Annotated in this window: 88 protein-coding genes and 1 tRNA gene; 60 read left to right on the top strand and 29 right to left on the bottom strand. The window is 68.7% G+C overall.

What is annotated here, in order from left to right:
• Positions 1–654 (bottom strand): ABC transporter ATP-binding protein (locus ABB55_RS02010; protein WP_244471951.1); only part of this gene is annotated, 654 nt, incomplete at its 3' end.
• Between the two features lie 276 nt (positions 655–930).
• Here ABB55_RS02010 and ABB55_RS02005 point away from each other — a divergent pair.
• The 4 genes from ABB55_RS02005 to ABB55_RS01990 all read left to right on the top strand — a co-directional run bounded on the left by ABB55_RS02005 (position 931) and on the right by ABB55_RS01990 (position 4,244).
• On the top strand, positions 931–1,695 hold the full coding sequence (locus ABB55_RS02005; protein WP_244471950.1) for a GntR family transcriptional regulator: 765 nt from the start codon (positions 931–933) through the stop codon (positions 1,693–1,695).
• 131 nt (positions 1,696–1,826) lie between these two features.
• Complete coding sequence (locus tag ABB55_RS02000) at positions 1,827–2,900, top strand: alkene reductase (protein WP_054357303.1); 1,074 nt, start codon at positions 1,827–1,829, stop codon at positions 2,898–2,900.
• A 160-nt stretch (positions 2,901–3,060) separates the two neighbouring features.
• Complete coding sequence (msrB, locus tag ABB55_RS01995) at positions 3,061–3,465, top strand: peptide-methionine (R)-S-oxide reductase MsrB (protein WP_054357302.1); 405 nt, start codon at positions 3,061–3,063, stop codon at positions 3,463–3,465.
• A gap of 344 nt (positions 3,466–3,809) precedes the next feature.
• On the top strand, positions 3,810–4,244 hold the full coding sequence (locus ABB55_RS01990; protein ID WP_054357301.1) for a PaaI family thioesterase: 435 nt from the start codon (positions 3,810–3,812) through the stop codon (positions 4,242–4,244).
• Positions 4,245–4,262: 18 nt separating this feature from the next.
• On the opposite strand, the gene ABB55_RS01985 is transcribed toward ABB55_RS01990, so the two are convergent.
• Positions 4,263–4,859, bottom strand: coding sequence for a MarR family winged helix-turn-helix transcriptional regulator (locus ABB55_RS01985; protein WP_083463278.1), 597 nt, complete (start codon positions 4,857–4,859; stop codon positions 4,263–4,265).
• Positions 4,860–5,170: 311 nt separating this feature from the next.
• On the opposite strand from ABB55_RS01985, the gene ABB55_RS01980 reads away from it, so the two are divergent.
• From ABB55_RS01980 to ABB55_RS01965, 4 genes are all read left to right on the top strand, one after another.
• Complete coding sequence (locus ABB55_RS01980) at positions 5,171–7,480, top strand: bifunctional salicylyl-CoA 5-hydroxylase/oxidoreductase (RefSeq protein WP_054357300.1); 2,310 nt, start codon at positions 5,171–5,173, stop codon at positions 7,478–7,480.
• 898 nt (positions 7,481–8,378) lie between these two features.
• On the top strand, positions 8,379–9,158 hold the full coding sequence (locus ABB55_RS01975) for an SDR family NAD(P)-dependent oxidoreductase (RefSeq protein ID WP_054357299.1): 780 nt from the start codon (positions 8,379–8,381) through the stop codon (positions 9,156–9,158).
• Complete coding sequence (locus ABB55_RS01970) at positions 9,155–10,003, top strand: enoyl-CoA hydratase family protein (RefSeq protein ID WP_054357298.1); 849 nt, start codon at positions 9,155–9,157, stop codon at positions 10,001–10,003. Before ABB55_RS01975 ends, ABB55_RS01970 begins: the two co-directional genes overlap by 4 nt.
• A 2-nt stretch (positions 10,004–10,005) precedes the next feature.
• Positions 10,006–10,437 (top strand): RidA family protein, encoded by a 432-nt coding sequence (locus tag ABB55_RS01965; protein WP_054357297.1) that lies wholly within the window; start codon positions 10,006–10,008, stop codon positions 10,435–10,437.
• A 204-nt stretch (positions 10,438–10,641) separates the two neighbouring features.
• On the opposite strand, the gene ABB55_RS01960 is transcribed toward ABB55_RS01965, so the two are convergent.
• Positions 10,642–10,926 carry a GIY-YIG nuclease family protein gene (locus ABB55_RS01960; protein WP_054357296.1) on the bottom strand — a complete coding sequence of 95 codons (285 nt, stop codon included), beginning with the start codon at positions 10,924–10,926 and terminating at the stop codon, positions 10,642–10,644.
• Between the two features lie 224 nt (positions 10,927–11,150).
• On the opposite strand from ABB55_RS01960, the gene ABB55_RS01955 reads away from it, so the two are divergent.
• Both ABB55_RS01955 and ABB55_RS01950 read left to right on the top strand, forming a co-directional pair.
• Positions 11,151–12,074 carry a dihydropteroate synthase gene (locus tag ABB55_RS01955; protein WP_054357295.1) on the top strand — a complete coding sequence of 308 codons (924 nt, stop codon included), beginning with the start codon at positions 11,151–11,153 and terminating at the stop codon, positions 12,072–12,074.
• Positions 12,075–12,215: 141 nt separating this feature from the next.
• Positions 12,216–14,267 carry an ASKHA domain-containing protein gene (locus ABB55_RS01950; protein ID WP_054357294.1) on the top strand — a complete coding sequence of 684 codons (2,052 nt, stop codon included), beginning with the start codon at positions 12,216–12,218 and terminating at the stop codon, positions 14,265–14,267.
• Positions 14,268–14,379: 112 nt separating this feature from the next.
• Here ABB55_RS01950 and ABB55_RS01945 read toward each other — a convergent pair whose 3' ends face one another.
• A complete protein-coding gene (locus ABB55_RS01945; protein ID WP_083463277.1) occupies positions 14,380–14,796 on the bottom strand; it encodes a group I truncated hemoglobin in 417 nt (138 codons plus the stop codon).
• A gap of 341 nt (positions 14,797–15,137) precedes the next feature.
• Here ABB55_RS01945 and ABB55_RS01940 point away from each other — a divergent pair, with 341 nt between their 5' ends.
• The gene (locus ABB55_RS01940; protein WP_054357293.1) at positions 15,138–16,166 is read left to right on the top strand and encodes a hypothetical protein; all 1,029 of its coding nucleotides are present in this window, start codon (positions 15,138–15,140) and stop codon (positions 16,164–16,166) included.
• A gap of 35 nt (positions 16,167–16,201) precedes the next feature.
• Here ABB55_RS01940 and ABB55_RS01935 read toward each other — a convergent pair whose 3' ends face one another.
• Complete coding sequence (locus ABB55_RS01935) at positions 16,202–17,062, bottom strand: protein-methionine-sulfoxide reductase heme-binding subunit MsrQ (RefSeq protein ID WP_054357292.1); 861 nt, start codon at positions 17,060–17,062, stop codon at positions 16,202–16,204.
• A 159-nt stretch (positions 17,063–17,221) separates the two neighbouring features.
• Here ABB55_RS01935 and ABB55_RS01930 point away from each other — a divergent pair, with 159 nt between their 5' ends.
• Together ABB55_RS01930 and ABB55_RS01925 are read left to right on the top strand one after the other, a co-directional pair.
• On the top strand, positions 17,222–17,926 hold the full coding sequence (locus ABB55_RS01930; RefSeq protein WP_054357291.1) for a regulatory protein RecX: 705 nt from the start codon (positions 17,222–17,224) through the stop codon (positions 17,924–17,926).
• A 471-nt stretch (positions 17,927–18,397) separates the two neighbouring features.
• Positions 18,398–18,883: a YaiI/YqxD family protein gene (locus tag ABB55_RS01925; protein WP_054357290.1), complete on the top strand. Its 486-nt coding sequence runs from the start codon at positions 18,398–18,400 to the stop codon at positions 18,881–18,883.
• A gap of 99 nt (positions 18,884–18,982) precedes the next feature.
• Here the strand turns inward: ABB55_RS01925 and ABB55_RS01920 are convergent, their stop codons facing one another.
• Both ABB55_RS01920 and ABB55_RS01915 read right to left on the bottom strand, forming a co-directional pair.
• Entirely contained in the window at positions 18,983–19,660 is a 678-nt protein-coding gene (locus ABB55_RS01920; protein ID WP_054357289.1) for an RraA family protein, read from the bottom strand.
• Between the two features lie 81 nt (positions 19,661–19,741).
• A complete protein-coding gene (locus tag ABB55_RS01915; protein WP_054357288.1) occupies positions 19,742–21,010 on the bottom strand; it encodes an aminotransferase-like domain-containing protein in 1,269 nt (422 codons plus the stop codon).
• Between the two features lie 131 nt (positions 21,011–21,141).
• On the opposite strand from ABB55_RS01915, the gene ABB55_RS01910 reads away from it, so the two are divergent.
• Complete coding sequence (locus ABB55_RS01910) at positions 21,142–21,630, top strand: Lrp/AsnC family transcriptional regulator (RefSeq protein ID WP_054357287.1); 489 nt, start codon at positions 21,142–21,144, stop codon at positions 21,628–21,630.
• Positions 21,631–21,752: 122 nt separating this feature from the next.
• Here ABB55_RS01910 and ABB55_RS01905 read toward each other — a convergent pair.
• Positions 21,753–21,837, bottom strand: a tRNA-Leu gene (locus ABB55_RS01905).
• A gap of 105 nt (positions 21,838–21,942) precedes the next feature.
• Positions 21,943–22,209 carry a FliM/FliN family flagellar motor switch protein gene (locus ABB55_RS01900; protein WP_054357286.1) on the bottom strand — a complete coding sequence of 89 codons (267 nt, stop codon included), beginning with the start codon at positions 22,207–22,209 and terminating at the stop codon, positions 21,943–21,945.
• 78 nt (positions 22,210–22,287) lie between these two features.
• On the opposite strand from ABB55_RS01900, the gene lipB reads away from it, so the two are divergent.
• A complete protein-coding gene (gene lipB, locus ABB55_RS01895; RefSeq protein WP_083463276.1) occupies positions 22,288–23,136 on the top strand; it encodes a lipoyl(octanoyl) transferase LipB in 849 nt (282 codons plus the stop codon).
• Positions 23,137–23,223: 87 nt separating this feature from the next.
• Here lipB and ABB55_RS01890 read toward each other — a convergent pair whose 3' ends face one another.
• Positions 23,224–24,060, bottom strand: coding sequence for a polysaccharide deacetylase family protein (locus tag ABB55_RS01890; protein WP_244472143.1), 837 nt, complete (start codon positions 24,058–24,060; stop codon positions 23,224–23,226).
• A 16-nt stretch (positions 24,061–24,076) separates the two neighbouring features.
• On the bottom strand, positions 24,077–25,525 hold the full coding sequence (locus ABB55_RS01885) for a polysaccharide deacetylase family protein (RefSeq protein ID WP_054357284.1): 1,449 nt from the start codon (positions 25,523–25,525) through the stop codon (positions 24,077–24,079).
• Positions 25,526–25,886: 361 nt separating this feature from the next.
• On the opposite strand from ABB55_RS01885, the gene ABB55_RS30160 reads away from it, so the two are divergent.
• The 4 genes from ABB55_RS30160 (at position 25,887) to ABB55_RS01865 (ending at position 28,095) form a co-directional block, all read left to right on the top strand.
• Positions 25,887–26,135 carry a type II toxin-antitoxin system CcdA family antitoxin gene (locus ABB55_RS30160; protein WP_054357283.1) on the top strand — a complete coding sequence of 83 codons (249 nt, stop codon included), beginning with the start codon at positions 25,887–25,889 and terminating at the stop codon, positions 26,133–26,135.
• Positions 26,132–26,443, top strand: coding sequence for a CcdB family protein (locus ABB55_RS01875; RefSeq protein ID WP_054357282.1), 312 nt, complete (start codon positions 26,132–26,134; stop codon positions 26,441–26,443). Before ABB55_RS30160 ends, ABB55_RS01875 begins: the two co-directional genes overlap by 4 nt.
• A gap of 160 nt (positions 26,444–26,603) precedes the next feature.
• Entirely contained in the window at positions 26,604–27,311 is a 708-nt protein-coding gene (locus tag ABB55_RS01870) for a ribonuclease activity regulator RraA (RefSeq protein WP_054361788.1), read from the top strand.
• A 163-nt stretch (positions 27,312–27,474) separates the two neighbouring features.
• Complete coding sequence (locus ABB55_RS01865) at positions 27,475–28,095, top strand: ATP-dependent Clp protease proteolytic subunit (RefSeq protein WP_083463273.1); 621 nt, start codon at positions 27,475–27,477, stop codon at positions 28,093–28,095.
• A 131-nt stretch (positions 28,096–28,226) separates the two neighbouring features.
• On the opposite strand, the gene ABB55_RS30585 is transcribed toward ABB55_RS01865, so the two are convergent.
• Positions 28,227–30,224, bottom strand: a complete 1,998-nt coding sequence (locus ABB55_RS30585) for a methyl-accepting chemotaxis protein (RefSeq protein ID WP_054357281.1) — start codon at positions 30,222–30,224, stop codon at positions 28,227–28,229.
• A 231-nt stretch (positions 30,225–30,455) separates the two neighbouring features.
• Here ABB55_RS30585 and ABB55_RS01855 point away from each other — a divergent pair, with 231 nt between their 5' ends.
• Positions 30,456–31,256 (top strand): YdcF family protein, encoded by an 801-nt coding sequence (locus ABB55_RS01855; protein WP_054357280.1) that lies wholly within the window; start codon positions 30,456–30,458, stop codon positions 31,254–31,256.
• On the opposite strand, the gene ABB55_RS01850 is transcribed toward ABB55_RS01855, so the two are convergent.
• Entirely contained in the window at positions 31,211–31,939 is a 729-nt protein-coding gene (locus ABB55_RS01850) for a DUF599 domain-containing protein (RefSeq protein ID WP_054357279.1), read from the bottom strand. The genes ABB55_RS01855 and ABB55_RS01850 overlap by 46 nt on opposite strands.
• A gap of 96 nt (positions 31,940–32,035) precedes the next feature.
• On the opposite strand from ABB55_RS01850, the gene ABB55_RS01845 reads away from it, so the two are divergent.
• The 7 genes from ABB55_RS01845 to ABB55_RS01815 all read left to right on the top strand — a co-directional run bounded on the left by ABB55_RS01845 (position 32,036) and on the right by ABB55_RS01815 (position 37,800).
• Positions 32,036–32,374 (top strand): hypothetical protein, encoded by a 339-nt coding sequence (locus ABB55_RS01845; RefSeq protein WP_152981891.1) that lies wholly within the window; start codon positions 32,036–32,038, stop codon positions 32,372–32,374.
• Positions 32,371–33,162: a nucleotidyltransferase domain-containing protein gene (locus ABB55_RS01840; protein ID WP_054357277.1), complete on the top strand. Its 792-nt coding sequence runs from the start codon at positions 32,371–32,373 to the stop codon at positions 33,160–33,162. The genes ABB55_RS01845 and ABB55_RS01840 overlap by 4 nt, the downstream gene beginning before the upstream one ends.
• Before the next feature lie 151 nt (positions 33,163–33,313).
• Positions 33,314–34,762, top strand: coding sequence for an amidohydrolase family protein (locus ABB55_RS01835; RefSeq protein WP_200911992.1), 1,449 nt, complete (start codon positions 33,314–33,316; stop codon positions 34,760–34,762).
• Between the two features lie 13 nt (positions 34,763–34,775).
• Positions 34,776–35,867, top strand: coding sequence for a cyanuric acid amidohydrolase (gene atzD, locus ABB55_RS01830; RefSeq protein ID WP_054357276.1), 1,092 nt, complete (start codon positions 34,776–34,778; stop codon positions 35,865–35,867).
• Between the two features lie 90 nt (positions 35,868–35,957).
• The gene (locus tag ABB55_RS01825) at positions 35,958–36,653 is read left to right on the top strand and encodes a winged helix-turn-helix transcriptional regulator (protein ID WP_054357275.1); all 696 of its coding nucleotides are present in this window, start codon (positions 35,958–35,960) and stop codon (positions 36,651–36,653) included.
• Positions 36,650–37,036: a DUF488 domain-containing protein gene (locus ABB55_RS01820; RefSeq protein ID WP_054357274.1), complete on the top strand. Its 387-nt coding sequence runs from the start codon at positions 36,650–36,652 to the stop codon at positions 37,034–37,036. Before ABB55_RS01825 ends, ABB55_RS01820 begins: the two co-directional genes overlap by 4 nt.
• Before the next feature lie 167 nt (positions 37,037–37,203).
• Entirely contained in the window at positions 37,204–37,800 is a 597-nt protein-coding gene (locus ABB55_RS01815) for a LysE family translocator (protein WP_054357273.1), read from the top strand.
• Between the two features lie 6 nt (positions 37,801–37,806).
• Here the strand turns inward: ABB55_RS01815 and ABB55_RS01810 are convergent, their stop codons facing one another.
• The 3 genes from ABB55_RS01810 to ABB55_RS01800 form a co-directional block, all read right to left on the bottom strand.
• A complete protein-coding gene (locus ABB55_RS01810; RefSeq protein WP_054357272.1) occupies positions 37,807–38,607 on the bottom strand; it encodes a glucose 1-dehydrogenase in 801 nt (266 codons plus the stop codon).
• A 37-nt stretch (positions 38,608–38,644) separates the two neighbouring features.
• Entirely contained in the window at positions 38,645–38,953 is a 309-nt protein-coding gene (locus ABB55_RS01805; protein WP_054357271.1) for a hypothetical protein, read from the bottom strand.
• A gap of 177 nt (positions 38,954–39,130) precedes the next feature.
• Entirely contained in the window at positions 39,131–39,421 is a 291-nt protein-coding gene (locus ABB55_RS01800; RefSeq protein WP_054357270.1) for a hypothetical protein, read from the bottom strand.
• Between the two features lie 1,547 nt (positions 39,422–40,968).
• Between ABB55_RS01800 and ABB55_RS01795 the strand changes: the two genes are divergently transcribed.
• Both ABB55_RS01795 and ABB55_RS01790 read left to right on the top strand, forming a co-directional pair.
• Positions 40,969–42,405, top strand: a complete 1,437-nt coding sequence (locus ABB55_RS01795; protein ID WP_054357269.1) for a cytochrome P450 — start codon at positions 40,969–40,971, stop codon at positions 42,403–42,405.
• Between the two features lie 101 nt (positions 42,406–42,506).
• Entirely contained in the window at positions 42,507–43,853 is a 1,347-nt protein-coding gene (locus ABB55_RS01790; RefSeq protein WP_054357268.1) for an aspartate aminotransferase family protein, read from the top strand.
• A 122-nt stretch (positions 43,854–43,975) separates the two neighbouring features.
• On the opposite strand, the gene ABB55_RS01785 is transcribed toward ABB55_RS01790, so the two are convergent.
• Positions 43,976–44,806 carry a thermonuclease family protein gene (locus ABB55_RS01785; RefSeq protein ID WP_054357267.1) on the bottom strand — a complete coding sequence of 277 codons (831 nt, stop codon included), beginning with the start codon at positions 44,804–44,806 and terminating at the stop codon, positions 43,976–43,978.
• 313 nt (positions 44,807–45,119) lie between these two features.
• On the opposite strand from ABB55_RS01785, the gene cpaB reads away from it, so the two are divergent.
• The 8 genes from cpaB to ABB55_RS01745 all read left to right on the top strand — a co-directional run bounded on the left by cpaB (position 45,120) and on the right by ABB55_RS01745 (position 53,634).
• Positions 45,120–45,905: a Flp pilus assembly protein CpaB gene (cpaB, locus tag ABB55_RS01780; RefSeq protein WP_160321139.1), complete on the top strand. Its 786-nt coding sequence runs from the start codon at positions 45,120–45,122 to the stop codon at positions 45,903–45,905.
• A 116-nt stretch (positions 45,906–46,021) separates the two neighbouring features.
• The gene (locus tag ABB55_RS01775; RefSeq protein WP_054357266.1) at positions 46,022–47,473 is read left to right on the top strand and encodes a type II and III secretion system protein family protein; all 1,452 of its coding nucleotides are present in this window, start codon (positions 46,022–46,024) and stop codon (positions 47,471–47,473) included.
• Positions 47,457–47,792 (top strand): hypothetical protein, encoded by a 336-nt coding sequence (locus tag ABB55_RS01770; protein WP_140939943.1) that lies wholly within the window; start codon positions 47,457–47,459, stop codon positions 47,790–47,792. Before ABB55_RS01775 ends, ABB55_RS01770 begins: the two co-directional genes overlap by 17 nt.
• Before the next feature lie 343 nt (positions 47,793–48,135).
• Positions 48,136–49,311, top strand: a complete 1,176-nt coding sequence (locus tag ABB55_RS01765) for a CpaE/TadZ family protein (RefSeq protein WP_054357264.1) — start codon at positions 48,136–48,138, stop codon at positions 49,309–49,311.
• Positions 49,312–49,530: 219 nt separating this feature from the next.
• Positions 49,531–50,916 (top strand): TadA family conjugal transfer-associated ATPase, encoded by a 1,386-nt coding sequence (locus ABB55_RS01760; protein WP_200912080.1) that lies wholly within the window; start codon positions 49,531–49,533, stop codon positions 50,914–50,916.
• Between the two features lie 11 nt (positions 50,917–50,927).
• Complete coding sequence (locus ABB55_RS01755; protein WP_054357262.1) at positions 50,928–51,902, top strand: type II secretion system F family protein; 975 nt, start codon at positions 50,928–50,930, stop codon at positions 51,900–51,902.
• Between the two features lie 11 nt (positions 51,903–51,913).
• Entirely contained in the window at positions 51,914–52,879 is a 966-nt protein-coding gene (locus ABB55_RS01750; RefSeq protein ID WP_054357261.1) for a type II secretion system F family protein, read from the top strand.
• Between the two features lie 128 nt (positions 52,880–53,007).
• A complete protein-coding gene (locus ABB55_RS01745; protein WP_244471949.1) occupies positions 53,008–53,634 on the top strand; it encodes a tetratricopeptide repeat protein in 627 nt (208 codons plus the stop codon).
• A 359-nt stretch (positions 53,635–53,993) separates the two neighbouring features.
• On the opposite strand, the gene ABB55_RS01740 is transcribed toward ABB55_RS01745, so the two are convergent.
• Together ABB55_RS01740 and ABB55_RS01735 are read right to left on the bottom strand one after the other, a co-directional pair.
• Positions 53,994–54,347, bottom strand: coding sequence for an ArsR/SmtB family transcription factor (locus ABB55_RS01740; RefSeq protein ID WP_054361783.1), 354 nt, complete (start codon positions 54,345–54,347; stop codon positions 53,994–53,996).
• A gap of 536 nt (positions 54,348–54,883) precedes the next feature.
• Complete coding sequence (locus ABB55_RS01735; RefSeq protein ID WP_054357260.1) at positions 54,884–55,819, bottom strand: hypothetical protein; 936 nt, start codon at positions 55,817–55,819, stop codon at positions 54,884–54,886.
• 724 nt (positions 55,820–56,543) lie between these two features.
• Here ABB55_RS01735 and ABB55_RS01730 point away from each other — a divergent pair.
• The 7 genes from ABB55_RS01730 (at position 56,544) to cuyB (ending at position 64,378) form a co-directional block, all read left to right on the top strand.
• Entirely contained in the window at positions 56,544–57,563 is a 1,020-nt protein-coding gene (locus tag ABB55_RS01730; protein WP_054361782.1) for an amino acid ABC transporter substrate-binding protein, read from the top strand.
• Positions 57,564–57,752: 189 nt separating this feature from the next.
• Entirely contained in the window at positions 57,753–58,946 is a 1,194-nt protein-coding gene (locus ABB55_RS01725) for an amino acid ABC transporter permease (protein ID WP_054357259.1), read from the top strand.
• Between the two features lie 3 nt (positions 58,947–58,949).
• A complete protein-coding gene (locus ABB55_RS01720; RefSeq protein ID WP_054357258.1) occupies positions 58,950–60,101 on the top strand; it encodes an amino acid ABC transporter permease in 1,152 nt (383 codons plus the stop codon).
• Positions 60,102–60,115: 14 nt separating this feature from the next.
• Positions 60,116–60,913 carry an amino acid ABC transporter ATP-binding protein gene (locus ABB55_RS01715; protein WP_054357257.1) on the top strand — a complete coding sequence of 266 codons (798 nt, stop codon included), beginning with the start codon at positions 60,116–60,118 and terminating at the stop codon, positions 60,911–60,913.
• Positions 60,914–61,465: 552 nt separating this feature from the next.
• Complete coding sequence (locus tag ABB55_RS28640) at positions 61,466–62,314, top strand: substrate-binding periplasmic protein (RefSeq protein WP_083463271.1); 849 nt, start codon at positions 61,466–61,468, stop codon at positions 62,312–62,314.
• 28 nt (positions 62,315–62,342) lie between these two features.
• On the top strand, positions 62,343–63,668 hold the full coding sequence (locus ABB55_RS01705; RefSeq protein ID WP_054357255.1) for a dicarboxylate/amino acid:cation symporter: 1,326 nt from the start codon (positions 62,343–62,345) through the stop codon (positions 63,666–63,668).
• 5 nt (positions 63,669–63,673) lie between these two features.
• Entirely contained in the window at positions 63,674–64,378 is a 705-nt protein-coding gene (gene cuyB, locus ABB55_RS01700; RefSeq protein ID WP_160321138.1) for a cysteate racemase, read from the top strand.
• Between the two features lie 25 nt (positions 64,379–64,403).
• Here cuyB and sseA read toward each other — a convergent pair whose 3' ends face one another.
• Positions 64,404–65,261, bottom strand: coding sequence for a 3-mercaptopyruvate sulfurtransferase (sseA, locus tag ABB55_RS01695; RefSeq protein ID WP_054357253.1), 858 nt, complete (start codon positions 65,259–65,261; stop codon positions 64,404–64,406).
• A 112-nt stretch (positions 65,262–65,373) separates the two neighbouring features.
• Between sseA and ABB55_RS01690 the strand changes: the two genes are divergently transcribed.
• Positions 65,374–65,763 carry a rhodanese-like domain-containing protein gene (locus tag ABB55_RS01690; protein WP_054357252.1) on the top strand — a complete coding sequence of 130 codons (390 nt, stop codon included), beginning with the start codon at positions 65,374–65,376 and terminating at the stop codon, positions 65,761–65,763.
• 138 nt (positions 65,764–65,901) lie between these two features.
• Positions 65,902–66,555, top strand: a complete 654-nt coding sequence (locus ABB55_RS01685; RefSeq protein ID WP_054357251.1) for a glutathione S-transferase family protein — start codon at positions 65,902–65,904, stop codon at positions 66,553–66,555.
• Between the two features lie 106 nt (positions 66,556–66,661).
• On the opposite strand, the gene ABB55_RS29485 is transcribed toward ABB55_RS01685, so the two are convergent.
• Complete coding sequence (locus ABB55_RS29485) at positions 66,662–67,294, bottom strand: hypothetical protein (RefSeq protein WP_152981890.1); 633 nt, start codon at positions 67,292–67,294, stop codon at positions 66,662–66,664.
• Positions 67,295–67,731: 437 nt separating this feature from the next.
• Here ABB55_RS29485 and ABB55_RS01675 point away from each other — a divergent pair, with 437 nt between their 5' ends.
• The 3 genes from ABB55_RS01675 to ABB55_RS01665 all read left to right on the top strand — a co-directional run bounded on the left by ABB55_RS01675 (position 67,732) and on the right by ABB55_RS01665 (position 69,780).
• Entirely contained in the window at positions 67,732–68,766 is a 1,035-nt protein-coding gene (locus ABB55_RS01675) for a hypothetical protein (protein ID WP_152981889.1), read from the top strand.
• Positions 68,767–68,853: 87 nt separating this feature from the next.
• Positions 68,854–69,285 carry a DUF1489 family protein gene (locus ABB55_RS01670; RefSeq protein ID WP_054357249.1) on the top strand — a complete coding sequence of 144 codons (432 nt, stop codon included), beginning with the start codon at positions 68,854–68,856 and terminating at the stop codon, positions 69,283–69,285.
• A 120-nt stretch (positions 69,286–69,405) separates the two neighbouring features.
• Positions 69,406–69,780, top strand: coding sequence for a hypothetical protein (locus tag ABB55_RS01665; RefSeq protein ID WP_054357248.1), 375 nt, complete (start codon positions 69,406–69,408; stop codon positions 69,778–69,780).
• Positions 69,781–69,826: 46 nt separating this feature from the next.
• On the opposite strand, the gene panC is transcribed toward ABB55_RS01665, so the two are convergent.
• Positions 69,827–70,711, bottom strand: coding sequence for a pantoate--beta-alanine ligase (gene panC / locus ABB55_RS01660; RefSeq protein WP_054357247.1), 885 nt, complete (start codon positions 70,709–70,711; stop codon positions 69,827–69,829).
• A gap of 485 nt (positions 70,712–71,196) precedes the next feature.
• Between panC and ABB55_RS01655 the strand changes: the two genes are divergently transcribed.
• Complete coding sequence (locus ABB55_RS01655; protein ID WP_083463270.1) at positions 71,197–71,943, top strand: hypothetical protein; 747 nt, start codon at positions 71,197–71,199, stop codon at positions 71,941–71,943.
• Entirely contained in the window at positions 71,940–72,674 is a 735-nt protein-coding gene (locus tag ABB55_RS01650; RefSeq protein WP_054357246.1) for a DnaJ domain-containing protein, read from the top strand. The genes ABB55_RS01655 and ABB55_RS01650 overlap by 4 nt, the downstream gene beginning before the upstream one ends.
• Before the next feature lie 53 nt (positions 72,675–72,727).
• Here the strand turns inward: ABB55_RS01650 and ABB55_RS01645 are convergent, their stop codons facing one another.
• Positions 72,728–74,272 carry an SPOR domain-containing protein gene (locus tag ABB55_RS01645; RefSeq protein ID WP_054357245.1) on the bottom strand — a complete coding sequence of 515 codons (1,545 nt, stop codon included), beginning with the start codon at positions 74,270–74,272 and terminating at the stop codon, positions 72,728–72,730.
• 537 nt (positions 74,273–74,809) lie between these two features.
• Here ABB55_RS01645 and ABB55_RS01640 point away from each other — a divergent pair.
• From ABB55_RS01640 to ABB55_RS01600, 9 genes are all read left to right on the top strand, one after another.
• Entirely contained in the window at positions 74,810–75,142 is a 333-nt protein-coding gene (locus ABB55_RS01640) for a phasin family protein (protein WP_054357244.1), read from the top strand.
• 561 nt (positions 75,143–75,703) lie between these two features.
• Complete coding sequence (gene clpS / locus ABB55_RS01635) at positions 75,704–76,033, top strand: ATP-dependent Clp protease adapter ClpS (protein WP_054357243.1); 330 nt, start codon at positions 75,704–75,706, stop codon at positions 76,031–76,033.
• A gap of 10 nt (positions 76,034–76,043) precedes the next feature.
• Positions 76,044–78,458: an ATP-dependent Clp protease ATP-binding subunit ClpA gene (gene clpA / locus ABB55_RS01630; RefSeq protein WP_054357242.1), complete on the top strand. Its 2,415-nt coding sequence runs from the start codon at positions 76,044–76,046 to the stop codon at positions 78,456–78,458.
• A gap of 295 nt (positions 78,459–78,753) precedes the next feature.
• Positions 78,754–79,830: a D-alanine--D-alanine ligase family protein gene (locus ABB55_RS01625; protein WP_054357241.1), complete on the top strand. Its 1,077-nt coding sequence runs from the start codon at positions 78,754–78,756 to the stop codon at positions 79,828–79,830.
• Positions 79,831–79,950: 120 nt separating this feature from the next.
• The gene (locus tag ABB55_RS01620; RefSeq protein WP_054357240.1) at positions 79,951–80,337 is read left to right on the top strand and encodes a VOC family protein; all 387 of its coding nucleotides are present in this window, start codon (positions 79,951–79,953) and stop codon (positions 80,335–80,337) included.
• A gap of 135 nt (positions 80,338–80,472) precedes the next feature.
• On the top strand, positions 80,473–81,258 hold the full coding sequence (locus ABB55_RS01615) for an AzlC family ABC transporter permease (protein WP_083464034.1): 786 nt from the start codon (positions 80,473–80,475) through the stop codon (positions 81,256–81,258).
• The gene (locus tag ABB55_RS01610; RefSeq protein WP_244471948.1) at positions 81,255–81,629 is read left to right on the top strand and encodes an AzlD domain-containing protein; all 375 of its coding nucleotides are present in this window, start codon (positions 81,255–81,257) and stop codon (positions 81,627–81,629) included. The genes ABB55_RS01615 and ABB55_RS01610 overlap by 4 nt, the downstream gene beginning before the upstream one ends.
• Before the next feature lie 305 nt (positions 81,630–81,934).
• A complete protein-coding gene (locus ABB55_RS01605; RefSeq protein ID WP_054357239.1) occupies positions 81,935–82,735 on the top strand; it encodes an AzlC family ABC transporter permease in 801 nt (266 codons plus the stop codon).
• Positions 82,732–83,088, top strand: a complete 357-nt coding sequence (locus ABB55_RS01600; RefSeq protein ID WP_054357238.1) for a hypothetical protein — start codon at positions 82,732–82,734, stop codon at positions 83,086–83,088. Before ABB55_RS01605 ends, ABB55_RS01600 begins: the two co-directional genes overlap by 4 nt.
• Positions 83,089–83,161: 73 nt before the next feature.
• Here the strand turns inward: ABB55_RS01600 and ABB55_RS01595 are convergent, their stop codons facing one another.
• The 6 genes from ABB55_RS01595 to ABB55_RS01570 all read right to left on the bottom strand — a co-directional run bounded on the left by ABB55_RS01595 (position 83,162) and on the right by ABB55_RS01570 (position 88,820).
• The gene (locus ABB55_RS01595) at positions 83,162–83,584 is read right to left on the bottom strand and encodes an HIT family protein (protein ID WP_054357237.1); all 423 of its coding nucleotides are present in this window, start codon (positions 83,582–83,584) and stop codon (positions 83,162–83,164) included.
• Positions 83,585–83,725: 141 nt separating this feature from the next.
• Complete coding sequence (locus tag ABB55_RS01590; RefSeq protein ID WP_054357236.1) at positions 83,726–84,844, bottom strand: AAA family ATPase; 1,119 nt, start codon at positions 84,842–84,844, stop codon at positions 83,726–83,728.
• Complete coding sequence (locus ABB55_RS01585; protein ID WP_054357235.1) at positions 84,841–85,638, bottom strand: RNA ligase family protein; 798 nt, start codon at positions 85,636–85,638, stop codon at positions 84,841–84,843. Before ABB55_RS01585 ends, ABB55_RS01590 begins: the two co-directional genes overlap by 4 nt.
• A 237-nt stretch (positions 85,639–85,875) precedes the next feature.
• The gene (locus ABB55_RS01580) at positions 85,876–87,126 is read right to left on the bottom strand and encodes a GNAT family N-acetyltransferase (RefSeq protein ID WP_054357234.1); all 1,251 of its coding nucleotides are present in this window, start codon (positions 87,124–87,126) and stop codon (positions 85,876–85,878) included.
• 458 nt (positions 87,127–87,584) lie between these two features.
• Complete coding sequence (locus tag ABB55_RS01575; protein WP_054357233.1) at positions 87,585–87,887, bottom strand: hypothetical protein; 303 nt, start codon at positions 87,885–87,887, stop codon at positions 87,585–87,587.
• A 168-nt stretch (positions 87,888–88,055) separates the two neighbouring features.
• Positions 88,056–88,820: a glycerophosphodiester phosphodiesterase family protein gene (locus ABB55_RS01570; protein ID WP_054357232.1), complete on the bottom strand. Its 765-nt coding sequence runs from the start codon at positions 88,818–88,820 to the stop codon at positions 88,056–88,058.
• Between the last annotated feature and the right edge of the window lie 12 nt (positions 88,821–88,832).

Below are 88,832 nucleotides of genomic sequence, written 5' to 3'. Positions count from 1 at the left end.
GGTCGGCAGCACGACATGGCGGAAGGTCTGCCAGGGCGTCGCGCCGAGATCGCGCGCGGCCTCCTCCAGGCGGCTGTCGAAGCAGCCCCGAGGTGAACAGGCCCATGCCGGTGGTCCAGTCCTCGGCGAGCTTCGGAAATCCCCAGTCGGCGGCATGCAGCTTGACGGCGTCGTCAGCCACGCGATCTTCGGTTCGGTGATCAGGGCCCGGGCGAGCGCGACGCGCTGCTGCTGGCCGCCCGACAGCTGGGCCGGCAGCCGGCCCGCATAGGCGCCCATGGCGACCAGATCGAGCAGCACCTTGGCCTTGGCGTGCCGTTCCGCCTTGTCGACGCCGCGCATCTTGAGGGCGAAGGCGACATTGTCGATCACGGTGAGATGCGGAAACAGCGCGTAGGACTGGAACATCATCGCCGTGCCGCGCCGCGCCGGCGGCAGGTCGGTGACGTTGTGGGCACCGAGGATGATGTCGCCCTCCGAGGCCGCCTCATGGCCGGCGACCATGCGCAAGGTCGAGGTCTTGCCGCAGCCGGACGGACCGAGCAGGCAGCAATAGGTTCCGGCGGGGATCTTGAGGTCGACCGCCTCGACGGCGACGGTGGCGCCGTAGCGCTTCGTGACCTGGACCAGTTCCAGTGCCGCCGGTTGGGCCATGCCGCCGTTGCTCCCGCTCTTCGCCTGACCGGTCGGACCGGCCGTCAAAAGCTCGCAAGGCCTGTGCCAGATGCGTCCGGGCCGCCCGGCCTGCGGGGGCGCCCTGGAATGCGGCTCCTTGCATCTCGACCGCGGGTTCGGCCGGCAACGGAATTGCCTAGGAACCGGGCAGTGTGGACACAGTTTACGCTGCGATCGTATACGATCCAGGCGTTCTTTCGAAGCCCGCTGACGCTAGACTGAGCGGCGAGAGGTCGAACCGGAGCGACCGCGCCCATGACGGCCGGGGACGAGGATATGGCGCCGCCGCAGGCGCCGGGATCGGGAACGGCGTCGGCGCCGCGGGCGGGTCGGCCGTCCGGGTCCCGCACGGCCGAGGACCGGGCCGGCCGCATCCGCGCCGGGATCGTCACCGCGATCCTGGAGCAGAGGCTTCATCCCGGCACGAAGCTCGGCGAGGACGAGATCGGCGCGGTTTACGGCGCCAGCCGCACCATCGTGCGCGCCGCCCTGCAGGCGCTCGCCCACGAAGGCATCGTGGTGATCGAGAAGAACCGGGGTGCCTTCGTGGCGCGGCCGAGCCCCGAGGAGGCGCGCGAGGTGTTCGAAGCCCGCCGCCTGATCGAGACCGCGATCGCCGGGCGGGCCGCCCTCCGCTACACGCCGGATTGGGGGGCGGCGCTTGATCGGCACCTCGCCGAGGAGCGCGCCGCGCTCGCGCGCGGCGACGACCGTGCGGCGATCCGCCTCAGCGGCGAATTCCACGGCCTCGTCGCGGCCTTGGCCGGCCACGGCATCTTCCAGTCCCTGCTGGCCGAGCTGATCGCCCGGTCCTCCCTCATCATCCTGCTCTATCGCAGTCGCCGTGCCCAGTTCTGCGGCAGCGACCATCATGCCGCCATCGCCGAGGCGATCCGCCGGGGCGACGGCGCCCTGGCCGGCCGGTTGATGGGCGAGCATCTGGTCGAGATCGAAACCGGTCTCGATCTCAAGGGCGACGCGGATACCGATCGCAGTCTCGCCGACATCCTGCGCGGCTGAGCCTGCGGCCCCGTCCAACAGACCCCGCCACGCTCTCGCCGATTTGCTCGGTCTGCCGCCTTGCTTTCCGCAAGCGCGACCATAACTGTCGTCGGCGGCCGTTGCGCCGCTCCCGATCAAGGATCCGTTTCATGACCGCAGACGCGCTTTTCTCGCCCGTAAAGTTCGGAAGTATCGAACTTAAGAACCGCATCGTGCTTGCGCCCCTGACGCGCAACCGGGCGGCTCCGGGCAACCTGCCCTCGACGCTCGCCGCCACCTATTATTCGCAGCGTGCCTCCGGCGGGCTGGTGATCACCGAGGCGACCCAGGCGACCGAGGACGGGCAGGGCTATCCCGACACCCCCGGCCTTTATTCCGATGCCCAGGTCGCGGCCTGGAAGGTGGTCACCGATGCGGTCCATGCCGCCGGTGGCAAGATCGTCGTCCAGCTCTGGCATACCGGCCGCATCTCGCATTCGGTGTTCCGCCCCGACGGGCTGCCCCCGCTCGCGCCGTCCGCCATCGCCCCCGCCGGCGCCGTCTACCTGCCGGGCTGGCAGAAGGCGGACTTCGAGACCCCGCGCGAGATGTCCCAGGCCGATATCGACCGCGTCGTCGACGGCTGGCGCGCGGCCGCTGCCAATGCCCGCCGGGCCGGCTTCGACGGCGTCGAGGTTCATGCCGCCAACGGCTATCTGATCGACCAGTTCCTGCGCGACGGGTCCAACAAGCGCACCGACGGCTATGGCGGTCCGATCGAGAACCGGGTCCGCTTCCTGAAGGAGGCGGTTGCCGCCGCGGTCGCCGGCTGGGGTTCGGGGGATGGCGTCGGCGTCCGCCTGTCGCCGCACAACCCCTATAACGACATGAAGGATTCCGATCCGGCCACGACCTTCACGGCCGCCGCCGCGGCGTTGAAGCCGTTCGGTCTCGCCTATCTGCATGTGCTCGAGCCGGTCGGCACCAGCCCGGCCCTGGCGCCGGCCATGAAGGCCGCCTCCGGCCTGCCGCTGATCGTCAATGGCGGCTATGGGGCGGAAACCGGCGCGGCCGCGGTTGCCGCCGGCACGATCGACGCGATCGCCTACGGCACGCTGTTCCTGGCCAATCCGGATCTGCCGGCCCGCTTCGCCGCCGGCGCGCCCCTCAACACGCCGAACCCGAAGACCTTCTACGGCGGCACCGAGGTCGGCTACACCGACTATCCGGCGCTGGCCTCCTGATCGTCTGAAGCGCCGCGGCGGCCCGTCTTTCCGGCGGCCGCGGCCTTGCGGGCTGCGATCAGCAATTGGTGATCCCGGCCGGCGCCAGCGGCGCCCGCCGGAGATTGCGTCCGGCCCTCCGGGTCCCTAGATCTTGGGACCGAAACAGAGGAGGGGCCTCATGGATACCCGCGTCTATCCGGTCACGCGCACCGACGATGAATGGCGCAAGGTGCTGACTTCGGAGCAGTACCAGGTCATGCGCCGGCACGGCACCGAGCGGCCGGGGAGCTGCGCGCTCCTGCACGAGAAGCGCGCCGGCACCTTCGCCTGCGCCGGCTGCGACCAGCCGCTGTTCCGCGCGGATGTGAAGTTCGAGAGCGGCACCGGCTGGCCGAGCTTCAACGATCCCGTGCCGGGCTCCGTCGAGACGACGACCGACCGCAGCTACGGCATGGTGCGGACCGAAGTCCATTGCAGCCGCTGCGGCTCCCATCTCGGCCATGTCTTCGACGATGGCCCGCCGCCGACCTACCAGCGCTACTGCATCAACGGTGTGGCGCTGAACTTCACGCCGGCGTCCTGAGCGCTGCCCGTCTGACCGCGGAAGCGGATCGGCTGGCTTGAGGCCACGGCTGCCATGCGGGATCACCGCTCGACGGTGACGACGCAAATGCCCTGCATTGCCGGGCTGCATCGCCGGGGCTGTCCGTATTGGCCCGGACAGGCTAGACCGGAGGTCGTCGGAATCGAGGGGATTCCGGCTCGGCGGTCGGTCCTGCGACGGATGCTTGCCATTCGTTGCGAGGGTGTCGCACCGCCGGTCTCGACCAGGTGGCGGGCTCGTTCGGGCCGGCCGTCCAGCCCCGGTGGCAAATCCCGGACGGTTGGGATTTGCGGCCGGGGATGTCCTTGCCCGGAGCACCAGACTTGTCCCAGCCGACGCGCGAATCCGATTTCGATCCGAGCGACCACGGCTGGGAGGCGTTGCAGCAGGACGGCTACGAGGCGCTCGTCGGGCCGTTCTGGACCCGCCACGAAATGGGCGCTCTTCAGGTCGCCCTGAAGACCCGGCATGAGCACCGCAATCGCAACGGCGCCGTCCATGGCGGCGTGATCCTGTCGCTGGCCGACCAGGGGCTCGGTCTTGCGGTGCTGGAGGCGACCGGCGGTCTGAAGCAGGCGACCATCCAGCTCGATCTGCATTTCGTCGCCGCGACCCGACCGGGCCAGTTCGTGGTCTGCATCCCGAAGGTCGACCGGGTGACCTCCGGCGTCGCCTTCGTGCGCGGCGAACTCAAGGTCGGCGACCGTCTGGTCGCGACCGCCGAGGGCATCTGGAAATATGTCGAGGCCAAACGGTAGGCGGGACGATCGGCGCGGTCACGCACCGAGCGCGTCGAGATGGCGACGCAGGGCCGAGAGGCCGCGTGACAGTTCGTTGCGGGCCTGAGGTTCGAGACCTCCGATCAGGCCGACCACCCATTCCTCGTGACTGGCCGCCATGGCCAGAAACCGCGCGCGGCCTTCCGCGGTCAGGCGGATGACGGTGGTGCGCCGATCCTCGGCGCGGGTTTCGCGCGTGACGAAGCCTTCCTCCACGAGCCTGTCGACGAGGCTGGTGATGGCGCCGTTGGTGACCATCATGCGCCGCGACGCATCCGTCATGGTCAGGCCGTCGGGCGCACGCTCGAGCTGGGCCAGCAGGTCGAACCGGGCCAGCGAGATGCCGAATTCCTTGGTGATGCGGCTCGACAGGATCGACTCGATCCGGTTCGAGGCGCCGAGCAGGCGCAGCCAGACCCGCAGTTCGTCATGCGGCGTGCCGACCGGGCGGCCGTCCGACACGGCCGTCGGTGCCGGTCCCGAACCGTCGGCCGGGACGCCGACCACCGATGCGGCAGGGGCGGCTTCGGGCCACGCCTCGGCGGCGGAAGCGGAGCCTGTCTCCGATTTGGCGCGTCGCGGCCTCGCAGCCATGGTCGGGTCCCATCGTGCTTCGCAGGCGCGGCGTGGACGCCATTCCGTCCGGACCGGGCCGCCTGGACTTGCCCGGTGCGAAAAAGAGTCTGCGGTGCGCGTCGCAGGGACTGGACGGGACTCGCAAGCTGACCATTTCATACATCAAATATTGAACCCTGCAATGCAGCCGGCGCGCATGGGAGCCGCATGCGGAGGAGCACGGACCGGATTGACCGCATCCCTTCAGACCTCTATATTTTAATCCTAAACTAATTCGCCGGAATTCGGGGGCGAGGGCGTTTCCGGTCCGGCGGCCGTGGGAGAGGCTCATGCGCATCGTCTGCATCGGCGGAGGCCCGGCCGGGCTTTATTTCGGTCTTCTGATGAAGAAGCTCCAACCGGCCCATTCGGTCACGGTGGTCGAGCGCAACCGGCCCTATGACACGTTCGGCTGGGGCGTCGTCTTCTCCGACGCCACCATGGAGGCGATGCGGGTCTGGGATCCGGAAACCGCCACCGAGATCGAAGACGCCTTCAACCATTGGGACGACATCGAGCTCCTGTTCAAGGGCACGCGCCAGCGCACCTCGGGCCACGGCTTCGTCGGCATCGGCCGCAAGAAGCTGCTCAACATCCTGCAGAAGCGCTGCGAGGATCTGGGCGTCGAACTGGTCTTCGAGCGCGACGTGGACTCCGATCTCGAATTCCCCGATGCCGACCTGATCATCGCCTCGGACGGCATCAACTCGAAGATCCGCAACGCCTACCAGGACGTCTTCCAGCCCGACCTCGTCGTGCGGCCGAACCGCTACATCTGGCTCGGCACCGACAAGTCCTACGATGCCTTCACGTTCGACTTCCGCAAGACCGAGCACGGCTGGTTCCAGGCGCATATCTACAAGTTCGACGACAAGACCTCGACCTTCATCGTCGAGACGACCGAAGACACCTTCAAGGCGCATGGCATCGAAGCCTTCGACCAGGATCAGTCGATCGCCTTCTGCGAGGACCTCTTCGCCGAGGTGCTCGACGGCTCCAAGCTGATGACCAATGCGCGCCATCTGCGCGGCTCGGCTTGGCTCAACTTCAACCGCCTGATCTGCGGCCGCTGGAGCCATTTCAACGGCCAGAGCCACGTCGTGCTGATGGGCGACGCCGCGCATACCGCGCATTTCGCGATCGGCTCGGGCACCAAGCTGGCCATCGACGATGCGATTGAACTGACCCGCCAGTTCGAGGCCTTCGGACATGACCCGGACAAGATCCCGGCCGTGCTCGACGCCTATGAGGAGGTGCGCCGGGTCGATGTCGCCCGCATCCAGAATGCGGCGCGCAATGCGATGGAGTGGTTCGAGGTGGTCGGCAGCCGCTATGCCGACACCCTGCCGCCCGAGCAGTTCATGTATTCGATGCTGACCCGCTCGCAGCGCATCAGCCACGAGAATCTGCGCCTGCGCGACAAGACCTGGCTGGAAGGCTACGAGCGCTGGTTCGCGCAGTCCTGCGGGCTCACGGTCGGCAACGGGCGGACGACGCCGCCCATGCTGACGCCGTTCCGCATCCGCGACCTGACCTTGCCGAACCGCATCGTGGTTTCGCCGATGGCCATGTATTCGGCGACCGACGGGCTGATCAACGACTTCCATATGGTCCATCTCGGCGCCCGCGCGCTCGGCGGCGCCGGGCTGATCTTCGGCGAGATGACCTGCGTCTCGCCGGATGCCCGCATCACCCCCGGCTGCCTCGGCCTCTGGAACGAAGAGCAGGCGGCGGGCTGGCGCCGGCTGGTCGACTTCGTGCACGGCCAGAGCGCCGCCAAGGTCGGCATCCAGATCGGCCATGCCGGCCGCAAGGGTGCGACGCGGCTCGCCTGGGAGGGCATCGACCAGCCGCTCGCCGAGGGCGGGTGGCCGCTCTATGCGGCATCCGCCATGCCGTATCTCCCCGTCAGCCAGACGCCGCAGGCCATGACCCGCGCCGACATGGACCGCGTGCTGGCCGACTTCGTCCGCGCGACCGAGCTCGCCGCCACGACCGGGGCCGACCTCCTCGAACTGCATTGCGCCCACGGCTATCTTCTGTCCGGCTTCCTGTCCCCGGTCACCAACCGGCGCACGGACGCCTATGGCGGCAGCCATGAGAATTGCGCCCGCTTTCCGCTCGAAGTGTTCCGGGCGGTGCGCGCGGCCTGGCCGGCGGAGAAGCCGATCTCCGTGCGCCTGTCCTGTCACGACTGGGTCGACGGCGGCAACACGCCCGAGGATGCGGCGATCTATGCCCGCATGTTCAAGGAGGCCGGCGCCGACCTGATCGACTGCTCGTCCGGTCAGGTCACCAAGGAGGAGAAGCCGGTCTATGGCCGGCTCTGGCAGACGCCCTTCTCCGACAAGATCCGCAACGAGATCGGCATCCCGACCATCGCGGTCGGCGCCATCTCCGAGGCCGACCACGCCAACTCGATCATCGCGGCCGGCCGCGCCGATCTCTGTGCCGTGGCCCGCCCGCATCTTGCCGATCCGGCCTGGACCCTGCACGAGGCCGCCCGCATCGGCATCACCGATGTGCCATGGCCGAAGCAGTACCGCTCCGCCAAGGGCCAGTACGAGAGCAACCTCGCCCGCGCCGCAGGCGTGAAGTGATGACGCTGCCCGCTCTCGGGTCGCTTTCCGCCGGATCCCGATCGTTCGTCGGGATCCGCGCGCTTCCGTTCTGCTGCATGCACGTCGTGAATCGCGTCAGGGGTGCTCAATCCCTCAACGCATTCTCTGCCGGAGCTCAGCGCAGGACCCGGTTTTTGCGGTTGTCAGCGCACGTCGTGAATCGCGCTCGGGATGCTCAATCCCTCAACGCATTCCCGGCCGAAGCGCAGCGTAGAGCCGGGACCCACTCTGCGGCAGGATCGCCGCAGGGTCGGTGCGAGACCCGGGCACTGCGACCCGTCATGCACAGAGTGGGCCCCGGATCGGCGGGCCTTCGGCCCTTGTCCGGGGATGCGTTGTTGGATGGTGCCAGGGGGGCATGTAGCAAGCGCGTTGGGCACTCTGCGGCCGGGGGGGTGCAGGTTCGGTGCGAGACCCGGGCACTGCGACCCGTCGTGCACAGAGTGGGCCCCGGATCGGCGGGCCTTCGGCCCTTGTCCGGGGATGCCCCATCCCTCAACGCATTCCCGGCCGAAGCGCAGCGCAGAGCCGGGTTTCTGCGTTTGTCCGCGCACGTCGTGAATCGCGCTCGGGATGTTCAATCCCTCAACGCATTCCCGGCCGAAGCGCAGCGTAGAGCCGGGACCCACTCTGCAGCCGGCTCGCTGCACGGTTGGAGCGAGACCCGAGTGTTGCGACCCGTCGTGCGCAGAGTAGGCCCCGGATCGGCGGGCCTTCGGCCCTTGTCCGGGGATGCGCTGTGGGATGGTGCCACGAGGGGCCTTTGGGGGGATCCGGTTGGCGCCCGTTTGATGATGCGTGAGGGCTGCGCGGTGCGGGCTCCCGGTCGGCAGGCAGCGAATGCCGCCCTTCTCGTCATGATCGGAAAGGCCGCCCAATGACAAAGTCCTTGGCGAACCGGCATGCCTTCATCACCGGGGCCGGCTCGGGCATCGGGGCTGCGGCGGCGGTGGCGCTGGCGGCGGCCGGGGCGACGGTGAGCCTCGCCGGCCGGCGCCTGGAGCCGCTGCAGGCGACGGCCGCCACCCTGGGCGACCGCGCCGGTGCGATCGTCACCCTCGACGTGACCGACGAGGCGGCGATCGCGGCGGCCGCCGAGCAGGCCGAGGCGGCGCATGGGCCGGTCGACATCTTGGTCGCCAATGCCGGGGCGGCGGCCTCCGGGCCGTTCGACAAGACCGAACGGGCGACCTGGGACGCCATGCTGGCGGTCAACCTGACCGGCGTCTGGCTGACCACGCGCGCCTTCCTGCCCGGCATGGTGAAGCGCCGGTCGGGCCGCGTCATCGCGATCGCCTCGACGGCCGGGCTGGTCGGCTACCCTTACGTCGCCGCCTATGTGGCGGCCAAGCACGGCGTGGTCGGCTTGGTGCGCGCGCTGGCGCTGGAGGTCGCCCGCAAGGGCGTCACCGTCAATGCGGTCTGCCCGGGCTTCACCGAGACGGACCTGGTCGCCCAGTCGGTCGCCACCATCGTGGCCAAGACCGGCCGCAGCGCCGACGAAGCGCGGGCGGAACTGGCGAAATCGAACCCGATGGGCCGTCTGGTCACGCCCGAGGAGGTCGCCGACGCGATCCTCTGGCTCGCCGGACAGGGTGCCGCATCGATCAATGGACAGGCGATCGCGGTCGCCGGTGGGGAGGTGATGACCGGATGAGCGAAAAATCGGCGCTGGGGGCCATGCTGCGCCCGTTCAAGGACTATCAGGCGCGCCACTTCGTGTTCGACGCGCCGGGTGACGGCCGGGTCGCGACCATCCGGCTCAATCGGCCGGACAAGAAGAATCCGCTGACCTTCGAGTCCTATGCCGAGCTGCGCGACCTGTTCCGCGACCTCGTCTATGCCTCCGACGTGCGCACGGTCGTGCTGACCGGCGAGGGCGGCAATTTCTGTTCCGGCGGCGACGTGTTCGAGATCATCGAGCCGCTGACCCGCATGGCCATGCCGGACCTCCTCGCCTTCACGCGCATGACCGGCGACGTGGTCAAGGCGATGCGCCGCTGCCCGCAGCCGATCATCGCTGCGGTCGACGGCATCTGCGCCGGCGCCGGCGCGATCCTGGCGATGGCGTCGGACCTGCGCTACGCGACGCCGGAGGCCAAGACCGCGTTCCTGTTCACCCGCGTCGGCCTGGCCGGCGCCGACATGGGCGCCTGCGGCTATCTTCCGCGCATTATCGGTCAGGGCCGGGCGGCCGAACTCCTGTTCACCGGCCGCGCCATGACGGCCGCGGAGGGGCATGCCTGGGGCTTCTACAACCGCCTCGTCCCGGCGGCGGAGCTTGAGGCCGCAGCCGGGGACCTGGCCCGCTCGCTCGCCGACGGTCCCTGGTTCGCCCATGGCATCACCAAGACCATGATGAACCAGGAATGGGCCATGGGCATCGAGGAGATGATCGAATCGGAGGCCCAGGCCCAGGCCGTCTGCATGGCGACCGGCGATTTCCGCCGCGCCTTCGAGGCCTTCGCGGCCAAGCGCAAACCCGCCTTCGAGGGGAACTGACCATGGCCGAAGCCGCCCGCGCCGCGCGCGAAACCTCGCTCCTCGAAGTGCTGCAGCCGGAAGGCTGGGCGAAGCCGGTCGGCTATGCCAACGGCATCGCCGCCAGCGGCCGCGTCGTCTTCGTCGGCGGCCAGATCGGCTGGAACGGCCAGTGCCAGTTCGAGACCGACGAGCTCGTCGGCCAGGTCCGCCAGACGCTGGAGAATGTCGTCGCGGTGGTCGCCGAGGCCGGCGGCGGCCCCGAGCACATCACTTCGATGACCTGGTATTTCGTTGACAAGCGCGACTATCTCGCCAACCTGAAGGGCATCGGCGAGGCCTACCGCGCCGTGATCGGCCGCCACTACCCGGCCATGGCCGCCGTCCAGGTCGTCGCTCTGATGGAGGACCGCGCCAAGGTCGAGATCCAGGCCTATGCGGTGATCCCGGAATAATGCCGACGGTCATGGAATGATCGTCTGTATTCGATACGCGAATTTCTCATGCCTCTGACGAATATGAGAAATTCGCGTCACTTCAACGGCCCGATGCGTCAGCATCCTGGGCCATTGGTATAACCGGCCGGATCGTCGGCGTCAGCATCCGCGGCCGACCGGGCAGGGCTGTCCGGTCGGCCGCTTTGCGACATGTGAACGCCTTCAGGTGACTTCCGGATAGAGATCGTCCCAGTCCGGGTTCATCGCCTCGATGATGCGCACCTTGGCGTGGCGGTGCCGGCGGCGCAGGTCGCGCGCGAAGGCCATCGCGGCTTCCACGCGATCGAAGGCGGCGTACCAGACCAGCCGCTGCATGGCGTGGCCGAGCGAGAAGCCGGCCGGCACGCGGGCCCGATGGTGATAGACGCGGCCGACGAGATCCTCGGCCGTGCCGACGAAGAGGGCGCCGTCCGGGCGGCTGGCGAGAATATAGACCCAGGCGTTCATGGCGCCATTCCACCCGCGCCGCCCCGTCTCGCTCAAGCGCACCGAACCGCGCAGCGACAACCCGCCGCGGTGGCTCCGTCGTGCGCCGTCGCGGCCAGCCGGCCCGACCGGCAGCGGGCCCGAGGGCGCGGGCGTTTCGGGCCAAGTCGCATGGAGGACAGCCTTTGTCCGGCCGCGCCCCTAGCGTTCGGGCAACGCCAACGATTTCCGGACCCTTGAGAGCCATGACCGAGACCGTCATCACCTCCGAAAAGCGCAAGGTTGTGATCGGCTTCGAACGCCGCTTCGTGATGATCGGCGAACGGATCAACCCGACCGGGCGCAAGCTGCTCGCGGCCGAGATGGCGGCCGGCGACTATTCCCGCGTCGTCGCCGACGCGCTGGCGCAGGTCGAGGCCGGCGCGCAGATGCTCGACGTGAATGCCGGCATCCCGCTCGCCGACGAGCCGAAGATCCTGGCCGACTGCATCAAGCTGGTGCAGGACACCGTCGACGTGCCGTTGTCGATTGACAGCTCGATCGTCGAGGCGCTGGAGGCCGGGCTCGCGGTCTACAAGGGCAAGGCGCTGGTCAATTCGGTCACCGGCGAGGAGGAGCGGTTGGAGCGCGTCCTGCCGCTGATCAAGAAGTACAACGCCGCGGTGGTCGCCATCTCCAACGACGAGACCGGCATCTCGGAAGACCCCGACGTGCGCTATGCGGTCGCCAAGAAGATCGTCGAGCGCGCGGCCGACTACGGCATCCCGCGCGAGGACGTGGTGGTCGACCCGCTGGTCATGCCGGTCGGCGCCATCAACGACGCCGGCGCCCGGCTGATGTATCTCCTGCGCCGCCTGCAGGGCGAGTTGAAGGTCAACACCACTTGCGGCGCCTCGAACTTCTCCTTCGGCCTGCCCAACCGGCGCGGCCTCAACGCCGCCTTCCTGCCGATGATGATCGGCGCCGGCATGACCTCGGCGATCATGAACCCGCTGCACAACGAGGACATCCAGGCGATCCTCGGCGCCGACGTGGTCATGGGCCATGACCCGAACTGCATGAGCTGGATCCGCAAGTTCCGCGAGCCGGCGCCCGAAGGCGCGACGCCGAACCCGGAAGGCGGCGGCGGGCGCCGCGAGCGCGAAGGCCGCCGCCGCGCGCGCGGCTGACGGGCGCGTCGGGCGGCTCCTGTCGGGCGGGCTCCCCGCGGGGCGTCCCCAGACAGGCGGCTTCGGGCCTGACGACGGCATCGAGCCTGGTCTTTCCGTGCGGAGGGCGGACGGATAGACCGGGTCGGACGGGCCGGCACCATGCCGGCGATCGGGGTAGCAGCCTTGGCCAAAGACCACCTGGTATTCTTCTCGCCCTCGGGCAAGCGCGAGCGCTTTCCGGAGGGTACGACCGTGCTCGAGGCCGCGAGACGGCTGGGCGTCGATCTCGATTCGGTGTGCGGCGGGCGCGGCATCTGCGGGCGCTGCCAGATCGTGCCGACCGAGGGCGCCAACCCGAAGCTCGGCATCAAGTCGGCCGCCGATCACGTCTCACCCTGGAACGCGGTCGAGGCGCGCTATGCCGACAAGCGCGGCGCCCTGGAGGCCGGCCGCCGGCTCGGCTGCCAGGCCAAGGTCTGCGGCGATCTGGTCATCGACGTGCCGGCCGACAGCCAGGTCCACCGCCAGGTCGTGCGCAAGCGCGCCGAGGCCTATCCGGTCAAGGTCGATCCGCTCGTCCACCTGCACTATGTCGAGGTGCGCGAGCCCGACATGCACGATCCCTCGTCGGATTTCCGCCGCCTGCAGGAGGCGCTCGCCGCGCAGTGGGGGCTAGCCGACATCCATGCCGATACGGCGGTCCTGAAGGGCCTGCAGAAGGCCTTGCGGGCCGGCGACTGGAAGGTGACGGCCGCGATCCGCAAGGGTCGCGACCTGGTCGCCCTGTTCCCGGGCTTCCGCGACACCCTGCGCGGGCTCGCCGTCGATATCGGCTCGACCACGATCGCGGCCCATCTGTGCGATCTGGTCACCGGCGACGTGCTCGCCTCGTCCGGTCTCATGAACCCGCAGATCCGGTTCGGCGAGGATCTGATGAGCCGGGTCTCCTATGTGATGATGAATCCGGGCGGCGATGCCGAGATGACGGCCGCCGTGCGCGGCGCGCTGCAGGAGCTCGCGGCGGCCGTGGCGGCGGAGGCCGGCATCGGCACCGACGAGATCCTGGAGGTGACCGTGGTCGGCAACCCGATCATGCACCACCTGTTCCTCGGCCTCGATCCGACCGAACTCGGCGGGGCGCCCTTTGCGCTGACCGTCGACGGCGGCCTCGAGGTGCCGGCCCGCGAGGTCGGGCTGAGCCTCGCGCCCGGCGCCTTCGTCTACACGCTGCCCTGCATCGCCGGCCATGTCGGCGCCGATACCGCCGGCGTGGTGCTGTCCGAGGGGCCGCATCTGAAGGACGAGGTGACACTGCTGGTCGATGTCGGCACCAATGCCGAGATCGTGCTCGGCAACCGGCACCGCCTGCTCGCCTGCTCGTCGCCGACCGGCCCGGCCTTCGAGGGCGCGCAGATCGCCTCGGGCCAGCGCGCCGCGCCGGGGGCGATCGAACGGCTGCGCATCGATCCCGAGACCCTGGAGCCGCGCTTCCGGGTGATCGGCTCTGAACTCTGGTCGGACGATGCCGGCTTCCCCGAGGCGACGGCGAAGACCGGCGTCACCGGCATCTGCGGCTCGGGCATCATCGAGGCGGTCGCCGAGATGCTGCTCGCCGGCCTGGTCACGCCCGACGGCATCGTCGACGGCACCCTGGCGGCGCGCACCCCGCGCATCGTCGCGGAGGGGCGGACCTTCGCCTATGTCATCCGCGAGGCCGATGCGTCCGGGCCGCGCATCGCCGTGACCCAGGGCGACATCCGCGCCATCCAGCTCGCCAAGGCGGCGCTCTATGCCGGCATCCGCCTGCTGATGGACCACTATGGCGCGCCGAGCCTCGACCGGATCACGCTCGCCGGTGCCTTCGGCAGCCATATCGACGTGAAATACGCGATGATCCTCGGCTTGATCCCGGATTGCGACCTCGCCGCGGTCGGCTCGGCCGGCAATGCGGCGGGAACGGGCGCGCGCATCGCGCTCCTCAACAAGGCGTCGCGGGCGGAGATCGAGGAGGTCGTCCGGCGCATCGAGAAGATCGAGACCGCGCTGGAGCCGGCCTTCCAGGCGCATTTCGTCGGCGCCATGGCGATCCCGCACAAGTCCGACCCGTTCCCGCATCTGGAAGCCGCGCTCGGCCGCGTCTTCGCGCGCGGCACGGCGCCGGGCGAACCCGGCGAGGGCGGCCGCGGCGAACGGCGCCGGCGGCGCGGCTAGATGGACTGTTGGCGAGGCGGATGGAGGCCATCCGTCTCGCAGGGTTCATCTTTTTACGCCCAACCGGGCGGGTCGGTGCCGCGTCCGTCCGCCGTTTCGGCGGAGGGCTGCGTCAATGCGCGACGATGTCCTTCTGCATCGGGCCGAGAATGGCGAGCAACTCCTTCTGCTCGCGCATCGGCACCTTGAACTTGCGCAGGGTCTTCTGCAGGTCCTGCACCAGCGCGGTGAAATGGACCTTGCGGATGCCCATGCCGGCATGGGCCGTCTTCATGTCCTGGCCCTGGTAGAGACAGGGGCCGCCCGTACCGGCGCAGATCTGCTGGACGAGGCGGCGCTTCAGGCGCGGAATGTCGGCGCGGGCGAAGAAGCCGTTGATCCGCTTGTCGGCCGCGACATTGGCGACGAAATCGTCGACGACCGCGACCAGGGCGTCCTGCCCGCCGAGGCGGGTGTAGAGGCTGGCGGCTTCGGCCGGTGCGGCGGCGAAGAGGCCGAGCGCCAGGGCGGCGAGAATCGGAAAGCGCATGGTGTCCTCCTGAGTTGACCAGGACCGCGCGACGATGGTCGGGGCGCCACCGGACGCCGCCACGCGGTCTCTGTCGGTTACCCGCGATCCGGCCTTTCGGATGCATGCGGCATCGGTGAGAATCGCGGCGCCTCACGGGACGGGCGTCGCCATGGGATGCCCGCGGCCGGGCGCGTGCTGCCGAGGCGCCGCAGAGACCGCGGCCGGCCGCCGCCGATCGGCCGGTCCGATCGCCGTCGGTGACGCTTCGGTCAGGAAGCGGTTGCGGGGGCGGGCAGAAGCAATAGGGTCGAAACGGATTTGGGTCTAAAGACAGGGCAGGGCACTGCGGCGAGGGCCGGATGAGCGAAATCAGCGACCTGATCATCAAAGGCCGGGAGCTTCTGGATTTCGAGAAACTCCCGGATCTCGCGGTCCTGGTGATCGGCGTCGTCGTCGGCCTGATCGGCAAGAATCTCTATACGCTGGTCAAGAATATCCTGGGCGTCGCCGGCAGCTTCATCGGCCGGATGGCCGCGGGATATTGGCAGGATATTCGCCGCGAGACGCCCAATGTGCTCGACTGCAAGCTTGCCGTGCTGGCCGATGTCGAGGGCACGCGCACCGTTCTGATGGACAGCCTGATCGGCTCCCGCTCGCTCGCGTCGATCTATCTCAATCCGCGCACCGCCTTCGGCGTTCGCATCCAGGCCTTTTTCGTCAAGCGCGAGAGGCCCTATGTCTATTTCGCCCCGATCAAGCACAACGATCGCAGTCTGACCGCCCGCTTTCGGGCCTGGAGGAATGCCCGGCGCGCGCAGTTCGGCTTGCCGCCGCTGCCGCCGGTCGATACGCGGCAGATCAAATATCGCCGCGTCTATGCGCCGATCGAAGCCATGATCGGCCAGTATCTGACCAACGAATGGGCCGTGCAGATGTCGATCGGCGAGCCCTGCTACGTGTTCCGCTTCGTGGTTGCGCTGGTCTACGAGAAACATGCCGACGACTATGTCGACAGGCAGTTTCACGCCGTGCTGGTCTGGGAGGAGGCTCTGCGACACATGGCCTTCGACGGCATAGTCGCCTACCAGCCCGAATACGGCCATCGCGCCGAAACGCTGCGCCGCGTCGCAGAGGCCTGGCGCAGCGATCCCCGGCAGTTCGGCACCGTGTTCATGATGGTGCCGAAATCAAACCTGTGCGGCGACTACGTGGTCGAGCGGGTCGAAAACCAGGCCGGCATACGGATTCCGATCCACCGGCCGGTGCGCGGCGAGGGCGCGGCGGGGCCGGATGCCGTTCTGCTCGCCCGGTTGACCGGCCGCCATCCAGCGGTGCCATCGGACCTCGCGGTCGCGTCGGACGCCGGTGCGCCGGCCGAGACGCTCTGACCCCACGCCAAGGCCCCGGATCGGATCCGGATCGATCAGCCTTTTGCGGCAGCCGGCCCGCCGACCGGTCGCGGCCGTTTCACGGCCGGGCGCCGATCTCCGGCGGCGAGCAGCGCGACGGAAAGCCCGACACCCAGCACCCACCAGGCCGGCCGGATGGCGAGATCGAAGTAGAGATTGGCTTCCAGCGCCGCCGAGGCCGGGATCTTGGTCGCGACGCCATACCAGCCCGCCTCCAGCAGCGCGGTTGCGAGCCCGCCGACCACGCCCGTCGCCGCCAATGTCAGAGGGGTGAGCGGGATCCGGCGGCGAACGAGCAGACGGTAGAGTTCCAGCAGCACCAGGAAGCCGAGCATCAGCGCGGCCTCGCTGACATCGATCTTCGACTGCATAAAGAAATGCAGGATCGCCAGGATGGCGATCGGATGGACGAGGCCATGCAGCCGGCGCCATTTCTCCGCGCCGAGCCGCCGGATCATCCCGTCGGTCGAGGTGGCACCGAGCGCCAGCATCGCCAAAAGGGCGACGAAGCCGATCGTCAGATAGGTCCGCAGCGCGATCTCGGTCGCGATCCGCGTCACGTCCAGCGACTGGTCGACGGCATAGAGCCCGAAATGCAGCATCAGATAGGCGAGGGCGGTCAGGCCGAGCATCCGGCGGACGATCAGGATCCGCGTCCAGCCGGCGATGTGGCGCAGCGGCGTGACGGCCAGCGTGGCGATCAGGAAGCGCACCGACCAGAGCCCGGTCTGGTGGATCGCCTCGTTGAGCTGGCGCGGCCCGAGCCAGCCGAGCCGCCATTCGAGCAGGATCCAGACGGCCGGCATGAGCGTCGCCGCGAAGGTGGCAGCCTTCAGGGCGGAGAATCGTCCGGTCCGATCGTTCCAGGGATACACGCTGCGGCTCCGATGACGGATTGGGATTGCTCCCCCTCAATACCGTAGCAAGGCGGCGAAGGTTTCAAGCGGCCCTTCACGTTTGCGCCAGGGGCTGCGTGATCGCGGCCATTGCCGGTCGCTCGCCGCTGGGCCAGAACGAAAGCCGGAGGCGGCAGGATGGATGAAGACTCGCGCGGGCCGAGAACGGCCGAAACGGAACGGCTGGCGGCCTATCTGCGTCGCGCCGCACTCGCCCATTGCGCCCGCTATGCGGCGACCGAAGCCGATCTGGCGCGCATCCTGGAGCGCAAGGCGCTGCGCCGCCTGGCCCTGGTCGCGAGCGACGATCCGCCCGACCGGTCCGCGGTGGACGATCTGGTCGCCCGGACGGTCGCGTCCTGCCGCCAACTGGGGCTGGTCGACGATCGCGGCTATGCCGAGTTGAAGGTCGGCTCGGGTCGCCGGCGCGGCCTGTCCTCGGCCCGCCTGACCGAGACGCTCGCCGCCCGCGGCGTCGACCGCGGCACCATCGCCGAGACGCTCGCGGAGGACGGCACAGACGACCGTCGCGCGGCCCTGATTTTCGCCCGCCGCAAGCGCATCGGCCCCTGGCGGCGCGCGATCCATCCGGACGATCCGGACGGTGGCGACGGGGCGGCGGGCGTCCACGACGTGTCCGGCACTGACGACACGTCCGGCGATGGCTTGGACCGTCGGGACCGGCGCAGGACCGCCGATCCGCGCCAACGCGACCTCGCCATCCTGTGCCGAAACGGCCATTCCCCCACCATCGCCCGCTGGGTCGTCAGCCTCGACCTCGACAGCGCGGAGGCGGCGCTTGATTCGGACGACGAGTCCCAGAATGGCATCCCGCAAAAATAACCCCGCCTCGGTCCGCCGGTTGGGGGCTTGAGCGGACCTGCGCGGGGTGCAGTTCGGAGATCCTACGGGATGTTCATGGCAGGACGCTGACGATAGGTCATTTGGGATCTGCCTATCCGTTGGGCACGGGGCCCAGGCGGCTGCGAAGAAGTGGGGCTGGCCGAATCGTCGAAAGTGTTCCTATGATAAGGCGTCTTCAACATTCGAAAGGAGGTGATCCAGTGTTCACTCGCGAATCTCCGCGGTCGTCGGATTGCGTGGCCTGGATTCTCGCCTTTGTCGAGAGTCGCGCCGCCTGATCGGCAGCGAAGTGTCCGCCATCTGGCCGCGGGCAAGGAAATCCGGAAAGGGCTCTCCGCGAGGGGGGCCCTTTCTGCATTGGACGGCAAGCGCGGGACATGGCGCGGAAGGCCATGAGTGCCCGTCCGCGCCGCAACGCCGCCGAGCCGACGGGCCGTGACCGGAGTCCGCATGACCAGCCCCGAACCGCTCCTGATCTTCGTCGATGCCGACGCCTGTCCGGTCAAGGACGAGGTGTTTCGCGTCGCCGGCCGGCACGGCATCCGGGTCCATGTGGTCTCGAACGGCTGGATGCAGCTGCCGCGCGATCCCCTGATCGAGCGCGTCGTCGTGCCGGCCGGCCCGGATGTGGCCGACGACTGGATCGCCGAACGGGCCCGCGCCGGCACGGTGGTGATCACGGCCGACATCCCGCTCGCCGATCGTTGCGTCAAGGCCGGGGCCGCCGTGATCGATCCGAAAGGGCGCGCCTTCACGCCGGCCTCGATCGGCATGGCGCTCGCCACCCGCAACCTGATGACCGACCTGCGCTCCGCCGGCGCCGTCACGAGCGGCCCGCGGCCCTTCGCCGGCAAGGACCGTTCGGCTTTCCTTCAAGCGCTCGACGCGGCCGTCAACCGGCTGAAGCGGGCCGGGCATCCGACCGGATCGGCGTGACGGCACCCGCGCCGGCGGGTCGCTCCGACCGGCCGGCAGGGACACGGGACCACGGCCGATTCGGCGGGGCATTCGCGCCGCTGCCGATACCGGCGCCCGTCAGGCCTTGAGCACGACCGGCGCGGCGAGCCCGAAGGTCTCCATCACGCTGCGGCCGGCGCCGAGCTTCTTCTCCCACTCGGCCTCGCGGGCGAGCTTGGCCTCGGCGTCGCCGATGCGGCTGGTCAGGAAGGCCGGCGTCAGGGCGATCAGACCGTCGTCGTCGCCGATGATCAGGTCGCCGGGCGTCACCAGCCGGCCGCCGATCACCACCGGCACATTGACGGCGCCGCGATCGGCAGAGGCCGGTCCGCGCGGCGTGATCGCCCGGGTGAACACCGCGAAATCGCTCCACGAGGCCAGCATGGCGACATCGCGCACCGCCCCGTCGCAGACGAAGCCGCGGCCGCCGCGCCGGCGCAGCTCGCCGCCGACGATCTCGCCGATCATCGCCGTTTCGGCATGGCCGCCGGCCGCGATGACCAGCACGTCGCCGGGACGGATCAGCTCCAGCGCATGCAGCACGGCGCCGAAATCCGGCGGCTCGCAGCGCGCGGTCACGGCCCGGCCGAACAGGCGCGGCTGACGGCCGGGCGGGTTCAGCGGCCGGATCGCCGGATCGATCTGGCCGGCATCGCGCGCCAGATCGACGGCGACGGCGACCGGGACGGCCTGCCAGCGGGCGAGATCGGCCTCGGAGAGCGTCGGGACGGCGGGTTCGTGGATGGTGACGGGCATGGTCGCTCCTCCTTGCGGGCTTGACGTCGGTTGGCGGCGGCGCGCGGGCGGCGCCCGTACGCCCGGTCCCGGGCTTGGTCTTTACGAGGCGTCGGTCAGCCGGCGGACCGCGCCGGCCAGCCGGCGCACGCCTTCTTCGAGGCGCTCCGGCGGGTTGAGGGTGAAGTTGATGCGGAAGGCGCTGCGGTCGTCGCCCGAGGCGTCGAACACGCTGCTCGGCGCGATGCACACCCCGGCGTCCAGGGCGGCGTTCAGCAGCCGGTCGGTGTCGATGCGCGGGTCGCGCGCCACCACCCAGACGAACATGCCGCCGACCGGGACCTCGAAGGTGAACCAGGCGCCGAGATGCTCGGCGAGCGCCGCGCACAGCGCGTCCCGCCGTGCGCGATAGAGCGCGGTCAGGTCGGGCTGCAGGCGTTCGACGAGCCCGTCCTCGATCGCCGCCAGCGCGATCCGCTGGGTCACCCCGCTGGTGCAGAGATCCGACCCCTGCTTGGCCATGGTCAGCGCCGCGATCATCTCGGGGGCGGCGACCATCCAGCCGATCCGGAGACCCGGCGCGATCTCCTTGGAGAGCGTGCCCATATAGATCACCGGCCCGTCATAGGCCGAACTGGGGGCCGCACTGGGGGCCGCGCCCGGGGCCACAACGGCGGCCTCGCGGGCGGCGATGTCGATCAGGCGGGGCAGGGCCGCGCCGTCGAACTGCAGGCCGCCATAGGGATTGTCCTCGACCAGCCAGGTGCCGGTCGCCAGCGCCGCCTCGACCAGCCTGCGGCGGACCGGCATCGGCACCAGCCGGCCGGTCGGATTGGAGAAGTTCGGCACCGCATAGCCGAATCGGGCGCCGGTCAGGCCGGCCACGGCGTCGAAGTCCGGCTGGTCGACCCGCAGGGCGCGGTAGCGCGGGCGGCGCGGACGCCAGGCGTCGAGCGCGCCCAGATAGGTCGGCGCCTGCGCGGCGATCAGCGCGCCCTCGTCGACCAGCACCTTGCCGAGGAGATCGAGCCCCTGCATGCCGCTGGTGGTCACCAGGATGTTGTCGCGGCCGAGGCGGAAGTCGGGGCCGCCGAGCCGCGCGGCGAGCGCGTCGCGCAGTTCCGGCAAGCCTTCGATCGGACCGTAGCCGAGTGAATCCTGCGGATGCTCGGCGATGACGCGCCGGGCGATCGCCGCCAGGGCCTCGGCCGGGTAGGTCTCCGGCGCCGGCAGGCCGCCGGCCATGTTGATCAGCCCTGGGATCCGCCCAGCGGCCAGGAAGGTCTTCGTCACGTCGTTGGTGGTGCCGAGCCAGCCGGCGAAGGGCGGCCGCACGGGAGCGTTCGAGGGGCGGTCGGCGGCAGCGGTCATGGTTCGGGCTCCGGTCTCGACGTCACTCGTAGCATCGCCGCCGGCAGCGAATCCCGCCAAATTGCGATGCATCGCGGCGGTGTTATGTTGTAATCCACCCTGAGATTGCCAAATCGAAGGGAGTTTCGCTCATGCCGCGCCTCGACGCGATCGACCTGCGCATTCTGGCGGCGCTGCAGGCGGACGGGCGGATGTCGACGCTCGATGTCGCCGAGCGGGTCGGCCTCTCGCCCACGCCCTGCAGCCGCCGGATCCGGCGCCTGGAGGACGAGGGCGTGATCGAGGGCTATGCGGCGCGGGTCAGCCCGCGCGCGCTCGGCTTCAGCATCTGCGTGATGGTCTCGGTGCGCCTCGCCCGGCAGGGACCGGACGGCCACGACCAGTTCCTGAGCGCGGTCGAGCGGCTGCCGGAAGTGTCCGAATGCCTGCTGGTGACCGGCAGCATCGACTATCTCCTGCGCATCTGGGTCAGGGACATCGAGGCGCTCAGGGCCTTCATCACCGAGCAGCTGCAGTCGATTCCCTCGGTCGCCGAAACCTCGACCATGGTCATCCTCGGCGACGGCAAGGGCCAGGCCTCGGGCCTGCGCGGCGGCGAGGTCCGGATCGGGCGGCCATAGGGGATTCGGCGACGGCGGCCGCAGGCGGCCCAGCCGGGCAGGGTCCCGGCTCCGGAAAGGGTCCGAAAAAACGAAAACCCCGAACCAGAGGTCCGGGGTTTCGCACTTCGTTGCCGAAGATTTGGTGCGGTCGAGAGGACTCGAACCTCCACGCCTTTCGGAACTAGCACCTCAAGCTAGCGCGTCTACCAATTCCGCCACGACCGCTAAACCGTGTCTCCGTCGGCGGGCAACCGTCCGTCTCGGGAGTGGCGCGTCTCTAACAAATCGGATTCCCGGGTGCAAGCCCGAATGCACATCGGCCGGAAATGTTCACAGGCGCTTGACGGCTTCCTTGGCGCGCGCCGTCGGCGCGCGGAACAGGACCTCGGTGATCGAGATGCCGATGCGGTCGCCGCGCAGGATGACCTGGCCGCTCGCCACCGGCACGTTGTTGGCGAGGATGGTCACCTCGTCGCTCTCGCGCGTGTCGAGTTCGATCACCGCGCCGCGCCCCATGCGCAGGAGCTGGTGGATCGGGATCATGGTCGTGCCGAGCTGCACCGAGATGTCGATCGGGATGTTGTCGAACGGGGTCATCTCGTGTTCCTTCAAGGCCCGGCCGGGCCGTGCCCGCCACAATGGTTGACGAAACCTTACCCGCGAGAAGGTTAGCAGATGGTAAATGCCGAGGACCGGGGCGGATTGGGCGCGGCGGGCGAACCGGGCGGGCTCGGCGACCCCGGTGCGCCACGTGCGCAGGAGCGGGATGCGCCATCGGCGGGGCCGGCTCGGGTCGTGGCGCGCGGCGAGGGGGCCGCGGCACCGGGGCTCCTGCCGGCGGCCGGGGCGCCGCCGATCGAATGGCGCGTCAGCGACCGGACGGTCGCCTATGAGGCGGCGATGGCGGCCATGGAGGCGCGTGTCGAGGCGATCGCGGCCGGGGAGGCGGGCGAACTGGTCTGGCTCCTGGAGCATCCGCCGCTCTACACCGCCGGCACCAGCGCACGCGACGCCGACCTGCTCGCGCCCGACCGTTTTCCCGTCCATCGCACGGGGCGCGGCGGCGAGTTCACCTATCACGGGCCTGGCCAGCGAATCGCCTATGTGATGCTCGACCTGCGCCGCCGCACCCCCGACGTGCGCCGCTACGTCGCGACGCTGGAGGAGTGGGTCATCCGCGTGCTCTGGCGCTGGCACCTGCGCGGCCTGCGCCGCGACGACCGGGTCGGCGTCTGGATCGCCCGGCCCGACAAGCCCGCGCTCGCGCCCGATATGCCGGCGGAGGACAAGATCGCCGCGATCGGCATCCGCATTCGCAAATGGGTCACCTATCACGGCATCGCGCTCAACGTGGAACCGGAGCTCGACCATTTCTCCGGCATCGTCCCCTGCGGCATCGCCGGCTACGGCGTCACCAGCCTCGCCGATCTCGGCCTGCCCCTGTCGATGCCCGAAGTCGACATGGTCCTGAGGGAGGAATTCGAGCCGCTGTTCGGGAGGACGGTGGGGGTGGCCGGAAATTAGCAATCGGACGGCCCGTGGGCTTGCCCGCCTCCGGTGCCGTCGGCGTGCAGTTCTGGCACCGCTTCCGTTGCTTTCTTTCAAGCCCGCTCAGCTGACCGGCCCGGCCGGGACGATATGCACCACGCGGTAGCCGCGGGCCTTTAGCTCCGCCAAGAGGGCCGGGACCATGGCGGCGGTGTGGGCGTGGATGTCGTGCAGGAGGAGGATGCCGCCGCCGCGCTTGTCGAGGCGGTCGAGGACCTGACGCAGCAGCGCGTCGGGCGTGGTCTTCTGCCAGTCGGTGCCCCAGAGGTCGGCGCCGAAGGTGCCGATGCTCTTGGCCTTAAGCCAGGCGGCCAGCTCCGGCGTCGGGGCGAAGCCGGGGAAGCGGAAGAAGGGCGTGACCGGACGGTCGCCGTCGCGGCCGGTCAGGATGCGGTCGACGGTGCGCCAGCCGCGCTCGATATCCGCCTTGCCAGCCTCGAAGCCGAGCCCGGTCATGATCGGATGCGTCATGGAATGATGGCCGATCGTGTGTCCGGCCGCCGCGATGCGCTTCAGGAGGGCGGGATGGGCCGCGGCCTGCTCGCCGACCACGAAGAAGGTCGCCTTGACGCATTCCGCAGCCAGTGCCGCGAGCACCTGCTCGGTCGGCTTGCCGATCGGTCCGTCGTCGAAGGTCAGCACGACCTCCTTGGGACCGAGCGGCAGGGTCTGCGGGTAGCTCTTGGTGCCGACTTCTAGCCCCTTCGTGGTGTCGACGCTCAGCACCCGCGCGGTGCCGAGCGCGCCCGGGTTCGGGCAGGCGGTCTCGCCGGCGGCGCGTGCCGGCATGCCGGAGCCCGGGACCAGGCCGAGCCCGAAGGCTGCGGCGGCGAGGCCGAGCGCACAAACGAAGAGGGCCCTCCGTGGAGAGCCCTCGAAATGTCGCGACTGCGTCGTCATGCTCACCACAGAAGTCTCACCACAGGCCGATCGCCGAGCCGAGACCGCGGAAGGACGACGCCGTGGAGGCGAACCAGCCGTCCTCGCCGGCGACCGGCTCGCCGCGCGAGGCCGGCAGGGCGGTGGCGCGGTTGATGGCGGCACTGTCATAGCTCGGCAGCGGGCCGTCGGCGGTGCGGCCGTCGCGGCCTTGGGTGCTCTGCACCAGCTGACGTCCGGCATCGAAGCCGGCCACGCTGCGCTCGGCGAGCGGCGCGGGCGCCGCCGAAGGGAACTGGGCGTTGACCGGACCGTGGGCGAGCGGCGGCGTCGGCTGCTTCGGCACCAGATGGACGATCTTGTAGCCCCGCGCCTTCAGTTCGCGCAGCAGCTGCGGCACCATGGTGGCGGTGGAATCCTTGGTGTCGTGCAGGAGCAGGATGCCGCTCTGGCCGGCGCGGTCGAGATCCTTCAGCGAGAATTCCATCACCTTCTGGGCGTCGTAGCCGCGCACCCAGTCGTTGCCGACCGCGTCGGCCGCAAACACGCCCATGTTCATGCCGTTCAGCCATTCGTTGATGGCGCGCGAATTGAACAGGCCCGGATAGCGGAAGAACGGCACCGCCGGCTTCTCCTCGGCCTTGCCGTAGAGGATCTGGTCGACCGTCTGCCAGCCCTGGGACATGTTGCCCTTGGCCCAGTCGAGCGGCCGCTTCACCATGTCGAGCGGATGCGTCATGGTGTGGTAGCCGATGGTGTGGCCTGCCGCCGCGGTCTTGCGCAGCGTCTCCGGATAGGCCTTGGCCATCTGGCCGACGATGAAATAGGTCGCCTTGACGCATTCGTGATCGAGGGCGGCCAGGACCCGTTCCGTGTTGCGCGGGATCGGCCCGTCGTCGAAGGTCAGCACGACCTCCTTCGGCCCGAGCGGCAGCTTGCCGTGATAGAGCTGGCCGAGATAGAGCCCGTCCTTGGTGTCGACCTCGAGCACGCGCGACACGCCGAGCGCGTCGGGATTGCTGCAGGCGGCCGTATAGGGCTTGGAGACGTGGTCATGCACCGGCGGCACGGGCTGCGCGGTCTTGGCGGCGATCGCGGCAGCGAGACGGGCGGCCGGCGGCACCTTCTGGGCGGCCGACACGGTCTTCTGCGGCTTGGCGCCGGCAGGCTTCGCGCCGGCCGGGGCGGCGGCCGTTCCGGCCGCGGCCGTCGCGGCGGCGGGCTTCTTGACGGCGGGCTTGGTGGTTCCGGCCGGCGCTGCGGCGGTGCCGCCCGGCGGCACGACAGGTTTCACGACGACGGGCTTGGCGGCGACCGGCTTCGCCGGGGCGGGCGGCGGCGGCGGGGCGGCCGTGATCGGCTTCGGCGGCACGGGCGTGGCACCGCCGCCGGCCTGCTGGGCATGGACGGCACCGGCAGCCATCAAGGCTGCGAAAGCCACGCCGGAAGCGAGCGCCAGCGCCCGGTTGCGATCGAACTGACCCATATCCAAACTCCGTGGCCGGCGCACGATGCCGGCTCTCTCGCGAATCGCGTCCTCAATCATGGCGGACGGTTCGACCTTTGCCTCTCCGTCGTCCGCGAATCCGGCGATTTCAAGGGACCGGGAGCCGGGAGAGCACTTCGTTAACTACGCTAGCATTGGAATTCTGACTGTGGGGTTAACAGTGTCCTGCGGCCCGGGACAAGGTCCGGCGGGCAACAGCGCGCCGCAATCGCCTCCGTCATGTCATCGCCGGCAGGCTTCGGTGCTTTCGCAAGGGAACATGCCTGCGCAGATTGTGCGGCGCCCGTGTTTGTCGGCGGGTGCCCCCGGCTGTATCCTGCGGCCTCGCGGAGGATCGCCGATGAACGTCCAGCCGAAGCGCACCGTCATGATCGAGGTCGACGAGGAGGTTGCCCGCCGGATCGAGGCCGAGGGCCTGTCCGTCGCCGCCGAGGCCGAGCGCCTGCTGCGCCGCCGCGTGCTCCCCCCGGCCGCCTCCGGCGAGGCTGAGCGCTGGGCGGAGGAGAATCGCGAGGCGATCGCCTGGCACCAGCGGATGCTCGACGAGCACGGTACCTTCGCCGAGCGCATGGCCAAGTTCCGGCGATGAGGCAGTTCGACGTTTTCGACAATCCGGATCGGGAACTCGCGGACCTGATGCCCTATGTGGTGGTGCTCAACCACGACGCCTTTTCGGACGTTCCGACTGTCCTTGTCGCGCCGCTTTTCCCGGCGGAGCGTCGAATTCCCTATCGGGAACTGTGCCCGGCGGTCGATGTCCTTGGGGCGAGAATGCTGGTCGGCCTGACCGATCTTGCCTCGATCGCGCAGCGCCATCTCGGACCGCCCGTCGCCTCCGTGCGCGCGGAGCATGATCGGATCCTGCGCGCCTTCGACCTGCTGCTCTGCGGTTTCTAGGCGTCGGTGGGATTCTCGCCCTTTGCCGTCTCCCATCCCCCCCTGAAGAGGGCACCGGCCTGCCGTTCGCTCCGGCAGAGCGATCCCATCGCCGGGATGCTTGCGTGCCTGCCTGGAAAGCGGCACAGGACATCCCACCCCACGACAGATGGACCGCGCGATGACCCTGACGCCCGAACTGAAATCCGCCCTGATGCAGATCTCGACCGCCACGGTCACCACCGTGCTCCTGAAGAAGGGGCTCCGGCGCAGTTGGATGCGCGGGCCGATGCCCTATTCGGGCGGCGAGGAGAAGGTCGTCGGCGAGGCCTTCACGCTGCGCTTCGTGCCGATGCGCGAGGATCTGGCGACGCCGGAAAGCTGGGCCTCGCCGATCTCGACCCGGGCGGCGATCGAGGCCATGCCGGAGGGCTGCATCGCGATCGCCGATGCCATGGGGGGGCGCGACGCCGGCATCTTCGGCGACATCCTGGCCGAGCGAATGAAGGTGCGCGGCGTCGCCGGTCTGGTCACCGACGGCGTGATGCGCGACGGGGCCGGCGTGCGCTCGACCAACCTGCCGATCTGGTGCGCCGGCGTAGCCGCCCCCGCCTCGGTCGCCGGTCTCACCTTCGTCGGCTGGAACGAGCCGATCGCCTGCGGCGGCACGGCGGTGTTTCCCGGCGACGTGATCATGGCCGACGGCGACGGCGCGGTGGTCATCCCCAAGGCGATGGTGACGGCCGTGGCCGAAGCCGGGTTGGAGCAGGAGCTGTTCGAGGGCTGGGCCCATATGGAGGTGCGCAACGGCGCCGCCCTGCCGGGTCTCTATCCGCCCAACGAAGAGACCAAGGCGCGCTACGCGATCTGGCGGGCCAAGCGCGGCTGATCGGCCGCTTGCCGGCCTGTGGGGCCGTCCGGCCGCGGATTTGCCCTGCCGTCGGGCTTCCCTTAAGACTAGCCGACGAACGGGGTCGACATCGGGCGACCCGACACCTACATCTCGGGTCGACCCGCCCGAACTTTCAGCCTCCTCCATCCGGATGTCGAGAATGATCCTCACGCCCAAGACCTACTGGTACACGCGCATGGATGACGAGGAAGAGGAGGAGAAGACCAAGACTCCGTCCTCGCTGCCCGTCGACAAGCATCTGTTCGAAGCCCGCAACGTGCTGATCACCGGCACGATCACGCAGGAACTCGCCCGCGACGTGACCGCGCGCCTGCTGGCGCTGAGCCACGTTTCCAAGGAGCCGATCAACGTGATCGTCTGCTCGCCCGGCGGCCACGTCGAATCGGGCGACATGATCCACGACATGATCCGCTTCGTGTCGGCGCCGGTGCGCATGATCGGCGTCGGCTGGGTCGCCTCGGCCGGCGCGCTGATCTACATCTCGGTGCCGAAAGAGCGGCGCTTCTGCCTGCCCAACACCCGCTTCCTGCTGCACCAGCCGTCCGGCGGCGCCGGCGGTCCGGCGACCGACATCGAGATCCAGGCGCGCGAGATCATCAAGATGCGCGATCGCCTGAACGGGATGTTCTCGGTTGCGACCGGCCAGACCCTGCAGAAGGTCGAGAAGGATACCGACCGCGACTACTGGATGGGTCCGGAGGAGGCGATCGCCTACGGCCTCGTCAATAAGGTCATCAACAACGTGGCCGATCTCGCCTGAGACCGGTCGTCACGGGTCCCGGCCGGATGGCTGCCGGACCCCGCAATGAGAAAAGCGCCCGACGCGAGCCGGGCGCTTTTTCTTTTTCCGGGGCTCGTTCCCTTGAGGGGCGCTTGCCGTCGGCGGCGCCGTCAGGCCGCGCGCACCGCTTCGAGAAACTGGCGGACCTCGCTCGATAGCCGGTCGGCTTCGCGGCCGAGTTCGTCGGCAAGGCCGGCGACGCCTTCCGCCGTGCGGACGGCCTCTGCGGCGGCACCGCCGACATCGGTCATGGCCGCCGCGCCGCGTCCGGCCTCGCCGGTCGCCCGCGTCATGCCGTCGACGATGGCGTCGATGGCGCCGGCCTCGCCCGCCACCGCGTTCGACAGGGCGCCCGATGCCGCCGCCAATGCGGAGATCGTCCGATCGATGGCACCGATCGCGGCGACGGCGTCGCCGGAGGTCTGCTGGATCACCTTGACCTGGGCGGCGATCTCTTCCGTCGCCTGCGCGGTCTGGGCGGCCAGCGACTTGACCTCGCCGGCCACCACGGCGAAGCCGCGGCCGGCCTCTCCGGCCCGGGCGGCCTCGATGGTCGCATTGAGGGCGAGCAGGTTGGTCTTGCCGGCGATGTCGCGAATGAGACCGACGACCTCGCCGATCCGCTGGCCGAGTTCGGCGAACGCTGCGACCGTGGCGGCCGTCCGGCGCGACTGGTCGACCGCCTGTCCGGCAGCATCGGCGGACTGGCGGGCCTGATCGAGGATCGCCGCCAGGGCCCGGCCGAGCGCGCGCGTCTGGTCGGCAGCCGCGTCGATGCGGTCGGTCGCATCGCCGACGGCGCTGGAGCCGGCGGTCGCGCCCGCCGCGACGCTGCCGGCGCTGCGGTCGACATGCGCGGCGCTGCCGGCGAGACGACCGGCAGCATCCTGCAGGCGCAGGACGGAGCGTGCGGCGGTTTCATCGAAGGCGGCGACCAGCCGGGCGACCGATTCGGAACGGCGCGAGCGGCTCTCCGCATCGCGCACCTGCGCGTCGGTCAGGTGCTCGCGCTCCAGGCCACGATCGCGGAAGACCAGCAGGGCGCGCGCCATTTCGCCGAGTTCGTCGGGCCGGTCCGTCTCGGGCACCTGGGTGTCGAAGCGGCCCGCCGCGATCGCCGCCATGGACGCGCGCAGCCGTGCCAGGGGGCGGGTCAGGGAGCGGCCCGCGGCGACGCTCGCCGCCACGCTGGCGATCAGGACCAGCAGGGTCCCGAGCAGCAGGAGGCGCACCGTATTGGTCCGCGCGGCCTCGAGATCGGCGTCAGCCGCGGCCATGCCTTCGGCGGCGGCGGCGCTGATCGCCTGGATCGCCGGCTCGGCCAGGTCGAGGGCGTCGATGATCTGCCGATAGGTCTGGCCGGCGGCTTCGTCGGCCTTGCTCCAGGCCTCGAACGCCGCCGTGTAGCCGGCCAGCGCCGGCCCGACCGTCGCCTTGGTCTCGCCGTCGACGCCCGGCCGCCCGAGGCTGCGTTCCAGGCGCGCGACCGAACTGTCGAAATTTCCGGCCGCCTCCTTGTCGCGGGTGGTGCGATATCGCAATTCCGCGAGCCGGGCGGCGACGAGGGCGTGGGCGAGACGGTAGGCGTCCTCGCCGCCGCCACCCATGGTGGCGGATCGGATCGGCGTTTCGATCGCATCGGCGGCATCGATCAGTTCGCGCGTCAGGCCGTCATTGTCGCTGAAGCCGAGCCGCCCGATCGCGACCGCGAGAGGGTCGACCGCGGCGGTCGCCGTCTGCACCAGCTTGGCGAGGTCCGCGATCTCCTTGGCGCGCTGCGTGGCGATCGGCGAGCCGGCCAATTCGTCCATCGTTCGCCGGGCGACCGCGAAGGCGGCACGCATCGGTGCGACGCGGTCTTCGGCCCTCGATGCGGAGAAGGCGATCAGATCCGCCCTGGCCTGCCGCAGGGCGGAGTCCAGTTGGGCGGATTGGATCGCCACACGGCTCAGGGCCTGCTGACTGCGTCCGGTCGCATCCAGCGTCATGGTGCCGTGCCAGCCGACCGCGCCGACCGCCGTCACGCCTGCGCCCGCCAGGGCGGCGATCAAGCCGATCTTCGCCCGCAATCCGAACTGCGGCACCGCAGACTGCTTGCCGTTCTTCATGTAACCCCCATCCCGCGCCACAATGCGATCCGGTCGATTCGCGTCATGTCAGCAAGCCATTGAATTGACGTGCGGTTTGGCTCCTTGGTGCATTCTTCCCATTCGGCGGTGCACGCAGTCGCCACATTGTTGAGCATGATTGCCCGTTAATCGTTTCGGATTGATTGAATTGCTCGGATCTTTCTACCAAACGCTGCCATCCGGCGGCGGGCACATCGGAGGCTCGGCATCGTGTTCTTCATCCTGGCGAAGGTGACTTTCGCGATCATCCGTCCGGTCACCTTCGCGTTGCTCATGCTGGCGTTGGGCGTGCTCCTCATGCGCACGCAGTTTTCGCGCGCTGGGCGCCGGCTGGTGACCGTCACGGTGCTGGCCTTGCTTCTGGTCGGCTTCACGCCGCTGGCCCCCTTGTCGATCGCCCCGCTGGAGGACCGCTTCCCGTTGCCGGAGCGGGTCGAGCCGGCACCGGACGGCATCGTGATTCTGGGTGGAGCGCTCGACGAGAAGGTCAACGACCGCCGGCCGGGCAGCTACGCGCTGAGCGATGCGGCCGAGCGCATGACCATCGTGGCGCGTCTCGCGCGCGAATATCCGGACGCCCGGATCGTCTTCACCGGCGGCACCGGCGATCTTCTCGACCAGAGCTTCAGCGAGGCGGCGATCGCGCGGCGCCTGTTCCTCGATTTCGGCCTGCCGGAGTCGCGCATGACCTTCGAGGACAAGTCGCGCGACACCTGGGAGAATGCGGTCTTCACCCGCGACCTGATCAAGCCGGCCCCCGGCTCGCGCTGGCTCTTGGTTACGTCGGCGTTTCACATGCCGCGCGCCGTCGGCATCTTCCGCAAGGTCGGCTGGCCCGGCCTGGTGCCCTATTCGGTCGACTACCGCAGCCGCGGCTTCGCGCGGATCCGGCCGATCCCCGATTCGCCCGTCCAGAACCTGCTGATCTTCGATACCGCGGTCCGCGAGTATCTCGGCCTCGTCGCCTACCGGCTCGCCGGTCGGTCGGACGACTGGTTCCCGGCCCCCTGAGGCTCGTCCGGTCCGGCGACGATCCGGGCGCTCGACGAGAATTGCCGGCGCAGCAGCACGGCGAGGATGAAGGTGGTCGACGCCATGAAGATCCAGGCGTTCACGAACCAGCCGAGGAAGCCGATCGAGAAGAAGAAGGCGCGCAGGCCGAGATTGAAGTGGCTCGCGGCGATGATCTGCATGTCGGCAGCCCGGCGCGCCGCCAGTTCAGCTCCGGGATCGTTCTGGCCGGCCGGCGGGACCGCACCGATCAGGATGGCGGCATAGTTGAACACCCGATACGCCCAGCCGAACTTGAAGAAGGCGTAACCGTAGATGAGGCAGAGGAACAGCACCTTCAGCTCGATGTCCGAGCGGTTGGTCGCGGAGTTGAGCGGCAGGTCGCGAAACACCGCGATCAGCCGGTCGGCCTGCCCGAGCAGCGTGAAGGCGGCACCGATCGCGATCAGCGAGGTCGACGCGAAGAAGGCCGTGCCGTTCTGCAGCGAAGCCATGATCTGGGTGTCGATGATGCGCACGTCCCGCCGCAGCATCTCGGCCATCCAACGTCGGCGATGCTCGTTCATCTGCCGATTCAGCGTGGCGTGACCGAAGCGGCTGCGATCGGTCAGCCAGCTGTAGCCGACCCAGCAGACGACGAACCAAAGGACCGCGGAGAGATCGAGCAGGGTGAACGTGACCATGGCGGCAGGCTGCCAGTCCGCGGGCCGTGGGGGAAGGGGTGTTCGGCGACGGTCGAACGGTTAGGCTGTCGCCGCTGCCTTCGCATGACGGGACCGATGACGCCAGGACGCCGCCCGACGCCTTCCGCGATCGCCCTTGCCGCCGCCCTGCTTGGGGCCGCGGACGGCGTTTCGGCGGCCTCGGAGTGCGAGTGGTATGCGGTGCTGCATTGCAGTGCGGACCGGGCCGGCATCGAATTCTGGGTGGCGCAGACCGGGATCGGCCGCATCGCCGAGCCGGGCTCGCCGCTCGGTGCCGCCTGGCCGCCCGGCCATGTCTGCGCCGTGATGGGGCCTTACGCCCGGCTGTCGGCGCTCGATGCGGTCGAGCAGTTCCGCATGCTGGCGCCGAAGGCCCATGCCGAGACCATCTGTGCCGGGGAGAGGCAACCATGAGCTATCCGCCGCTCGGCGCCGAGGAGATCGCCACCCGTCTCGCCGAGGTCGCCGCGGAGGCGGGCGTCCGGGTCCTCTTCGCCGTGGAATCGGGCAGCCGGGCCTGGGGCTTCGCCTCGCCCGATTCGGACTGGGACATCCGCTTCGTCTATGCTGCGCCGCTCGCCGACTATCTGACCGTGCGCCCGCGCCGCGACGTGATCGAACAGCCGGTCGACGCGCGCGGCATCGATCTCGCCGGCTGGGACGTGCGCAAGGCGCTGCAACTGCTGCTCGCCTCCAATCCGGCGCTGATCGAATGGCTGCAGAGCCCGATCACCTATGCGGATGACGGCGCCTTCCGGCCGGCGGTTGCGGAATTGGCCGCGACTCACGCCTCGCGCCGGGCGCTCGCGCACCACTACCGCTCGATCGCCCGGACCCACTGGGAACGCGATCTGGCTCGCACCGACACCGTCAAGCTGAAGCGCTATTTCTATGTCCTGCGCGCGGTCGCGGCGCTGGCCTGGGTGGCGCGCACCGATGCGCTGCCGCCGATCCGGCTTGCCGATCTCATCGCCGGCGTCGACCTGCCGGCCGATGTGCGCGCAGATCTCGACGACCTCCTGGCGCTGAAAGCGGGCCTGTCCGAACTCGGCACCGGAGCCCGCCGGCCCGCTCTCGATCGCTTCATCTCGGCGACGCTCGACGCCATCGACCCCGCCGATCTCGACGATCGAGCGGCCCACCGCGCCGCCTTCGAGGCGGAGGCGGATGTCCTGTTGCGGCGTGTGCTCGGTGCTGCCTGACCCGGCAGCGGTCGCCAGCCGCCGGCCGTCAGGCTTGCCCGCCTAACACTCTGACGACGGCGGCGAATCCATCTGGCATTCGAGGAATGCAAATGCCAGATTTTCGGCATGAGCCCCGAAGGGGCCCGATCCCCTGCCGGGCGGAGCTGCCGTGACCACGCGAACGATTGCCGTCGAGAATGCCCTGATCGGCCCCGACTACCGGCCGTCCGGTCCGGTGGCGCTCACGCTGGAGGCCGGGCGGATCGCGGCGGTCGCACCGCTCGCCGCGCCGCCGCCGGGGCGGCGACTGCTGGCCATGCCGGCGCTGGCCGATGCGCACAATCACGGCCGGCCGATTTCCACGACCCCCTTCGCGGCCTCCGGCAAGCCGCTCGAAGCCTGGCTGCCGCGGCTGGCCGCGATGCCGCCGATCGAGGCTCGCCTGGGCGGTCTCGGCTTCTTCGGCCATGCCGCGCTGGGTGGGGTCGGGTCGGTCATGATCCACCAGACGCGGACCTCCGGGCTGGTGCCGCTTGCCGACGAGGTTCGCGAACTGGAGCAGGCGGCCGGCACGATCGGCATCCAGGCCGCCTATGCGGTTTCGGTGCGCGACCGCAATCCGCTCGTCTATGGCGACGGCGAACCGGTCCTGGCGGACATGCCCGGGCCGTCACGCGCGACCATCGAGGCTCTGTTCCGGGCGCCGGCGGTCGATCCGGCCGCCCATGTGGCGATGGTCGAGGCGATCGCGGCGGCGGTCGAGCGGCCGGGTTTCTCGGTGCAGTTCGGGCCGAACGGCGTGCAATGGTGTTCCGACGCGCTGCTCGCCGCGATAGCGGAGGCTTCGGCGCGGACCGGGCGACGCGTGCACATGCACCTCCTGGAGACGAAGTATCAGCGCGCCTGGGCCGACCGGACCTTTCCGGATGGCATCGTCCGGCATCTCGGCCGGCTGGGGCTCCTGTCGCCGCGGTTGACGCTTGCCCATGGCGTCTGGGCCCGGCCGGAGGAACTGGCCGAACTGGCGGCGGCCGGCGTCACCGTTTCGGTCAACACGTCTTCGAACCTGCTGCTGAAATCCGGCATCGCCCCCGTCGCCGCCATGCGCGCGGCCGGCGTCGCGGTGGCGCTCGGGCTCGACAATTCGGCCTTCGACGAGGATGACGACGCGCTGCGCGACCTGCGTCTGTTCAAGCATCTGCAGGCCGGATGGGGCTACGACGAGACCGTCACTCCGCAAGACGCGCTGGGCTTCGCCGCCGGCAACGGCCGCCGCTCGCTCGGTCTCGACGGCGCCGGCACGCTGGCGCCGGGCGAGCCGGCCGATCTCCTGCTGCTCGATCTCGACCGGCTCGATCCGGACCGGATCCTGCCGATCGATCCGGTGCAACTGGTCTTCACCCGGGCGACTAAGGCGGCGATCGCGGCGCTGATCGTCGCCGGCCGCACCATCGTCGAGGACGGCCGGCTCGCCGGCGCCGACATGGCGGCGATCGATGCCGAGGTCCGCAGCCGCTACCGGGCCGGCATGGCCGATCGGGCGGCCTTCCTGGCCGCCTGGCCGGATCTGGAACCGCGGCTGGCACGCTTCTATCGCGACACGCTCGGCTGCTGCTGACCGGGAGCCGACCATGCCGCACACCCTCGTCCACCGCCTGTCCATGGCCGGCCCCGACGACACCGCCGGCCTCGCCGCGGCGATCCGCAACGGCCGCATCCGGCCCGACGCGATCGTCGCCATCCTCGGCAAGACCGAGGGCAACGGCTGCGTCAACGACTTCACCCGCGGCTTCGCGGTCCAGTCGCTGCGCCTGGAACTCGCCCGCCACCTGCCGACGGACGCGATCGATCGGATCGCCCTGGTGATGAGCGGCGGCACCGAGGGCGCGCTCGCCCCGCATGCCCTGGTCATCGAGGCCCGGCCCGAGGATCATGCGGCGGCCGGCCCCGCGCTCGCCGTCGGCCAGACGGTCACCCGCGACATCAAGCCGGAGGAACTCGGCCGCCGGGCGCAGGCCGCGGTGGTTGCCGAAGCGGTCGCCAAGGTGATGGCCGATCTTGGCATCTCCGATCCGGCCGACATCCATTTCGTCCAGATCAAATGCCCGCTCCTGACCATGGAGCGCGTCGCCGAGGCCCGTGCGCGCGGCGCGACGACGGCGACCAGCGACACGCTGAAATCGATGGGCCTGTCGCGCGGCGCCTCCGCGCTCGGCGTCGCGCTGGCGCTCGGCGAGGTGGCGGATGCGGCCGTCACCGACGCGGCGATCGGCACGGATCGCTCGCTCTATTCCACCCGCGCCTCGACCTCGGCCGGCGTCGAACTCTCCGGCCACGAGATCGTCGTGATGGGCATGAGCCCGCGCTGGTCCGGCCCGCTCCGGATCGATCACGCGGTGATGGCCGACGGCATCGACATCGAGCCGGTCCGCGCCGCGCTCGCCCGGCTCGGCCTCGGCGCCCCGGGCCAGCTTCCGGCCGCCGACCGGGACCGTCTGCTCGCGCTGCTGGCCAAGGCCGAGGCGCCGTCGACCGGCCGGATGCGCGGCTTCCGCCACACCATGCTCGACGACAGCGACATCTCCTCGACCCGCCACGCCCGCGGCTTCGCGGCCGGTGCGCTCGCGAGCCTGGTCGGCCATGCCGAGATCTTCGTCTCCGGCGGCGCCGAGCATCAGGGTCCGGACGGCGGCGGCCCGGTCGCGCTGATCGCGCATCGTTGAGGCCGGCGGTGCTGCCGGGCGGGCAGGCGGTCTCTGCAGCGGTCCGGAATCCGGACCACCACCCGCCGGACAGAATGGTAGACTGGCCGCATGACCGGATATGGCCAATTCTGCGCCGTCGCACGGGCGCATGAGGTGCTGGGCGGGCGCTGGACGCTGCTCGTCCTGCGCGAAATCCTGTGCGGCGCCAGCCGCTTCGCCGAGATCAGGCGGGGCATTCCGCGCATCTCCAAGACCATGTTGGCGGAACGTCTGGCCGAGCTGGTCGCGATCGGGGCGATCGAGCGCCGCGACCACGGCGACGGTCCGGACTATCGCGCAACGCAAGCCGGCCGGGAGGCGATGCCGATCGTCGCCGCCCTGGCCGTCTGGGGCCAGCGCCACCTGCCGCGCCACGCCGCCGCGGAGGATCTCGATCTCGATCCGGTTCTGGTCGACATGGCGCGCCGGGTCCGCGCGGCGCATCTGCCGGCGGTGCCGATCGTGGTCCGGGTCGAACTTGCCGGGCTGCCGCGGCGCTTTCTCCTGCTGAAAGGTGGCGAATCGACCGCCTGCCTGATCAATCCCGGCTTTCCCGAGCCGGTCGTGATCCGGGGGCGCCTCGACGCCCTGGTCGCCTGGTGGCGCGGCGATGCCGGCTTCGCCGAAGCCCGGCGCCAGGGTTTCGTTCTGGAGGGCGACCGCGCGCTGGTGCGCGCCTTTCCGGGCTGGTTCGATCGCTATGCATTCGCGGCCGTCCATCCGTCCGCCACCGCCGCCGCTCGTTCCGGGGATCCCGTGCCATGACCCTTCGCATCGTCCGCCTCGGCACGCCGCGTCTCACCGACGAGGGGCTGCGCATCGGCACGGTGCGCCGGCCGCCGCGCGGGGTGCGCAAGGAGCGCTTCGCCGCCGACGACTGGTACGACGTCTGGTATCCGGAGCTGTCGCCGAGCGCGCCGCTGCTCGCGTCGGCGCAACAGGCCGCGACGCCGGAGGCCTGGGCGGCCTTCGAGAAGGCCTTCCGGCGCGAGATGGCCGAGGCCGCGCCGAGCCATGCGCTCGATCTGCTGGCCGCGCTTTCGCACCGGACCGACCTCTCGATCGGCTGCTATTGCGCCGAGGAAAGCCGGTGCCACCGGTCGATCTTGCGCGGGCTTCTCGCCAATCGAGGGGCAAAGCTCGCGTGAAGGGCTCGGCCGGTCCGGATTCCGGACCCGCGTCGACGGATCGGACGGGCCATAACGGCCTCCAGGCCCGCACGAATGGTCAAGGGACCAGCGGTTCGGCGTTGCGCGACGGATGAATGCGTCGGTCTCGATCGAACCTCCCGGCGGGACCGATTCAGGAGCCGGTCATGACGCTGGATACCGCCTGGGCGCTCGCCCTCTATGCCTTCGTAACCTCGATCAGTCCGGGTCCGAGCAACCTGATGCTGCTCGCATCCGGGGTGAATTTCGGCTTCGCCCGGACGCTGCCGCAGGTTTTCGGGATCATGGCCGGCTTCACGGTACTGCTGCTGGCGATCGGGCTCGGTCTCGGCGCCGCGCTGTCGGCGGCGCCGGCCCTCGTTCCGGTCCTGAAGGGGCTCGGCGCGGTCTGGCTCCTGCATCTCGCCTGGCGCATCGCCGGCGCGCGCGCCCTCGGCGAGGCCGGTGCGGCCGACGCGCGGCCGCTGCGGTTCATCGAGGCCGCGGCGTTCCAGTGGGTCAATCCCAAGGCCTGGATCGTCGCCCTGGCGACCGTGTCGCTCTATGCCGATGCCGGCCGCCCGATCGCTGCGGCGCTCGCCGTTGCCGGGCTGTTCGCCCTCGTCAACCTGCCGAGCGTCTCGGCCTGGGCGCTGTTCGGGACGGCGCTGAAGCGCCTGCTGACCGACCCGGTGCGGCTGCGCGCCTTCAACATCGCCGCCGCCGTCGCGCTGGTCGCCACGCTCTGGCCGCTGCTGCGCTGAGGACCGTCAGCTCGACCAGTTCTGCCGGAACTCGCCGTAGAGGGTCAGGCCGCCGCAGGCATAGAGGGTCTGGCCGGTGATGTAGCGGGCCTCGTCGGACGCCAGAAAGGCGAAGACCGGGGCGATGTCGTCGGGGGCGGCGGCGAAACCCATCGGGATATGGGCCTCAACCGCGGCGCGGGCCGCCGGGTCGTCCTTCCAGGCGTCGTTCATGTCGGTCAGCACGGCGCCCGGCCCGACGGCGTTGATGCGGATGCCCCGGTCGGCGAATTCGAGCGCGAGCGTCCGGGTCAGATGGCCGAGACCGGCCTTGGCGGCCGCATAGGCGGCATATCCCGGCTTCGGGATGATCTGGTGCACGCTGGTCGTGTTGATGATCGTGCCGCCGCCGGGGCGCGACAGGAAATGCCGGATCGCCGCGCGCGACAGCCAGGCGGCGCCCAGGAGATCGACATCGATCACCGCCCGAAAGCGGTCGGCATCGAAATCGGCGCCGGGCGTCTCGGTCTGGAAGCCGGCATTGTTGACGAGGATGTCGAGCCGGCCGAAGCGCACGACCATCGCGGCGATCATCGCCTCCGCGACCGTCTCGGACGTGATGTCGCCGTCGACCGCGATCGGGCTGTTCGCACGGATCGTCTTGAGGGCGGCGAGCGTCGCGTCGGCCCGGTCGGCATCCTGGCGGTGGCCGATGCCGACTTCGGCGCCCTCGTGCACGAACCGTTCGGCGATGGCGCGGCCGATGCCGCGCGAGCCGCCGGTGATCAGGGCGATGCGGCCGGCGAGGCGTTGGGCATGATCGGGCACGGGCGGCGATCCTCCGGTGCCGGGGCGCGACCGGCCTTCAGTGGCAGACCTGACTGCGATAGCGGTTGCCGGCGGCGTCGTCGACCCACACCGTCCGGCAGGTGCGCAGCGCGCCCGGCGCCGACGGCGTCGTGGGCGGCACCAGCCCGCGCGGCGGCGGCACCTCGCTGCCGTGATAGCGCGGCGCGTTCAAGGCGTCGTAGCGGAACTGGCCGGTCTTCAAGGCGGACGGCCCGCTCGCCGGCGGGCCGTAATTGGGCACGCCGCTCTGCGCCCGGACCGGGTCGGCCGCAAGGCCGGACAGCAGCGGCAGCAAGATCAGGGCGAGGCGAGTGGCGGACGGCATGGTGAACTCGCGGGTTTCAGTCCGATTCAAATAGGGCGGTGGCGGCCTCTTGAGAAGCACCAGGCACGGAAAAGAAAAGGCCCGGCGCGGGGCCGGGCCTGAAGGTGGACTTGGGGAGGAAGGGCAGGGCAGGACGTTCAGGGGAAGCGGCGTCGTCAGTGCGTGACCGCAGGTCGCTCAGTTGCAGACCTTGGTCTTGTAGGGGTTGCCCCAGGAGTCGTAGGCCCAGACCTTGTAGCAGTTCGGGGCATAGACCGGGGCCGCATAGACCGGAGCCGGAGCGTAGTAGCCGGGAGCGTAGTAGCCCGGCGCATAGGCCTGCGAGGCGAGCGCACCGCCGATGATGGCGCCGCCGACGAGGCCGGCCACGAAGGCGCCTCCCTTGGCTTCGGCCTGCGAGGCGGTGGAAACGGAGGCGCCGGCAACGAGGGCGACGGCGAGGGCGGCGGCAGCGATCTTGGCGAACATGGCGGGCTCCGTGAATTAAAAGTTCGGTCTGGGCTCTCAGGGGGTGGGGCGGGTCAGGCCCCGTCGTTCGATGGTTTGAGACTAGGCCCCCGCCCATGCACCCGACCCGAACGCCCGGTTCAGAAACCGTTCAGGTGTCGGGCCGTCGATCACGAGACCGTGAGCGGATCGCCCGAGCGATCCGAAGGACGCCATCTTTTCGCGTATCTCACCCCCCGCCACCCCCCAAAACCGCAATCCCGGACAAGGCCCGAAGGGCCGCCGATCCGGGACCCAATCGCCTCGCAGCGGCGTCAAGATCGGGGGCAAATTCAGAGCGTTGCGGCAATTTGGGATGCGAGTAGGCCCCGGCTCTCCGCTGGCGCTGCGGCCGGGGATGCGATGAGAGATCTGTTTCCATCCCGCGGCATCTGGGGGGATACGTCGAAAGATGCGCGATTCTCCCGCAATATTCCGAGGATATCCCGGAAGCGATACGACCCTCCCGCAGCCTCCCGCTCCTCGCAACTCCCCCCAAACCGCAATCCCGGACCAGGCCCGAAGGGCCGCCGATCCGGGACCTTCTCGCCCCACGGCGACGTCAAGATCACGATCAGATGCAGTGTCGTGCGGCAAGTTGAGATGGGAGTAGGCCCCGGCTCTCCGGCCGGGGATACGATGAGAGATCTGTTTCCAACCTGCGACATCTGGGTGGATGCGCGGAGAGATGCGCGATCCTCCCGCAGTATCCCGAGGATATCCCGGAAGCGATACGACCCTCCCGCGGCCTCCCGTCCCTCGCAACACCCCCGCGACCGCAATCCCGGACAAGGCCCGAAGGGCCGCCGATCCGGGACCCACTCGCCGCGCGACGGCGTCAAGATCGCGAGCGAAATCAAAGCATTGCGGCAAGTGGAATGAGAGTAGGCCCCGGCTCTCCGCTGGCGCTCCGGCCGGGGATGCGTTGGGAGATGTGCTTTCATCCCGCCGCATCTGGGTGGATACGTCGAAAGATGCGCGATCCTCCCGCAATATTCCGAGGATATCCCGGAAGTGATACGACCCTCCCGCGGCCTCCCGCTCCCCGAAACACCTTCCAACCCGCAATCCCGGACAAGGCCCGAAGGGCCGCCGATCCGGGACCCACTCGCCCCGCAGCGGCGTCAAGATCACGAGGAAAATCAGAGCATTGCGGCAAGTGGAAATGAGAGTAGGCCCCGGCTCTCCGCTGGCGCTGCGGTCGGGGATACGATGGGAGATCTGTTTCCATCCCGCGGCATCTGGGGGGATGCACCGCGAGAGTTTCGGACATCGTCCAGAATCCCGCGGTTGCGCTGGGAGATCCGCGACCGTCCCGCGGCATCCTGGGACGGCTGATCGGCGAGATCGGACACCACGGGCTTCGGCGGACGGGCGAGACGGGGCGATCGGTCGAGGACCGATGGGGCCGTTGCGATACCGTTTGATACGGAGCCCCCGGCCGATGCGCCGGCCGTGCCTTCGCTTCGCCATGATGGCGCCGTGTCGGGCGGCTAGTTGTGGTATCCCCATCCGAACCGGAGCGTCCCATGACCGCGGCCAGCCTGCCCTTCGTCGCCGCCTATCGGCCTCCGGCGCCGGTGCCCCATGCCGCGCCGCTCAAGCCGCGCCAATATATCCGCGCGCTGACCGACAATCCGCTGACCATCTGGACCCAGGCGCAGTTCGAGGAGCCCTATGTCGAGATCGACGGGTGGCTGCTCGGGCCGCGCCTGATCATCAACGATCCCGACGGCATCCGCCATGTCCTGGTCGACAACGAGGCCAACTATCTCCGCGACGATCTGCAGAAGCGCATCCTGACGCGGACGATCGGGCTCGGCCTGTTCGCAGCGGAAGGACAGGCCTGGCGGGCGCAGCGGCGCATTCTGGCGCCGCTCTTCGCACCGAGGGCGGTCAACGGATTCCTGCCGGCCATGGCGGAGGCCGCTGCCGCCGGAGCCCGCCGGCTCGCGGATCTCCCCGAGGGCTCGGTCATCGATGCCGCGCCGCTGATGAGCGCGATCGCGCTCGACGTGCTCGAACGCACGCTGTTCCGCGAGGGCTTCGGCGTGCCGCTGGCCGAGCTTTCGCGACATTCCAACGCCTTCATCGAGGGCGCCGGCGGGGTCTCGCTGCTTGACCTGTTCCGCCTGCCGTCCTGGATCCCGACCCTGCGCGCGCTCAGGGCGCACCGCTCGCGCCGATTCATCGGCGACATGGTCGACCGGATGGTCGCCGAGCGCCGGGCGCGGCTCGCCGCCGGGGCCGCCGGATCGGGGGAGGGCGAGATTCGCGACCTGCTCGCGCTGCTGCTCGATGCGGCCGATCGGGAGACCGGCATCGGTCTGTCCGACCGCGAGGTACGCGACAACGTCCTGACCTTCATCGGCGCCGGCCACGAGACCACCGCCGGTGCGCTCGCCTGGACCCTGCTCCTGCTCTCCGGCGCGCCGGACGTGCGGGCGGCGGTCGAGGCCGAGATCGACAGCGTGCTCGGCACGGGGCCGGCGACGGCCGAGACGGTCGCCGATCTGGTCCTGACCCGGGCGACCATCGAGGAGGCGATGCGGCTCTATCCGTCGGCCCCCTTCCTCGGCCGCGCGGCGGTCAAGGACGACGTGATCGGCGGCCGGCCGGTCAAGGCCGGCACGATCGTGATGATCGTGCCTTGGATCATCCACCGCCATCAGCGCCTGTGGTCCGATCCCGGCCTGTTCGATCCGGGTCGCTTCATGCCGGGCCGGCGCGATTCGATCCCGCGTTATGCCTATCTGCCCTTCGGCGCCGGTCCGCGCGTGTGCATCGGTTCCGTCTTCGCGCTGCAGGAGGCGGTCATCGTGCTGGCCAACGCCCTGCGCGACCACCGCTTCGATCTCGTCGAGGGCGCCCGCATCGAGCCGACCCAGCGCATCACCCTGCGCGCGCGTTACGGCATCCCGATGCGGGTCTCGCGGCGGCGATCGTCGGATCGGCAGGTCGGCTGAGGCCGCGGATCTCGGCTGCGGTCGGACGGCCTTGACGAAGGATCGACGCCCGGCGCAGCGTCATCGGCCTCAGACGACCGCCCTCGCCAGGAGCCGCGCCCATGACCGTCCAGCCCAAGGCCACGATCTCGATCGCGGCTTCCGCCCTGCCGAAGGTCGCCTGGGGCGAGGGGCTGTCGGTCTACGACACCAACGGCAAGCGCTACATCGACGGCTCCGGCGGGCCGGCGGTCTATTGCCTCGGCCATGGCAACCGTGAGGTCAATGCAGCCATCGCGGCACAGCTCGACCGGATCGCCCACGGCTATCGCTACACTTTCACCAGCGACCCGCTCGAGGAACTGACCGCCCTGGTGGCGGGGGCTTGCGGCGGCGGGCTGACGCGCATGGTGTTCGTCTCCGGAGGCTCGGAAGCGGTCGAGTCGGCCCTGAAGATCGCGCTGCAGTATCATGCGGCCCGCGGGGACATGACGCGGCGGCGCTTCATCTCGCGCGAGCGCTCCTGGCACGGCAACACGCTCGGCGCCCTGTCGATCTCGGGCTTTCGCGAGCGTCGCGCGCCCTATGAAGGCGCCCTGATCGAAGGCGGTGCGCTGATCTCGCCGGCCAACGCCTATCGGCCGCCCGAAGGCGTCGCGCCGGACGCCCTGCCGGCCTGGTACGCCGCCGAATTCGAGGAGACCATTCTGCGGATCGGCCCGGATGCCGTCGCCGCCTTCGTGTTCGAGCCCGTCGTTGGTGCGGCCGGCGGCGTCGTGCCGGCGCCACCGGGCTATGCGGCCGCGATGCGGGCGGTTTGCGACCGCTACGGCGTGCTGATGATCGCCGACGAGGTGATGTGCGGCGCCGGGCGTTGCGGCACCTGGCGGGCGCTCGCCCATGACGGCGTCGAGCCGGACATCATGACCGTCGCCAAGGGCCTCGGCGGCGGCTTCCTGCCGCTCGGCGCGACCGTCTACCACCAGCGCGTCGCCGAGCCGATCGACCGGGTCTATGGCGGCGTGCTGACCGGCCACACCTTCACGGGCCACACCGCCGCCTGCGCGGCCGGCGTCGCGGTGCAGACCATCATGCGGCGCGAAAGGCTGGTCGAGCGCGTCCACGAGCTCGGGCCGGTATTCATGAACCTGTTGAGGCGCGAGCTCGACGGCATCGAGGCGGTCGGCGACCTGCGCGGCCGCGGGTTCTTCGTCGGCGTCGAACTGGTCGCCGATCGGGCCCTGAAGACGCCGTTCGATCCGGCCGAGAAGCTCTATATCCGCATCCGCAACGCCGCCTTCGAGCGCGGCCTGATCTGCTATCCCTCCGGCGGCAATGTCGACGGCACGGCCGGCGACACGGTCATCCTGGCGCCGCCCTATATCGCCACCGAGGCCGAACTGGAGGAAATCGCCGTCCTGTTCGGGCTGAGCCTCCGGTCCGCCCTGGCGGAGATCGGCGCGGGCTGACGCCCGAGGCGGACGGTCCCGCGGCGGCCGTTCGGCATATCGGATGGAGGGCGGACACCCGGTCCTGGCGTGCGGTCGTCAGGGACGGCGCGGGCACTTCTGCGCAGCCTCGTCGGACGGCTTCACGCGCGCCACAGACCGACCCTCCGGCGCTTGGCATCGGCGGCCGCGCGGGTGAGCGCAGCATCCGGCTCGCCGGCCGGCTCGGCCCAGCCCGACCGGACCATCCATTCGGACAGATCGACCGCGCCGACGCGGCAGCGTGCCTCGACGGTGCCTTTCGGCTGGTCTGCCGGCAAGGCGCACAGCACCGGCCGGTTGCGCAGGAACAGCTCCAATTGGGTCCGGGCGCGCCCGCCGCAGGTGTCGGGCGTGCCGTCGAGCATCGGGCATGTCCGGTCCGGGTTGGGAATGCGGATGCCGGCGAGCCGGATGCGCCGGCCGGCGGCCGTGAAGCTGCGGCCGTCGGTGACATCGACCTGAGCGAAAGGCGTGTCGCGCAGGCGGCGCTCGGTCGGGCCGCCTTCGGCGGTGCCGGCCGGGGTGCCGTCCGGCGGCAGCAGGCTGGCCGTGCGCGTTGCCGCCCTGCCGCCTCTCGTCCCGTCGGACGCCACGGCCTCGACGCCGGTCGATCCGCCGAAGCGCCCGGCCGGCGGCAGGACCGAATCGGAGCGCTCCGGCACGGTGAAGCGCAGCGACTGGGTGGTGGTGGCGGGCGCCGGTGGCTTGACCTCGCCGGCGCTGAAATTCGACGGCTGGAACCGGCGCGGCCTGGCCTGCGCCTCGATGCTCCGCCGCGCCGGCAGCGATCCGGTCTCGACCGGGTCGGCCGCGACGGTGGTCACGCCGCTCTCGGCCGGCCGGGTCGGGGCGACGAGCTTTGCCGCGATGAGGCCCGCCATGGCGAGGCCGGTCAGCGAGACGGTGGCGAAATGGCTCTTCCAGACCTTCATGGGAACCGGATCCCGTGTGGCGGCGCTGTCGAGGCCGCGCCCCGGAACCGGTTTGCGGCGCTTTCGCGACCGTCTGGAAGGATCGCCCCGGTGCGGTGAATCCGCGGTTCATCGAAATGGTTAAGAAAATCCTCGCCGGGATACGCAAGAATCCGGATTTCGGTGTTGCGACCGGGGCCAAGGCAATCGGCACCCGGCCGTTTGCCATTCGTTAACCATGAAAAATCAGCAAATTTTACACTTAAGGACTTGTTTATGGCGCGCCGCCACGGTGGACGACGGGGAAGGGAAGGGTGCCGATCGAGGTCAGGTTTTGCGTACCAACACCGTCGTCATGCTTCTGCTCGCGCTCGTCTTCGGCGGCGCGGCCGTGTTCATGTCGCAGTCCTATCTGGAGCGGCAGGCTGAGAAGCGCGCACGGACCATCGAAGTGTCCGCCCCGGCGGTCGCGGCGTCGACCGTCGTCGTGGCGGCCAAACCGCTGAATTTCGGGGCGGAAATCGTGCGCGACGCGCTGAAGGAAGTGGCCTGGCCGGCGGAAGCCGTGCCGGCTGGAGCCTTCCGCACCGTTGCCGAGCTTTACGCCCAGCAGGGCCGCCGGGTCGCGCTGGTCGCCATCGAGGCGAACGAACCGATCCTGCCGGCCAAGATTTCCGGCCCCGGCCAGCGCGCCACGCTGTCCTCGGTGATCGAGGAGGGCATGAAGGCGGTGACCGTGAAGGTCGATGAGGTCAACGGTGTGGCGGGCTTCGTCCTGCCGGGCGACCGGGTCGACGTGCTGCTCACGCGCCACCAGGGCGAGGGTGACGCGATCACCGAGGTTCTGGTCGAGCGGGCCCGCGTGCTCGCCGTCGACCAGAGCTTCGACCAGCGCGCCGAGAAGCCGGCGGTACCCAAGGCGGTCACGCTGGAGGTGCATTCCGGTGTCGCCCAGAAGGTCGCCTTCGCGTCTTCGGTCGGCACGATCTCGCTGGTGCTGCGCCGGGCCGGCGAGGCCCTGGCCGACAATCAGAAGAATACCCGCGTGCGTGCGGCGACCGTCTCGGTCTCCCGCGCCACCAAGCGCCAGGAATACGGGGTCCGCTCCGAGGTGGAGTAGGTCCGGGAAGGTCCGACACCGCCGCCAAACGGCGGGTTGGAAAACGAAGCCGTCGCCAGAAAGGCGATCGGGGGTGCGACGTGACGAATGATGGCGGAAGGCTCCGGCTCCGGGGCGTGGTGAAGACTGTCGGAGCCCTGTGTCTCGGCGCGGCCGTCCTGGCCGGGCCGCTGCTCGCGGCCGTGCCGACGGTGCGGGCGGAAGACCGGCTGGTCCGTGTCGGCGACGGCAAGGTCCAGCAGATCCGCGTGACGCGCGGCAAGTCCGAGACCATGCGCATCGAGGCGCCCTTCGCCGATCTGGTGGTCGGCGACCCGGAAGTCGCCGACGTGGTGCCGCTGACCGACAAGAGCTTCTATGTGCTCGGCCGCGCGATCGGGACGACCAATGTCTCCGTCTACGATTCCAAGAAGCAGCTGATCGGGATCATCGACGTCGAGGTCGCCCACGATTCCGGCCGTCTCCAGGCCGAGCTCAATCGCCGCCTGCCGACCTCCCGGATCACGGTTTCGACCTATAACGGCAAGGTCATGCTTTCGGGCACCGTGCGCGACGCGGTCTCGGCCGATCGGGCCGTCACCATCGCCAAGCAGTTCGCCAGCGAGGTCATCAATTCGATCGGCGTGACCGGCTCCCAGCAGGTGATGCTGGAGGTCCGCTTCGTCGAGGCCAACCGCGATGCCGGCCGGGATCTCGGCTTCAACTGGGGCATCTTCGGCTCGAAGATGCTGCACAATCCGTCGACCGGCGCGATGGCCTATCCGTCCAACGCCTCGACGGCCGGCGCCTCGTCGGGCACCTCCGGCCTGCTTTCCGGCAACACGCCGTTCGGCGTTGCGGTGGCCCAGGTGCTCGGCAACGGCATCGGCGCCGACATTCTGATCAAGGCGCTGGAGGAACAGCGCGTCGCCCGGCGTCTGGCGGAGCCGAACCTGGTGGCGCTGTCGGGCGACACGGCGAGCTTCCTGGCCGGCGGCGAATATCCCGTTCCGATGAACAACAAGAACGGCGAAGTCACCATCGAGTTCAAGAAGTTCGGCATCGGCCTCGCGTTCACGCCGACCGTGCTCGAGAACGGCATGATCAATCTGAAGATCATCCCGGAGGTCAGCGAGCTCGACTATTCCAACGCGGTCACGCTCTCCGGCGTCACCGTGCCGTCGCTGAACGTGCGGCGCGCCGATACGACGATCGAGCTGCGCGACGGCCAGAGCTTCGCCATCGCGGGCCTGCTCCAGTCCAACGTCTCGACGCTGCTGCAGCAGCTGCCCTGGGCCGGCAACGTGCCGGTGCTCGGCGCCCTGTTCCGGTCGTCCTCGTACCAGAAGAACGAGACCGAACTCGTGATCATCGTCACGCCGCGCCTCGTGCGTCCGATGGTTCCCGGCCAGCCGCTCAAGACCCCGCTCGACAATCTGCGGGCGGCCAACGACCCCGAATTCTTCGCCGGCGGCAAGGGCGAGGTCCGTGCGGATTCCGTCCGCATGCCGCCAGGGGGCGCCGCCCCCGCACCGCTCGGCCATATCCTCGACATGCCCCAAGGAGGTTCTCGTGTTGTCCTTCGCTGATCGTTTCGCCCGGGGCGCCGCCCTTGTCGCCGTCCTCGCCCTCGGCGCCTGCTCGGGCGGCACCGACAGCCTGGAGAACCAGGATTCGGTGACCATGCAATTCGGCGACGCGGTCAACACCAACAAGGCGCTGCAGACCATCGATCCCTGGCCGCGCGCCGTCGCCGAGACCCGCCTGACCACCAGCGGACAGCGCTCCGCGGCGGCCGGCGAACGCTACCGGACCGGCATGATCCTGCCGCCGGTGCCTGCCACCACCAACGCCATTTCGTCGGCGGCCCCCGCGCCGACTGCTCCCGCCGGCACTCCTGCGCGCTGACCCCGCCGTCGTTGCTCGGTCATCAGGCCTCCCGGAGCCCTCCGGGAGGCCTTTTTGCGTCTGGGGCCAGGTCCCGGAGGCTCGTCGCTGCCCGTTCCCGGGAGGTTTCCGGGATTCCGCGCGCATTCCGAGACATCAAGTCGTTCATTGTGTAAAATTGTAATCGATATTGCCTCAACGCGCCTTCGACTTGATGGATCCGTGTTTACCGTCGCAGCCGGGCGATGTTGGCGGACGGTCATTGTTTATCCGACCTTAATGTCCCGGGCGTTGACTGCCAGGCGAGAGCGGAATGCGATCCGACGTTGTGCCGTACGGCATGAGAACCGGGAAGTCAGTGACGATGTTCTTCAGTCGCATATCGGGCCAGGACAAGGTGATCGCCCTGAAGGTGATCGTCGTTTCTCCCGATACCGCCTCCCGCCCGGCGCTGGAGGCCGCATTCGGGGCCGGTGCACGGTTCACCGTCGAATTCGTGAACGAGACGCTGGAACGGGCCGAGGGCCGCGTCGACGCGTCGGCTGCCGCCGTGGTGGTGGTCTATCTCGACTCCGGGTCCCGCCCGGAACTGCTCGCCCTGCAGCGCTTCATGGCGCGGACCGGCGGGCGCGTGCCGGTCATCGTCGTCACCGAGAATTTTGACGAGGCGCTGGCCCGCTGGTTCCTGCAGATCCGCGTGACCGACTTCCTGCGCAAGCCGGTCGAGCCGGCCGAACTGGTGCGGACCTGCATCAAGGCCGTCGAGGCGCGGCCGGTCGGCGAGACCAAGGAAGCCGAGATCTACACCTTCCTGCCGGCGGCCGGCGGGGTCGGGGTGACCACACTGGCGGTCGAGACCGCCTTCCTGCTGCTGAGGGAAGGCAAGAAGTCGGGCGCGACCACCTGCCTGGTCGATCTCGACTTCCAGAACGGCTCCTGCGCGGATCATCTCGACATCGAGCCGCGGCTGCTGCTCGACGAGATCGTGCCCAATCCGGAACGGCTCGACGACCAGCTCCTGGAGATGATGCTCGCCCATCACGCCTCGGGCCTGGCGGTACTCGCCGCCCCGAACCGGCCGGCGGAGATGCGCAGCTTCCAGCCGGGCGTGGTGACACGGCTGCTCGATCTCGTTTCCACGCGCTTCGACAATGTGGTCATCGACCTGCCGCGCACCTGGTTTCCCTGGACCGACGACGTCCTGGTCGGCTCCGACCACTTCTACATCGTCACTGAAATGACCGTTCCCGGCCTGCGCCTGGCGCGCCGGCTGGCGACGGCGATCCGCGAGCGGCTCGGCGACGAGGCGACCCCGAAGGCGATCGTCAACCGCTTCGAGCAGCGCCTGTTCGGCCCAGGCCTGCGCAAATCCGATGTCGAGGCCGCGCTCGGCACCATGATGGCCGGCGTCGTCTCGAACAACTACCGGCTGGTGCGCGAGGCGATCGACCGGGGCGTGCCGATCGAGGAGATCAAGGCCGGATCCAACGTCGTCACCGACATGCGCAAGATCATCTTCGCCGAGACGGGCGCGAAATGACCGGGTCGGTCTGCCGCGCCTGAAGAGGACATGCCCCCGATGCTCGGACGCTTCACCGCCCGCCGCCAGATGCCTCGCATCGACGAGGTCCCGCCGCCGCCCGTCCCCTCGGCGGCCGGCACCGTGCACGAACTGCCGCCGCCGCCGGAGACCGCGCTGCCGCCACCGCCGCTGAAGGGACCCGACGTGCACGAGCAGAGAGCGCGGGTCGAAGAGGCGATGGCGATCGGCCCGGAGGAATTGCCGGCTGTCGAGGCGCCGCCGGCCGCGCCCGGTCCCCTGGTCGCCCCCAATGCGGCGCCGGCCGAGGCCGACCCGAACGCGACCCGTCTCTCCGCGAAGCTGCTCGACGCCCGTGTCCGTCTGCACCGGCGGCTGATCGAGGAGATCAATCTCTCCTCGCTCGAAAGACTGCCCGAAGCGGAGATGCGCCGCCAGGTCGGCCAACTGGTGCAGCAATACGTGGTCTCCGAGCGGATCGCGCTCAACGCCCAGGAACTGGAGATCTTCGTCAAGGAGATCATCGACGAGATGACCGGGCTCGGCCCGCTCGAGCCGCTGCTGCAGGACGATTCCATCGCCGACATCCTGATCAACGGCCACGAATGCGTCTTCGTCGAACGGCGCGGCATGCTGGAGCGCACGCCGACCCGGTTCAAGGACGAGCCGCATCTGCTGCGCATCGTCAACAAGATCGTCTCCGCGGTCGGCCGGCGCGTCGACGAAAGCCATCCGCTCTGCGACGCGCGCCTGCTCGACGGCAGCCGCGTCAACGTCGCCATCCGGCCGATCGCGGTCGACGGACCGTTGGTCTCGATCCGAAAATTCTCGAAGAAGAAGCTCTCGCTCGCCCGACTGGTCGAGGTCGACGCGATCCGCCAGCAGATGGCCGACGTGCTCGCCGCCGCGGTCAAGAGCAAGATCACGCTGATCATCTCGGGCGGCACCGGCTCGGGCAAGACGACGATGCTCAACGCCCTGTCGGCCTTCATCCCGGAGACGGAGCGGCTGATCACCATCGAGGACGCGGCCGAACTGCAGCTTCAGCAGCCGCATGTGGCGCGCATGGAGACCCGGCCGCCGAACATCGAAGGCAAGGGCGAGATCCGCCAGCGCGATCTGGTCAAGAACGCCCTGCGCATGCGCCCGGATCGCGTCATCCTCGGCGAGGTGCGCGGCGAGGAGGCCTTCGACATGCTCCAGGCCATGAATACCGGCCACGAGGGCTCGATGGCCACCATCCACGCCAACAATCCGCGCGAGGCGATCTCGCGCCTGGAGCAGATGCTCGGCATGTCGGCCATGCCGATGACGGTCTCGTCGATGCGCAGCCAGATCTGCGCGGCCATCCGGGTGATCGTGCAGTTGCAGCGCATGAGCGACGGCAAGCGCCGGATCACCTCGATCGCCGAGATCACCGGCATGGAAGGCGACATCCTGCAGATGCAGGAGATCTACAAGTATGTGCGCCTGAAGACCGATGCCGACGGCACCATCCACGGCCAGTTCGTCGCCACGGGCGTGCGTCCGCGCTTCCTCACCGAGCTGGTCGCCAAGGGGATCAACATCCCCGGCAGCCATTTCGATCCCTCGAAGCCGCTCTGAGGACCTGAGCCATGCCGGCCCTCGACCAGATCGATCCGATCTATCTCGTCTCCGGCTTCGTCGGCATCGCGGCCGTTCTGGCGGTCGAGGCGATCTATCTCCTGTTCTTCACCGGCGAGAGCTATCGTGACCGAGTCAACCGGCGCCTGCGCGTGCTGTCCGACAAGCCCAACCGCGAGGAAGCCCTGGTCATCCTGCGCCGTGAGCGCGGGTTGACCGGCGAGGGCTTCTACATGACCCGCGTCAAGGCCTTCAATCGCCTGGTGCTGCAGTCGGGCGTCACGCTCGGCCTCTACCGCGTCGCGCTGCTGATGGCCGGCGTCGGGGTCGCATCCGGGCTCGGCGTGTGGGTCTGGAAGCAGGAGCTCCTGTGGGCCGCGATCGCGGTGCCGCTGTTCGGCCTCGCCGTCCCGCTCTTCATGTTGCGCTGGCTGAGGGCGCGCCGGCACAACAAGTTCGCCGCCCAGTTCCCCGACGCGATCGACATCATCGTCCGCTCGCTCAAGGCCGGCCATCCGGTGCCGATCGCCATCGCCATGGTGGCCCGTGAGATGGGCGACCCGGTCGGTACCGAGTTCGGCATTCTGGCCGACGAGGTCACCTATGGCAGCGACCTCGAAACCGCCATGCGGAACCTGATGTTTCGCGTCGGCCAGGAGGACCTGCCGCTCTTCGTCACCGCCGTCGCCATCCAGGGTTCGACAGGCGGCAATCTGTCCGAGATTCTCGCCAATCTCAGCCGCGTCATCCGCGAGCGCTTCAAGATGCGGCGCAAGATCCGCGCCCTGTCGTCGGAGGGCCGCTTCTCGGCGCTGGCGCTGACCGCGATGCCGATCCTGTTCTTCTGCGCGGTGACCTTCACCAATCCGGACTTCTACGGCGGCATCATCCACCTCAAGGTGACCAAGATCGTGCTCGGTGTCGCCGGGACCTGGATGATGATCGGCAACCTGATCATGCGCCGCATGATCAACTTCCGGGTCTGAGGGCGGATGCCATGCTCGATTTGATCGACGACCTCCTCGCCGGCACCGATATCGGTGTCGTCCTGCCGAGCGTGTTCCTGTTCTGCGCCGTCGTCGCGGTGACCCTGGCGGTCGGCCAGTTCGTCCAGTCGCGCGGCACGATCCGGCGGCGTGCCTCGGAGGTCGGATCGCTCGACATCGACGTGACCGTCGACGATCCGCGCTCGCCGATGGCCGAGAGCCAGGCGTCCGGCCGCAAGTTGATGGAGCGCGTCGCCAAGAACTTTGTGCCCGACGACGTGCGCCAGGTCGCCAAGCTGAAGCGGCAGCTGCTGCAGGCGGGCTTCTACGAGCCGTCGGCGGTGGTCTGGTATTTCGTCGCCCGCGTCGGTCTGGCGCTCGCCTTCGGCGGCGGTGCCGCGGGGGCGCTGGCGACGGTGGATCTCACGCCGCAACTCTACTGGATGCTCCTCGGCGGGCTCGGCGTCCTCGGCTACCTGCTGCCGTCCTTCTATCTCGGCAAGCGCGTCAAGGCCAACATGGAGCAGCACCGTTCCGGCTTTCCCGACTTCATGGACCTGATGGTGGTCTGCGCCGATGCCGGCCTGTCGATGGAGTCGGCGATGGACCGCGTCGGCCGGGAACTCGCCCCGAGCTATCCGTCGCTGTCGGCCAATATCGCCATGACGACGCTCGAAATGCGGGCCGGGCGCACGCTCGGCGAGGCGCTCGACCATCTCGGCGACCGACTGGGGATCGCCGAGGCGCGTTCCTTTGCGACCCTTCTGCAACAGTCGGAAGAACTTGGTTCCAGCATGACCGAAGCGCTGCGGATCTACTCCGACGACATGCGTCACCAGCGGTTGAGCCGAGCCGAGGAGAAGGCCTATGCGCTTCCAGCCAAGCTTGTGATTCCCATGGGACTTTGCATCTTCCCGGTCTTGCTTCTGGTGACGATCCTGCCGGTCTACGTCCGGCTGAAGGGCTATTCGAACTGACCGGGCCGTGTGGCGCATCGACAATTCTTAACCGATCGGTGCTCTAGATCTTCTCAAAGGGCCGCGCCACGGCGCCGGCCGTGTCGGTGTGCGGAGTGGACGGGATGGGCTGGATTGGCGGGATGGGGATGCGCAGGCATCTGGGGCAGGCACCGGTGCCGCTCGATCTGCGGTCGGCTGGCCGAATCCTGGGTCTGGTCTGTTCGATGGCGCTGCTGGCCGGCTGCGAAACCGGCGCCATGCTGGTTCGCGGCGAGGCCGAAACGACCGGACTGAAGCCGGCGGCGGCCACGGTCGAACCGGCCACCACCGGCGCGGCCTCGCCCGCCGTGGCGGTCGACGACGCCGGCGCGGTCGCGGCGACCGGGCTGACGGGCGCCTCGCCGGTCGACCCGGTCAGCGTCGGCAAGCGCCATTTCCGGGAGGGGCATTTCGGTCTGGCCGAACAGTCCTTCCGCAAGGCGGTCGAGCTTGGGCCGCGCGATGCCGAGGCCTGGGTCGGCCTGGCCGCCTCCTACGATCGGTTGCGGCGGTTCGATCTTGCGGACCGGGCCTATGCGCAGGCGATCCGGCTTGCCGGTGCAAATCCGGTGATCCTGAACAATCAGGGCTATTCGTACCTGCTGCGCGGCGACCTTGTGCGGGCTCGCGCCAAACTCGCGCAGGCACGCGCCAAGGATGCCGGCAATCCGGTCATCGCGGCCAATCTGGCGGCGCTCGATGAAAGCATGAAGCTGGGCAAGGACATCCGATAGGGGGCGTCGCGCGGCGGTCGGCCGGGGCGTTCCGAGTGTCCTGACGGGCGACCGGTTCGACGGAGAGGCCACGGACGCGGCGCATCCGGCCTGAGGCCATGTCGACCGCCGCGCTGTTCACTTCTCGCGCAGCGGTCACGCGGTTCGCTCGGTGCGGAGACTCAAGTCTGCGTTCCGAGCGAACCGCCTGCATCGCGATGGGCCTGAGGGCGTTGTACAGGAACGCCGTTTCGGCTCGAAGATCGTGGGCGTCGTCGCCAAAGCGCGGCGGTTCCGCCGCAAACGATGCCTTCTCTGGCCCAAACCGCCGGCAATTCCGGGGAACCTGTCGCCGACGGAGCGGGGCCGCATTCCTTCCCTTACGACTGATACATCCGGATCATCGTTCGAATGATTTCCCGAACGGAGTCGCTTGCAAGGGAATAATAGACGAGCTTGCCTTCCCGGCGCGTCTGAACCAGTTCGTCGGCGCGCAGGCGCGCCAGCTGCTGGGAGACGGCCGGTTGCCGGATCGCAAGCATGCTCTCAAGTTCGGTCACCGATCGCTCCCGCTCGCCGAGCAGGGCAAGAATGACCAAACGCCCCTCATGGGCCATTGCCTTCAACAGCTCGCTGGCTTCGCGGGCGTTGGCAACGAGGGCGGTCGGCTGCGGGCCTCCCGCGTTCGGTAGACCAGCGGGTGTTGTCGCCAACACAGTCGCGTCAAGTGCCATCAAGAGGTGATCTCCGTCCGAGAGTCATACTCAGGTTGCCCAGGTGTTGCGCGCCCGCATGCACAACAACTGGATGAAAACGTCGAGGAACCATTCAACAGATTGCCCATGAACAGCCCGACATTCCGGAATGGTAGTTCACCAAATCGCTTTATGCAATGCGATCAGGGAAAGAAATAAACTAACATACATGTAGTACAAAAATCCATGTTGACGCAAAAACCTGTCAGCACACGTAGGAATGATTGTATGCGGAAAGTTCATGTCATTGTCACATGCGGAAAAAATTAAGTATGAAGTGCTGGTTTGTCTGAATATATGGCAACCATGCGGGAACGGATGCTTATGCATTTTACTCCGGGGCGAGGGCTGGGAAACTTAAAGTCAGCATTGTATCGTTATAGGATATCAAGAAATTACGATCTGATCCGTCAGTCTGATTGGGAATCCGAGCGGGTTCTCGGCCATGCCTTATTGGTGGGGCAGCCCTGAATTTCGAGCAAACCGCGTGTACAAACTAGAAATAGTTGTTCCTCCTAGCCTTCCCTTGTGCCGATGCGCGAGTATACCGCCTTGGCAATCAACGGAAGTGCGTAGATCGGAAACTGGGCCAGCGCGAAGTAGGCCCATGTATCGGCCGGCGTGATCCCCGATATCGCCCCGACGATCAGTCCCAGGTTGCGGTTGCCACCGCACCAGCCCAAGGCAAGGGCCGTCGACCGGCCGAACGGCCGACAGAGCGCGGTCTGGATCAGAATGCCGCCCACGGCCAATCCGATGCCGAGCGCCAGGATGCCGCTCATGCGGAAGGGCTCGGCCAGGAAGCGCGCGGCGATGCCGTCCATGGAGCCGATGGCGAAGATCGCCAGCGGGAAGATCATCAGGCCGGTGAGCGATTGCCGGTGCCGGAGGATTCGCTCGCTGCCGAGCCCAGCGCGGATCGCGGTTGCGAGAACGACGGCGGGGCCGACGATCATGGCGAGGCGCCAGGCCAGGGCGGTGGCGTCGACCGGGAAATCGACGCCCAGACCGCCGGCGATCAGCGGAATCAGGACCGGCGCGACGAGCGTCAGGCCGAGACACAGCGCCAGGGCCGGCGCGGCGTCGAGACCCAGGAGGGCGGCGAAGGCCGGCGCGGACAAGGTCGGCGGCGCGAAGGCGAAGATGTAGAGGCCGAGCATCAGCCCGGGGCCGAGCGCGGGGCCGATGACCGGTTCCAGCCCCAGGACCAAGGCCGGCGTTGCCAGCGACATGGCGACGGCTCCGACCAGGAGGGGAAGCGGCCGGCGCAGCGTTCCGGCCAGCCGGGCCGGCTCCACCATCAACAGGGCGAGCGTCAGGATGCAGGCGACGAACGAGCCGAGCCAGGGTCTGACCTGGGTCGCAAGATCGGGCAGAAGCAGGCCGGTGAACACCGACGCCGCGGAGAGGGCGGTGCCGTGACGGCCCATCCAGGACAGAATGGCCTGCAATCAATCCTCCTGCCCGGTCGCGGCTCGAGACCCGTCAACGCAACCGGCGGACGGGCGACGGCGCCCGGAACGGCCGGTCTCGTCTGCCGATCGGATCGCCCCGACGGCCGCGGTCCGCCGGCGCGTGTCGATGCCGGTGCTTATCCGGTTGGCATGTGCATCGGAAGTGGGCGCATCGCATCGACCGATGCTGCGTCGCACGCACCGACGATCCGGCTCCGCGGTCATCGCAGTCTCGCTCGGACTGGGCGCGCATGGCGGTGGCCTGTGCAGGGCCCGTGCGCGCCCGGCGATCGCCGATTGAGGGGATGTCGGTTCGATCGCCCGGGTGTCGCCGCTCCGGCGCGGAGATACGGGGTTCCCGACCGTCGCGCGCCCTGCGTCTCCAGCCTGTCAGGCAGCTAACGCCGCCCAGTCCCCGATTCGACCGGCCTCCCCTTGACCCCTGGTCGGAATTGGCCTGTGATATCCACGGGCAGGAGGCTTTTCTTGGGAGGAGCGTTCTGCCGGGTCGCGATCGCCGAGCGCCGAAACCCTGTTGGTCCGGGCCTTCCGGGCAGATGGGAGATGCCCGCTTCCGCAGATGTCGCCCGGGACTGCGCCGCGCATGTGACGCCGCGCTGGCGCCCCGGGATTGGCACGGATCTTGTGGGGGAGGGCGCGCTCGCCGGCCGTGAAGGGATGCGATGTGAATTTTTCCGAAGGCAACAGCAAGGGCTCGAACATGAAAACCAAATTCGTCACGGCGGCGCTCGGTGCCGTGCTCGGTTTCGCTGCCGCGACCACGGCGTCGGCGGGGACGCTGGACGACGTGAAGACCAAGGGCTTTCTGCAATGCGGCTCCAACACCGGACTGACCGGCTTCGCGCAGCCGGACACCTCCGGCAACTGGACCGGCCTTGATGTCGAAATGTGCCGTGCCATCGCGGCGGCCATCTTCAACGATCCGAACAAGGTCAAGTTCACTCCGCTGACCGCCAAGGAGCGCTTCACCGCGCTGCAGTCCGGCGAGGTCGATCTGCTCGTCCGCAACACCACCTGGACCATGTCGCGCGACACGTCGCTCGGCCTCAAGTTCGCGGGCGTCAACTATTATGACGGCCAGGGCTTCATGGTTCGCAAGAGCCTGAACGTCACGTCTGCCCTGAATCTTTCGGGGGCCTCGGTCTGCGTGCAGACCGGCACCACGACCGAGCTGAACCTCGCCGACTTCTTCCGTTCCAAGGGTATGAAGTACGAGCCGGTGGTGTTCGAGAAGAGCGACGAGGTCAACAAGGCCTACGATTCGGGCCGCTGCGACGCCTTCACGACGGACGCATCGGGTCTCTATTCCGAGCGCCTGAAGATGACCAATCCGGGCGACCACATCGTTCTGCCCGAGATCATCTCCAAGGAGCCGCTCGGCCCGCTGGTCCGCCAGGGTGATGATGCCTGGTTCAACGTGGTCAAGTGGACGCTCAATGCCATGCTCACCGCCGAGGAACTCGGCGTGACCAAGGCCAATGTCGACGAGATGCTGAATTCGACCAATCCGGACATCCGCCGCCTGCTCGGCAAGGAAGGCAAGTACGGCGAGGGCATCGGCCTGTCCAACGCCTGGGCCTACCAGATCGTCAAGCATGTCGGGAACTACGGCGAGTCCTTCGAGCGGACCGTCGGCCAGGGCTCGCCCCTCAAGATCGCGCGCGGCGTCAACGCGCTCTGGTCGAAGGGCGGCCTGATGTACGCCCCGCCGATCCGTTGATCGCGATGGCTGCGGCCCGATCCTTGCCGGATCGCGGCCGCGGCATCCGCGGGGCGCACCGTGCGGAGCTCCGGCCTTCGGGCCGGTCCGCGGCGGGCGCGACCCGCGGAGGGATCTCGACAACGACAGGACATCCGGCGGGGCCGGTCGGGACGGCGCAACGTCGTCGGGGCCGGACAAGGAGGGGCGATGGCATTAGCGGATGGGCCCGCAGCGGGCGAAGCCAAGGTCGTTTGGTATAATGATCCAGTCGTGCGTGGTCGCATCTTCCAGGGATTGACCCTTGCTTTTGTGGTCTTCCTGACCTGGGGCATCATCCACAATACCGCCGTCAATCTGCAGAGCCGGAACATCGCCCAGGGGTTCGGATTCCTCTCGACGACCGCCGGCTTCGATATCGCGCAATCCCTGATCAGCTATCCTCAGGACGCGGATTACGGCCGCGCCATCCTGGTCGGTCTCGTCAACACCGTCCTGGTCGCCGTGCTCGGCGTGATCCTGGCCACCATCTTCGGCTTCATCGGCGGCGTGGCGCGGCTCTCGTCCAACTATGTCGTGCGCAAGCTCGCCACCAGCTATGTCGAGATCGTGCGCAACGTGCCGCTGCTGCTCCAGATCTTCTTCTGGTACTTCGGCGTTCTGCGCGTCCTCCCGGGTCCGCGCGACTCCATCCAGCCGATCCCGGGCTGGATCTTCCTGAACAATCGCGGCCTGATCATGCCGCAGGTCACGATGACCAAGCTGACCGCGGACGCGATGTTCTATGCGGTGCTGGCCGCGATCGTGGCGATCTTGGTGCTGCGCAGCGTGTTCCGCAAGCTGCAGGAGCGCACCGGCACCCAAGCCCCTGTCTTCCTGATTTCGCTCGCCGTCCTGATCGCGTTTCCGGTCGTCGCCTATCTGGCGACGGGTGCCGGCATCACGCTGACGGCGCCGGCCAAGTCGACCTTCAACATCACCGGCGGCACCCGGGTGATCCCGGAATTCATGGCGCTTCTGATGGCGCTCGCCTTCTATACCGGCGCCTTCATCGCCGAGATCGTCCGCGCCGGCATCCTGGCGGTCAGTCATGGCCAGACCGAGGCAGCGTCTTCGCTCGGCCTGAAGCCGAACAACATCCTTCGCCTCGTCGTCGTGCCGCAGGCGCTGCGCGTGATCATCCCGCCGCTGACCAGCCAGTATCTGAACCTGACCAAGAACTCCTCGCTCGCGGTCGCGGTCGGCTATCCCGACCTGGTCTCCACCGGCGGCACGGTGCTGAACCAGACCGGACAGGCCGTCGAGGTGATCGCCATCTGGATGGTCATCTATCTCGGCACCAGCCTGACCACATCCGCCTTCATGAACTGGTACAATGCCAAGATGGCGATACGGGAGCGCTGAGCGATGACCATGACATCAGCCTCCGATACCGCACCGATCGCCTTCGTGCGCCACGAAATGGTCCAGGCCGAGCCGCCGCCGCCGAGCATGGTCGGCATGCAGGGCTGGTTGAAGAAGAACCTCTTCTCGACCCCCGGCAACATCCTCCTGACGGCCGTGGGGTTCTTCCTTGCCGCCTGGCTCATCTGGCAGGTGGTCGATTTCGCCATCGTGCGCGCCGTCTTCGTCGGCACAAGCGGCGAGGACTGCCGCAAGTCGCCCGATGTCGGCGCCTGCTGGCCCTATGTGCAGGCTTACTGGAAACTGTTCGTCTACGGCCGCTATCCGATCGCGGAGCGCTGGCGGGTCGACCTGACCGGTCTGGTCTTCGTGGTGCTGCTGGTGCCGCTGATGATCCCGGCGGCGCCGCTGAAGCGGCTGAACGTGATCCTGTTCTTCTTGATCTTCCCGGTCTTCGCCTTCTCGATGCTGGTCGGCGGCTGGTTCGGTCTGCCCCATGTCGAAACGGCGCTGTGGGGCGGCGTGCTGGTCAGCCTCGTGGTGGCGGTCACCGGCATCGTCATGTCGCTGCCGCTCGGCGTCCTGCTGGCGCTCGGACGACGGTCGAAGATGCCGGTGATCCGGCTACTCTCGACCATCTTCATCGAGTTCTGGCGCGGCGTCCCGCTGATCACCGTGCTGTTCATGGCCTCGAACATGCTGCCGCTGTTCATGCCGGCCGGCGTCGACGTCGACAAGCTGCTGCGCGCCCTGATCGGCGTCTCGCTGTTCTCCGCCGCGTATATGGCGGAGGTGGTGCGCGGCGGCCTGCAGGCGATCCCGAAAGGCCAGTATGAGGGCGCCATGGCGCTCGGCCTCAGCTACTGGCGCATGATGGGCCTCGTCGTGATGCCGCAGGCGCTGAAGCTGGTCATCCCGGGGATCGTCAACACCTTCATCGGCCTGTTCAAGGACACCACCCTGGTGTCGATCGTGTCGATCTTCGACCTGCTCGGCATGATCAATTTCACCCGGACCGATTCGGCCTGGGCCGCCCCGACAACCGCCATGACCGGCTACCTCGTCGCCGCCGTCTTCTACTGGGTCTTTTGCTTCGGCATGAGCCGGTATTCGATGTTCATGGAAAACCGCCTCAACACCGGCCACAAACGCTGAACGGAGCTTCCGCCATGTCCGACAACACCGTCTCCGCGATCGAGCTCAAGGCCGACCGGTCCAAGATGAAGGTCTCCGACGAGACCGCCGTGAAGCTTGCCGGCGTCAACAAGTGGTACGGCGATTTCCATGTCCTCAAGGACATCAATCTGACCGTGATGAAGGGCGAGCGGATCGTCATCTGCGGCCCGTCCGGCTCCGGCAAGTCGACCATGATCCGCTGCATCAACCGCCTGGAGGAACACCAGAAGGGCCAGATCGTCGTCGACGGCATCGAACTGACCAACGATCTGAAGAAGATCGACGAGGTGCGGCGCGATGTCGGCATGGTCTTCCAGCACTTCAACCTGTTCCCGCACCTGACCATCCTGGAGAACTGCACCCTCGCGCCGATCTGGGTCAAGAAGATGCCCAAGAAGGAAGCCGAGGAGGTGGCGATGCACTACCTGAAGCGGGTGCGCATCCCCGAGCAGGCGAACAAGTATCCGGGACAGCTCTCGGGCGGCCAGCAGCAGCGTGTCGCGATCGCCCGGTCGCTGTGCATGAACCCCAAGATCATGCTGTTCGACGAACCCACCTCGGCGCTCGACCCGGAAATGGTCAAGGAAGTGCTCGAAGTCATGATCAGCCTTGCCGAATCCGGCATGACCATGCTGTGCGTGACCCACGAGATGGGCTTCGCCCGCCAGGTCGCCAACCGGGTCATCTTCATGGATGCCGGCCAGATCATCGAACAGAACGAGCCGGAAGCCTTCTTCGGCAATCCGCAGCATGAGCGGACCAAGCTGTTCCTGAGCCAGATCCTGCACTGATCGAACGACGACATCCCGGGAAGGACGGTCCCCGGCCGCCTTCCCGGGCCTTGCTTCAGCTTGGAATCCCCCGCGGCTGTCGATGCGCTCGATGCGCTGCCGTGCCGTGCCGGACGCGGCCCATGATGCGAAGGCCGCAGCCTCACGTGAGGGCCGGGCCGCATGAGCGGCCGTCGTCGGCCGAACGCCACAACATCACAATGAATGCCTCCGAACGCGCAGGCGCCGGGCGACATGCCCGGTCGGGCCTTGCATAGGCCGTGGCCTCGATCCTTGGCGCGCCCGATCCGCCTGTTGCGCGGCCGAGGGGGCAGGGCCAGCCGCGTCTCGCGTCGGTGATGCCGGCATTCCGTTGATGCGCGCCGTCATGGGCGCCGGGTTCCTGACCGATCCGCAAGGAGCCTCGCGCCCGGCACGAAAGGTGGCCTTCACATTCAAGAATGCCGGCGGCGCGACGTCGGTAACAGTCTGCAAAAGTTCCGGTTTGGCCGTTGCATGCGACAGGGCGCCTGTGTATGAAACGTTTACCATTGAACAAACGAGTACTCTGCCTTGTCTCGCGGACCGACACGTCGGCTTTTTCTGGCAGCGCCGTTTGGGATCGCGCTGGCATCAACGGCAACGGTGCCGGGGCAAGCGTTGACTCAAGACGAAACTGACCTTGCGAAGCTGATATCCAGAGGAAAGCTCCGCGTCGTCGTTCCTTCGTTCGAGTCGCCTCCGTTTTTCTACAGACGAGATGGAACACCGGCCGGAATCGACATCGATCTTGCTTCGGCAATGGCGACCGCGCTCGGGGTTGAACTCGAACTCGATCGTCGTCCGGCAAGCTTCAACGATGCCGTAGATGTCATCATCCGAGGTGAGGCCGACCTCGCTGTATGCAAACTGAGCCGTACCCTGAACCGCGCGCGGGTGATCCGCTATTCGCAGCCTTACGCGCGGTTGAGCCACGGATTGATCGCCAATCGCGTTCGTTTTGCCGCTTTGCTAGGCACGCGCAAAATTGAGACTGTTATCCGCAAATTCGACGGCCGAATGGGCGTCATTGCGAAATCGTCCTTCGCCGAGTTCGCCCGACGCAATTTCCCGAATGCGAAGCTGGTCGAGTTCGCGTCCTGGGGCCATGTGCTGGACGGCGTGCGCAGCGGCGATGTCGATGCCGCCTATCGCGACGAGTTCGAGATCAAGCGTGTACTGCTCGACGATCCGTCGCTGACGCTCGTCGCCCGTTCGGTGACGCTGACCGATCTGACCGACACGATCGGGATCGGCATCGCGCCCGGTGCCTCGCATCTCGCCGCCTATGTCGACACCTTTCTGGCGCTGACCGACCGCTCCAACGCCCTGTCGGCCGACGAGATCCTCCGACACTACAAGCTCGCCGAGAAGCCGGCCTAACCTGCAGAGACCATCCGAGGAACCGGACATGAAGACCGATCGGATCGTTTCGATCCTGCAATCGCCGGTGTCGGTATTCGCCTTCATTGGTGGCGGCGTCCTGTTCGGGATCAAGTATCCCGATCTGTCCCGCGATCTGGCGCCGCTCGGACAGACCTATCTGAGCCTGCTCAAGATGGTCGTGCTGCCGTTCATCGTCTCGTCGATCATCTTCTCGGTCCGTGCCCTGATCCGGGACCCGGGTTCGTCAAAATATCTGCTCCGGATCGTGGCCGCGATCCTGCTGGTGTCGTTCATGTCGGTGGCGGTCGGCGGCACGCTGGCGCTGACCTTGAAGCCGGGCGAGATTCAGGACCAGCAGACGCGTCTGGAGTTCGGCAAGCTGGTCGCCCGCGACAACGGCGTCGCCACCGACCTGCAGATGACGCTAGCGGAACCCTCGAAGGCGCCGGATGCGCATAGCCCCTTCGCATATGTCGTCGAGTTGGTGCCGAGCAACATCTTCAACGCGCTCGCCAGCGGCGACACGCTGAAGGTTCTGTTGTTTTCGATCCTGTTCGGGATCGCCGTAGGGCATGTGCCGCATACCGTTTCGGCCAGTCTTGCCGATGCGCTCGACACGGTCTACCGAGCCTGCATCGTCCTGACCCGCTGGTTCAACGTGCTCCTGCCCTTCGCGTCCTTTGCGATGATCGCCGAGCAGGTTTCGAATCTGGGCCCGCAATCGCTTCTTGTGATGCTCGACTATCTGCGTGTGATGGGCATCGCGACGCTGGTCTTCGTCAGCGCGTCCCTGATCATCGTCTCGTTCGCCACCGGCATGTCGATCTGGCGTGTCTTCCGCGAGCATCAGAACGTTTTCATGATGGCGATCGCCACGCGCTCCAGTGTCGCGTGCATTCCGGTCATGATCGAACTTCTCTCGGAGCGGCTGCAGTTCCGGCGCACCGTGGTCGAGCTGATGGTGCCGTTGCAGACCGCGCTGCTGCGCGCCGGGCCGATCATGGTCTATGTCATCGGCACGCTGTTCATCGCCCAGCTCTATGGCCGGGACCTGCGTCCGGAGGAACTGGTCCTGCTCGGCCTCTCCTCCGTCCTGCTCGGCCTGACCACGGCGGGCATGTCGGGGATCGTGATCATCTCGCAGATGTCGATCCTGTGCGGCTACTTCGCGATCCCGTTCGAGGCCGCCTTCGTCCTGTTCATCGCCGTCGAGGCGGTGTCCGACACGTTCCGGACCCTGACCCTGGTTTCGACCATCACGGCCGCCACGGCTGCGGTGTCGCCGCTCGATCCCCGTGCCGACCCGATCGAGGATCTGGACTTCGATCTGGTCTCGCGCCCGGCGGCGTGATGTCGATGCCGGTGCGTCCCAGGCTCGGTGTGATCGGCGGGCTCGGGCCGATGGCATCGGCGGACTTCTATCGCAAGATCGTGGAACTGACGCCGGCCCGCGAGGATGCGGAGCACCTGCCGCTGGTCCTGCTCAGCCTGCCGCAGATCCCGGACCGGTCCGGCGCCATCCTTGCCGAGACCGATGCGCCGCTGCCGGCTCTGAGGCAGGCCGTCGAGACGCTCGACGGCCTCGGCGTCGAGGCGATCGCCATCGTCTGCAACACGGCCCATCACTGGTACGACGAACTGACCGGATCGGCGCGCTCGACCCTGCTGCACATTGCCGATTGCGCGATCGCGGAACTGGCGGTCCATCGCGTCGCCGGGCCGGTCATGATCCTGGCGACGCGTGGGACGCTGCAATCCGGCTTCTACCAGCGCAAGCTCGCCGCGGCCGGCTATTCGGTCTGCACGGCCTTCGACATCGCCGCCCAGGCGGAGGTCGACACGGTCATCGCCCGGGTCAAGGCCGGCGACCTCGTCGGCGCCCGGACGGTCATGTCCGACGTGGTCGAAGCCGCCGCGGCGGCCGGCGTCAAGGCGGGACTGCTCGCCTGTACGGAGCTGCCGCTGGCGGCGGAGGGCCTGGCCTCGCCCGACATGGTCCTGATCGATCCGACCGCAGAATTGGCGCGTGCCTGCCTGCGGCGCTTCGGCATTGCGGTCTGAGGCCGACCGTTCCTCGGGATGCGCCTCAGGCCGGGCCGGTGACGACTTCGGTCTCCGAATGGCCGCCCCATTCGGACCACGAGCCGTCATAGAGGCCGAGCCGGTTGTGGCCGAGCGTCTCCAGGGCGAGCCAGAGCACGGCGGCGGAGACGCCCGATCCGCAGGTCGTCACGATCGGCCGGTCGAGATCGACGCCGCCCGCAGAAAAGGCCGCGGCGATGGCGGCCGGTTCGGCCAGACGGCCGTCGACGACCAGGTTGGCATAGGGCACGTTCAGGGCGCCGGGCATGTGGCCGGACCGCAGACCCGGACGCGGCTCGGGTGCCTCGCCGGCGAAGCGGGCGGCCGGGCGTGCGTCGACGACCTGATGCGAGCCGGCGGCGAGCGCGCGGCGCACGTCCTCCAGGTCGCGGACCATGCCGTGGTCGAAGCGGGCGGTGAAATGGGCCGGCTGGCGCCGGGTCGGTTCGTCGGTCAGCAGGCGGCCCTCGGTCTTCCACTTCGGCAGGCCGCCGTCGAGGATGACCACGTCGCGCGCCCCGAAGATGCGGAAGGTCCACCAAACCCGCGGCGCGGCGAACAGGCCGAGGCCGTCATAGACGACGATGCGCATGCCGTCGCCGATGCCGAGCCGGCGCACGGCGGAGGAGAAGACCTCCGGGCTCGGCAGCATATGCGGTAGCGGGTTGCTCTCGTCCTTGACGGCGTCCAGGTCGAAATGCACCGCGCCCGGAATGTGGGCGGCGCGATACTCGGCCGCGCCGTCGCGCTCCATCGTCGGCAGATACCAGGAGGCGTCGACCACCACGACGTCCGGCGCCTCGAGATGGTCTGCGAGCCATTCCGTCGAGACGAGGTGGTTCGAGCGATCCGCGGCCGGCATGGGCGTCTCCTGTGAGGTCGGGCCGATGGTGATAGGGCCGCCGGCGCACCTTGTCGAGCCGGCCCGGAACGCTACCTGTCCCGAGCGACCCATCAACGCGGAGATTTCGCCCGTGCCACAGACCATTACGACCGGATGTAGGGCCCTGGTCGAGGCGGCCGAACGTGAGATCGAGACCCTGTCGGTCGAGGCGGCGGCGGATCTGTCCGGTCGCGACGATACCGTTTTCGTGGACCTGCGCGACCCGCGCGAACTGGAACGGGAGGGTCGCATGCCGGGTGCCTTCCATTGCCCTCGCGGGATGCTCGAGTTCTGGATCGATCCGGAGAGCCCCTATCACAAGCCGGTCTTCGCCGAGGACAAGCGCTTCGTCTTCTTCTGCGGCGGCGGTTGGCGGTCGGCGCTGGCCGCCAAGGCGGCGCAGGATATGGGTCTGAAGCCGGTCGCTCATGTGGCGGGCGGATTCTCGGCCTGGAAGAAGGCGGGCAAGCCGGTCGCCTGACCTTGCCGGGGCGGGACGGTTCGATCCGACTTCCGAAATCATCAGTCCGGTTGAAGGGCGGGTTCAAGCATTCGCGTTGGACCGCGCCTGCCCGCCGTGATTGCCTGCTGTCCATCGCAACACGGAGGGATCCGGCCCATGCGGCTCGTCATCGCCAACAAGCTCTATTCGTCCTGGTCCCTGCGCCCGTGGCTGGTCGCGGCACATTTCGGCATTCTGTTCGAGGAGATCGTCATCCCGCTCGATCAGCCGGACACCCATGCCCGCATCCTGGAGCATTCGCCGAGCGGCCGCGTGCCCTGCCTGATCGACGGCGACCTGCATGTCTGGGAATCGCTCGCGATCATCGAATATCTCGCCGAGACCTTCCCGGATCACGCCATCTGGCCGCGCGACCGGGAGGCGCGCGCGCTGGCGCGGTCGATCTCCAACGAGATGCATGCCGGCTTCCAGGGCTTGCGCAAGGCCTGCCCGATGAACCTGCGGCGGGATTTCGCCTGGCGCGACTTCGGTCGCGAGGCGTCCGAGAACGCGGTCCGCATCGTCGAACTGTGGCGCGACGCGCGTCGCCGGCACGGGGCCGCCGGGCCGTTCCTGTTCGGCGCCTTCTCGGCAGCCGATGCCATGTATGCGCCGGTGGTGATCCGCTTCAACGGCTACAACTGGCCGGTCGAGCCGGATATCCGCGCCTACATGGACGCCGTGCTGACCTTGCCGGCCTTCGAATCCTGGCTTGCCGCCGCCCGCAAGGAGACCTGGATCGTGCCCTCCGACGAGATCGAGCCGGTCTGACGCTCCCGAATGGCATGCCGCCGCCGACCCGGGCGAACCGGGCCGGCGGCTGATCGTCAGATCGAAGGCAGGGCGTCAGGCCGAAGCGCAGGGGCGGGCCGTCGGGTCACTGCACATAGAGGCGATGCCCGCCCGGATGCTGCCAGTGCGGATGGTGGCCGGCATGAGGGCGGTAGACCCAGGGCTGCCAGACATATCCGCCGTTCCAGTACGGGCGGTGATGGTGGTGCGGCGGGCGAACCACATAGACCTGCCCGCCATAGACGGGCGGGCGGACGACGTACCCGTTGCCGCCATAGCTCTGGCCGTAACCCTGGCCATAGCCACCGCCATACCCGCCGCCATAGCCACCGCCGTAGGAACCGCCTTGGCCGTAGCCGCCGCCATAACCCTGGCCGCCGCCATAGCTGCCCTGGGAGCCGCCATAGCCGCCCTGGGATTCGTAGGTCTGTCCGTAGCCGCCGCCATACTGGGCCTGGAGCAGCGTCGACGCACTGCCGCTCGCGGTCGCTCCGTCCGCCTCGCCCGACGCCGAGTCGGTGGCAGCGGGAGCCTCTTCGCCGTTGTCCTGGACCGCGCCGGCCGGCGGGATCAGGTCCTCGTCGGCGCCGGCGGTATCGGCAACCGTCGTCAGTCGGGCGGCATCTCCGGCCGTCGCGGTGCCGGAGGCGGCCTGGGCGACGCCGGCGAGAGCGGTGGAAAGCAGAAGGGCGGCAGCGGATGCGATGAGGGGACGCATGGTGTCCTCGATTCGGGGACGGGTTCGGCCGCACGGGATCGTGCGGGCCGTAGCGGGTTGCCTCCGGACGAGCTGTCCGGACGCAACGGACTCTGCGGAGCCGCCGGGGCGGTCCGGTTCGGCCCGCTGCCGAGAGCGAGCCGAGGCTTCGAAGGCGTGTTATGGATCGGGCGGTTCGCGGTTCGACGTTGCCGTGCAGCGGGCACCGCCGGTTCGGACGCGGGGCAGGTGGGGCGGGGATGGGCTTCGCGCAGGCGGCGCTGCCGTCGCTTGGGGCGACAGGAGCGCCGGGGACTGGCGCTTCGTCACGACCTTGACCTCGGTGAGGGTTCGCGGGATGGGGACAAGTATCGTCCCGCCAAAATGAATGCACACGGAATCAAGATGTTGGCTGGGGTTCATCGAGGCGGCGCCGGGGCGTCGAAAGGATGGCGGCGGTGCGGCGATTGATCGTCCACATCGGGACGCCGAAAGCGGCATCGACCAGCCTGCAGGCGTGGCTGGCTGGCGAACGGTCCCGTCTGGCGGCCGTGGGGATCGACTATCCGGCTCTGGCGCAAGCGGATTCCGGCCATCGCCGGCTCGCACTCGGGCTTGAAGGCACGCTCGGCCAGGCCGCGCGGCAGAAGGAGATCGAGCGGCTCAGCCACGTGCTCGCCGGGACGCCGGCCGATGCGGTGATCCTGTCCGCCGAGCAGTTCGAGGGCGCCCCTGAGCCGGCCGACGTCCCCGGACTGATCGCCGCCATTGCCGCACGGCATGGCTTCCGACCGCTCGCCCTGGCCGTCGTCCGCCCGCGGCCCGGCTACCTCAACGCGGTCTATGCGCAGCATGTCCGCCGCCTGTTCACGGCCGAGCGCTTCGGCCCCTTCTCGGTGCGGATGGAAGGCCATCCACGGTTCGAGTATCCACGACGGTTCAAGCCATGGTCCGATCGCAAGGACATGGACTTTGCGGCGATTCCTCTCACGGCGTCTGAGCTTTCCGGGGGCATCGGTCCGCGCCTGCTCGCGGCGGCGGGTCTCGCCGCGCCGCCCGATGCCGGTCCCGCACCGCGGCTCAACGTGACGCCGGGACCCGCGACCATCGAGGCGTTCCGGCGGCTCGCCGCGCAATCGGGGCGTCGGCGCCTCGGGCGTTGCGACGGCCCGGCGCGGGCAGCGCTGGAAACCGCCGCCGAGGCCGCCGGATGGAACCGCAGCCGTTTCTCGGGCCTTGCTGCCGATCTCGCCGCCCGAATCGAGGCCCGTTTCGCCGACGCGGACGACGCCTTCGCGCGTCGTTTCTGGGGACGCTCCTTCGCGGAGGTTTTCGCCGGCGAGCGCGCAGCATCGGCCGGCTCGAACGAATGGAACGGCCCGGCGCCCGAATCGGCCGCCATCGACGATCTCGTCGCCGACATCCTGGCCCGGTACGGCCGCCCCGAACGGGTGAGCGAAAGGCTGACCCGACGCTGGCGCATCCCCGGCTGAACCCGTCGCCGCCGGCGGAACGAATTCGGGTGGACAAGTGCCGGGGGTGCGGTTGACGGCGGCGGACCGACGGCGTTTCGTCGGCCCATGACCCTCAACCTCTTGAAGCTCTGCGTCGGTTGCGACAGCGTGCGCGACCTCACCGACTGGGTGGACGAGCGGCTGGCCGAGAAGCGGCGGCTCGGCCAGGAGCCGGTCCATATCCATCGCACGCGCCAGATGCCGAAGCGCCGCGACGAGATCCTGGAGGGCGGCTCGCTCTATTGGGTGATCAAGGGCAGCATCATGCTGCGCGAACCGATCGTCGACCTCCGCCAGGTGACCGACGAGAATGGCGTGCCGCATTGCGACATCGTGCTGACCGGCGCCTTCGTTCAGGTCGAACCCCGCCGCTTCCGGCCGTTCCAGGGCTGGCGCTATCTCGATCCGAAGGAGGCGCCGGCGGATCTGCGCTCGGCCGGCGCCCGCGATCTGCCGCCGGAATTCGTCAAGGAACTGGCCGTGCTGGGCCTGCTGTGAGTGGGTCCCTTTCGGGCCGCTGACCAGGGCGACGCGGTGCGACTTCCTCAAGCCGGTTCGCCGCGCTAGGATCGCGTCTCCAGGGTCGCCGGGTCGGCGGCCGGTTTTCGGACTTCGATCATGGCTCGCACGCTCGCGCTCATCACCGTCACCGTCCTGGCCAGCCTCGGCGCCACCGCGTCGGCCTCGGCCGCCGAATGTGTCGGCGCGCGCAACAATCCGGCCTTCTCGTCGAGCGCGGCCACCGGCGCCGCAGATCCCTGCCGCAGCGCGGCGAAGCCGGCCGTGACCGCGACGGCCCGTCCGTTGCCGGCCGGCAAGCCCAATCCCTCCGCGCTCGACATTCCCGCCAAGACGCCGAAGGCGAAGACCGAGACCACCACCTCGGTGGACGACCAGGGTCGCACCGTCTACCGCACCGGCGAGACCGAGGTCCGGGTCGGCGGGTATGTCCGGGTCGATGCGGTCAGCCGTTCCGGCAATCTGAAGCCCTGACGGCAGACCGGCCGCGTCGGCGCGGCCAGCCGTCTTGGGACTGGCGTCAAACGGCGCAATTGTCGATCAGGCGGGTCCGGCCGAGCCAGGCGGCCACCAGCAGGCGCAGCGGCCGGCCGGACGCGGACCCGTCGGGCACGGGTTCCAGGGTCTGGGCATCGCGCAAATCCAGGTAATCCAGTGCCCGGAATCCGGCCGCCAGAATGGCGCGGCGCCCGTCGTCGAGGGCCTGGTCCGGGGTCACGCCGCCGCGCAAGGCCGCCGCCGTCTGCATCAGCACGTCGTGCAGGACCGGCGCGATATCGCGTTCCTCAGGGCTCAAATAGGCGTTGCGCGACGACATGGCGAGGCCGTCCGGCTCGCGCACCGTCGGCGCGCCGACAATCTCGACCGGCAGCCCGAGATCGCGCGCCATGCGGCGCACCACGGCGAGTTGCTGGTAGTCCTTCTCGCCGAAGATGGCGAGGTCGGGATTGGCGGCGATCAGCAGTTTGGACACCACGGTCGCCACGCCGCCGAAGAAGTGCGGCCGCGTATCCGATTCCAGGCCGAGCGCCGGACCGGCCGTCTCGATCCGGGTCGCGAAGCCCGGCGGATACATCTCGGCGGCCGAGGGCGCGAAGACCAGATCGGTGCCGAGCAGTTCCAGAAGCTCCATGTCGCGCACCTCGGTGCGCGGATAGCTCTGGAAATCCTCGTGCGGGGCGAACTGGGTCGGATTGACGAAGATCGAGACGACCACTCGCTCGGCCCGTTCGAAGCCGATCCGGACCAGGGACAGATGCCCGTCATGCAGGGCGCCCATGGTCGGCACCATCGCGATGCGGTCGCCGGTGCGCCGCCAACCGGTGACGCGGGCGCGCAGTTCGGCGACGGTGCGAACGATGGCCGGCCCGGTCGCGGCGTGGGCGGCGGCGGTATTCGTCTCCATGCGTTTCCCTCAGGCGTCTCTGTTTGTCATCCTGGTGGTCAAAATCTGCCAGTTGCGTCCCGCAAATGCCGGATTGAATCGACCACGCGGTCAAAGAGTGAGCGGTTCGGATTCCCGAGGCGGATGGGTACCATCCGTCTCGATCGCACCACTAGGGTCCGTCGACCGGTCGGGGCTTCGCGCGCCATGGTCGCATGGACCGGAGGCGGAGTCCTGGGGGACGGAGCGTGCCCGACGTCGCAACCGCGGCGGCGGGTCGTCACGCGCCCGGAACACGGCCCGGGCAGTGCAGGCCTTCTCCCCTTCGTGGCGGCAGTCCGATCACTCCGCGCCCGGCCTCCCGCACCGCGAACCGGCGCCGCGGAGGAAAATCCCGAGATCGGGCTTTTCCGGGGCATGGCTCGATGCCACTTTGAAAGAGGGCGCGTCTCCGAGCCGTTTCGGCGACACGGAGCGTTCGGGCGTCGGCGAGGAGAGATTCAGGCATGGTCGACGACCGCGACGGACGCCCGACAATGCGGGCCGGCGAAAGCCTCGAGCGATCGGCGCGGGGTGCGCATGCGGTCGAAGACTTTCTTGCCGAAGCCGCACGCCTGGCACCGCGGGCCGGCGCCGGGCGGCTGGTCTTTTCGCTCGACGCGACCATGAGCCGCCAGCCGACCTGGGACCGCGCGGCCGAACTCCAGGCCGGCATGTTCGACGAGGCGGTCGGGCAGGGCGGGCTGCTGGTCAGTCTGGTCTATTTCCGGGGCATCGGCGAATGCCGGTCGAGCCGCTTCGTCGGCGACGCGGCGGCGCTGAAACGCCTGATGAGCGGCATCGAATGCCGCAGCGGTTTCACGCAGATCGGCCGCGTCCTCGGCCATGCCGCCGCGACGGCGCGCGAGGCGCCTTTGGCCGCTCTGGTCCATGTCGGCGATGCCGCCGAGGAGGATATCGACGAGTTGGCCGGCCGGGCCGGGGACCTGGCCCTGCTCGGCGTCAAGGCCTTCATGTTCCAGGAGGGCGACGATCCGGCCGCTGCGAAAGCCTTCGCGGAGATCGCCCGTCTGACCGGCGGCGCGCATTGCCGCTTCGACGCCGGGTCGGCCGGTCGGCTGGCCTCGTTGCTCAGGGCCGTTGCAGCCTATGCCAGCGGAGGCTATCCCGCACTGGCGCGCGCCGCAGAGCGCGGCGGCGAGGGGGCGCGCCTGCTCGTCGGTTCGCTCGGTCGGGACCGTGGAGCATCATGAACACCATCTTCCTCGGCGTCGCCGCCCTGCTCGCATTCCTCTTGATGGCGAAGAGCTTCGCGAACGCCAATCCGACCTTGCTGGCACGCGGCTTCAAGCAGGTCATCGGTCTGACACTGCTGATTTTTTCCGGATTTTTGCTGATGACGGGACGCTATCTGGTCGCCATCCCGCTGGTCGTGTTCGGGCTCGGCCTGCTGTTGCCGAAGCTGCTTCAGGCGCGCACCGGCTCGGCTGCGGCCGACGACGACGCGGCCGAAGCGGGACGCCGGTCGTCGGTGCGCACGGCCATCCTGGACATGGAACTCGATCACGATTCGGGGGATCTGCGCGGCCGGGTGCTGGCCGGCCCCTTTGCCGGCCGCGATCTGGCCGGGCTAACGGCCGACGACCTCCGGCACCTCTGGCGGGACCTCCGGTCCGATCCGGAAAGCCGTGCTCTGCTAGAGGCTTATCTGGATCGCCGGGATCCCTTCTGGCGTGAAGACCTGAACGGCGACACGGCATCGGGGCATGGCGGCGCGGCGGCTGCGGGCGCGATGACAGAGCAGGAGGCTTACAAGATTCTTGGCCTTGAGCCCGGAGTTGGCGAGACCGAAATCCGAGACGCGCATCGGCGCCTCATGAAGGCGGTTCATCCCGATCACGGCGGCTCGACTTTCCTGGCGGCGAAAATCAACGAGGCCAAGGACCGACTCATCGGGAAGCATCGCACGCGCTCCAATCACTGATCACTCGACAAGGGGAAACCGGGTGGCTCCGGGGCAGGACCCCGGCCTCCCACTCATTGACGCAAGGCAAGACAGGCGTAGTTGCTGCGCTTCAGACTGGCGCAGGCGGCATTGGCGGCGGCCTGGTCGGCAAAGCCGGCGAAGCGCGCGCGATAGAAGGTCGAACTGCCCTTGGAAACCGCCTCGGCCACCGGATGGCTGCCGGAGAGGGCACCGCCGACCTGACCGCGGGCCTTGGTCAGCAGGGCCTTGGCGGCCGATTCCGTGTCGACGGCCGCGATCTGCACCATCCAGCCTTTGGTGCCGGATGCGGCATCGCTCTTGACCGGGTCCGGCTTCGCGCCCGCATCCGGCTTCGCCGTCTCGGCGCGGCGCGGGTCGGGCTTGCGGCCGGCAGGGTCGACCGACCGCGTCACGATGGCGTCGATCTCGCGTTCGCCGACGGTGCGACGCGGATCCGCATAGCCGCTCGCCGTGCTGCCGGGGATGGCACCGGGCGGGGTCAGGCCGGCGGAGCGGACGGCCGTGCTCGAAGACGCCGGCGCTGCGGGGGCCGGCGCGGGACTGGCGGCGGCGGTCAGCGTCGGCATCGAGAAGGCGGACACGCTCGCTGCGGCGGTACGGGTGCCGACGGAGGGCGGCAGGATCGAGATCGGCTCATAGGCGGGCCGCGACCCGGCCTCCGGCAGCAGGATCGCCTTGGCCATGGCGACCGCGGCGCCGCGCTCGATCGGCGCGCGCTCCTCGGTCCGGGTGACGGTGCCGTCGATCGACGCAACCTTGTCGCCGCCGGCCTTGCGGGTCGGGGCCGGCGCGTCGTCGCGGCCGGTATCGTTGATCGCGAAGGTCTTCGACCCGCGGCTGGCCGAAGGCAGATAGGTCTCCAGCAGCTGCGCCATGTGGTTGTCGCGCGAACGGCCGGTCGGCCCGCCCATCACGGCGGCGACGAGGTGCCGGCCGTCGCGGCGGATCGAGCTGACCAGGTTGAAGCCGGACGCCTGGGTGTAGCCGGTCTTGATGCCGTCGATGCCTTCGACGCGTCCGAGCAGCCGGTTGTGATTGCCGATCACGCCGCCGCGCCAGGCGAAGGCACGGGTCGAGAAGAATCGGTAGTAGTCCGGGAAGCGGTCCTGCAGCGCGAGGCCGAGCGTCACCATGTCCTTGGCGGTGGTGATCTGGCCCGGATTGGGCAGTCCGGAAGCGTTGCGGAAGGTCGTGTCGCTCATGCCGATCCGGCGGGCGGTCCGGGTCATCCGCGCCGCGAAGGCATCCTGCGAGCCGGACAGGTTTTCGGCGATCACCACCGCAACGTCATTGGCCGACTTGGTGACCAGCGCCCGGATCGCGTCGCCGACCTCGATCGTATCGCCCGGACGCAGACCCAGCTTCGACGGGGCCTGGTTGGAGGCGAAGGCCGAGACCTCGAAGGGCGTGTCGAGCTTGACGCGGCCGCGCTCCAGTTCCTCGAACAGGACATAGAGCGTCATCATCTTGGTCAGGGACGCGGGATAGCGCTGCGCATCGGCGTTGCGGGAGAACAGCACCTTGCCGGTCTTGCCGTCGACCACAAACGCGGCGTAGCGGCCGCTCTCGCCCATGGACTCCGACTTCGCAGCGGCATTTCCGCCGGGCGCGGCCGTTCCACGCCGATGCCGGCGCGCGGCATCCGCCTCGACGACAGACGCGCAAAAGACCACCGTTGCGAGAATCGCCGCCATGAGGCGGCCCCGCCCGAACAGACGATTGTGATGCACTTTCCCGTCCCCGGTTGCAGCGGCCGGATATTCCTGATCCGGTCGGACTTCACGCCGGGACGCCTGATCTGACGCCCACACTCCACACGGCCAGCCCGCCACGTCCCGGTTCGTTGTCCGGGTCGGTCTCACCGGCAGCCATCGTCTGACCCGAGATCGGGGCCGGATGGTGGCGCCAGCGGTCCTGGGCGTTGCGGACCGTCCACGGTCGTTAGAATGCCGTGCTCTCGGTTGAAGAAGGGTAAACCGTATTAGTTGCACATGAAATCATTTTGCGACGCAAAAATTCCTGTTGACCCTGGGCCGGCGGCTGCGTATTGTGCGCTGCAACATAGAACGGACTGCAGGAATGGCCCGCGGTCCTGAAGAAGGGAAACGAACATGGTCAACGTCGACGAATTCCAGAAGGCTTCGAAAGAGAACATGGACAACGCCATGAAGCAGATCGGCGTGATCTCCAAGGGCGTGCAGGCCATCGCGGTCGAAGTCGCCGACTATTCCAAGAAGTCCTTCGAGCAGAGCACGGCCACGGTCGAGAAGCTGTTCGGCGTCAAGACTCTGGACAAGGCGATCGAGCTGCAGAGCGAATACGTGAAGTCCGCCTACGAAGGCTATGTCGCTGAGCTCACCAAGGTCGGCGAGATGTATGTCGACCTCGCCAAGGAGCTCTACAAGCCCTACGAAGGCGCCTTTGCCAAGTTCCAGGCGAAGTAAGTCCGGCGCGCCTTCAAGGGCGCCCGACTGATCAGACGAGCGATCCGAGCCCGGCCCTGTGCCGGGCTTCGTGCTTTTCGGGACGGAGTGATACGGATCCGGGCGCGCGACCGCCGCGCAACCGTCATGCAAATCTGCCATCCGTTTATGTCGCAGCGCGGTATCCTGGACGGCTGCACGCGCCTTCGCTCGTGCCGGCGTCGGTCCGCCACTCCGTGAATCCCGCGCGATCCGGCCGCAAATGCGGCTCCGTCCTGCCCCCGTCGGCCGTTCGAGACGCCCGCCCGATCAGGGCCGCGCGGCCGTCCGCCGCGCCGGGGAGGCGGGTTGTCCGCTCAATTCCTTGAGCGTCGCGTTGCCCTTGTCGGAAACTCCCTTAAAATGAATCCGGAGCCGCCCCATATGTGTTCGGGTCGGGCGGCTTGATGCGCGGCGGCGGACCGGCCGAGAGTGCCTATCGGGCTCCCGGCATCACGGTCCCTTGCTTGGCGGCGGGCTTACCGAATCCGGCGTGACCGGACATTATTGGCGGACGAAAATGGACGCGAGTCGGGCCGACAGATGAGCAAAGACGCGCGGCGACCTGGAGAACAGGATCCCGGAACGGTCGTGGTCACCAAGACGCGACCGAAGACGAAGCGGCCGAACATGTACCGCGTGCTGCTGCTGAACGACGACTACACGCCGATGGAATTCGTGGTCCACGTCCTCGAACGCTTCTTCAACAAGGGGCGCGAGGAGGCGACACGCATCATGCTGCATGTCCATCATCACGGCGTTGGGGAATGCGGCATCTACACCTACGAAGTGGCCGAGACCAAGGTCACCCAGGTGATGGATTTCGCCCGCCAGCACCAGCATCCCCTGCAATGCGTCATGGAAAAGAAGTGAGGTCCCGCCAGTGCCATCCTTCTCACGCAGCCTCGAGAAGGCGCTCCACCAGGCGCTCCACTATGCCAACGAGCGCCGGCAGGAATATGCCACGCTCGAGCACCTGCTGCTTGCGCTTCTGGACGACCAGGATGCCGCCGCGGTCATGCGGGCCTGCAACGTCGACCTCGAACTCCTGAGGCGCAATCTCGTCGAATATATCGACACCGAACTCGACAATCTGGTCGGCGACGGAGAGGACGATTCCAAGCCGACGGCCGGATTCCAGCGCGTCATTCAGCGTGCCGTGATCCACGTACAGTCTTCCGGTCGGGAAGAGGTGACGGGGGCGAATGTCCTGGTCGCGATCTTCGCCGAGCGGGAGAGTCATGCGGCCTATTTCCTGCAGGAGCAGGACATGACCCGCTACGACGCCGTCAACTACATCAGTCACGGTATCGCGAAGCGCGTGGGGCTCGCGGAGAGCCGCCCGGTGAGAGGAGCCGACGACGAGATGTCGGGAGGCGAGAACGGCGAAGGGCCGAAGAAGAAGACCGACGCGCTCGAGGCCTATTGCGTGAACCTCAACGACAAGGCGCGCAAGGGCAAGATCGACCCGCTGATCGGACGGGACAGCGAGATCGCGCGCACCATCCAGGTGCTGTGCCGTCGCTCCAAGAACAACCCGCTCTATGTGGGCGATCCCGGCGTCGGCAAGACCGCCATCGCCGAGGGCCTCGCCCGGCGGATCGTCAACGGCGAAGTGCCGGACGTGCTCAAGGGCTCGACCGTCTTCGCCCTCGACATGGGCGCCCTGCTGGCGGGGACCCGCTATCGCGGCGATTTCGAGGAACGGCTGAAGCAGGTCGTCAAGGAGATCGAGGAATATCCCAAGGCGATCATGTTCATCGACGAGATCCACACCGTGATCGGTGCCGGAGCCACGTCGGGCGGCGCCATGGACGCGTCCAATCTGCTCAAGCCGGCGCTGGCCGGCGGCTCGATCCGCTGCATCGGCTCGACCACCTACAAGGAATATCGCCAGTTCTTCGAGAAGGATCGGGCCCTCGTCCGCCGCTTCCAGAAGATCGACGTGAACGAGCCGACCATCCCGGATGCGATCGAGATCCTGAAGGGGCTGAAGCCCTATTTCGAGGACCATCATCGCGTGCGCTATACCAACGACGCCATCAAGGCGGCGGTGGAACTGTCCTCGCGCTACATCAACGACCGCAAGCTGCCCGACAAGGCGATCGACGTGATCGACGAGAGCGGCGCGGCGCAGATGCTGGTGCCGGAATCGAAGCGCCGCAAGGTGATCGGCGTGAAGGAGGTCGAGGACACCATCGCCACGATGGCGCGCATCCCGCCGAAATCGGTCTCCAAGGACGATGCCGAGGTGCTGCAGCATCTGGAGACCAATCTGCGGCGCGTGGTCTACGGCCAGGACAAGGCGATCGAGTCGCTGTCGGCGGCGATCAAGCTCGCCCGGGCGGGCTTGCGCGAACCGGAGAAGCCGATCGGGTCCTACCTGTTCGCCGGGCCGACCGGCGTCGGCAAGACCGAGGTTGCGCGCCAGCTGGCCAAGCTGCTCGGCGTGGAGCTGCTCCGCTTCGACATGTCGGAATATATGGAGCGCCACACCGTCAGCCGCCTGATCGGCGCGCCGCCCGGCTATGTCGGGTTCGACCAGGGCGGCCTGTTGACCGACGGCATCGACCAGCATCCGCACAGCGTTCTGCTGCTCGACGAGATCGAGAAGGCGCATCCGGACCTGTTCAACATCCTGTTGCAGGTCATGGACCACGGCAGGCTGACCGACCACAACGGCAAGCAGGTCGATTTCAGGAACGTCATCCTGATCATGACCACCAATGCCGGCGCGGCCGATCTCGCCAAGGCGCCGATCGGCTTCAACCGGGTCAAGCGCGAAGGCGACGACCAGGAGGCGATCAACAAGCTGTTCACGCCGGAATTCCGCAACCGGCTGGATGCGGTCGTCACCTTCCAGCACCTCCCCATGGAGGTGGTGCATCAGGTCGTCACCAAGTTCGTGATGCAGTTGGAAGGCCAGTTGGCCGACCGCAACGTGACCTTCGAGCTCGACGACGCGGCCGTGAAATGGCTCGCCGAGAAGGGCTACGACAGCCAGATGGGTGCACGGCCGCTCGGACGCATCATCCAGGAGCACATCAAGAAGCCGCTCGCCGACGAGGTCCTGTTCGGCAAGCTGCGCAAGGGCGGCGTGGTCAAGGTTTCGGTCAAGGAGGGCGGCGCGGAACTGCTGCTCGACTCGATCCCGGCCGAGGCCGCCGCCCCGGCGGAACCGCAGCCCGAGCCGGAAGTCCAGGCCAAGGCGCCGCCCAAGGCCAAGCCCAAGAAGGCCGGACCGCCCGTGCCGGCGCGCGGCAGCAAGGGACTGGTTCCGAAGGTGCCGCTCGGCTGAGCCGCACGATCGCGATCTGACGATGGATCGGCCCGTCCGGAGACTGCTCCGGGCGGGCCTTTTCTTTGCGGGCCGGCGTGGCGGCATGGCCGGCATCCCCGGTGGCCTGGCGGCGAATGCCGGCATTGCCCGCCTCTGCAGCGCTCGGGCACGGGTCGGCAGGGCTTTGCCGCAATTCCGGCGCCCGAAGCGATGAGGTAGGACGGGAAGGCGACGCGCCCGCTGAGTCGGTGCGCCGTCCGCCTGACCGATCCTTCCTGCGGCCGGTTGCGTCCGCGACGTCCCGGAGTTGTCCATGGCCACGATTTCGAACCGGCTGCGCATCGCTGTTCTGTTCGGCGGCCGATCCGCCGAGCACGAGGTCTCGGTCATGTCGGGCACCAACGTGATGCGGGCGCTGGCGCCGGCGAACTACGACATCGTGCCGATCTACATCACCCGGGACGGCCGCTGGCTGCTCAGCCGCTTCGAGGACGGCGTCCCGGAGCGCCCGGAAACAGGCACCGAAATCTGCCTGATCCCGGGCGGGCAGGGACGGGCGCTGGCCATCCCCCACGGCGGGGCGCCCTACGAGGTCCCGGAGATCGGCGTTCTCTTTCCGGTTCTGCACGGCCTGCAGGGCGAGGACGGGTCGGTGCAGGGTCTCGCCGAGGTGGCGCGCATTCCGCTGGTCGGCTGCGGCATCATCGGATCGGCCAATGCGCTCGACAAGGATGTGGCCAAGCGCCTTCTGATCGAAGCCGGCGTCCCCGTCGCGCGTTCGGTGACCGTCCATCAGGGCGCGGCGCCGACCTTCGCGGCGCTCGAGGCCACGCTCGGCCTGCCGATTTTCGTCAAGCCGGCCCGACAAGGATCCTCCGTCGGCGTCAGCAAGGTGGTCGACGAGGCCGGCTATGCGGCGGCGCTGGAGGAGGGCTTCCGGCACGACCGCAAGCTGCTCGCCGAGGCCTTCATCAAGGGTCGCGAGATCGAATTCGCCGTGCTGGAAGACCCGGCCGGCGACCTGTTCGTCTCGAAGCCGGGCGAGATCGTGCCGGCCGAAAGCCATGGCTTCTACACCTACGACGCCAAGTATGTCGACGAGGCTGGCGCCGCTCTGAAGGTGCCGGTGGAACTGCCCGAAGCGGTCGAGGCCGCGCTGAAGGAGACCGCCGCCCGCGCCTTCCGCGCGCTCGGCTGCGACGGCATGGCCCGAGCCGATTTCTTCCTGATGGACGACGACCGCTTCGTCGTGAACGAACTCAACACCATCCCGGGCTTCACCAATATCAGCATGTATCCGAAGGCCATGGCGGCCAGCGGCATCGGCTATGCCGACTTGATCGATCGCCTGGTCGCCCATGGTCTGGCGCGGGCCGGCCGGGTCGGCTGAGGCCGTCGGGATCGGGTTATTCCCGGCTTTGCGCCTGAGGCCGTCTTCGATACCGTGCCCCGCATGCCGGCGGGCCGGGCGTCGGATGCCGGGTACCGCGACAATCTTGGGTGCTCAGACATGCTCGACCATATCGGCGTTCCCGTCTCCGACCTCGCCCGCTCGCGCGCCTTCTACGAAGCCGTGCTGGCGCCGCTCGGCTATGGCGTCGTCATGGAGGTGACGGCGGCGGAGACCGGCGCCGAGGCGCATTGCGGTTTCGGGGCTCATGGCAAGCCCTCCTTCTGGATCGCCTCCGGCAAGGCGCTGACCGGCTGCCTGCACGTCGCGTTCCAGGCCCCCGACCGGGCCGCCGTCGACGCCTTCCATCGCGCCGCCATGGCGCTGCTCGCCCCCGACAACGGCCCGCCCGGCCTCCGGCCGCACTACCACCCCAACTACTACGCCGCCTTCGTCCTCGATCCCGACGGACACAATATCGAGGCGGTGTTCCACGGGCCGGCATAGTCCCGACCCGATTGCCGGGGCCCGGTGACGCCACATCGATGGCTGGCACCGTCCGCATTCGAGCCCTGCGGCCCTGTCCGGTTGCCTGACGGGCGGATCCCCCTTATGTCCGGGACGCCGAATTCGGGGCGCCCGATGGATATCCCTGCCGAACCTGCCGAAACCGTCTCCACCGCCCGCTGGTTCGCGCGCGGTGCGCAGCAGTTCCTGTCGATCCCGGCCATGATCCTGATGGCCTCCTTCGTCGGCTTCGCGGGGCTCGCCCGGGCGTCCGGGATCGGGTTGGTCGAGACGGTGGTGATGGCCGGCGGCATCTGGGCCTTGCCGTCCTGTGTGGTGCTGGTCGGCGCCGTGCAGACCGGCGCGCCGCTGGCCGCGACCTTCATCGCCGTGAGCCTGTCGGCCTTCCGGCTGATGCCGATGGTCATGTCGATCGTGCCGGTCATGCGCGCCGAGCGGACCTCGAAACTCACGCTCCTGTTCCTGTCGCATTTCGTTGCCGTGACCGCCTGGGTCTTCGGCATGGCCAAGCTGCCCGGACTGCCGCGCGAGGCGCGGGCGGCCTATTTCGCCGGCTTCGCCGTCACGCTGACCTCCGGCGCCATGATCGTTGCCGGCGTCTCGCACGAACTGGCCGGCGCACTGCCGCCGCTGCTGGCCGCGGGACTGACGCTTCTGACCCCGCTCTATTTCACCGTTTCGCTCTGGGGCGCCGCGCGGCTGGCCTCCGACCGGCTGGCGCTCGCCTTCGGCGTCGCGACCTGGCCGGCCATGCATTGGCTTGAGCCGAACTTCGAACTGATCTGGACGGGCCTGATCGGCGGCACGGCCGCCTTCCTGGTCGGGCGGCGGATCGATGCCGGGCGGCGGCGCAGGGTTCCGGCCGACACCGAGAATGCCGGCATGGAGGTCGGACCGTGAACCTCCTGACCGCCACCTATCACCAGCTGGATGCCTGGTGGTGGCCCTATCTGTTCATCCTGATCGCCGGCTGGTTCGCCAACGACATGTGGCGCATCCTCGGCGTGGTCCTCGCCGGGCGGCTGTCCGACGACAGCGCGATCTTCACCTATGTGAAGTCGGTCGCCACCGCCCTGGTCGCCGGCGTGATCGCCCAACTGATCTTCCTGCCGTCCGGCAGCCTGGGGCTGGCGCCGATGTGGCTGAGGCTGCTGTCGGTCGCGGCCGGCTTCGCCGCCTACAAGGCGTCGCGCGACAATGTGCTGGTCGCCGTGCTCGTCGGCGAGGCCGTGCTGCTCGGCCTCTGGGCCGGCCTCGTCGGGATGCCTTAGCGCAAGATCGGACCGGAGCGGCCCGTTTCGATCCGAGAGAAGCCCGCGCAAACAAGATCATGCAAAGCCGCATCCGATCCCTTCGGATCCGATGGGGCCTTCGGACCCGACGCAGCCGTGCGGGTCGACCGATCGGGTCCGATCGAGGCGGCGTCCCGGCCGTTGCGGCGCGCCGGTCGCGCCCGGGCGGCGATGGCTCGGCCGACCGCCCTTCGGCCGACCGTCCTTCGGCCGACGCGTCCCTTATGGTCTTCCGGTCGCGTCCGGCTGGGGCGATACTGGCGCCAACCGGAGTTGAGCCAGCCATGGATTGGTTTCGGCGGCCCCTATCGCCGCGCCTTGCCGCCGATGAACTGCCGACCGAGATCGTCCGGCCGCCGCCGCGCCCGCCGACCACAGCCGAGTGGATCCGCGCCGGCGCGCGCGCGACGTTCGGCGGCGCGACTCTGGTGCCGGTGCTGAACTTCCTCGCCTTCGGAACGCTGGCGCGCGAGGCGGGGCTGTCGCTCGGCGACATGCTGCTGATCGGTGCCGGGGTCTGGTGGACCTCGGCGCAGGTCGTGCTCGCTCATGGAGTCGCACAGGGTGCCATGCTGGCGCCGACCGCGCTTTCCGTCCTGCTCGCCTCGATCCCGCTCCTGCCGATGGTCGTCTCGGTGCTGCCGCTGTTCGGCGCGCGCGACCGGCGCCGCTTCGCCGTGCCGATCGCCCAGGCGATCTCGACGGTGCCTTGGTCGATGGCCCAGCAGCATCTGCCGCTCCTGCCCGAAGCCGCGCGGCTGCCGTTCTTCGCCGGCTATGCCGGCACCTTCATGACGCTCAGCCTCGCCGCCGGGGCGATCGGCCATCAGGCCGCCGCCGCGCTGCCGCCGCTGGTCACCGCGCTCCTGGTCTTCATCCTGCCGATGCACCTCCTGTTCAATGCGGCCGGATCGGCCCGCAGTGCCACGCCCTGGCTGGCGATCGCCATCGGAGCCGTCGCGGCGCCGCTGCTTGAACCCATCCTGCAGGATTTCACGCTGATCGGCGTCGGCCTCGCCGGCGGCACGCTGGCCTTCGTGGTCGTGCGCCTGTGGCGCCGAATCCTGCCGCCGGAGGTGCCGTGAACGGTCCGGCCTTCGCGCATCCCGGCGAGATCGGGCTGACCGCCTTCGTGCTTCTGGCCGGCGTCGCCGTGATCGCCGGTCTGAGGCTTGCCGGCATCATGATCGGATCGCGGCTTTCTGCCAGCCATCCGCTGTTCGAATGGGCGCGCGCGGTCGCGGCAGCCGTGATCGCCGCGCAGGTGGCCCTGCTGGTCGGCCATCCGATGGGCTCGGTCGGCGTGCTGCCGCTCGGCGTGCGCCTCGGCGCCGTTGTGGCCGGCTTCCTCGCCTATCACTTCACAGGCCGCAGCGTGCTGGCCGGAGTCGCCGTCGGCGATGCGGTCATCCTGGCCGCCCTGGCGGCCGGCGTGTAGCGGGGGGCGTCGGCGGCGGGTCATCCCGGCAGCGCGGGCGGCCGGAGCTTGAGCCGTCGCCGACCGTGCGCCGTCAGAGCGCGGCGCGGATCGCGTCTGCCTGCCGGCCGAGCTCGGCCATGTCGGCGACCGACCGGGGCAGGGGGCGCAGCTTCTCGCCCTCCTTGCGCGGGATGACGTGGAAATGCAGGTGGAACACCTCCTGCCCGCCGGCCGCCTCGTTGAACTGCTGGATGGTCACGCCATCGGCCGCAAAGGCCTTGCGGGTGGCCAGCGCGAGCTTCTGCACGACGGCCATCACCGCCGCCAGATCCTCGGCCGGGCAGTCGAAGATGTTGCGGGCGGGCGCCTTGGGGATGACCAGGCAATGGCCGTCGGTCGCCGGCATGATGTCCATGAAGGCGAGGGTGCGCTCGTCTTCGTAGAGCCGGAAGCAGGGGATCTCGCCGCGCAGGATCTTGGCGAAGATGTTGTTGCTGTCATAGGCCGTGGACATGGGCGGCTCCGGTCGGGGCGTGCGGATGGCAAGGGTTTCATCGGTGAGTAAGGCCGCCCCCGGCCGCGGTCAATCCCGCCGGCCGGGTGCCCCGCGGCTTGATCGGCGATCGGCCCTTGCCGGAAGCGGCCCCCTGTAGCCCTAAACCCACTCCACCCGGTGCGCCTCGATCGGGCTCGGCGGCTCCCATTTGTCGGCGAGGCGGCGGATGACGGCGTCGGGGACGACGGCGGTGCGGGCGCGGTTCTGGGCGAGGATCTTGGCTTCCGGACGGTCGAAGGCGTGGATCGTGATGTCGGCCTCGTAGTCGAGCATGAGGCCGAGCACCTTGGCGCGCAGCGGGCGGGTCAGGTTGGTGGCGTTCCACACGAAGGGCTCGCGGCGGCGCAGGTGGACGCGTGCGGCCTCGTGAACCGCCTGGACGACGCGACCCTGCGGGTCCTCGGGGTCGACGCCGAGTTCGCCACGCAGCCGGTCGAGCGAGACCTGCGGCAGGTCCTTCAGAACGGCCGCGGCGTGGGTATCCTTGCCGGCCCCGGGCAGGCCGGACAGGACGATGACGCGGCTGCCCCTGGGCGCGGGGGCCGCATAGTCGGGCGCGCGGCCGGGGGTGGCGAAGAAGCGCACGCGGCTCTCGTCATTGGCGAAGGGGAAGGGGCGGTCGAGCAGATCCTGCTCCTCGAGCCAGAGCTCCAGGAGATCGAGCTTCTCGGTCGTCTCCGCCGCGTTCGGGGCGATCCGGCCGCGATTGTCGGCGCGCACCAGGGTCAGAAGCGCGCGCCACTGGCCGACGGCCGCGAAGGTGATCGCCTCGCGCCGCATGTCGGTGGCGGTCCAGAGATGGAACGGCTTCTGGTGCCAGGCGATCAGCCATTGCACCTGCTCGCGCAGGGGCCGTGGCAATCCCGCTCGCCACAGCGCCGCCCAGGCCATGCGCGCGCCGAGCCGGGCATGGCCGGGCTGGCGGATTCGCATGCGGTTCTCGGCCGGGTCCCATTCCTCCACCGTCGTCGCCGGCTTGGCGACATCGTGGAACCAGGCCGCCAGCCGCAGCGCCTGGCGGGTCTCGGGATTGAAGGCACGATAGGCCGGATCGGCGAGAAGCTCGTCGACCACCATCCGGGTATGGGTCCAGACATCGCCCTCGGCGTGGTAGACCGGGTCCTGCGGGCAGGCCGCCATGGCGGGCACGGCCGGCCAGGCGGACGCGATCGCGACGGGGTCGGGGGTTTCGGCGAGGAGCAGCGGCAGCCAGGTCATGCCAGCCCCCCGAACAGGTCGACACCGGGCGCGAGCCGGTTGGCGACGATCGGCCGATCGGCCCAATGCGAGCCGGACGCCAGGATCGCCTGCAGGAAGTCGGCGCGCACGAACTTGTAGCGCCCGATCACCCGATCGTCCTGCTCCTGCTTGATGTAGAGCCCTTCCGAGCGCCGGCTCCCGTCGGTCTCCCGGGCGACGCGCACGGGATCCTGGCCGGTCTCGGATGCGGCGGCGGCGAGCGCCGCCTCCCAGTCGTCCGATTTGTAGAGCGAGGGAGCGACCAACGCCTCCAGCGCCTTGCGGGTCGCGACCCGACCTTCGTGCAGCACCGGCACGGACACGATCGGCAGCCCGTCGAGGAGCGCCCGGCGTGCGGGCGTCGACAGGAACCGGCCGGTCTCGCGGTCGAACACGTCGAATTCCAGGAAATAGTGCGGCAGCCGGTCGTAGAAGACCGTGTGCTTGGCGAAGCACCATTCCCCGTAGACGATGTAGCGCCGGCCGAGCACCTCCCTGAGGTCGGGTTCGATCGTCTGCGCCCAGGCCTTCAGGAGCGCGAACTGCGCCTCGCGTGGGCCGCCGGCGAGCGGGTGGCCGCGCGACTGCAGCATCAGCCGGCCGTCGGCATCGAAGCTGATGCCGGCATTGGCGCCGTCGATCTTCTCCTCGATCACGAGGATGCCGTCGGTCAGGGCGCCGACCGGGACCTGGCCGGAGGCGTCGTCGCCGGGCTGCAGCCGGGACCCGACGAGATGGGGCGTACGCGGATATTTGATGAAATCGGAGGACATCGGAGGCTCGCATCGGTCCGCGATCGCGGACGAGCCAGGCTCAACCGCGTCGGATCAGAACGGATAAGGGCAGGGTCTGGCCGGGCATCAGCCCGAACCGGGTGCCAGCGATCACATGACGTCCTCTCTCAGAAGACCCGATATGCCGCAGTTCCCTGGGGAACACAAATCACGGCGCCGCCAGTCCCTCGCGGGGTGCAGTCTTGTGGGGCACGAGCGTTGGCTGGAAGCCGCCCGTCAGAAACCGTCGGCTTCGGCGCCGTCGGCATGGCGGTAGGGCGCATGGGCGGCCAGAATGTCGCCGATCTGGGCGACCTCCTGGCGTTCCATGGCCAGATAGCGGTCGACCGCCTTACGGAGGCCCGGATCGACGATGAAGTGCGCCGAGCGGGTCGTCGTCGGCAGGTAGCCGCGGGCGAGCTTGTGTTCGCCCTGGGCGCCGGCCTCGACCCGGGCGAGGCCGCGGCGGATGGCGAATTCGATCGCCTGATAGTAGCAGACCTCGAAATGCAGGAAGGGCTGCTCCTCGACGGCCCCCCAGTAGCGCCCGTACAGGGCATCCGACCCGATCAGGTTGAGCGCGCCGGCGATCGGCCTGCCGTGGCGGGTGGCGAGCACGAGCAGGACCGCATCGGCCAAGCGTTCGCCGATCAGCGCGAAGGCGGTGCGGTTCAGATAGGGCCGGCCCCATTTGCGGCCGCCGGTATCCATGTAGAAGGCATAGAAGGCGTCCCAGTCGGCCTCCCGGATCTCGGCGCCGGTCTTGGCGACGATCTCGACGCCATCCGCCAGCGCGTCGCGCCGTTCGCGTTTGACCTGCTTGCGCTTGCGGCTCTGGAAGCTGTCCAGGAAATCGTCGAAGTCGCGAAAGCCGCGGTTCGGCCAATGGAACTGCTGGTCGGTGCGCGCCAGCCAGCCACCGGATTCGAAGGCGGCGACATCGTCGTCGATCAGGAAGGTCGCGTGGACCGAGGAGGCGCCGGCCTGCCGGGCGAAGCCGGCAAGGCCCTCGACCAGGAGCGCCCGGTCGCGCGTCGCAGGGGCGCCGGGCCGGACCAGCAGGCGCGGGCCGGTCGCCGGCGTGAAGGGGACCGATACCTGGAGCTTCGGATAGTAGCGCCCGCCGGCCCGCTCGTAGGCCTGCGCCCAGCTGTGGTCGAAGACATATTCGCCCTGACTGTGGCTCTTGGCGTAGCAGGGCGCGAGTGCGGCGGGTGCCCCGTCCGCTCCCTCCAGCACCAGGTGGCGCGGCGTCCAGCCGGCCCGCGCGGAGACCGAACCGGACTCCTCCAAGGCTGCGAGAAAATCGTAGGAGAGAAACGGATTGTAGGCCGGCGCGGCGGCGTCAGGAATGCCGTCGAGCCGCACCGGACCGCCCGGCGCCAGCCGCCAGCCGGGATTGGCCAGCGCGTCCCAGGTCTCCCGCCCGATCTCGGCGATCCCGGCGGCGACGCGCAACGTGGCGGTTTCGGCAGGCGCTTTCGGCATGGGGCGGGATCCGGAAAGGCGAGGCGGCCCCAATAGATAGGCCTGGGCCGCGATCCCGCAAGCGCGAAAAGCGGGCTCCGCTTCACGGCTCGGCGATAACGGGGCGGCCGACACCGCTGCATGAGCGCCAAGCTCCCCGTCCCGACCAAGCTCCCGCACCCGATCCCGCGGTTCCTTCCCCTTCGCCCCCCGGCGGGGGGAGGAGGTGCCCGAAGGGCGGATCAGGGGGACGATGCCACGGAAGGACCGAGAAATCGCGGTTTGGCTCGGCGGCCAGCACGATCTTCAAAAACGATCAGGCCAAGTCTTGCGACCGGAACGCCCCCCAAAAACGAACAGGCCCGGTCTTGCGACCGGGATGGTCTTCCCTAAAAACGAACAGGCCCGGTCTTGCGACCGGGCCTGGCGTTCCTGGAGAGCGTTTCGGGGGGCGATGATCCGCTCTCCGTGGAATGAAATCAGTGGCAGACCTTGGTCTTGTACGGGTTGCCGTAGGCGTCGTAGGCCCACACCTTGTGGCAGGACGGCGCATAGGCCGGGGCCGGCACGACATAGGCCGGGGCCGGACCGTAGTAGTAGCCGGGGCCGTAATAGTAGGGGCGCGACGCGGCGACGACAGCGCCGCCGACGATGGCGCCGCCGACGAGGCCGGCGATGAAGTTGCCGCCGCCGGCCTGGGCCTGGCTGGTGGTGCCGACCGTGGCGGTGGCGAGGGTGGCAGCGGCGATGGCCGCGGCGAGGAACTTGCTGGCGGTATTCATGGCTCTCTTCCTTCCCTCAGGGGACGGCTCTGACCCCCGTTCGATGGTCAGACGGTAGCCGTCCATCACATAACCAAGTCCGAACGGTACGTTCAGAAATCGTTCATCTGATGGCAGGTCGATCACGAACCCGTGATCGCCAGGGGTGCGAACCCGGAAGTAGGCCGTCTAGTGCGGCTTCGCGTCCGGGTCGAAGCCCTCGAACACTATCTGGTCTGCATAGGCGGACGCAACCGCGCGGTCGGCCTCGGTCCGCACCGTCCAGGTGATGACCGGCTTGCCCATCACCTTGCGGGCAAAGGCCGGCCCGGGGGCGGGCAGATACTTCACCCCATAGGAGATGAAATGGGGTTTCGTCCGCGGCATGTGGAGGAGATGGCGCAGCGAGAATCGCGCCGCCGCGCCGAGCCGGCCGTAGTGATCGGGATCGCGGGCGTCGTCGGCGACGATGCCGCGCGGCAGGTCGGGGGCGAGCCGGCCGACTTCGGCGACCATGTCCGGATCGAACGACTTGACCGCAACCGGGCCGCGGTAGCCCTTCAGGCCGGCGACGGTGCGCCGGACCAGGCGCAGATCGGCCGGCCGGGCGAAATCGCTCTTGATCTCGATGATCAAGCCGACCCGCCCCGCCACCGTATCGAGCAGTTCGGCCAGCGTCGGCACGCGGTCGTCGGAAACGCGGAAGGGGGCGCCCTGGATCTCGGCCAGGGTCTTGCGGTCGAGCCGCCCCTGGCCGGTCGTCAGCCGGTCGAGGGTGAAGTCGTGGAACACCACGGCCTCACCGTCGCCGGTCAGCTGGACATCGACCTCGATCGCGAAGTCGCGCGCGACGGCGGCACGGACCGCCGTCAGGGTGTTCTCGACCCGTCCCGCCTTGATGTCGTGGTAGCCGCGGTGGGCCACCGGGCGGCGTACGAGGAAGCCGAGATCCATCGGAACGCTCCG

Source organism: Prosthecodimorpha hirschii, from assembly GCF_001305515.1.
GTDB lineage: Bacteria > Pseudomonadota > Alphaproteobacteria > Rhizobiales > Ancalomicrobiaceae > Prosthecodimorpha > Prosthecodimorpha hirschii.
This window is presented reverse-complemented; position numbering and strand designations above follow the sequence as displayed.

Excerpts from the sequence above, each read along its gene's own strand:
- ABB55_RS01665 (WP_054357248.1), top strand. The coding sequence starts at position 69,406 with ATGGCTCGCACGCTCGCGCTCATCACCGTCACCGTCCTGGCCAGCCTC.
- ABB55_RS01940 (WP_054357293.1), top strand. The coding sequence starts at position 15,138 with ATGAGCGAAATCAGCGACCTGATCATCAAAGGCCGGGAGCTTCTGGAT.
- ABB55_RS01850 (WP_054357279.1), bottom strand. The coding sequence starts at position 31,939 with ATGGTCACGTTCACCCTGCTCGATCTCTCCGCGGTCCTTTGGTTCGTC.
- ABB55_RS01800 (WP_054357270.1), bottom strand. The coding sequence starts at position 39,421 with ATGTTCGCCAAGATCGCTGCCGCCGCCCTCGCCGTCGCCCTCGTTGCC.
- ABB55_RS01750 (WP_054357261.1), top strand. The coding sequence starts at position 51,914 with ATGCTCGATTTGATCGACGACCTCCTCGCCGGCACCGATATCGGTGTC.
- ABB55_RS01755 (WP_054357262.1), top strand. The coding sequence starts at position 50,928 with ATGCCGGCCCTCGACCAGATCGATCCGATCTATCTCGTCTCCGGCTTC.
- ABB55_RS01955 (WP_054357295.1), top strand. The coding sequence starts at position 11,151 with ATGACCGAGACCGTCATCACCTCCGAAAAGCGCAAGGTTGTGATCGGC.
- ABB55_RS01845 (WP_152981891.1), top strand. The coding sequence starts at position 32,036 with ATGACGCCAGGACGCCGCCCGACGCCTTCCGCGATCGCCCTTGCCGCC.
- ABB55_RS01720 (WP_054357258.1), top strand. The coding sequence starts at position 58,950 with ATGACCATGACATCAGCCTCCGATACCGCACCGATCGCCTTCGTGCGC.
- ABB55_RS01590 (WP_054357236.1), bottom strand. The coding sequence starts at position 84,844 with ATGACCTGGCTGCCGCTGCTCCTCGCCGAAACCCCCGACCCCGTCGCG.
- ABB55_RS01865 (WP_083463273.1), top strand. The coding sequence starts at position 27,475 with ATGATCCTCACGCCCAAGACCTACTGGTACACGCGCATGGATGACGAG.
- ABB55_RS02005 (WP_244471950.1), top strand. The coding sequence starts at position 931 with ATGACGGCCGGGGACGAGGATATGGCGCCGCCGCAGGCGCCGGGATCG.
- ABB55_RS01575 (WP_054357233.1), bottom strand. The coding sequence starts at position 87,887 with ATGAATACCGCCAGCAAGTTCCTCGCCGCGGCCATCGCCGCTGCCACC.
- msrB (WP_054357302.1), top strand. The coding sequence starts at position 3,061 with ATGGATACCCGCGTCTATCCGGTCACGCGCACCGACGATGAATGGCGC.
- ABB55_RS01760 (WP_200912080.1), top strand. The coding sequence starts at position 49,531 with ATGGCGATCGGCCCGGAGGAATTGCCGGCTGTCGAGGCGCCGCCGGCC.
- ABB55_RS01950 (WP_054357294.1), top strand. The coding sequence starts at position 12,216 with ATGCCGGCGATCGGGGTAGCAGCCTTGGCCAAAGACCACCTGGTATTC.
- ABB55_RS29485 (WP_152981890.1), bottom strand. The coding sequence starts at position 67,294 with ATGCGTCCCCTCATCGCATCCGCTGCCGCCCTTCTGCTTTCCACCGCT.
- clpS (WP_054357243.1), top strand. The coding sequence starts at position 75,704 with ATGAGCAAAGACGCGCGGCGACCTGGAGAACAGGATCCCGGAACGGTC.
- ABB55_RS01815 (WP_054357273.1), top strand. The coding sequence starts at position 37,204 with ATGACGCTGGATACCGCCTGGGCGCTCGCCCTCTATGCCTTCGTAACC.
- ABB55_RS01930 (WP_054357291.1), top strand. The coding sequence starts at position 17,222 with ATGGATGAAGACTCGCGCGGGCCGAGAACGGCCGAAACGGAACGGCTG.
- ABB55_RS01615 (WP_083464034.1), top strand. The coding sequence starts at position 80,473 with ATGGATATCCCTGCCGAACCTGCCGAAACCGTCTCCACCGCCCGCTGG.
- ABB55_RS01650 (WP_054357246.1), top strand. The coding sequence starts at position 71,940 with ATGAACACCATCTTCCTCGGCGTCGCCGCCCTGCTCGCATTCCTCTTG.
- ABB55_RS01910 (WP_054357287.1), top strand. The coding sequence starts at position 21,142 with ATGCCGCGCCTCGACGCGATCGACCTGCGCATTCTGGCGGCGCTGCAG.
- ABB55_RS01795 (WP_054357269.1), top strand. The coding sequence starts at position 40,969 with ATGACCGCGGCCAGCCTGCCCTTCGTCGCCGCCTATCGGCCTCCGGCG.
- panC (WP_054357247.1), bottom strand. The coding sequence starts at position 70,711 with ATGGAGACGAATACCGCCGCCGCCCACGCCGCGACCGGGCCGGCCATC.
- ABB55_RS01875 (WP_054357282.1), top strand. The coding sequence starts at position 26,132 with ATGAGGCAGTTCGACGTTTTCGACAATCCGGATCGGGAACTCGCGGAC.
- ABB55_RS30160 (WP_054357283.1), top strand. The coding sequence starts at position 25,887 with ATGAACGTCCAGCCGAAGCGCACCGTCATGATCGAGGTCGACGAGGAG.
- ABB55_RS01585 (WP_054357235.1), bottom strand. The coding sequence starts at position 85,638 with ATGTCCTCCGATTTCATCAAATATCCGCGTACGCCCCATCTCGTCGGG.
- ABB55_RS01725 (WP_054357259.1), top strand. The coding sequence starts at position 57,753 with ATGGCATTAGCGGATGGGCCCGCAGCGGGCGAAGCCAAGGTCGTTTGG.
- ABB55_RS01570 (WP_054357232.1), bottom strand. The coding sequence starts at position 88,820 with ATGGATCTCGGCTTCCTCGTACGCCGCCCGGTGGCCCACCGCGGCTAC.
- ABB55_RS01645 (WP_054357245.1), bottom strand. The coding sequence starts at position 74,272 with ATGGGCGAGAGCGGCCGCTACGCCGCGTTTGTGGTCGACGGCAAGACC.
- ABB55_RS01960 (WP_054357296.1), bottom strand. The coding sequence starts at position 10,926 with ATGAACGCCTGGGTCTATATTCTCGCCAGCCGCCCGGACGGCGCCCTC.
- ABB55_RS01740 (WP_054361783.1), bottom strand. The coding sequence starts at position 54,347 with ATGGCACTTGACGCGACTGTGTTGGCGACAACACCCGCTGGTCTACCG.
- ABB55_RS01885 (WP_054357284.1), bottom strand. The coding sequence starts at position 25,525 with ATGGGTCAGTTCGATCGCAACCGGGCGCTGGCGCTCGCTTCCGGCGTG.
- ABB55_RS01730 (WP_054361782.1), top strand. The coding sequence starts at position 56,544 with ATGAAAACCAAATTCGTCACGGCGGCGCTCGGTGCCGTGCTCGGTTTC.
- ABB55_RS01820 (WP_054357274.1), top strand. The coding sequence starts at position 36,650 with ATGACCCTTCGCATCGTCCGCCTCGGCACGCCGCGTCTCACCGACGAG.
- ABB55_RS01945 (WP_083463277.1), bottom strand. The coding sequence starts at position 14,796 with ATGCGCTTTCCGATTCTCGCCGCCCTGGCGCTCGGCCTCTTCGCCGCC.
- ABB55_RS01980 (WP_054357300.1), top strand. The coding sequence starts at position 5,171 with ATGCGCATCGTCTGCATCGGCGGAGGCCCGGCCGGGCTTTATTTCGGT.
- ABB55_RS01915 (WP_054357288.1), bottom strand. The coding sequence starts at position 21,010 with ATGACCGCTGCCGCCGACCGCCCCTCGAACGCTCCCGTGCGGCCGCCC.
- atzD (WP_054357276.1), top strand. The coding sequence starts at position 34,776 with ATGCCGCACACCCTCGTCCACCGCCTGTCCATGGCCGGCCCCGACGAC.
- ABB55_RS01785 (WP_054357267.1), bottom strand. The coding sequence starts at position 44,806 with ATGAAGGTCTGGAAGAGCCATTTCGCCACCGTCTCGCTGACCGGCCTC.
- ABB55_RS01670 (WP_054357249.1), top strand. The coding sequence starts at position 68,854 with ATGACCCTCAACCTCTTGAAGCTCTGCGTCGGTTGCGACAGCGTGCGC.
- ABB55_RS01745 (WP_244471949.1), top strand. The coding sequence starts at position 53,008 with ATGCGCAGGCATCTGGGGCAGGCACCGGTGCCGCTCGATCTGCGGTCG.
- ABB55_RS02000 (WP_054357303.1), top strand. The coding sequence starts at position 1,827 with ATGACCGCAGACGCGCTTTTCTCGCCCGTAAAGTTCGGAAGTATCGAA.
- ABB55_RS30585 (WP_054357281.1), bottom strand. The coding sequence starts at position 30,224 with ATGAAGAACGGCAAGCAGTCTGCGGTGCCGCAGTTCGGATTGCGGGCG.
- ABB55_RS01870 (WP_054361788.1), top strand. The coding sequence starts at position 26,604 with ATGACCCTGACGCCCGAACTGAAATCCGCCCTGATGCAGATCTCGACC.
- ABB55_RS01925 (WP_054357290.1), top strand. The coding sequence starts at position 18,398 with ATGACCAGCCCCGAACCGCTCCTGATCTTCGTCGATGCCGACGCCTGT.
- ABB55_RS01985 (WP_083463278.1), bottom strand. The coding sequence starts at position 4,859 with ATGGCTGCGAGGCCGCGACGCGCCAAATCGGAGACAGGCTCCGCTTCC.
- ABB55_RS01825 (WP_054357275.1), top strand. The coding sequence starts at position 35,958 with ATGACCGGATATGGCCAATTCTGCGCCGTCGCACGGGCGCATGAGGTG.
- ABB55_RS01790 (WP_054357268.1), top strand. The coding sequence starts at position 42,507 with ATGACCGTCCAGCCCAAGGCCACGATCTCGATCGCGGCTTCCGCCCTG.
- ABB55_RS01920 (WP_054357289.1), bottom strand. The coding sequence starts at position 19,660 with ATGCCCGTCACCATCCACGAACCCGCCGTCCCGACGCTCTCCGAGGCC.
- ABB55_RS01900 (WP_054357286.1), bottom strand. The coding sequence starts at position 22,209 with ATGACCCCGTTCGACAACATCCCGATCGACATCTCGGTGCAGCTCGGC.
- ABB55_RS01705 (WP_054357255.1), top strand. The coding sequence starts at position 62,343 with ATGAAGACCGATCGGATCGTTTCGATCCTGCAATCGCCGGTGTCGGTA.
- ABB55_RS01975 (WP_054357299.1), top strand. The coding sequence starts at position 8,379 with ATGACAAAGTCCTTGGCGAACCGGCATGCCTTCATCACCGGGGCCGGC.
- ABB55_RS01580 (WP_054357234.1), bottom strand. The coding sequence starts at position 87,126 with ATGCCGAAAGCGCCTGCCGAAACCGCCACGTTGCGCGTCGCCGCCGGG.
- ABB55_RS01890 (WP_244472143.1), bottom strand. The coding sequence starts at position 24,060 with ATGACGACGCAGTCGCGACATTTCGAGGGCTCTCCACGGAGGGCCCTC.
- ABB55_RS01595 (WP_054357237.1), bottom strand. The coding sequence starts at position 83,584 with ATGTCCACGGCCTATGACAGCAACAACATCTTCGCCAAGATCCTGCGC.
- ABB55_RS01840 (WP_054357277.1), top strand. The coding sequence starts at position 32,371 with ATGAGCTATCCGCCGCTCGGCGCCGAGGAGATCGCCACCCGTCTCGCC.
- ABB55_RS01685 (WP_054357251.1), top strand. The coding sequence starts at position 65,902 with ATGCGGCTCGTCATCGCCAACAAGCTCTATTCGTCCTGGTCCCTGCGC.
- cuyB (WP_160321138.1), top strand. The coding sequence starts at position 63,674 with ATGCCGGTGCGTCCCAGGCTCGGTGTGATCGGCGGGCTCGGGCCGATG.
- ABB55_RS01765 (WP_054357264.1), top strand. The coding sequence starts at position 48,136 with ATGTTCTTCAGTCGCATATCGGGCCAGGACAAGGTGATCGCCCTGAAG.
- ABB55_RS01640 (WP_054357244.1), top strand. The coding sequence starts at position 74,810 with ATGGTCAACGTCGACGAATTCCAGAAGGCTTCGAAAGAGAACATGGAC.
- ABB55_RS01655 (WP_083463270.1), top strand. The coding sequence starts at position 71,197 with ATGGTCGACGACCGCGACGGACGCCCGACAATGCGGGCCGGCGAAAGC.
- ABB55_RS01625 (WP_054357241.1), top strand. The coding sequence starts at position 78,754 with ATGGCCACGATTTCGAACCGGCTGCGCATCGCTGTTCTGTTCGGCGGC.
- ABB55_RS01620 (WP_054357240.1), top strand. The coding sequence starts at position 79,951 with ATGCTCGACCATATCGGCGTTCCCGTCTCCGACCTCGCCCGCTCGCGC.
- ABB55_RS01715 (WP_054357257.1), top strand. The coding sequence starts at position 60,116 with ATGTCCGACAACACCGTCTCCGCGATCGAGCTCAAGGCCGACCGGTCC.
- ABB55_RS01805 (WP_054357271.1), bottom strand. The coding sequence starts at position 38,953 with ATGCCGTCCGCCACTCGCCTCGCCCTGATCTTGCTGCCGCTGCTGTCC.
- sseA (WP_054357253.1), bottom strand. The coding sequence starts at position 65,261 with ATGCCGGCCGCGGATCGCTCGAACCACCTCGTCTCGACGGAATGGCTC.
- ABB55_RS01970 (WP_054357298.1), top strand. The coding sequence starts at position 9,155 with ATGAGCGAAAAATCGGCGCTGGGGGCCATGCTGCGCCCGTTCAAGGAC.
- ABB55_RS01605 (WP_054357239.1), top strand. The coding sequence starts at position 81,935 with ATGGATTGGTTTCGGCGGCCCCTATCGCCGCGCCTTGCCGCCGATGAA.
- lipB (WP_083463276.1), top strand. The coding sequence starts at position 22,288 with ATGGTAAATGCCGAGGACCGGGGCGGATTGGGCGCGGCGGGCGAACCG.
- ABB55_RS01965 (WP_054357297.1), top strand. The coding sequence starts at position 10,006 with ATGGCCGAAGCCGCCCGCGCCGCGCGCGAAACCTCGCTCCTCGAAGTG.